Below are 113514 nucleotides of genomic sequence, written 5' to 3' on the forward strand. Positions count from 1 at the left end.
GGCGAAGGCACCACCCTCACTGTCACCGCCCAAATCCGTGACGCCGCCGGCAACCTCGGCAATATCGCCAGCGACTCCGCCACCATCGATACCCGCATCCCCAACGATGGCGTCGCGCCGATCGTCGTCATCACCGAAGACGCCGACAACGACGGGCGCATCAGTGCCGCCGAACTCAACGGCAAGGTCGATGTCCGCATCGAGTTCGACGGCACCAAGGTCGATATCGGCGACATCGTTCGCATCACCGACGGCACCACCTCACGCGATATCAGCATCACCGCCGCCGACAAAACCGCCAATCACGTCCTTACCGACTTCGTGCCGCCGGCCTCCGGGCAGACCATCACGGTCACCGCGCACATCTTCGACGCTGCCGGCAATACCACGCAGCCGGGTAGCGACTCGGCCATCATCGATACCGACATCCCCAACAACGGCCTGCCGCCCGAGGTCGAGATCACCGAAGACGCCAACAACGACGGTTTCATCAACCGTGTCGAGGCCAGCGGCTCGGCCGACGTCAGAGTCTCCTTCAACAAGGACAAGGTCGATGTCGGCGACACCGTCCGCATTTCCGACGGCACCACCAGCAAGGATTTCGTCGTCAGCGCCACCGACAAGGCCAATGGCTTCGTCACCACCGACTTCCCGCTGCCCAGCAATGGCAGCACGCTCACCGTCACCGCCCACATCTTCGACCCCGCCGGCAATCGTTCCGCCACCGGCACCGACTTCGCCAAGGTCGACCTCAGCACCCTGCTCGATCTGCAACTCGTCATCACCGAGGACGAGAACAACGACGGCTTCATCAACGCCAGTGAACTCAAGGGCTCGGTCGGCGTCGATATCACCCTCCCCACCGATGCCATCGCCGGTGACCTCATCACCATCACCGCCACCGGCAACCCCACCCGGACCATCACCCTGATCCAGCCGCAGATCGACGCCGGCAAGCTGTCCATCGAAATCACCCCACCGGCCAACGGCACCCGTCTCGAAGTCTCCGCCCAGGTCACCGACGCCGCCGGCAACAAGTCCAACATCGCCACCGACGCCGCCGTGATCAACACCACGCCGCCCACGTTGACCGTACAACTGGCTCCGTCCTCCGACAGCGGAACCAAGGGCGACAACATCACCAATGACGCTACGCCGACGCTCATCGGCGTCACCACCCCGGGCGCCCGGGTCACGGTCAACATCCCGAGCACCGGCGAGCAACTGCAAACCACCGCCGACAGCAACGGCAACTGGCAGATCACCCCCACCCACGCCATGCCGGACGGCACGACCCCGGTTGTGGCAACGGCAACCGATGCCATCGGCAACACCAGCACGACCAGCCTGCCGCTGACCATCGACACCACGCAATTCACCGGGCTCACCGTCAGCATCCGCGAGGATGAGAACAACGACGGTTTCATCAATCTCAGCGAACTCAAGGATGGCGACATCGACGTCCGCGTCACCCTGCCCGACGGTGCCGCCGTCGGCGATACCCTCACCGTCGGGGCTTCCGGCAACATCGCCCAGGTATTTACGCTGAGCGCCGCCCAACTCGCCACCGGCTTCATCGACACCAAGTTCAACCCGACTTCCAACAACACCGACTTCAAGGTCACCGCCGCCATCACCGACCCCGCCGGCAACACTGCCGGCCCGGTCGAGGACAGCGCACGACTCCAGCTGTCGGCACCCGCCGAGCCCATCGTCACCATCCTCGAGGATGCCAACAACGATGGCTGGATCAACGCTGCCGAACTCCAGGGCGACATCGACGTCCGCATCGAACTCCCCGGCAATGTTCAGGCCGGCGACCGCTTGCTGACCACCGTCAATGGCATCGCCCGGGCGGAAATCCTGATCACCCAGGCCGATATCGACCAGGGTTCCATCGCCCTGCCCGGCATCGCCAATCCCGGTGAAGGCAGCACCTTCACCGTCACTGCGCAGGTCCGTGACAGCGCCGGCAACTTCGGCAGCATCGGCGACAGTCAGGCACGTATCGACACCACGCCGCCGGCCCTGGCAGCCTGGCTCGACCCGACTTCCGACAGCGGCATCCAAGGCGACGGCATCACCAACGACAATACGCCGACCCTCAGCGGCACCGGCGAACCCGGCGCCGCCATCACCGTCACCCTGCCCGGCACCGGCGAAGTCCTGAAGACGACCGTCAGCGCCGGCGGCACCTGGACCGTCACACCGACGCAGCCGCTGGCCGATGGTGCCCATCTGGCCCAGGTCGGTGCCACCGACGCCGCCGGCAATTCGAGCACCGCCACCGTCGCCCTGCACATCGACACCCATATCCCGAACAACCGCCTGGCGCCGACGGTGATCATTACCGAAGACGCCAACGGCGACGGCTACATCAACCGTGCCGAGGCAATCGGCAATGCCGACGTCCGTGTTGCCTTCACTGCCGATCTGGTCGAGGTTGGCGATGTGGTCGTGGTCTCCGCTGGCGGCATCAGCCGCGAGATCGCCATCAGCAGCAGCGACCGGAACAATGGCTACGTCAGCACCGATTTCCCGATGCCGGCCAATGGCGCCACCCTGACAGTCTCCGCCTTCATCGTGGACAGGGCCGGCAATACCAGCGACACCGGCCAGGCCAGTGCGATCGTAGACATCACCGATTACCAGGGTTTGTCCATCGAAATCACCGAAGACGCCAACAACGACGGCTTCATCAACCGCAGCGAACTCCAGGACAACGATATCGATGTCCGTGTGACCTTGCCCAACGGCGCCGCCATCGGCGACACGCTGACCATCACTGCCGTCGGCAATGTCGACAAGGTGTTCACACTGACCGCCGCCCAACTCGCCGCCGGCTTCATCGACGTCAAGTTCAACCCCACCGCCAACAACACCGACTTCCGGGTCACCGCATCAATTGTCGACGTTGCCGGAAATGCCGCCGGCCCGGTCGAAGACACGGCCCGCATCGTGATTTCGCCGCCGAGCGAACCGATCGTCACCATTCTCGAAGACATCAACAACGACGGCTGGATCAACGCCGCCGAACTTCAGGGCAACATCGACGTCAGCGTCACCCTGCCGGCCACTGCCGTCGCCGGTGATACGCTGCTGACCAGCATCAACGGTGTGGCACAAGCCGGCATCACGATCACCCACGCCGATATCCTCAAGGGCTCGATCGCCTTGCCCGGCATCCCCAATCCTGGCGACGGGATCACCCTGACCGTCGAAGCCCGCGTCAAGGACGCTGCCGGGAATATCGGCAACCCCGGCAGCGACAGCGCCACCATCGACCTGGCCATTCCCAACAATGGCGAAGCGCCCGCCGTCACCATCCTCGAAGACATCAACAACGACGGCTTCATCAACCGCGCCGAAGCCAGCGGCAACGCCGATGTCCGCATCGCCTTCAACCCCGCCCTCGTCAAGGCCGGCGACACCGTCCGCGTCACCGACGGCACCACCAGCCGGGATATCGTCATCACCCCCGCCGACCAGAGCAAGGGCTACGTCGACACCGACTTCCCCCTGCCGCCCGATGGCACCACCCTGAGCGTTTCCGCCTACCTCTTCGACCCCGCCGGCAACCGCTCCGCCACCGGCACCGACTTCGCCAAGGTCGACCTCAGCGCCCTGCTCAACCTCCAGCTCGTCATCACCGAGGACGAAAACAACGACGGCTTCATCAACGCCAGCGAACTCAAGGGCTCGGTCGGCGTCGACATTACCCTCCCGGTCGATGCCATCGCCGGCGACCTCATCACCATCACCGCCACCGGCAACCCCACCCGGACCATCACCCTGATCCAGCCGCAGATCGACGCCGGCAAGCTGTCCATCGAAATCACCCCACCGGCCAACGGCACCCGTCTCGAAGTCTCCGCCCAGGTCACCGACGCCGCCGGCAACAAATCCAACGTCGCCACCGACGCCGCCGTGATCGCCATCGACCCGCCCGGCGCCCCGAGTGTCACCATCGTCGAGGATGCCAATAACGACGGTTACATCAGTGCCGCCGAACTGTCCGGCGACATCGACGTGCGCATCGGTCTGCCCGCCACGGCCCAGGCGGGCGACCTTCTCCACGTCTCGGCCAATGGCACACCGATCGCTCCCATCACCCTGAGCCAGGACGACATCGACCGTGGCAATGTCGATATCGCCCTGCCCAATCCGGGCGATGGACAGCAGATCGTCGTCAATGCCCGGGTTGAAGACTTCGCCGGCAATTTCGGCCCGAGCGGCTCCGGCTCCGCGCTGATCGACATCACCCGATTCACCGGCCTGGCCGTGACCATCAGCGAAGACGCCAACAACGACGGCTTCATCAACCGCAGCGAACTCCAGGACGACGATATCGACGTCCGCGTCACCCTGCCCAACGGCGCCGCCGTCGGCGATACCCTCACCGTGACCGCCTCCGGCAACATCAACCAGGTGTTCACCCTGACCGCCGCTCAGCTCGCCGCCGGCTTCATCGACGTCAAGTTCAACCCCACCGCCAACAACACCGACTTCGTCGCCACCGCCAGCATCGCTGACGCCGCCGGCAACAGCGCCGGCCCCGTCAGCGACCAGGCGCGCATCCAGCTCTCCGCCCCCGGCCTGCCCATCGTCACCATCACCGAAGATGCCAACAACGACGGCTGGATCAACGCCGCCGAACTCCAGGGCGACATCGACGTCAGCGTCACCCTGCCGGCCACCGCCGTCGCCGGTGCCGTACTCGTCACCACGGTCAACGGCGTCGTCCAGCCCGAAATCCTGATCAGCCAGGCCGACATCAACAAGGGCTCGATCGCCCTGCCCGGCATCGCCAATCCCGGCGAAGGCACCACCCTCACCGTCACCGCCCAGGTCCGCGACAGTGCCGGCAATCTCGGCGCCATCGGCAGCGATTCGGCACAGATCGACACCCGCATTCCCAACGACGGGCACGCGCCAGTCGTCGTCATTGCCGAAGATTCCAACAGCGACGGCCTGATCAGCGCCAGCGAGCTTCAAGGCAATGTCGATGTGCGCATCGAATTCGACGGCAGCAAGGTCGACGTCGGCGACATCGTCCGTGTCACCGACGGCACATCGACGCGCAACATCGAGATCAATGACATCGACAAGGCCAACGGTTTCGTCACCACCGACTTTCCGCCGCTCGCCGCCGGACAGACGATCACCCTACGCGCGCTGATCGAGGATCCGGCCGGCAACCGCAGCGACGAAGGCTGGCAATCGGCGCTGTTCTCGCTGGTCAAGCTCGACAACATCCAGGTGACCGTCTCCGAAGAAGGCTTGGCCGGGGGCATTCCCGATCCCACCGGCAACCCCTCGGACAATACCGACGACGCCTTCGCCACCGGCAACATCGGCGTCTCGGGTAGCGGTGGTGTCCCGCTCGAGGTCAGCATTTCGGCACCGCCGGAAGCCATCACCTCGGGCGGCCAGGCACTGAGTTGGTCCGGCGCCGGCACCACGGCGTCGCCGCTGATCGGGTACGCCGGCGGCAGCGAAGTCATCCGCCTGAGCATCGATAGCGATGGCAACTACCGGGTGACGCTGGCCAAGCCAATCGACCATGCCAACGGCCAGGACGAAAACGTCGCCACGCTGAACTTCAACCTCAGCGTCAGCGATGGCCGGACAACGGCCAACGCCGTACTCACGCTCGCCATCGAAGACGATTCCCCCAAGGCCGTTCCCGAAGCCGAAGGCGGCGCGATGCGTCATCAGGACACCAATATCCTGCTGATCATCGACAACTCGGGCAGCATGGCGGGTAGCCGGATCCAGATCCTGCGCGACTCGGTCAAACAACTGATCGAAAGCTACGACATGCTCGGCGACGTCGCCGTCCGCATCGTCGTCTACAACAGTTCGGCGAGTGCCTATACCGCCGGCTGGGTCAGCGCATCGACTGCCATCGCCTATGTCAGCACCCTGGGCACTGGCGGCGCCACCAATTACGACGCAGCCTTGCTCACCGCCATGCAGGCTTTCCAGTCCGCCGGCAAGATTCCCGGCGCGACCAATGTTTCCTATTTCCTGTCAGACGGCGACCCCAATGCCCGCAGCGACTGGGACGGCAGCGGCCCGATTGCCAACCAGGTCGGCATCCAGCCGGCCGAAGCCGCCATCTGGCAGGCTTTCCTTGAAAGCAACCAGATCAATTCCTTTGCTTTCGGCATGGGCACCGAGGTCCAGCAGAACAGCATGGCACCGGTAGCCTACAACGGCATCGACAAAACGCCGACCTCGGCCATCGTCGTCAGCAACGAGCACGACCTCGCACCCATCCTGCGCGACACCGTCAACGCCAACTTCCAGGGCAATTTCCTCGACGGCAGCCTGCACCAGGGCACAGGCGCCGGGGCCGATGGCGGCCAGCTGAACGCCTTCTCGATCGACGGCACCAGCTACTTCATCGACGGTAGCGTCAATGGCAGCAGCGCCGGCAGTTTCGAGGCGGCGACCCGGAAATGGACCGTCTTCACGCAAGCCGGCGGCAAACTGGTCATTGACATGGACAGCGGCGATTACAGCTACACCCCGCCAATCAAGGATCAGGCCACGACCGAGACTATTGATTTCAGCATCATCGACAACGATGGCGACAGCGCCTCGTCGACCCTGGCCCTGACGGTTCAGCCGCCACCGGAGAAGATCATGGGGGGCACCGGCAACGACACACTCGTGGGCACGGCAGGCGACGATTACATCGACGGTGGCGCCGGCAACGACCTGATCATCGGCGGGGCAGGCGCCGACGTCCTGAAGGGTGGCGCGGGTTCGGATACCTTCCAGTGGTCCTTCGGTGATCAGGGCAACGTCGGCTCGCCGGCGCAGGACCGGATCACCGATTTCACACTGGGCAGCGGCGGCGATGTGCTCGACCTACGCGACCTGCTGCAAGGCGAAAATGCCGACAATCTGACCGAATACCTGCACTTCTCGGCAGTCGGCAACAACACCCTGCTTCAGATCAGCAGCCAGGGGCAGTTTTCCGGCAGCAACCATGCGGCGATGACCGACCAGGAAATCCTGCTGCATGGTGTCACCCTGAACAGCCTGGCCGGTGCCGGCGCCACCGACGCCCAGATCATCAGCGAACTGCTCAAGGCGAATCTGAAGGTCGATCTCTGAAAACATCGCCGAATACCGCCCGGGCATTGTCGTCAGCCCGGGCGACCAGTGCCGCGACCGGGATACCGCGCAGCGCGGCGATTTCTGCGGCAATGCGTGGCAATTCACCCGGCGCGTTGCGCCCCCGGCCGAGCCAGGCCGGCGGGATATCCGGCGCATCGGTTTCCAGCACGATACTGTCGTCCGGCAGGGTGGCCGCCAGTTCGCGGATGCGGCGCGAGCCTGAAAAAGTCGCGGCGCCGCCAAACCCGAGTTTGAAGCCCAGCTTGATGAAGGCATCGGCTTGCTGCCGGCTGCCGTTGAAGGCATGGGCGATGCCACCACGGACACCGATGCGGCGCAATTCATGCAGAACGGCATCGACGGCACGGCGGGCATGCAGGATGACCGGCAGGTCGAACTCTTGCGCCAGCTTCAACTGGGCCACGAAAAGCTCGGTCTGCCGCGCCACATCGCAGCCCGGCACGAAGAAATCCAGACCGATTTCACCGACGGCCACCGGCTGCTCGGCTGCCAGCCACTCGCGCAGCACAGCCAGATCCTGTGGTCCGGCCTGGTCCACATAAAGCGGGTGAATGCCGTAGGCCGCCACGCAACCGGGCAATCCGGCCAGAGCCTGTTTCTGTGCGGGAAAAGCCGACACCGCCACACCCGGCACGACGATGCCGCTGACACCGGCGGCCCGGGCGGCGGCGTACACCGCGCCCCGGTCGGCGGCGAATTCGGCTGCGTCCAGGTGACAGTGGGTGTCGATCATCCGCGCAGGAAGGGAAACTCCGGTGCCGGACGGCGCCCACCGACCAGATCGGCCAGGGCCGCGCCGGAACCGCAGGCCATGGTCCAGCCCAGGGTACCGTGGCCGGTGTTGAGCCACAGGTTGCTCAGGCGGCTGCGGCCGATCAGCGGCACATTCGATGGCGTCGCCGGACGCAGGCCGCACCAGAACACCGGCTCGCCCTCCACCGCCAGCTTGGGGAAAATCTGCCGGGTACGATCGATCAGGGCCTGGCAACGCACCGGGTCTGCGCTCAGATCATAGCCGTTGAACTCGGCTGTTCCGGCCACCCGAAGACGATTGCCGAGGCGGGAGAAGACCAGTTTGCGTTCGTCATCGGTGATGCTGACACTCGGCGCATGGCTGTCGTCGGCCAGGGTCAGGGTTGCCGAATAGCCCTTGGCCGGATAGACCGGCAAGCCGATACCGAGCGGGCGCAGCAGCAGCGGCGAATAGCTGCCCAGCGCCAGCACGTAGGCATCGGCAGTCAGTAATCGCGGGCCGCCCTCACCATTGACGACCACGGCGGCCACCTGGCCACCGGCGCTGGCGATACGCTCGACCTCGACACCGTACTGGAAAGTCACCCCGGCCTGGCGCGCGCGCTCGGCCAGGGCCTGGGTAAACCGGTGAGCATCGCCCGATTCGTCGCTGGCCGTGTAGTCGCCCCCGACCAGGATATCGGCTGCACCGGCCAGCGCCGGTTCGATCGCCACGCAAGCGGCGGCGTCGAGCATCTCGCGCTCGAGACCGTGGCGGGCCATCAGCCGTGCGGCCGACATGGCCGCCGCCAGTTCGCTACGGTCGGTATAGACGTGCAGGATGCCGCGTTGCAACTGGTCATAGTCGAGCGCCAGTTCCTCGCGCAAGGTCTGCAGCCGGCGCCGGCTATCGAGCGCCAACGCCAGGATCGCGGCGACATTGGCCTGGACGCGGCCGGGCAGGCATTCACGCAGGAAGCGCAGCCCCCACAGCCATTGCTGCGGGTCCGCCCGCCAGTGCCACAACAGTGGCGCATCGCGCCGTCCCAGCCATTTCAGCAGGCGCGGCAGGACATGAGGATTGGCCCAGGGCTCGGCGTGAGAGACGGAAATCTGCCCGCCATTGGCAAAGCTGGTCTCCATGCCGGCAGCCGGCTGGCGGTCGACCACCGTGACTTCGTGACCGGCGGCCTGCAGGTACCAGGCACTGCAGGTTCCGACAACGCCAGCCCCCAGCACCAGGATTTTCAAGCCTCGCCTCCCCTTTCACGGGCGATGCGGGTGACTTCCGGCAAATGGCGGATGCCACGCATGACGGCGGCCAGATGACTGCGGTTGGCGACCTGGATGGTGAAGTTCAGCGTCGTGAACAAGCGCTCGGGATCGGCTTCCATGGCGACGTGCTCGATATTCGAACCGGCCTCGGAAATGGCCGCCGCAACCTGTGCCAGCACACCACGCTTGTTCTTGACCTCGACCTTGATGCGCAACTCGAACAGCTTGCCCTCTTCCGGCTCCCACTCGACGTCGATCCACTTCTGCGGCTCGCTCGAACGCGATTTGCGGATTACCGGGCAATCGTGGGTATGGATGACCATGCCGCTGCCCTTGCGGATCGAACCGATGATCGGATCGCCGGGAATCGGCTGGCAACAGGGCGCCAACTGGATGGCCATGCCTTCGTTGCCGTGGATGGCCAGCGTCAGGCCGCCGGGCACGACCGCCGCCATGTCCTCGCGCGCCAGCAGGCGACGGGCAACCACCGACGGCAGACGCTTGCCCAGGCCGATATCGGCATAGACCTCGTCCAGCGAATGCTGGCCGCTGGCCTTGACCAGCGAATCCCAGGCCGTCGCCGGAATCGAGATCGGCACCACGCCCAGCGACAGCAACTCCTGGCGCAGCAGACGCTCGCCCAGCCGCGCCGATTCTTCGTTCTGCGTCGTGCGCAGGAAATGGCGGATCTTGCTGCGCGCCCGGCCGGTCTTGACGTAACTCAGCCACACCGGATTCGGGCTGGCCTCCTGCGCGGTGATGATCTCGACCAGGTCACCGTTCTTCAGTTCGGTGCGCAGCGGCGCCAGTTCATGATTGATGCGCGCCGCCGAGCAATGATTGCCGACGTCGGTATGCACGGCGTAGGCAAAATCGACGACGGTGGCGCCTTGCGGCAGCGCCATGATCTTGCCCTTGGGCGTGAAGATATAGACCTCGTCGGGGAACAGGTCGATCTTGACGTCCTCGAAGAACTCGGCGGAATTGCCCGACTGCGACTCAAGCAGCGACTGCAGCCACTTGTGGGTCTTGATCTGCAACTCGGCGCTGCTCTCGTTGCCATCCTTGTACAGCCAGTGCGAGGCAACGCCGTCCTGGGCAACATGGTGCATGTCGCGGGTGCGAATCTGCACTTCCACCGGCGTCCCGTAGGGGCCGATCAGCGTCGTGTGCAGCGACTGGTACCCGTTGGCCTTGGGGATCGCGATGTAATCCTTGAACTTGCCGGGCACCGGCTTGAACAGGCTGTGCAGGGCACCCAATGCCAGATAGCAGCTGGGCACGTTATCGACCACGACGCGGAAACCGTAGATGTCGAGCACCTGCGAGAAGGACAGTTGCTTGTCCTTCATCTTGCAGAAAATCGAATACAGGCTCTTCTCGCGACCGAACACTTCGGCAGTCAGCCCGGCATGCGCCAGCTTGTCGCAGATGCCTTCCTGGATACGCGCCAGCAGTTCCTTGCGATTGCCCTTGGCAATGCGCAGCGCCTTGGCCAGCACCTCGGCCCGATGCGGGTAGATCAGGCGGAAGGAGGTGTCCTGCAACTCGCGGTAAAGCTTGTTCAGGCCCAGGCGTAACGCAATCGGCGCGTAGATTTCCAGCGTTTCGCGGGCGATGCGGATGCGCTTGTCGGCGCGCATCGCCGACATGGTCTGGATATTGTGATGCCGGTCGGCCAGCTTGATCAGCACGACGCGCAGATCGCGCGCCATGGCCATCAGCATCTTGCGGAAATTCTCGGCCTGCGCTTCCTGATAGGAAGCGAACTCCATCTTGTCGAGCTTGGACAGGCCATCAACCAGATCGGCGACTTCCTTGCCGAACTTCTCCGCCAGTTCCTGCTTGGTCGCCCCGGTATCCTCCATCGTGTCGTGCAGCAAGGCGGCACAGATCGCATCGGCGTCCATGCACCATTCGACGACGGCGCCGGCTACGGCAAGCGGATGGGTGATGTAGGGCTCGCCCGACATGCGCTTCTGATGCGCATGCGCCTTGGCGGCGAAGGCGTACGCCGACTTGATGCGTTCAACATCAGCCGGCGGCAGGTAATCGAGGCTATCGAGGAAGACGCGGTAAGCGTCCTCCTGGTAATCGGGCGGAAGCGTGGGCGCGGGCTCCATCAGGCTTCACCGCCCCGGACGATCAGGCTTGGCCGCGATTGAGGACTTCCACGCCGACCTTGCCCAGCGCCATTTCGCGCAAGGCGATGACGGTCGGCTTGTCCTTGTCGACCTCGACCAGCGGCGTCGCGCCATTGGCGATCTGGCGAGCGCGATGGGCGGCGGCCAGGGTCATCTGGAAACGGTTCGGAATCCTCTTCAGGCAATCATCGACGGTAACGCGAGCCATGGTCTAACCTCTATTCAATTTTTCAAAGCAAACGGGAAAACAACGCGGGATGCTGCAGGCGCTGCTTGCCCGGACTCAGGCGCGAACTGCGCACGATGGCACGCAAATCCTGCAAAGCCTGATCCAGTTGGTCGTTAATGATAGCATAGTCGAACTCCCCGACATGGCGCATCTCCGCTTCTGCCGCGGCAAGACGACGATCGATGACGTCCTGCGCATCGGTGCCGCGCCCAGTCAGCCGCCGGCTCAGTTCGTCCATCGACGGCGGCAGGATGAAGACGCCGATCGCCGCCGGGAACAGCTTCCTGACCTGCTGCGCACCCTGCCAGTCGATCTCGAGCAGCACGTCGTGGCCGGCCGCCAGCTGGTCGCCGATCCACTTCTTCGAGGTGCCGTAGAAATTGCCGTGCACCTCCGCCCACTCCAGGAACTCGTCGCCGGCGATCATGCTGCGGAAGCGGTCGACGCTGACGAAGTGATATTCCCGCCCATCCTGCTCACCCGGCCGCGGTGCGCGCGTGGTGAACGAGATGGACAGATGGACACTGGTTTCCTCGGCCAGCAGCATGCGCACCAGCGTGGTCTTGCCGGTACCCGACGGTGCCGCGACGACATAGAGATTCCCGGACATGGTCAGTGCTCCCCTGGCGTCATTCGAGGTTCTGGATCTGTTCGCGCATCTGCTCGATCAGCAGCTTGAGCTCCATCGCCGCCTGCGAGACTTCGGTGATGGCGGATTTGGAGGCCAGCGTATTGGCTTCGCGATTGAGTTCCTGCATCAGGAAATCGAGACGCTTGCCGCAGGCGCCGCCGGCCTTGAGCACCCGCTCGACCTCGTCGAGGTGAGTGGTCAGCCGGGACAGTTCCTCGGCCACGTCGATGCGCGTGGCGAACACGGCGACTTCCTGCAGGATGCGGTCGTCGCTCGCGTTGCCGAGCGCTTCCTGCAGACGCTGGCGCAGTTTTTCGGTAAACAAGGCCTGTGCTTCGGGAATGCACGGGGCAACATCGCTGACGATCCGGCGCATGGCGCCCACTCGATCAACGATCGTCTGCGCCAGCTTGGCCCCCTCGCGCCCCCGGCTCGCCGTGAATTCCTCGAGCACCTCGTTGGCCAGCGCGAGCACGACCGGCCCCAGGGCGGCAAAATCGACGCCCTGCTCGCCGAACATGCCCGGCCAGCGCAAGGCTTCGTTGACCGACAGCGGCGCCGCATCCGGCAAGCGGCTGCGCACTTGGGCACCCAGCGCGCTCAGCGCGTCGAGCAAATCGACATTGATCTGCAACTGTTCGCCACGGGCGGCGGTGGCGTTGAAATTCAGGCGGCACTCGACCTTGCCCCGGTTCAGCCGCTTGGCGAGCAGCTCGCGCAGCGGCATTTCCATCGCGCGCAGGTCTTCGGCAACGCGAAAGTGAAAATCCAGATAGCGGGAATTGACGCTTTTTAGTTCCAATTGCAGCGTTCCACGCTCAAGATCGCGGGTTTTCACTGCATATCCGGTCATGCTACAAATCATCGGGGCTTGCTCTCCAGCTTTACAGGTCGGACAACACGCCCGACAATGCCTGTTGATTGCATCATAACCGCGAGATCGATGGCGCAACAAGCCAACCACCCGCTACCTAGCGGCCACCAGCTGGAGGAGTACACGATCGACCGCCAGTTGTCGCTGGGCGGTTTTTCCATCGTGTACCTGGCCCGTGATCCCGAAGGAACGCAAGTCGCGATCAAGGAATACCTGCCCAACAGCCTGGCGCTGCGGGCCAAGGGCGACATCAAGCCGATCATCAGCGAAGACCATCTCGGTCCTTTCCGCTACGGCATGAAATGTTTCTTCGAGGAAGGCCGGGCACTGGCCCGACTCTCGCACCCGAACGTGATCCGCGTGCTGAACTTCTTCCGCGCCAACGAAACGGTCTACATGGTCATGGAGTACGAGCACGGCCGCACGCTGCAGGAATTCATCCACAAGCATCAGGGCCATGTTTCCGAACGTTTCATCCGCGGCGTGTTCACGCGCATGCTCAACGGCTTGCGCGAAGTGCACTCGCACAAGCTGCTGCACCTCGATCTCAAGCCCTCGAACATCTACCTGCGCGGCGACAATTCCCCGGTCCTGATCGACTTCGGCGCCGCCCGACAGACCCTGGCCAGCGACCAGCCCATGCTCAAGCCGATGTACACCCCGGGCTTTGCCTCGCCCGAACACTACGGCGAACGCAAGAATCTCGGCCCGTGGAGCGACATCTACAGCGTCGGCGCCTCGATGTACGCCTGCCTGGCCGGTTCGGCACCGCAAGCGGCCGACGAACGCCTGAAGAAAGACACCCTGACGCCGGCCATGGTGCGCTGGGAAGGCCAGTTCTCCGACCGCCTGCTGGAAATCATCGACTGGTGCCTCAACCTCAACCACCTGTATCGCCCGCAAAGCGTCTTTGCGCTGCAAAAGGCCCTGGTGGCCGACGTCCATCCGCCGCACATCCGTCAGCCGGGTAACTGGCTCGGACGTTTCGTCGGCAAATTCCGGAGTTCCCCGAGATGAGATTCACCATCTACCAGGACAGCCGCCAGGGTGGCCGCAACAACAATGAAGACCGCACCACTTACTGCTATTCCCGCGACGCCCTGCTGATGGTCGTCGCCGACGGCATGGGCGGGCATCATCATGGTGAGATTGCCGCCCAGATCGCCGTCCAGACGCTGGCCAGCGCCTTCCAGCACGAAGCCCGGCCGCACCTCGACGACCCTTTCCGCTTCCTGCAGCGGGGCATGACCAATGCCCACCATGCCATTCTCGACTACACCGCCCGCCATCGCCTGCCGGACTCGCCGCGCACCACCTGCGTCGCCTGCATCATCCAGGACAACGTCGCCTACTGGGCGCATGCCGGCGACTCGCGGCTGTTCCTGATCCGTGCCGGCCGGGTCATCGCCCAGACCAAGGATCACTCGCGCATCCGCCTGCTGCTCGAAGAGGGCCTGATCACCGAAGCCCAGGCCGAACGCCACCCGGATCGCAACAAGATCTACAGTTGCCTGGGCAGCCCGTCGGCGCCGGAAATCGACTTCTCGCGCAAGACGCCGCTCGAACATGGCGACATCATCCTGCTCTGCAGCGACGGACTGTGGGGCGTGATGCCCGGCGAGAAGATCGCGCTGGTACTGCCCGGCAACAACCTGCTGCAAGCGGCGCCACTACTGATGAATCAGGCCGAGGCACGCGGCGGGCTGCATGGCGACAACCTGTCGGTGGTCGCCGTGCATTGGGAAGACAATTACGTCGAAGCCCTGAGCAGCGCCATTTCGACGCAGACCATGCCGGTCGACGAGGTCACCACCAAACTCGAAGAGTTCGGCCGCAACCCGAGCTACAAGAGCGATCTCTCCGACGACGAGATCGAGGCAGCGATCGAGGAAATCCGCGCTGCCATCGACAAGTTCAACCCGAAGAAGTAAAGGAATCCCCATGCGTCCCAGCCAGCGCCAGCCGGATCAGCTCCGTGCCGTCCGCATCACCCGCAATTTCACCCGCCATGCCGAAGGCTCGGTGCTGATCGAAATGGGCGACACCCGCGTGCTGTGCACCGCCTCGGTCGAGGAAAGCCTGCCGCCCTTCCTGCGCGGCAAGGGCCAGGGCTGGGTCACCGCCGAATACGGCATGCTGCCGCGCTCAACGCACACGCGCAGCGCGCGCGAAGCGGCCAAGGGCAAGCAGACCGGCCGCACCCAGGAAATCCAGCGCCTGATCGGCCGCAGCCTGCGCGCCGTGACCGACCTCAAGGCCCTCGGCGAACGCCAGATCACCCTCGACTGCGACGTCCTGCAAGCCGACGGCGGCACCCGCTGCGCCTCGATCACCGGCGCCTGGATCGCCCTCTACGAAGCCTGCGAGAAGCTGGTGCAGGCCGGCAAGCTGCCGGCCAACCCGGTCAAGGACCACGTCGCCGCGATCTCGGTCGGCATCTATGAAGGCAGCGCGGTGCTCGACCTCGACTACCCGGAAGACTCGAACTGCGACACCGACATGAACGTGATCATGACCGGCAAAGGCGGCATCGTCGAAGTCCAGGGTACGGCCGAAGGCGAACCCTTCACCCGCGAACAGATGAACGTACTGATGGACCTCGCCCAGATGGGCATCCGCCAACTCGTCGCCGAACAGCAAAGCGCGCTGGCCGCATGAAAAAGCTCGTCCTCGCCTCGAACAACGCCAAGAAGATGAAGGAGCTGAACGCGCTGCTGGCGCCGCTCGGCTTCGAAGTCATCCCGCAAGGCCAGCTCGGCATTCCGGAAGCCGAAGAACCGCACTGCACCTTCGTCGAGAACGCGCTGGCCAAGGCCCGCCACGCCGCCCAGCACAGCGGCCTGTCGGCGCTCGCCGACGACTCCGGCCTGTGCGTCAAGGCGCTCGGCGGCGCCCCCGGCGTGATTTCCGCGCGCTATGCCGGCGAACCGAAATCCGACGCCCGCAACAACGAAAAACTGCTCGCCGACCTCGCCGGAAACGCCGACCGCCGCGCCCACTTCGTCAGCTGCCTGGTCCTCTGCCGCAGCGCCGACGACCCGCAGCCGATCATCGCCGAAGGCGAATGGCACGGCGAAATCGTCGACCAATACCGCGGCGACGGCGGCTTCGGCTACGACCCGCTGTTCTTTGTCCCGGAATTCGGGAGAACTGCCGCCGAACTCGACGCCGACACCAAAAACCGCGTCTCGCATCGCGGCCGGGCCATGCAGAAACTGATCGAGCGGCTGCCGGAACTCTGACGCACCACTTTCCACGTGTTTCCGGTATGCTGGTCGCCCAGTACATTTAATTCAAATGTCATCCGGAATTCAGCCATGAGCGATCAGCCCATACGCTTCACGGAACAGCCTGTTGGCTATACCGACTGGCTGGCCGACCTGAAAACCCGCATCCACACCGCCCAGCAACGCGCAACGCTGGCGGTCAACCGCGAACTGGTGCTGCTCTACTGGCAGATCGGCCGCGACATCCTGGCCCGGCAAGGCGAACAGGGCTGGGGCACCAAGGTCATTGACCGACTGGCCGAGGATTTGCGCCAGGCCTTCCCCACCATGAAAGGCTTCTCGCCGCGCAACCTCAAGTACATGCGCACCTTCGCCGAGGCCTGGCCGGACGAGGCAATTGTGCAAGGGGTGCTTGCACAATTGCCTTGGTACCACCAGATCGCGCTGCTGGACAAACTTCCCGGCCCCGAAACCCGCCGCTGGTACGCCGCCAAGGCCATCGAGCACAACTGGTCGCGCAATGTCCTGGTGATGCAGATCGAAGCCCGGCTACTGGAGCGCAGCGGCAATCTGGTTTCGAATTTTCCCGACACCCTGCCCGCACCACAATCCGACCTCGCCCGCGAGGCGCTGAAAGATCCTTACCGTTTCGATTTCCTCGGCCTGACCGAAGCGGCGCACGAACGCGAAATCGAAAACGCCCTGATGCAGCACGTCACCGACTTCCTGCTCGAACTGGGCGCCGGCTTTGCCTTCGTCGGCCGGCAGGTGTTGCTGAACGTCGGCGGTGAGGAATTCTTCATTGACCTGCTCTTTTATCACCTCAAGTTGCGCAGCTACGTCGTGATCGAACTGAAAGGCGGCAAGTTCAAGCCGGAACACCTGGGACAACTCGGTTTCTACATGACCGCCATTGATCGCCAGATCAAGCACGCCCAGGACAACCCGACCATCGGCCTGCTGCTGTGCAAGAGCAAGAACAAGGTGGTAGCGGAATACGCACTGGGCGACAAAGGCCAGCCGATGGGCATCGCCGAATACAAGCTGCTGGAATCCCTGCCCGAGGAATTGAAGACCAGCCTGCCTAGCATTGAGCAGATCGAGGCAGAACTGGCCAGACTTGCGCCATAATTCGCCTGATGCGCCCCACCATCCCTATTATTCCAGCGTCCCCCCGGTCGCCCGCAGCATCCCCCGACAGCCCCCTCGAATTCCGCAAATCCCCGGTTCTCTCGCTCTACGTCCATATCCCGTGGTGCGTGCGCAAGTGTCCGTACTGCGACTTCAACTCGCACGAGAACGGCGGCGAGATTCCCGAGCGGGAGTACGTCGATGCGCTGATCGCCGACCTGCAATCGGCGCTGCCGCTGATCTGGGGCCGGCCGGTGCAGACCGTGTTCTTCGGCGGTGGCACGCCCAGCCTGCTGTCGGCGGGCGCCATCGACGAACTGATCGGCGCCTTCCGGGCGCTGGCGATGTTGTCGCCGGAGGCCGAAATCACGCTCGAAGCCAATCCCGGCACGGTCGAGGCCGGCAAGTTCGCCGGCTTTCGCGCTGCCGGGGTCAATCGGCTGTCGCTCGGCATCCAGAGCTTCAACGACGAACACCTCAAGGCACTCGGCCGCATCCACGGCAGCGCCGAAGCGAAGCGCGCGGCGCAACTGGCTGGCGAGCACTTCGAACGCTTCAACCTCGACCTGATGTACGGCCTGCCTTATCAAACGCAGGCGCAAGCGCTCGCCGACATCGACACCGCGCTGTCCTTCGCGCCGCCGCACCTCTCCTGCTACCAGCTGACGCTGGAGCCGAACACGCACTTCGCCGCCTTCCCGCCCGACCTGCCCGAAGGCGACCTGTGCGCCGACATGCAGGAAGCCATCGAAGCCCGGCTGGCCGCCGCCGGCTACGCCAACTACGAGACCTCGGCCTTCGCCCAGCCCGGCCGGCAGTGCCTGCACAACCTCAACTACTGGCATTTCGGCGACTACCTCGGCATCGGCGCCGGCGCCCATTCCAAGCTGACGCTGCACGACCGCGTGCTGCGCCAGATGCGCCACAAGCACCCCAAGGCCTACCTGGAAAACGTCCGCGCCGGCCGGACTAACCAGGAAGAACACGCGGTCGCCGCCGCCGAACTGCCCTTCGAATTCATGATGAACGCGCTGCGCCTGGCCGACGGCTTCGCCCCCAGCCTGTTCGAATTGCGCACTTCACGGCCGCTCGCCGCGATCCTGCCGCAACTCAAGGCGGCGCAGGCCGACGGCCTGCTCGATATCGGCCCGGAAAAGATCGCGCCGACCATGAAGGGCCGGCGTTTCCTCAACGTGCTGCTGGAACGCTTCCTCGACGATGGCCAATGACGCGGCCGGCCGCCTGCCCGACACCGTCCTCGCCGCCTGGCAGCACGAAGTCGCGGCGGCGGAACTGTCGCCGGTGCTACCCGACGGCTGCCAGGACCTGATCTGCCGAATCGACGCCGGCCAGCCGCCGCACTGGTTCGTCAGCCCATTGGCCACCGCCACCGAACAGGTCGCCAGCCCAGGCGGCTGCCGTTACCTGGGCTTTCGCCTGCACCCCGGCACCCGCGTCGACACCACCAGCCTGCTCGCTGCAGTCGCCAGCCGTGCGCCCGACGCACGCAGCGAAATCGGCAATCTGCTCGCCGACTTCACCCACCGCGACCCGGCAACGCAGGAAATCCTCGCCACCCTGGCCGAAGTCGCCACACCGGCCGCCGCGCGGCAGCGCCTGGGCATCCGCGAACGCACGCTGGAAAGACTGTGTCGGCGCGACACCGGGCAAACCGCCGGCTTCTGGATTGCGCTGGCGCGCGTGCGCCGCGCCGCTGTCGCCATCGACAGCGAACTGCCGCTGGCCGACATCGCCGGCCTCTGCGGCTACGCCGACCAGGCCCACCTGAACCGCGCCTTCCGCCGCTGGTTCGCCGCCTCGCCCGCGCAATTCCGCCGCTCGCCGCAACTCCTTGCGCTAGCCCACGCCAGCGGCTTCGCCACCGACCCGATCTAGCCGCCGACCGCCGTACACAGCTCGACGAGGTAGCCCTCGTGGTCGGCCACGTAAGCCACCGTCTGCCCCCAGGGCATCGCCTCCGGCGCCTGCACCAGGCGTGCCCCGGCCGCCAGCGCGCGGTCGACCGCCGCCGCGACATCGTCGCAGACGAAAGCAATCTCGAAACAGGGCGCGCCGCTATCGGGCGCAGACGGCTGCTTGCCCAGCTGGCGCATCAACGCCCGCGACGAAAAGGCGAGCGCCGTGCCGCCGGTCTCCAGCTCGCCGAAATCTCCGCTCTCATGCAGGAAGCGCACGCTCAGCCCGAAGGCGGCGACGTAGAAGTCGAGCGTCCGGCGGACATCGTCGACGTAAAGGATGGTGTAGCCGAATTTCATCTTGCCGTACTCCGCGAAAGGATGGAGATGGCATTGTCGCAGCGCCCGCCGCCCGCGTCTTGAACGAAACCGACAGGCGCTACCGCCGAAAAGGCCTCAGCCGAACAGCCCGCCCTTCTTCAGCATGCCCAGCCCCTGCGCCAGCAGGTCGCCGCCTTCCGGCAGCTTGCCGCCCGGCGTCAATTGATCGACCAGCCCGGGCAGGAAATCAGCCAGCCCGTTCGACACCTCCTGCGGCGCCACCCCAGCCTGCCCGGCCAGCTTGCCGATGAAGTCGCTGCCGAGCACCGAACTCAGCTGATCGCCCGAGATCGGCAGATTCTTGCCGGTCGACACCCAGGAATTGACGATTTCGCCCAACCCACCCTGCTGGAAAGCCTGCACAAGCCCGCCGAGGCCGCCCGGATACTGATTGACCAACTGCATGGCCATCTCGGCCAGCCCATTACCCTTGCCACCGAGTGCATTGGCGGCCAGCCCGCCGACTACCTGATCGAGAAGACCCATGATTCGCTCCTGAGGGGAAAAGGTCATCGTACCGGGGTGGAAGGGATGGCGGGTTAAGAATTGTGATGATCGTACTACCGCGTATGGCGGGAGCCGACCAGCGATTGAAATAACTGAAGGATATCTATCTTTGTTCTTCCGCTACTGATGACCGCAAGAAACGCGTCAAAGTGCATTGAGACCTTATCGCCACTGCGCGGATTCAGCAAAACAAAGTCCTGCCACTCTTCGCCTCGGCCCTCAACGGCTGCAGCAAAACTTAAAAGCCAGTAGATCGCTACCTGGCGGTAGTCAGACGATGAAAAGCGTTTGGCTGTGCACTTAACCTCGATAAGGGTACGCTCAATAGAAAAATCGCCGAATCCGCTAGATATCCACTCCAAACCCGGAATATTTGGGCGCAGAACAATGGGCAGGCCACGCTGGCAGCCCATCCCTGCGAGTCCAGTTGATAGATTCCGTCCAATAATTTCGGCGAGCACCTGATCGCCTGCATCGAGTTTTTCTGGGAGCACTGCATCGAAGTAGACCCTCTGCCGCTTCAGCGTCGCCTCAAAACATTCGGCCCAGTCGATTTTGGCACCGACTAGAAGGCGTTCCCCAACCGTGTAGCCGAGCTCAAACAGCATCGCCCGCTGCAGAGTGGACTGAGAAAGTAAGGCAGGAGGAAGCGCCTCTATAGGGAAGGTCTCGGCGCACGAATTGAAGTGTGCAACGATTCCAGGTGTTAGTTGCGGAAATATTTCATCGAAAATTCCCGGTATGTCACGGGCGACGGTGCGTGGGTCAATCTGCACTCTCGACCTCTTCCGCCCAAGTTTCAAAAACCGCCGCGAACCGAGGTTCAGCACCGCGCGGGTGCCTTCTTAGCTTCTCTTTGTCCTTCTTCTCGTCGAGCGGCACCTCTACCCCTAGCGCCCATGCTTGAGGCGTAGCATGGCGGAATTGCCGCCGTGCAGCCTCCCCTTCATCACCAAACTTATAGGTTGCAAGCCAGAAAAGGCGCTGTCCCTCTGCTGTCATCTGGTGCCAACGATTACGTAGATAGTTGAACCCAGCCCTGTCACCCCAATTCCGCCAGCAGTCCAAGCACGCACGCCGTAAGGTGTCGAGCTGGGTGGTTTCGTAGAGATTCCGAACATACAAAGCACGCTCTGGCGTGCTGCGGAATCTTAGGCAACGCATGTAATGCAAGAGACTTGTGTCGACCTTAAGAAGGTGAGCAGAATGAACGGGAACGGCATCAAGTAGCAAGTCGATAGAACTGTGAATCAAGGCAAATCGTTCGTCGGCACGCAGGTTCGCGATGCCGCGCATGATGGTGGAGAATGACGAGCGGAACGCGTGCAGATTCTTACCATCCAACAGAGTGGACGCAATTTCTAGTGCGATGATTGGATCGTGGAGTCGCATCGTACGACCGATCTGCGCCACCAAGAAGGTGTCAGGCAGAGCCTTCTCGAGCTCTCGATTGAGCAGGCGCCGAACCTCGAGCGTCTCAACGGTCTCCTTCAGCGACTCATAGTCTTCATCCGGATTGTCTGAGTAAGGGTCAAACTTCAGGTCTATGGTTCGAAGCTTGACCGCCTCGCCATCATCACCGCCTAACTGAGAGTTGACATAGTCTCGATAGTGCTTCGATGACAGGAGAACGGTCTTGGACTTGTTCAGGCTCAAACCATAGTCCATCAAGCATTGAGCCGACACGCCCAGGGCTCGGTAGGCTTCGGCTGTGTTCGCTGCGATCAATATGTAGTCATCGACGTAGCGGCTCCAATTGACGCCAGCCGCTGTGAGTGCGGAATCAACTTGATTGAGGAAAAGTTCTGACAGAACGCGGGCCCCCTGCCCCCCTACGGGAAGTCCGAAGGACCTCCCGGCGGAAAGCTTACCCAACAGCGCGTTAACCTGCTTCGAAACTTGCTTGCTGTCTCCGCCAAGGTCGTTGATGAAATTCTCGATGTAGTGGTGCGAGACGTGCTCGTAGTAGCTAGAAATGTCGGTTTGAACGACAACCGCGCCTGGCCCTATGGAGTCTGCATTAATTACGGTCGCCTCCTTGAATGCTCGCCAAGAGCGGTTCGGATCAAAAAGTTGTTCGCCTCCATTAGGTAAAAACCGGTACGAGTGCGCTTCGGGTGCGCGCAGTGGCTCCAGTGTCTCAGCAATCGCAATGGCCAAGCCATTGAGGTAGATGTTCCAGAAGGGATGAATCTTCGTGACCACGCGGAAGCCGGCCGGACCAGAAGGCGCGATAAGCCGTTCGCTGCACACGTGCATGGCCGCGATTCGCTCATGATTTTCCTTAGCAGGCCCGTCGCGCAGCTCTTCGAAGAAGCCAAATGCAATGGCCGCCAGCGCATTGGCCTGATCGCCGCAGAACCGCACGTCCAAGTCAAACGGAAGGGTGTCGTTGTCGCCGTGTGCGGCAATTTCGCGCGCAGCACGTTCGAAATGGTGCAAAGCCGGCTTCAGCAATCTCAAGCCTCCCTAAGTCAAATAGTTTAGCGCCGCGCCCAGAGTCATATGCGCGCCGTCTATGATAAGCGATTGACCCTCATTACTTGTGCGGCAACTTGAAGGGGCAATCCATTCGTTCGGGAGCTATGAAGCGAATGACAGTTCGGGCGAAATGAAGCCATCAAAAACACTAGACGACCGGTCTAATCAAGCGCACAATCCCACTCCATGAAAACCCGTCACGACAACACCCGCCAGCATGTCCTTGAAACCGGTCAGCGCATCATTGCCGGCAAGGGCTTTGCCAGTGTCGGGTTGAACGAGATTCTGACCGCGGCCGGGGTGCCCAAGGGGTCGTTCTACCATTACTTCGAGTCCAAGGAGCAGTACGGGCAGGCGCTGCTGGAGGATTACTTCGCGCGCTACCTGGCCGATCTCGATGCGCTGTTCGCGGCCGAGGCGCTGAGTGCGCAGGAGCGGCTGGCGTGTTACTGGCAGCGCTGGCTGGACAAGCAGGCGGCGTGCGCCGAGCAGCAGTGCCTGGTGGTCAAGCTGGGCGGCGAGGTGGCGGATTTGTCCGATCCGATGCGCGAGACGCTGCGCGACGGCACCGGGCAGATCGTCAGCCGTATTGCCCGGCTGCTCGAAACCGGCATGGCCGATGGTTCGATCCCGCCGCTCGATGCCGCCGCGACGGCACAGACGCTGTACCAGTTGTGGCTGGGCGCCAGCCTGCTGGCCAAGCTGCAGCGCCAGGCGCAGCCGCTGGAGAATGCCTTGCAGTTCACCCGGCAGTTGCTGAGCCGCTGATTGATTTCCGGGCCGTCCGTCGACGGCCATTTTTTGACGTAAGAAACTAGACGACCGGTCTAATCAACCCTCAGGAGAATCGACATGACCACTTTGTTCGACCCGATCCAGATCGGCGACATCGCCCTCGCCAACCGCATCGTGATGGCGCCGCTGACGCGCAATCGCGCCGTCGCCGGCAACTGCCCCGGCCCGCTGACCGTCGAGTATTACCGCCAGCGCGCCACCGCCGGCCTGATCATCGCCGAGGCCAGCCCGATTTCGCCGATGGCGCAGGGCTACCTCGACACGCCGGGCATCTGGTCGGCCGAACAGGTCGCCGCCTGGCGCACCGTGACCGACGCGGTACATGCCGAGGGCGGCAAGATCGTGCTGCAGTTGTGGCACGTCGGCCGCATTTCGCATGTGTCGCTGCTGCCGGACGGCGCCGCGCCGGTATCCTCCACCGCCCGCACCGCCGAAGCCAGCACCTTCACCCGCGACGGTTTCGTGCCGGTGTCGGCACCGCGCGCCCTGCGCGACGACGAACTGCCCGGCCTGGTTAATGATTACCGGCTGGCGGCGCGCAACGCCATTGCCGCCGGCTTCGACGGCGTCGAGATTCACGCCGCCAACACCTACCTGCTCGAACAGTTCCTGCGCGACAGCGTCAATGATCGCAGCGGCCCCTACGGCGGCAGCATCGAGAACCGCGCCCGCCTGTTGTTCGAGGTGGTCGACGCCATCGTCGGCGAGATCGGCGCCGGCCGCACCGGCATCCGCCTGAGCCCGCTGACCACCTTCACCGCGCCGCTCGACAGCAACCCGCAGGCGCTCTACGGCTATGTGATCGACAAGCTGGCGACCTATGGCCTGGCCTTCCTGCACATCATCGAGGGTGAAACCGGCGGCACGCGCACGCCGGCGGCCAGCTTCGACTACGCCGCCGCCCGCCGCGCCTTCAAGGGGCCGTGGCTGGTGAACAACGGCTACAGCAAGGAACTGGCCGAACAGGTGATCGCCGACGGCGGCGCCGATCTGATCGCCTTCGGCCGCGGTTTCATCGCCAACCCGGACCTCGTCCGCCGCCTGCGCGAAGGTGCGCCGTGGAACGAGCTGCGCGCGGACAAGCTGTACGGTGGCGGCGCCGAGGGTTACACCGACTATCCGGCGCTGGCGTAAGCGGCATTCGCCGGCCGGGCGCAGCGGTGCATCGTCGCCGTCAGCGCCTGGATTCGCGCCGCACGTGGCGTTGCAACAGCGCCAGCAGGCCGACCGGGTCGATGGGTTTGGTGACCCGGTCGAGCATGCCGGCCTCGATACACCGGGTGCGGTCGCTCTCTTCCGCGTAGGCCGTCTGGGCGATCACCGGCAAGGCGGGTGAGAGTTGGTGCAGCATGCGGGTCGTCTCGAAACCGTCCATCCCCGGCATCATGATGTCCATCAGTACTACGTCGAATGCGCCATCCCCGGCTGCGCGCACCATGTCGACCGCACTTGCCCCGTCGCTCGCCAGGCTGACGACGGCGCCTTCCTGGGTGAGGATTTCTTCGAGCACCAGGCGGTTGATTTCATTGTCGTCGACCACCAGTACCGCCACGCCTGCCAGGGCTGCGCCGGGATGAGCGACTAGCGGCGCGGGCGGTTCGGCTGCCGGCGAAGTCGCCGGAACATAAGGCAGGCGGATGGTGAACAGCGAGCCCTTGCCGGCCGTGCTGCTCAATTCCAGACGGCCATTCATCAGTTGCACCAGATGGTGGCTGATCACCAGGCCCAGGCCGGTACCGCCGAAGCGCCGGGTGATCGACGAATCTGCCTGGGCAAACGGCTGGAACAGCTTGGCCTGCTCGGCCTCGCTGATCCCGATCCCGGTATCGGCGACCGAGAAAACCAGCATGCCGTCGCCCGTGCCGGCCCGTAACCTGACCGAACCGGTATCGGTGAATTTCACCGCATTCGACAACAGGTTGAGCAGAACCTGGGCGATCCGCAGCGCGTCACCAACGCAGCGCCTGGGCAGATCGGGCTGGCGCTCCAGTTCGAGACGCAGCCCCTTGTCTTCGGCGCGTTCGCGGACCAGCAACAAGACATGGGCCAGCATCTCGTCCAAAGAGAATTCGCGGGCCTCGATGTGCAGTTTCCCGGCTTCGATCTTGGACAAGTCGAGAATGTCGTCGATCACCCGCTGCAGCAGCTTTCCCGATTCGATGATGCGGGCAAACGCCTGCTGCACCTCGGCCTGCTCGAAACGGCGCAAGGCGACCTGGGCCAGGCCGAGCACCCCGTTGAGCGGCGTCCGGATTTCATGACTCATGTTGGCCAGGAACTCGCTCTTCACCTTGGCCAGACGCTCGGCCTCGTGCCGGGCCTTGTCGAGCTCCGCCGTGCGCTGCGTGACCATTTCTTCGAGCCGGTCGCGATGGCGCGCCAGTTCGGCTTCGCTGGCCTGGAGCGAGGCGACCTTGCGGGCCACCTCGCGCCGCAACCAGAAATTGCCGCCGATGAATAACAAGAGCAGTGCCAGCAGGCCGCCGCCGACCCACCAGACTACCGGCGACAGCCGGGTCGCCGCATCGCCGCGCCCCCATTTGAGCAGGATCTTCTTGTACGGCGAATCCTCGCCGAGGCGATTGGCGCGCAGCCAGCGATCGATGCCCTGCAGCACCGTGGGATCGCTGCCCTTGGGGGCAGCAAAATACAGACGGGCCGGATTGAACAGGATGGTCGTGTCGTGCAGTCCGAGGCGATCCATGTGCCGGTCGCCGAAATGCTGGTTGGCGGCGACGACGTCGGCTTCGCCACGCGCCGTCATGGCAAAGGCGTCATCGAGCGACGCCGCTGGCAGCAGGGTTGCCGCCAGCCCGGAGGCCTGCAGCAGTTCGCTGAGGAAACGCTGCTGCACCGAGCCGTCGAGCACGGCGATGCGTTTTCCGTCCAGGTCCGCGTAGCTGAGGATGTGCACACCCGGCCGCCGGTAAAGCTGCGACCAGCTCAACAGCGCCGGCGTCGTATGGAAGTCGTAGATTTTCGCGCGGGCTTCGGTATAGGCCACATCCGGCATCAGGTCCAGCTTGCCGGTGGCCAGCATTTCCAGGCAGTCCTGCCAGGCACACGGCTGGTAGCGCAGTTCCCAGCCCTCGGCGAGCGCCACGGCGTCCAGCAACTCGATGAAGATCCCCTGCGGCTTCCCGTTCTCGCCGATGAATATCTTGGGACTGTTCTGATAAACACCGACGCGCAACTCCCGCGGCTCGGCAACAGCGGGGCTGCACGCAAACAGGCAGGCGAGGATCAGGGCGGCAAGGCGCACGGCATCGATCAGGGGTTGATCATGCCGTCAATATACATCCAGATGCCATTTTCCTTGATGAATCGGCTCAGTTCGTGCAAGCGATAGCCGCGGCCGGCGATGCGGTAGCGGGCGACGAATTCGACCGTCGCGTGCGTTTCATCCTGCTGTCGGTGAGCACGCACTTCCAGCCCCAGCCATTTGCTGTCGTCGGCAGCAAGATCGAGTTCGCTCGGCCGCGTCGACGCATGCCAGGTAGCGCGCAGGTAATCTTCGAGCTTGAGCACGTAGGCGGCGTAGCGCGAGCGCATCAGTGCTTCGGCCGTCGGCGCCGGTTTTTCGCCGGCGTGCAGCGGCCCGCAGCAGGCGGCGTAGGGCTTGCCGCTGCCGCAGGGACAGGCTGCGTTGGGTTTCAGGCTTCCCACGGCGGGGTGCCGGCGGCGGCCGGGGCCGCAGCGGGCGCCTCGGCTTCGACCTGTTCACCGCCCAGGGCTTCGATCAGTTGCGGCAGGAAGCGCACCAGCTCGCCGGTCATCAGCGCGAAATCGGCGTCGAACTGCTCGTCGGCGTGCTCGGCACTCTTCTCGGCCTCTTCCTTGAGCAGGTCGAGGAAAGCCAGGCGCTTGATCTCCAGCTTTTCGGTGAGGACGAAGCTGATTCGGTCGTCCCAGGTCAATGCCAGGCGCGTCGGCAGCTTGCCGGCAGCGAGGTGGGCCTTGATCTCGGCGCCGACTTCGTCGCCCAGCGGATGGCGGACGTAGCGCACGGCAGCCTTTTCCTCGGCGACCGATTTCAGCTCGCAATCGCGGTCGACCGTGAAACCGGCCGGTGCATCGCCGCCGGCCAGCCAGTCGGCCATCGCCGACTGCGGCGAGAGCTGCGTGTGCAGCGCCTTCAGCGGGAATTCGTCGAGGCAGTGGCGCAGGTGTTCGATGACTTCTTCGGCCTTGGCCGGGCTGCCGGCGTCGACGACAAACCAGCCGTTCTGCGGGTCGATCCAGACGAAGGTCGAGCGCTTGCGGGTGAAGGCGCGCGGCATCAGCTCCTCGGTGACGCGCTCCTTGATTTCCTTCATCTGTTTGCGGCCGGGCGGGTAGCCCTGCTGGTCGGTGATCTGCTCGGCGCGCTCCTGCGCCGTTTCATTGACCACCGACGACGGCAGCAGCCGCTGCTCGACGGCCAGCGCGATCAGCCACTGGCGGTTGTTGGCGTAAATCAGCGCGCCGTCCTTGCGCGGCGACACCCAGCCACGCGACATCGGCTGGTTGGATGGGCAGCGGGTGAATTCACCGCGCGCCAGTTGCTCGTCGAGCTTGGCCAGGTCGACCGCCCACGGCGTCGGCAGGCGGTAGATCTGCAGGTTCTTGAACCACATGTCAGCGTTTCCTGAATACGAGATCCCAGACACCGTGGCCCAAACGCAGGCCGCGGTTCTCGAATTTGGTCAGCGGCCGGTATTCCGGACGCGGGGCGAAGCCGGCCAGGCCGGCGGCGGAATCGGCTTCCAGCGCGGCCGCCAGCGCCTCGGGCGCGGGATTGGCGACGCTGTTGTCCAGGCTGGGCTCGCGACCGAGCACGTCGAGCATCTGCAGCGCGTAGTTTTCCCAGTCGGTGGCGCAGTGGATGTAACCGCCCGGCTTCAGGCGCGAGGCGAGCAGCGCGACGAAAGGCGGCTGGATCAGCCGGCGCTTCTTGTGCCGCGTCTTGTGCCAGGGATCGGGGAAGAAGATGTGGATGCCGTCGAGCGAACCTTCGGCGAGCATGTCGCGCACCACTTCGACCGCGTCGTGGTTGCCGATGCGCAGGTTGCTCAGGTTCTTCTCGGCAATCAGCTTGCACAGCGCGCCGACGCCGGGAACATGGACTTCCAGACCGAAGTAATCGTTTTCCGGGTGGGCCTCGGCGATGCGCGCCGTGGTTTCGCCCATGCCGCAGCCGATTTCCAGGATCTTCGACGCGTTGCGGCCGAACACCGCCGTCAGGTCGATGTTTTCCGGCTGGTAGGCAATGCCGATCTTGGGCAGCATCGTCTCGTAGTAGCGCTGCTGCGCTTCCGACATGCGGCCGGCGCGGCGGACGAAGCTCTTGATGTGGCCGTGGCGGCCGGCGGTGTATTCGCCTTCCTCGCCTTCGGCGGCGGGGTGGATCAGCAGGTCGTCGCTCATGAACCGATCAGTCCGGTGGTCGGCGACGAGGGGTCGGCCGAGTAGTATTTGCGGGCCATGCGGCCGGCCAGGAAAGCCTCGCGGCCGGCTTCGATGCCCTTCTTCATGGCGCTGGCCATCAGCACCGGGTTCTTGGCGTGGGCGATGGCGGTGTTCATCAGCACGCCGTCGCAGCCGAGTTCCATGGCAATGGTCGCGTCCGAGGCGGTGCCGACACCGGCATCGACGATGATCGGCACCTTGGCGTTGTCGATGATCAGGCGCAGGTTCCACGGGTTCACGATACCCATGCCGGAACCGATCAGCGAGGCCAGCGGCATCACCGCAACGCAGCCGATCTCTTCGAGCATCTTGCACTGGATCGGATCGTCGGCGCAGTAGACCATGACTTCGAAACCTTCCTTGACCAGCGTCTCGGCGGCCTTCAGCGTTTCCGGCATGTTCGGGAAGAGGTTGGTCGGGTCGCCGAGGACTTCCAGCTTGCACAGCGGATGCCCGTCGAGCAGTTCGCGCGCCAGGCGCAGCGTGCGCACGGCATCGTCGGCCGTGTAGCAGCCGGCGGTATTGGGCAGGATGGTGAATTGCGATGGCGGCACGGCGTCGAGCAGGCTGGGCTGGCTGGCGTCCTGGCCGATATTCACGCGGCGCACGGCGACGGTGACGATCTCGGCGCCGGAAGCGTCAATGGCCGCGCGGGTCTCGGCGAAATCCTTGTACTTGCCGGTGCCGACCAGTAAACGGGAACGGTACGCCTTGCCGGCGATGGTCAGTTGATGCATGGAATACTCCCTTTCAGCCGCCACCGACGGCGACGACGATTTCGAGTTGATCGCCCGACACCAGCGGCGTTGCCGCATGCTGGCTCTTGGGAACGATTTCGCCGTTTCTCTCGACGGCGATGCGCTTGCCCGCGTAGCCCAGTTGCTCGATCAGGCCGGCAACGGTCAGCGGGTCGGGAAATTGGCGGTTTTCGCCATTGATTTTGAGTTCGAGCATGGCGGGCATTTTAACAGGACTGTCTGACTGGGATTCGGCGGCAAATTGTCTATACTGATTTCATAACACCAACCCGGAGACTGCCATGTCCATCTTTGACGCCCCCATCGCCCGTTGCGAAGCCGTTCGTGAAATGGTGCTGACCGACGAAACCCAAATTGAATGCGCACGCGAACACGAATGCCCGCCCGGTCGCGACTGTCCGCTCGACGGCTGCTTCGCCACACAGAGCGGGGTCAGCGAGGCAGCGAGCGACACCCTGCTGCAGCGGACTGCGCACTGAATCAGTCACGCAGCAAGCCGCGCGGCTTGCGCGGGGCAGCGACGAAAAGACGGTCATACAGCCAATTCGGCAGCAGGCGCAGCAGCTTGGCGACGACACCCATCGGCCACGGAATCACCGTGTACGAGACGCCGCGTGCGATGGCCGCGGCGAAGCGCCGGGCCGCTTCCGGCGCCGGCAGCAGGAAGGGCATCTGATAGGGATTGACCGCCGTCATCGGCGTCTCGATGTAGCCGGGCGCAATGGTCACGACCTTGATGCCCTGCGGGCGCATTTCCAGGCGCAGGCTCTCGAGGTAGGCAATTGCCGCCGCCTTCGACGCCGAGTAGGCTTCCGCCCCCGGCAGACCACGAATGCCGGCGACCGAGGCAATGCCGCACAGCCGCCGCTCGCCACCGGCGGCCTTCATGGCCGGGATGAACGGCGCAAAGGTGGCAGCCATGCCGAAGACGTTGATGTCCATGACCCGGCGGAAAACCGCCAGGTCTTCCTCGCACTCGGTCAGCGTACCGGCCGACACGCCGGCGTTGGCGATGACGATGTCGGGCGCGCCGAAACGGGCGATGAAATCGCTGGCCGCTGCGTGCAGCGCCGCCGCATCGGTGACGTCAAGCGGATAGCAGGCGTGTCCGCCGCCGAGGCGTTCATTCAGCGCCGACAGACAATCCGGGCGGCGCGCGGCGAGGCCGAGCTGGGCGCCGTTTTCCGCATAGTAAACGGCAAGCGCCTCGCCGATACCCGACGAGGCGCCCGTAATGAAGACTTTCAGCGTCAATTACTTCTTGCCGGCTTTCTCGCTGCGCACCCGGGCGATCAGCTTGTCGGCCACGGCCAGTTGCTGCTCGAACTGCAGGGTCGCGATCAGGAACTTGCCATCGACAGCCATCGCCGGCACGCCTTCGATCTTGAAGCCAGCTGCCATCTGGTCGCCACGGCGCACCTTGCTCTGGACACCGAAGGAACCGAAGGCATCGGTGAATTTCTTGCGATCGACACCGCGCGCAGCCACCCATCCGGCTGCGGTCTTTTCGTCAAACAGGTTGGTGCGTTCCTGGTGAATGGCCTTGAACACGTCGGCTTCCAGGCGCTTCAGATCACCGGTGATCTCGAGTGCGTAGTAGAGCTTGGCGGCGTTACCCCAGGCGGCACGGCCAAAGCTGACCGGCACTTTCTTGAGCACTACATCAGCCGGCAGACCGGCGGCCCAGAGATTGAGCAGCGGGTTGAAATCGGCACAGTGCGGGCAGCCATAGCTGAAGAATTCGACGACTTCGATCTTGGCGGCATCGTCGGTGGGCTGCACCGGATTGATCATGACGAAGTCGCGACCCGCAGTCTGCGCGGCCAGCGGGCCGGCAACACTGAGGGTGGCGCCCATGGCGATGGCGGAAGTGACGAAACGTCGACGGCTGAATTCCATACCTGACTCCTTTATTTGGACAATTGGGCTTCGATGCCGGATTTGGCAAGATCGGAGCGTACTTTGTTCAATTCATCGAGCTTGTAATAGGGACCGATGCGGACACGGTAGAGCGTCTTGTCCTCGATCATGACCTGCTGCACCGACGACTGGATGCCCATGAAGGCCAGCTTGGCCTTCTGGTTGTCGGCATCCTGCGCCGTGCTGAACGAACCGGCCTGCAGAAACAGGGGAACCCGGCTTTCCTTGCTGCCTTCCTTGGCCGCTTCGGGCTTGGCGGTTTCGGGAACCACTGGCGCCGGCTCGACCTTGTCGGGCACGGCATCGGCCTTGCCCTGGAGGATGTCGTAAAACTGGAAACGCTTTTCCGGCACCGGATCGCCGGGCTTCCCAGGCAAGGCCAGCGGCTGGCCGGGCTGCGCCAGCGCCGGACGCTCGCCGCCCTGCACCTGGTTGTTGAACGGCAACGGCGCCTTGTTGATGTACCAGACGACCCCGGCGGCCAGGCAAACGCCGAGGACCAGGCCGATGAACATGCCGATCAGGGTGCCGCCGCCGGATTTTTTCTTCGCCGGCGGGCGTTTCGTGGATTTCATGTCGCGGGTCATGGTTTTCCTTACATCGATTCAGGCGCGCTGACGCCGAGAATCGCCAGGCCGTTGCGGATCACCTGGCGGACGGCGGCAGCCAGGGCGACGCGGGCATCGCGCAGGGCGGCATCGTCGACCAGCATGCGCTCGGCGTTGTACCAGCCATGGAATTCGCCGGCCAGATCCTTGAGGTAGAAGGCAATCATGTGTGGCGCCAGATCGCGGGCCGCAGTCTCGATCACTTCGCGGAACTGGCCGAGCTGGTTGGCAATCGCCAGTTCGCGCGGGTTGTTCAGCAAGGCCAGGTCGGCATCGGCCAGGCTGGCCAGATCGCCGGCCCACTGGTTGATCACCGAGCAGACGCGAGCGTGGGCGTACTGGATGTAGTACACCGGATTCTCGTTGGTCTGGCTCTTGGCCAGGTCGAGGTCGAAGTCGAGGTGCTGGTCGGACTTGCGCAGCGCGTAGAAGAAGCGGCAGGCGTCGTTGCCGACTTCGCCGCGCAATTCGCGCAGGGTGACGAATTCGCCGGAACGCGTCGACATCGAGGCTTTCTGGCCATTGCGATAGAGCACGGCGAACTGGACCAGCGCCACCTGCAGTTTGTCGCTGTCGAGGTCGAGCGCCTTGACGGCGCCGGTCACGCGCGGGATGTAGCCGTGGTGATCGGCACCCCAGATGTTGATGACCTTGTCGAAACCGCGTTCGAACTTGTTCAGGTGATAGGCGATGTCGGAGGCGAAGTAGGTGTACAGGCCGTTTTCGCGCTGGACGACGCGGTCCTTCTCGTCGCCGAAGGTGGTCGACTTGAACCAGCGGGCGCCGTTCTGCACGTAGAGGTGACCCTTCTTTTCCAGCAGGTCGACGCAGCGCGCGACCAGGCCGGTGTCGTAGAGCGCCTTCTCGGAGAACCAGACGTCGAAATGCACGCCGAACTGTTCGAGATCGTCGCGGCAGTCGGCCAGTTGTTCATTGAGCGCGTGCTGGTGCACGTATTCCCAGTCGGCACCGAGCAATTCCTTGGCCTTGGCGATCAGCGCGTCGAGATGCAGTTCGCGCTGCTGCTTGGCTTCGTCGTCGCTGCGCCCGGCTTCGGGCAGGCCCGGGGTGCCGGCCAGTACCGCGTCGGCGGTGCGCACGTACGTGTCGCCGTGGGCATTCTTCAACTGCGCCGCCATGTCGCGCACATAGCTGCCCTGGTAGGCGTTCGGCGGGAAGGGCACGACCATGTCGTGCTGTTCGAGATAGCGCAGCCAGGTCGACAGGCCGAGGATGTCCATCTGCCGGCCGGCGTCATTGACGTAGTATTCGCGGGTCACGTCCCAGCCGGCGAAGGTCAGCAGGCTGGACAGCGAGGCGCCGTAGGCGGCACCGCGACCGTGGCCGACGTGCAGCGGGCCGGTCGGGTTGGCCGAGACGAACTCGACCTGGACCTTCTGCCAGCCGCCGGCGGTCGAGCGGCCGAAGTTTTCCTTTTCGGCGAGCACGGCCTTGACCACATCGGTCTTGGTGCCGGCATCGAGACGGAAATTGATGAAGCCGGCGCCGGCCACTTCGGCGGCCGTGACCAGCCGCGACGGCGGCAGTTCGTTGACCAGTTGCTGGGCGATTTCACGCGGATTCTTCTTCAGGGCCTTGGCCAGCTGCATCGCTAGGTTGGTGGCGAAATCGCCGTGCGACGGGTCGCGCGGGCGTTCGAGCTGAATCGGCGTATCGGTTGCGGTCGGGGCTACGCTGGCCAGCGCCTGTTGCAACAGGGCGGTCAGTTGGGTCTTGACGTCTTGGGCCATTGATCTGCGGCTGAAAATAGCAAAAGCGCGATTATACGCCCTCGCCGCCCGTCAACGGCTTGAGGATCGCCGACCAGGCAGCGAGCTTGGCCGCCCGGTTGAGTGCGGCATGCGCCGGACTGGTCGACGGCAGGCGCTGCAGGCGCAGGCCGGTCGCCGCCAGCGCGGGCAGAACGTGACGGCGAAACGCCTGTTCGGCAGCGGCGCCGTTGAAGAACACATCGCGCACCCTGGGGTGTGCGGCGAAAAAACCCGGGAAATCGTTGGCACGCACACTGCCGGCAACGATGTCGGCGTCCAGGCTACCTTCACGCTCGCAGGCGGCGATCACGTCCCACAGGGCCACCCCGGCGGCCTGCAGGGCCTGCAAGCGGGCCGGATAGGGCAATTCCGGCGAGAAACCGAACAGTTCGCCGACGATGGGCCAGAAGGCGTTGTGCGGATGCGCGTAATAGCGGCCGGCATCGAGCGAGGCGCGACCGGGCATGCTGCCGAGGATCAGGATGCGGGCGCCGGGCGAGGCCACCGGCGGGAAACAGCAGACGTCGGCCATCGCGGCCGACTCAGGCGCCGATGACGCGGTTCTTGCCGGCGCGCTTGGCCTGGTACATCGCCAGGTCGGCACGGCGGATCGCATCGCTGCCGGATTCGCCTTCATCAAGCTGGGCGACGCCGGCACTGAAGGTGATCAGCACCTTGTCCTTACCAGACAGGAAGAAGGCCTTGGTCAGCTCGCGCTGCAGCCGGACCATGGCCTCGACGCCCTGCTCCAGCGAGGTATCGGGCATCAGGATGACGAATTCCTCGCCGCCGTAACGCGCCAGCGTGTCGGTCGGACGCATGCAGGCACGGGCGACCTTGGCCAGGTGAATCAGCGCGTTGTCGCCGGCTTCATGGCCGAGACGGTCGTTGAGCCGCTTGAAGTTGTCGATGTCGAGCAGGCTCAGCGATAGCGCCGAATTGCGCCGGCGCATCGCGGCAATCTCGCGCTCCAGCGCTTCGTCCAGGCCTTTGCGGTTGAGCGTGTCGGTCAGCGGGTCGTGACGGGCGAGCGAGCTCGCGCTGTCGAGTTCGCGGTGCAACTGGATCAGTTCGGCCTCGGTCGCCAGCACCTTGTCCTGCAGACCGCGCAACTGCTCCCGGGAAACTGCCGTTTCCTCGGCCATGGCCTGGGTCGCCGACACGACATCCTTGAGCAGGGGCGCCAGATCCTCGATCCGCGATATCTGCTCGATCTGTCGGGCGCTGTTCTCGATGCGCTCCTGAAATTGTGCACTGGAGGAATTCATCGTCCCCAGACGCTCGATGAAGGCCGCCAGCATCTGGCGCATTTCCTCCTGCGCCTCAACCGAACGCGCCCGCGCCCGGCTCTGCTTCTCCATGACATCGCGCAGGCGCCGCTCCATCTCGTCGAGGTGACGCAGGGTCAGCGGCGGCTCGACCGCCGCCAGCAGACCGTCGATCTGGCCCTTGAACCAGGTATCGTCAACACTGAGTTCGCCGATGTTCTGGATGATCAATTGCAGAAGCTTGAGCAGCGACTCGCGGATTTCGATCTGCTCTTCGACCGCACAGGGAACCAGCACGGCAAATTCGCGCAGGACCGTATCCAGCCGCGAGAATTCGCAGGGCGAGATGCGCAACACCGCGAGCAAGGCATCGACGGCCTCGGCAAAACGGACATCATCACGCCCGAAGGCCGGCAACATCGTCTCGAACAGGTGCAACAGGGCCTGCGTCGTCTCGTGCGGCAGATGCGTGGCTGACGCATTGGCGGCGCCGGCTGCGATGAAGCCCTGCAGGGCGTCCTGCACGCCTTGCCAGCTCCGCCCGGAAATCGCCGAATCGAGCCGGCTCAGTTGAGCGATCTGCGCATCACCACGCGGGGTAAGGGCCGCGGCCAGCTGGCGCAGGGGGGGCTCGGGAAACGGCGAGACATTGGGTAGATTGGCAATCTCGTTGTAGCACGCCTGGAAATTGGCAGGCGTCGGCGCCAGATGGCGCGATGCCAGCCGTTTCAGGGCTTCGCGAGCAATGACGGAAGGATTGCGTTGATCTGACATGGGCCGTTGTGTGCTTGGGGCGACGGACGCCGTTTGTATCCGCCATGAACTTGCAGCCAGTTTAGCTGAAACTGGCTGCCAATTTGCCAGTGAATCATCACTTGTACCGCCAGCGGCAGCGCAATATGTGCAGGCATGTTAACATCCTCGTTTGACCGAATTCCGGCCTGCATCCCGGCCTATCCCCATGCGCCTTTTCCGCCTGCTCAAGATCGCCACTGTCGCCAGCCGTTTCGGGCTGGATGAAATGGTGCTCGAGCACGAGCCCTCCGGCCGTCTGGTCCGCCTGGCCAACGCGCTGCAGTTCTGGCGCAACCTGTCGGCACCGCGCGCCGAACGCCTGCGCCTAGCGCTGGAAGCGCTCGGGCCGATTTTCGTCAAGTTCGGCCAGGTGTTGTCGACCCGGCGCGATCTGATGCCAACCGACATCGCCGACGAACTGGCCAGGCTGCAGGATCGCGTGCCGCCTTTCGACTCGGCGCTGGCCCTGAAGGAAATCGAAAAAGCCTACGGCCGCCCGGCCAGCGAGGTATTCGCCGAATTCGACCCGGTGCCGGTGGCCTCGGCGTCGATCGCCCAGGTCCATTTTGCGCGCCTGCACGACTGCGACGGCGGCCACGAAGTCGCCGTCAAGATCCTGCGCCCGAACATGCTCTCGGTCATCGAACACGACCTGGCGCTGATGGACAGCGGCGCCCTGCTGCTGGAAAAACTGTGGTCCGACGGCAAGCGCCTCAAGCCGCGCGAAGTGGTCGCCGAATTCGCCAAGTACCTGCGCGACGAACTCGACCTGATGCGCGAAGCCGCCAATGCCTCGCAGCTGCGCCGCAACTTCACCGACTCCGAATTGCTGATCGTTCCCGAAGTGCACTGGGATTTCTGCACGTCGACGGTGATGGTCATGGAACGCATGCGCGGCACGCCGATCTCGCAGATCGACAAGCTGCGCGCCGACGGCATCGACCTCTCGAAACTCTCCGCTGCCGGCGTCGAGATTTTCTTCACCCAGGTCTTCCGCGACGGCTTTTTCCACGCCGACATGCACCCCGGCAACATCTTCGTCCATGCCGACGGCCGTTACATCGCGCTTGATTTCGGCATCGTCGGCACCTTGACCGATTCCGACAAGAACTACCTGGCGCAGAACTTCCTCGCCTTCTTCCGCCGCGATTACAAGCGTGTCGCCGAAGCCCACATCGAATCCGGCTGGGCGCCCAAGGAAACACGGGTCGATGAATTCGAAGCCGCCATCCGCGCCGTCTGCGAACCGATCTTCGACCGGCCGCTCAAGGACATTTCCTTCGGCAAGGTGCTGCTGCGCCTGTTCCAGACCTCGCGCCGCTTCAACGTCGAGATCCAGCCGCAACTGGTGATGCTGCAGAAAACCCTGCTCAACATCGAAGGCCTCGGCCGCCAGCTCGATCCGGAACTCGACCTGTGGAAAACCGCCAAGCCCTTCCTTGAACGCTGGATGAGCGAGCAGGTCGGCTGGCGCGGCCTGATCAAGACCTTCAAACAGGAAGCGCCGTATCTGGCCCGCACCCTGCCGCAGTTGCCGCGCCTGGTGCACCAGGCACTCAGCACGCCGGCACAACCCAGCCTGCAGCCGCAGATGGAACAACTGGTCCGCGCCCGGCGCTGGCAAAACGTCTGGCTGGCGCTGATCGCCCTGCTGCTGGCCTTGCTGCTCGGCAGCCAGCACCTGTGATGCAGAACTACGACGAACTGACCGACAGCTTCAGCGAGGCGGACATCGCCGACTGGCTGGGCGACGCCGAGATCGCCAAGGGACGCCCCTATGTCGACCTGGTTCGCGACCTCAATGTCGAGCACGGCGAAATCCACGCCGAAGTGCCTGGATCGGCCCGCCGCCCCTACCGCGTTGAAGCACTGATCCGCGCCCAGGGGGACGACATGCAGCTGGTCGCCAGTTGCACCTGCCCGGTCGGCCACCACTGCAAGCACATCGCCGCGACCCTGCTCAAGGTGATCGAAACGCGCAACCCGAAAACCCGGGTCAGCGGCAGCGTGCTCTCCTGGGTCGAAGACCTGCGCCGGGCGTCGATCGCCGTGGCCAAGAAAAAGGCTCGTCCGGCCAGCGCCCGCCAGCAACTGTATTACATCCTCAAATGGACGCCTGACCGCCGACGCTTCGGCATCGAGTTGCGTAAAGGCAAATACCCGGAAAACGCCGAGGAATGGTGGAAGGTCGACCGCGCGCTGATCACCCCGCCGCAGTTCGTCACTGAAGAAGATCTCGGCATCCTCCGCCTGATCTGGGCCGAACGCGGCCACGACAGCGGCCTGCGCGCCTACGGGCTGGGGCCCAAGCACGGCGCTGAAATCCTCGAACGGATGGCCGCTACCAACCGCCTCTACCCGGAGGCTGATCTGGCACTGCCGCTGCACGCTGGCGACAGCCGCCCGGCCAGCGTCGGCTGGCAGATCGACAGCCAGGGTTTCCAGCGCCCCTACCTGAAGCCCGAGCCACCGACCGAACTGATCATCGCCGTCGATCCGCCGTGGTACGTGGACCTGACCGAGGGCGAAACCGGGCCGCTGACGGTGACCGGCAACCCCGGGGTGGTCAATCGCCTGTTCAGCCTGCCGCCGCTGTCGGCCAAGGAAGCTGCAGTTGTCGCCGACGCACTGTCGGAACTGGCGCCCGAATTGCCGCTGCCGGCCGAAGATGCCAGCGCCCGCCTGCGCCTGATCGAAACCCCGCTACAGCCGGTCCTGCAACTGGAAACCCTGCACACGCACGGCCACCGCCCCTGGCGCCACTACCCCTACAGCTTCAGCGGCGGCCCCTTCGACGTGGCCCACGTGATCTTCCGCTACGGCGACGCCGATCTGCGCCCCGACGAAAAGAACGAGTTCGTCACCCTGCCCGAAGGCGAAACCGTCCGCGTCAAACGCCGCCCGGAAGACGAAGCCCGGGTCATGGCCAGCCTCGCGCAAAGCGGCCTGCAGAAGATTCCGGCGAACACGCTCAACACTTTCGGCAGCCCACCCGAAGGCATTCACGGCCTGGCCGACGAAGCCGCCTGGCCGGACTTCATGCAGCACCAGCTGCCGCTGCTGCGCGAAGCCGGCTGGCAGATCGAATTCCCCGACGATTTCCGCCACCACGTGGTCGAAGTCGACGCCTGGGATGCCGAACTGATCGAAGCCGACGACGGCTGGTTCAACCTCGACATGGGTATCCTCGTCGAAGGCGAGCGCCTGCCGCTGGCGCCCCTGCTGTCCACGCTGTTCCGGCGCGACCCGCGCTGGCTGGAAAGCTACGAACTGTCGCGCATCCCGGACAGCGAAAGGATCGAACTGCTGACCCCGGCTGGCAAGCGCCTGCGCGTCCCGGCCGGCCGCATCAAACCGCTGGCATCGACGCTGATCGACCTGTTCGACGGTTTCAGCGGTGGCCCGACCTTGCGCCTGTCGCGTTTCGACGCGCCGCGCCTGGCCGAGTTGAGCGACACCAGCCGCTGGGAATTCCGCGGCCAGAATGACGTCATGGCCCTGGCCGAGCGTCTGCAGGCCGCCCAGGGCATCGTCGACATCCAGCCGCCGGCCGGCCTGTGCCTGGACTTGCGCCCCTACCAGAAGGAAGGCCTGGCCTGGCTGCAGTTCCTGCGCGAGCAGAAATTGTGCGGCATCCTGGCCGACGACATGGGTCTGGGCAAGACTGCACAGACCCTGGCCCACCTGCTGCTGGAAAAGGAACAGGGGCGTCTCGACAAACCGGCCCTGGTGATCCTGCCGACCTCGCTGATCTTCAACTGGAAGAGCGAAGCCGCGCGTTTCGCGCCCAGTCTGCGCGTGCTCTCGCTGCATGGTCCGGAACGCAAGCAGCGCTTCGCCGAGATCGACAGCCACGACGTCGTCCTGACCACCTACCCGCTGCTCTGGCGCGACGCCGACGAACTGATGCAGCACAGCTACCACCTGCTCATCCTCGACGAAGCGCAGACGGTCAAGAACGCCCAGAGCCGCAGCGCCGAAGCGGTACGCAAGATCGACGCGCGGCATCGCCTGTGCCTGACCGGCACGCCGCTGGAAAACCACCTCGGCGAATTGTGGAGCCAGTTCGATTTCCTGCTCCCGGGCTTCCTCGGCAGCAGCAAGCAGTTCACCCGCCACTGGCGCACGCCGATCGAGAAGCAGGCTGACACCGACCGCCGCGACCTGCTGGCCCGCCGCATCCGCCCCTTCATCCTGCGCCGCAAGAAGGAAGACGTCGCCCGCGAATTGCCGCCGAAGACGGTCATCGTGCGCAGCGTCGAACTGGAAGGCGGCCAGCGCGACCTTTACGAAACGGTGCGTGCGGCGATGGACGCCAAGGTTCGCGACGAGATCGCCCAGCGCGGCTTCGCGCGCAGCCAGATCGTCATCCTCGACGCCCTGCTCAAGCTCCGCCAGGTCTGCTGCGACCCGCGCCTGGTCAAGGCCAGCTCGGCACGCAAGGTCAGCGAACGGGCCAAGCTCGACCTGCTCATGGCCATGCTCCCCGAACTGGTGGACGAAGGCCGGCGCATCCTGGTCTTCTCGCAATTCACCAGCATGCTCACCCTGATCGAACAGGAACTCGACGCCGCCGGCCTGGGCTACGCCAAGCTGACCGGCGACACCGTCGACCGCGAAACGCCGATCCGGCGTTTCCAGGAAGGCGAAGTCCCGATCTTCCTGATCAGTCTGAAGGCGGGCGGCGTCGGTCTCAACCTGACCGCCGCCGACACCGTGATCCACTACGACCCGTGGTGGAACCCGGCCGTCGAGAACCAGGCCACCGACCGTGCCCACCGCCTCGGCCAGGACAAGCCGGTATTCGTCTACAAGCTGATCGTCAGCGGCAGTATCGAGGAAAAGATACTGGCCCTGCAGGAGCGCAAAGCCGAACTGGCGGCCGGCATCCTGTCCGAGGATCATCAGGTCGACGTCAAGTTCGGCGACGACGACCTGGCCGCCCTGTTCGAGCCGCTGCCGGGCTGAACGCCCTTACGCCAGTGCCGGCTGCCCTTCGATCAGGGAGATCAGCCCGGCCAGCGCATGACGCACCGATTGCTCGCGCACGGCAGCCCGATCGCCGCTAAATTGACAGGTCGTGGCAATACAGCCGGCTTGCCGTCCGGCCCAGGCAAAACAGACTATACCCACCGGCTTCTCCGGCGAGCCGCCGCTCGGGCCGGCAATGCCGGTGATCGACACCGACCAGTCGCCCAGACTGTGGGCCAGCACGCCCTGGGCCATTGCCCGGGCGACCGCTTCGGAAACTGCACCATGGCGGACCAGCGTCGTTTCAGGCACGCCCAGCATGTCGCGCTTGGCGGCGTTCGAATAAGTGACGAAACCGCGATCGAACCAGGCGGAACTACCAGCCACCGCCGTCAGCGTCTGCGCCACCCAGCCACCGGTACACGACTCAGCCACCGCCAGGCATTCGCCCCGGCTTTCCAGAAGACGGCCCAGGCGAGCGGCAATGGCTTCGAGTTCATTCATGGCTCAATCCTAACAATTGGTTACAGAAGCGCTACCAAAGGGCGACAGACCCGGTGGCTGCAAAATCATAAACTGCAAGGGCATTGAACCCCTCCTCTCGAATTCCCCCCATTCGAGAATTTGCACCCCGCCGATGGCGGGGTTTTTTTTGCGCGTAATCATACGTCAGCCGTTATAATTTCGGCTTTGTCCTTTTTGCAAACGGGGTCTTCAGCATGGCCGAGCAACATTCTTCCAAAAGCATCATGTGGGCGATCATCATCGTCGCCGCAGTCCTGATCGCGATCATCTATCCGCTGACCAACAAGTCCTTCGAATCTGCCGCGAACAACAACGCTGGCGCTGACGAAGCCGAACTGCGCATCCAGCCGGTTGCCCGTTTCCAACTGGCCAAGGCTGAAGTCGCCGAAGCTGGCGGCGCGCCGAAGGATGGCCCGACCGTGTACAACAGCGTCTGCGGCGCCTGCCACAACACCGGCGCTGCCGGCGCACCGAAGATCGACGCCAAGGGTGACTGGACTGCCCGCCTCGGCGCCGGCAATGCCGCCCTCTACGCTTCCGTGATCAACGGCAAGGGCGCGATGCCGCCGAAGGGTGGTGCGGCCAAGCTGTCCGAGGACGAAATCAAGGGTGCCGTCGATTACATCCTGAGCAAGGTCAAGTAAGCCGCAAGACCAGCAATTTCGAAAAAGGGAGGCCACAGCCTCCCTTTTTCATTTCTTGGCGGCCAGCAAGGCCTTCATCGCGTCGAGGCGGGCGCTGCCGGTCGCCCTGTCGGGTATCGCCGCCTGCTTGCCACCGGAAAACCTCACGTCTTCCTGGCCCATCTCGGCGATGAAGCGCGACGGCTCGCAGGGAATCATTTCACGCGCCTGTTTGCGCTTCTCGCAGTAACTGATGTGCAGCGAGCGCTGGGCGCGCGTGATGCCGACGTACATCAGCCGACGCTCTTCCTGCAGTTTGGCCGGGTCCAGCGACTCGCGGTGGGGCAGGATGCCTTCCTCGACGCCGACCAGGAAGACATGCTTGTACTCCAGCCCCTTGGCGGCATGCAGCGTCGATAGCTGAACGGCGTCGACCTCGTCGCTGTTCTGCTTTTCCAGCATGTTGATCAGGGCGATGCTCTGCACCAGGTCGATCAGCGTCTTGCCGTCTTCCTCGCCCTTCTTGTTGATCCACTCGGCGAATTCGCCGACATTGGCCCAGCGCGATTGCGCCGTGCGCTGCTCTTCGGTGTCGTAGAGATAGGTCTCGTAATCGATCGCCTTGAGCAGGTCGGGCAGTACCTGCTGCGCCGGCTCGCGGCTTGCCCGCGCCTGCATGCGGTTGATGAACTGGCAGAATTCGAGCAGGGGTTCGAGTTGCCGGGCCTGCACGCGGTGGGCAAAGCCTTCCTCGAAGGCCGCATGAAACAGCGAAACGTGGCGCTCGCCGGCGTATTGTCCGAGCACCTGCAGGGTCGCCGCGCCGATGCCGCGCCGGGGCGTGGTCGCCGCACGAATGAAGGCCGGATCGTCGTCCTCGTTGGACAGCAGGCGCAGATAGCTGGTCAGATCCTTGATTTCGGCCTTGTCGAAGAAGGATTGGCCGCCGGACAGCAGATAGGGAATCTTCTGGTTGCGCAGTTGCGTTTCGAGCAGGCGGGCCTGGTGATTCGAGCGGTAGAGGATGGCGTAGTCGCGGAATTTGCCGCGATGCTCGAAGCGATGGGCCTGCAGCTTCATGACCACGCTCTCGGCCTCGGCCTCATTATCCTTGCTGGCAGTGACGTAGATTGGGTCGCCGTGACCGAGTTCCGACCACAGGGTCTTGTCGAACAGTTTCTCGTTGTGCGAGATGACGTTGTTGGCGGCCTTCAGGATACGGACGGTCGAGCGGTAATTCTGCTCGAGCTTGATCACCTTGAGCGCCGGGAATTCGTTGGGCAGTTTCTTCAGGTTGTCGATGTCGGCGCCGCGCCAGCCGTAGATCGCCTGGTCGTCGTCGCCCACCGCGGTGAATTGGGCGCGGACGCCGGTCAGCAGCTTGAGCAACTGGTACTGGCAGGCATTGGTGTCCTGGTATTCATCGACCAGCAGGTAGCGCAGGCGGTTCTGCCACTTCTCGGCGATCTGCGGATGCTCGCTGAACAGTTTGACCGGCAGGCCGATCAGATCGTCGAAATCGACCGCCTGGTAGGCTTTCAGCGTCGCCTCGTAGCTCAGGTAGGCAGCGGCGGCGAGCGCTTCGTGCTCGTTGGCGACGAGGAGGCGGGCGGCCTCGGGCGTGATCAGCGCATTCTTCCAGTTGGAAATGATCGACTGCAGCCGGCGCAGCGTCGCCTTGTCCACCGTCTTGGCGCAATCGCCGATGATGCCGGCGCAATCGGCGGAATCAAAAATGGAAAAGCGCGGCTTGTAGCCGAGCGCCTTCGCTTCCTCGCGCAGGATGCGCACGCCCAGCGAGTGAAAGGTCGAAATCTGCAATTCGTTGGCGATCGACGACGACATCAGCTTGCCGACGCGCTCCTGCATTTCCTTCGCCGCCTTGTTGGTGAAGGTGATGGCGGCAATGTTGCGCGGCTGGAAGCCGCAGTCCTGGACCAGGTAGGCGATTTTCTGCGTGATCACGCGCGTCTTGCCCGAACCGGCGCCGGCGAGGACAAGCAGGGGACCGTCGAGGTAATGGATCGCTTCGCGTTGCTGGGGATTGAGGCCGGACATGGCGCCAGGACTCCTGGTACGGGATGACAAGGGGTCGAAGTCGTGCCGGACAGGCAAGCTTCGACGCGGCTGCGCATTTTACCGCATGCACCGGCAGGGCCGGCTCAGACCGTCTCGTCGATTTTTCCCGGACGCTTGCCGCGGGTGTTCATGTTCAGCAGCAACAGGCCCAGCGGACCCAGGCCAGCCAGTTGCCCGGCCAGTCTTTCCGCGTCCTGACGACGCCGTTCGACGCCCTGATAGGGACCGACACTGCGCGGATCAACCTCGGCCATGTCCTGCTGCAGGGAGCGTTCGCGGTCGTTGCTGGCACCTTCCATCGCCTCGACCCGGCGGACTGCATGCGCCTGGGCCAGCAATGCCCGTTCCGCCGCTTCCGGCGAATGGCGCTGCGTGGTCGAAATCAGGCGTGAGGTTTTCATGATCGGGCTCCTGACCCGATCTACGGCATCCTGGCCGGAAACTTGAATCTCGACAGCAACTTAGAGTGCGCCAAACACCTTCTTCAGGATCGCGCTGCCCGCCGCGACCGGGTTGGCGCGCAGTTTGCGTTCTTCTTCGGCGATCATCAGGAAGAGACCATCCATGGCCTTCTGCGTGACGTAGTTGTCGATATCGGCGTCCTTCTTGTCGACCAGGCCGAAACTCGCCGCCTTGCCGGCGAACTTGTTGTACTGGTCGGCCAGCTGCAGCTTGCTGGTCGCCGACTTGACGATCGGCAGGAACTTGACCGCCAGTTGCTCGCTCGACGAGCGGCGGAAATATTCGGTCACGCTGTCGTCACCGCCGGTCAGGATGGCCTTGGCGTCCTGCAGGGTCATCCGCTTGATGGAATCGGAGAGGATGGGCATGGCCTGGGCCACGGCATTTTCTGCGGCGTGGTTCATGGTCTCGACCAGTTGGTCGGCCTGCTTGCCCATGCCGAACATGCGCAGCCCGGATTCGGCCTTTTCCAGGTAGCCCGGCAGGGGAATCTTGACCTTGCTGTTGGCCAGAAAACCATTTTTCTGGCCCAGCGAGCCAACCGCATACTCGGCCCCCTTGGCCAGCGCCTGACGCACCCCGGTACCGGCATCGGCATTGGAAATGCTGTCGAGGCCGGCGGCCTGCACCAGCCCGGTCGACAGGAAAAAACCGAGTGCAAAGGCAAGACGGCGAACGATGGGGGACATGATGAATCTCCAGCAGGTCAGACGATATCGAGATGCCCGATGCCCTGGGTCAGGTCGCGATCCTTGGATTCCTTGCCGTGCAACTTGATCTGGAGGCGCAGGTCGTTGAGCGAGTCGGCGTTGCGCAGGGCATCCTCGTAGCTGATCTTGCCGGCGTCGTAGAGGTCGAACAAGGCCTGGTCGAAGGTCTGCATGCCGAGTTCGCGCGACTTCTTCATGATTTCCTTGATCTCCTGGACCTCGCCGCGGAAGATCAGGTCGGAAATCAGCGGCGAGTTGAGCATCACCTCGACCGCGGCAACCCGGCCTTTGCCGTCCTTCTTCGGCAGCAGGCGCTGCGAAACCATTGCCCGCACATTCAGCGACAGGTCCATCAGCAGTTGCTGACGGCGCTCTTCGGGGAAGAAGTTGATGATCCGGTCGATCGCCTGGTTGGTGCTGTTGGCGTGCAGTGTCGCCAGCGCCAGATGGCCGGTCTCGGCGAAGGCGATGGCGTAGTCCATGGTGTCGCGGTCGCGGATTTCGCCCATCAGGATGACGTCCGGCGCCTGGCGCAGGGTGTTCTTCAGCGCCGGGCCCCAGTCGTCGGTATCCACGCCGACTTCGCGCTGGGTGACGATGCAGTTCTTGTGCTCATGCACGTATTCGATCGGGTCCTCGATCGTGATGATGTGGCCGTAGCTGTTCTCGTTGCGGTAATCGACCAACGCCGCCAACGAGGTCGTCTTGCCGGTACCGGTACCGCCGACAAAGATGATCAGGCCGCGCTTGGTCATCGCCAGGTCCTTGACCACCGCTGGCAGGCCAAGATCGTCCAAGGTCGGGATGGTCATGTTGATGGTCCGGCAGACAACCGCGACGCGCCCCTGCTGAACCAGCGCATTGACGCGGAAACGGCCGATGCCGGTCGGCGAGATGGCGAAGTTGCATTCGCGCGTCGACTCGAATTCGGCGGCCTGCCGGTCGTTCATGATCGAACGGGCGAGTTCGGCCGTGTGCTGCGATGTCAGCACCTGGTTGGAGACCGGCGTGATCTTGCCGTCGATCTTGATGGCCGGCGGAAAGCCGGAGGTGATGAACAAGTCCGAACCACGCTTCTGCGCCATCAGGCGCAGAAGATCGTGCATGAATTTCATTGCCTGATCGCGTTCCATTTATTCCCCCGAATCAACTGGCCGGCATCAGGCCGGGAAGGCGTCCTTGTTGGCGGCGCGCAGGCGTGCTTCGCCGCTGGCCACGACGTTGCGGCGGACCAGATCGATCAGACACTGGTCGAGCGTCTGCATGCCCTGGGCCTGACCGGTCTGGATCGCCGAATACATCTGTGCGACCTTGTTCTCGCGGATCAGGTTGCGGATCGCCGGCGTGCCGATCATGATCTCGTGGGCTGCTACGCGGCCTTGACCGTCCTTGGTCTTGAGCAGGGTCTGCGAGATGACGGCACGCAGCGATTCGGACAGCATGGCGCGGACCATTTCCTTTTCGTCAGCGGGGAAGACGTCGACCACCCGGTCGATGGTCTTGGCGGCCGACGAGGTATGCAAGGTGCCGAACACCAGGTGGCCGGTCTCGGCCGCAGTCAGCGCCAAGCGGATGGTTTCCAGGTCGCGCAATTCGCCGACCAGGATCACATCCGGGTCTTCACGCAGCGCCGAACGCAAGGCGTTCGAGAAAGACAGGGTCTGCGGACCGACTTCGCGCTGGTTGATCAGGCACTTCTTCGACTCATGGACGAATTCGATCGGGTCCTCGATGGTCAGGATGTGCGCGTAGTCGTTTTCATTGACGTGGTTGACCATCGCCGCCAGCGTCGTCGACTTGCCGGAACCGGTCGGGCCGGTGACCAGCACGATGCCGCGCGGATACTCGGAAATATCCTTGAATATCTTCGGGCAGTTCAGCTCTTCCAGCGTCAGCACCTTGGTCGGAATCGTCCGGAAGACGGCGGCGGCACCGCGTTGCTGGTTGAAGGCGTTAACCCGGAAGCGGGCCAGGTTGGGAATCTCGAAGGAGAAATCGCATTCCAGCGTTTCCTCGAAAATCTTGCGCTGGCTGTCGTTCATGATGTCGTACACCATGCCGTGCACGTCCTTGTGCTCCATCGGCGGCAGGTTGATGCGGCGCACGTCACCATGGACGCGAATCATCGGCGGCAAGCCGGACGACAGGTGAAGGTCGGATGCCTTGTTCTTGACGCTGAAGGCCAGCAGTTCGGTGATGTCCATGCGATTGGTCCTTGGAGCCCGTGTATACTTGGTCGATCGAAATTGCCAATGGATTATGAGCGCAATCGCCGACAACCTGCAAGCCGTACGAAACCGCATCGCACAAGCGGCGCGGGCGGCCGGGCGGCCGACGGACAGCATCAGCCTGCTGGCCGTCAGCAAGACCAAGCCGCTGGCCGACGTGCTGGCCGCGGCCGCCGCCGGACAAACCGACTTTGGCGAAAACTACGTCCAGGAGGGCGTGGACAAGCTTTTGGCGAGCGCCGCCGGCAATTCACTCACCTGGCATTTCATCGGCCCCTTGCAGAGCAACAAGACGCGCCTGGTCGCCGAACATTTCGACTGGGTGCATTCGGTGGACCGGCTGAAGATTGCCGAACGCCTGTCGGCGCAGCGGCCATTGACGCTGCCGCCGCTCAATGTGTGTGTCCAGGTCAACGTCTCGGGCGAAGCCAGCAAGAGCGGTTGCGCGCCCGCCGAAGCGGCTGCCCTGTGCCAGGCGGTAGCCCGGCTGCCCGGCTTGCGCCTGCGCGGCCTGATGGCGATTCCCGAACCGACCGACGACATTGCCGCGCAACGCCTGCCGTTCCGGCAATTGCGCGGGATTTTCGAACAACTGCAGCGCACCGGCCTGGCGCTGGATACGCTGTCCATGGGCATGTCCCACGATCTTGAAGCAGCCATTGCCGAAGGCGCCACCCTGGTGCGCATCGGCACGGCCATTTTTGGTGAAAGAAACTACGCATGAAGATTCTCTTCCTGGGCGGCGGCAACATGGCCAACGCGCTGATCGGCGGCATGGTGAAGCAGGGCTTTGCCGCAGCCGACATCCACGTCATTGATCCGGGTGCCGATGCCCGAGCACGCCTGGCCGCCAGCTACGGCGTCCATTGCCACGCCACTGCCGGCGATGCCCCCGACGCGCCCGACGTCCTCGTCCTTGCCGTCAAGCCGCAGCAGATGCGCGAAGCGGTGGCGCCATTGGTCGGTCGTCTCGGCCAGGCCATCGTCGTCAGCATCGCCGCCGGCCTCGACATGAGCGCGCTGTCGCGCTGGCTCGGCGGCCACCGGCAGATCGTGCGCAGCATGCCGAATACGCCGGCCCTGATCGGTGCCGGCATCACCGGCCTGTGCGCACTGCCCGACGTCGACAGCGCCGGCAAGGCACTGGCCGAACGCGTCCTGCGCGCCGTCGGCAGCACCGTCTGGATCGACGATGAAGCGCAGATGGATGCCGTTACCGCCATTTCCGGCAGCGGCCCGGCCTATGTCTTCCTGTTCATCGAAGCCCTGCAGCAGGCCGCCGCCGAACTCGGCTTCACGCCGGCCCAGGGTCGCCAGCTGGCCATCGAAACCGTTCAGGGTGCCGCCGCACTGGCCGCTGCCTCCGACGAACCGGCTTCGCTGCTGCGCGAGCGCGTCACCTCGAAGGGCGGCACCACCGAGGCGGCACTCAAGGTGATGCTCGAACGCGGCGTCAAGGATGGCATCGTCGCCGGTTGTCTGGCCGCTGAAACGCGTGGCCGCGAACTCGGCAAGCTGCTCGGAGGAGATGCGTGATGCAGGCTTTCTTTTTCCTGATCAACGCGGTCGTCAGTTTTTTCTGCACCCTGTTGCTGCTGCGCTTCATCATGCAGATGGCGCGAGTGTCGTTCGCCGGACAACTCGGCGATTTCGTCGTCAAGCTCACCAACTGGGCGGTCAAGCCCCTGCGTCGCATCGTCCCCGGCGTCGGCGGCGTGGACTGGGCCAGCCTGGTGGCCGCGCTGTGGCTGCAACTGATGTACGCCGGCCTGCTGTTGTCGGTGACGCCGGTCGAACTCAGCGCCGACGCCTTCGGCACCGTCCTGATGATCCTGATGCTGGCCATCCGCGGCCTGATCCGCCTGGCCATCTACATCACCATCGGCGTCGTCATCCTGCAGGCGGTTCTGTCCTGGATCAACCCCTATTCGCCGATTGCCCCGACCGTCAATCAACTGGCGCGGCCGATCCTCGATCCAATCCGCCGTTTCGTCCCGCTGATCGCCGGCGTCGACCTGTCGCCGCTGGTCGTCATCCTGCTGCTGCAGGTCGTGCTGATGATCGTCTGATGTCCGTCTGGTACCGCTTCGGCAAGGATGGCAGCGCGACGCTGACGCTGCACATCCAGCCGGGTGCCAAAAAAACCGAAGTCGCCGGCCTGCACGGCGAGGCACTGAAAATCCGCCTGGCGGCGCCACCAGTCGACGGCAAGGCCAATGATGCGCTGCTCCGTTTCGTGGCCGAGCAGCTTGACCTGCCCCGATCTGCGGTCACGCTCAAGAGCGGTCAGACCTCACGCCACAAGGTCGTGGAAATCTGCGGCAGCACCGAGGCCCGCATCGCCGCTTTCGCCGGCTGAACGGACCCCGGTACCGCCTGAAGGCTATTTCTTGGCCGGGCTGCTTGCCGCGCCGGTCGTCAATTCCGACCGCAGCTTGTCGATACTCTTCTTGCCGAAGCCTTTGACGTTCGTCAGATCGTCAACCGACTTGAACGGGCCGTTCTTGTCCCGGTGTTCGACAATCGCCCGCGCCTTGCCCGGGCCGATGCCCTTGACCGCGTCCAGTTCCGCCTCGGTCGCCGTATTGATATTGACGGCGGCCATCGCCATGCCGATGCCTGCCAGCATGCCGAACAACAGGGTGGTAATGCGTTTCATCGATGCCTCCTCCTGAATATTCCTGATTGGTGAGATTGCACAGCGGCCTTCCGCTGCACCGGAATATTCTATATGAATATGACAATGTATTCGTCAACAAAATAAAGCGGCCTGATGGCCGCTTCTTCTTGGGCTAGGGGATCAATACACGACGCGCCCGCCAACCAGCGTCCGGCGGACCTTGCCGCTCATCTGGCAACCCAGCCAAGGCGAATTCTTGCCACGACTCTTGAGCGCCTCGGGCGTCAGTTGCCACTCGGCTGCCGGATCGAAGATGCAGATGTCGGCCGCTGCGCCGATGGCCAGCGAGCCGCCGCTCAGACCGAGAATGGCCGCCGGCGCACTGGTGATCCTGGCCAGCGCCGCGCTCAGTGCCACGCCTTCCTGTTCCGCCCATTTCAGGGTCAGCGGCAACAGCACTTCAAGACCGGTGGCGCCCGGTTTGGCCTCGGCAAAGGGCACCAGCTTGTCGTCGGCACCGACCGGCGTGTGGTCCGAGCAGATCGCGGCAAACCCTGCGGCCGCGGCGGCCGACAGCGCAGCCCGGTCAGCCTGGGTGCGTAGCGGCGGCTGGAAGCGGGCATGAGTATTGAAGAAGCCGATGTCGTTTTCGGTCAGCAACAGGTGATGGACACCGACATCGAAGCTGAGCGGCAACCCCTCGGCCATTGCCGCCTTGGCCAGCGTCACGCCAGCCGCCGACGACAGGCGGGTCAGGTGCACGCGGCAGCCGGTATCGCGCACCAGTTGCACGATGGTGGCGATGGCGATGGTCTCGGCGGCGACCGGGATGCCGGCCAGACCGAGACGGGCCGCGACCTCGCCGTCGTGCGCGATGCCGTTGCGCGACAGCCAGTGATCCTGCGGATGCAGGAAAACCGGGAAAGCGAAGCTGGCCGCGTATTCGAGCGCACGCAGCAGCGCCTCGGTATCGACCACCGGCACCTTGGCTTGCGAGAAGGCAACACAGCCGGCCTTCTTCAGCCCGGCCAGTTCGGACAGGCGCTCGCCCTGCAGGCCGAGCGTCAGGGCGCCGAGCGGCAGGACGCGGGCCTTGCCGATTTCCCGGCCGCGATGCACGAGGCGGTCGGCCAGTTCCGGCTCGTCGAGCGGCGGATCGGCATCGGGCGGAACGACGACGCTGGTCACGCCGCCGGCGACCGCCGCCGCCAGTTCGGCCTCGATCGAGTTCAGGCGGGCACCAAGGTCGATCAAGCCGGGACAGACCACGCAACCGGCAGCGTCGACAACCTCGTCGGCGACAAAGCCGGCCGGCGCTTCGCCGATCGCGGCAATCCTGCCGGCCACGACGAACAGCGAAGTGGCTTCGCGGTCGACTGCCTGGCCCGGATCGATGACACGGCCGTTTTCAATCAGGATGTTCATCTCAATTCCCCGCAACAATACTCATGACCGCCATGCGCACGGCGATGCCGAAGGTGACCTGCGGCAGGATCACCGCCTGCGGCCCGTCAGCGACCGCCGAGTGGATTTCGACGCCACGGTTCATCGGCCCTGGATGCATCACGATGGCATCCGGCTTGGCCAACGCCAGCTTCTGCGGGGTCAGGCCGTAGTGGCGGAAGTACTCGCCGGCCGACGGCAGCAGCGCGCCGTTCATGCGTTCGTTCTGCAGGCGCAGCATGATCACCACGTCGCAATCCTTCAGGCCCGCTTCCATGTCGTGGAAGACATGCACGCCGAGCTTGTCGAGGTGCTTGGGCAGCAGCGTTTCCGGGCCGATGGCGCGGACTTCCGGGACGCCCAGCGTGGTCAGCGCGTGGATGTCGGAACGGGCGACGCGCGAATGCAGGATGTCGCCGACGATGGCCACGCGCAGGTTGGAAAAATCCTTCTTGTAGTGGCGGATGGTGTACATGTCGAGCAGCCCCTGCGTCGGGTGTGCATGGCGACCGTCGCCGGCATTGACGACGTGGATGTCGTCACGGCCGATGCGGCGCAGATGCTCGGCAATCAGGTAGGGCGCGCCGGAAGAGGCATGGCGGACGACGAACAGGTTGGCGTGCATCGCGCAGAGGTTGTCGATGGTGTCGAGCAGGGTCTCGCCCTTGGCCGTCGACGAACGCCCGATGTCGAGGTTGATGACGTCGGCCGACAAGCGCTTGGCGGCGATCTCGAAAGTCGTGCGGGTGCGCGTCGAGTTCTCGAAGAACAGGTTGAACACGCTCTTGCCGCGCAGCAGCGGTACCTTTTTCACTTCACGCGCCGAGACTTCCATGAACGACTCGGCGGTGTCGAGGATCTGCGTCAGGATTGCGCGCGGCAGCCCCTCCGTTGACAACAGATGTGTCAGCTCTCCGTTGTCGTTCAACTGCGGATTATGCATTTTCCAGTCTCCAGGCGAGTTGACCGTCATCCTGCTTTTCCAGCACCAGGCTCTGCTTCGTTTCGAGGGCGACATCCCAGACCTTCCAGGTCGCCGCCACCGGCAGTTCCCGACCGCCCCGGTCGGCGAGCACTGCCAGCGACACCGAGGCCGGGCGTCCGTAATCGAACAGTTCGTTGATCGCCGCCCGCGTCGTCCGGCCGGTGTACAGCACGTCGTCGACCAGGATGATGTGGCGGCCCTCGACGTCGAACGGGATCAGCGTCGGCTTGACCTGCGGATGCAAGCCCTTCTCGGCGAAATCGTCGCGGTAGAAGGAAACGTCGATCAAACCGGTTTCCCGATCGAGGCCGAGCAATTCACTGAGGCGCTCGGCGATCCAGGCGCCGCCACTGTAGATGCCGACCAGTGCAGGATCTTGCGCCAGCAGCGGGCGTATCAGTTCGGCCAGTTGCCGGCACTGGGCTTCGGCGTCGGGCAGGGTGTCATTGGGGTGCATGCAGCGAACTTTCGAACCAGGTTTGAAGAATCAGTTGGGCGGCAACCGCATCGAGCAGCGGCTTGGCCGACTTGGCGTTGCGTCCGGTCTCGCGCAGCCGCGCCTCGGCGTCGAGCGAGCTGAGCCGCTCGTCGGCCATGGAAACCGGAAGATTGAACCGTTTTTGCAGACGTTCGGCGAATTTTGTCGCCAGACGGGTCATTTCATGCGGTGTTCCGTCAACATGCGTGGGCAGGCCGACGACCAGCTGCTCCGGCTGCCATTCGGCGATCAGCTTGCCGATTTCGGCAAAGCGCGCATCGTTCGACTCGGCGCGGATCACCGTCAGCGGATGCGCCGACGCCAGCAGCGTCTCGCCGGTCGCCACACCAATGCGCTTTTCGCCGAAGTCGAAGGCCAGCACCGTGCCCACTATGCGTGCCCGGCAACGTCCGAAAGTTGGGAAAAGCTGATGCCGAGTTTCTGCATCGCCGCCGGCAAACGTTCCTCGGGCGGCAGATCGAACAGGATGTCGGATCTGGCCGGCACCGTCAGCCAGGAATTCTGCGCCAGCTCTTCTTCGAGCTGGCCGGCATCCCAGCCCGAATAGCCCAGCGACACGATGATCTCTGACGGCAGTCCGTCCTTGGCAACGGCGGCGAGCACATCGCGCGAGCTGGTCAGGCCGACTTCGGCGTTGATCGCCATCGTCGATTGCCAGTGACCGAGCGGGCGATGCAGCACGAACCCCCGGTCGAGCTGGACCGGACCACCGAAATAGACCGGCAGGCCAGACAAAGCGGCTTGTTCCAGCTTGATGTCGATCTTCTCGAACAGGCCAGCCAGATCCATGTCGATCGGCCGGTTGACGATGATCCCCAGCGCGCCGTTCTCGTTGTGCTCGCAGATATAGACCAGCGCATTGGAAAAATAGGGGTCTTCCAGCGCCGGCATGGCGATCAGAAAGTTGTCGGTCAGGTTGACGTTGTCCATGCCCGGATTTTAATGGAAAACAGCGCCGCACCGCTGACCATCATCAGCCCCCGGGCGCCATCGTCACAGAAGCGTAACGCTCGCGCATTAACCTCTTCTGTCTGACGACCTTAAGACTCAAACAGTCCGCATGCTCCCCGCCTTCACCGCCCGCCTTGCCGGAATACCGGAGACACCAATTCGCCGTCTCGGCCAATTGGCGGTATTCGCCGTATTGCTCGGCGGCAGCTGGTTACTGGCCGTGATCGCCTGGGGCTTCCTGCCGCCACCCCTGGCACCGGCCGTCGAAATCGAACGCGATCCGCTGGCGCAGGTCGAGGGCTTTGCCGACCACCTGACATTTGCCAATCTCACGCCAACATCGGCGACAACCCCCGGCAGCCTGCTACTCATCGGCACCACGGCATCCGCCGACCCCCGTCTGGCCCGTGCATTGATACGACGCGAAGGCGAGAACCGCCTCCTGATCCTTTCCGTGGGCGACGAAGTCACCCACGGATTACGGGTCCAGCGCATCGAAAGACGGCAGATCGTGCTTTCCGGGAGCGGCGGCGAACAACGCCTGACGCTCCCGCAATCGCCCCCTCAATTCACCGAAAACCCCATCAATGACTGATCCTCTGCCGTTCGGGCAAAGCAAGCTTGCTCGCGCCTCATTCTGCTTCTGCCTGTTGCTCGGATTGCTCGTGCCGCTTGCCAATGCAGCGCCCCGCGAACCCATGGTCATCGATTTTGCCGGCGCCGACATCGAGTCGGCGATCAAGGCAATCGGCCAGATGACCGGCCGCAACTTCGTCATCGACCCACGCGTCAAAGGCACCATCAATATCGTATCGGGCAGTCCGGTGACGCCTGAAGTCGCTTACCAGACATTGGTCGCCGCACTGCGCCTGCAAGGCTTCGCCGTCGTCGAAGGGCGCAACGTCACCCGGGTTCTGCCGGAAGCCGATGCCCGCATGCAATCCGGTCCGGTCAGCGACCCGGGCAGCGCCGGCGAGCAGATCATCACCCGGGTATTCCAGGTCCGCCATGAATCCGCGCCGCAATTGGTCAACGCACTCAAGCCACTGATCGGCGCCAACCAGTCGATCACTGCCAACGCTGCCAGCAATACGCTGCTGATCTCCGAATCGGCCGACAATCTGCGCCGGATCGAACGCATACTTGCCGCAATCGACGTACCCCAGGGCAACGACCCCCAGGTGCTGACGTTGCGTCATGTCTCCGCCCTGGAGGTTGCCCGTAGCCTGCAAGGCCTGTTTTCTGGCGGCACCGCTGGCGGCCTCAACATCACCACCGACCTGCGCGGCAACCGCCTCTTCCTGCGTGCGGACAACCCCGGCCTGCTACTGCGTGCCGCCGGGATTGCTGCCACCATGGACAAGCCGGAAGCCGGCCTGGGCAATATCCGTGTCGTCCATCTGAGACATGCCGATGCGACACGGATGGCCGAAATGCTGCGCACCTTGCTCGGCGCCGAAGGCAATTCTCAAGGCAACACGAACAGCAACACCGGCATATCAGCCAGTCCGGGCGGAAATGGCACGACGACTGCCGTCAGCGAAAACAAGCCGGTCAGCAGCCCGCCTCAGGCTGGAAATGCGCTGGCAACAGGCAGCATGATCCAGGCCGACGCAGCAAGCAACTCACTGATCATCACGGCCCCCGAGGGCATATTTGCCAACTTGCAGAACGTCATCGGCATGCTCGACCGACGTCGCGCCCAGGTACATATCGAGGCCTTGATCGTTGAACTCTCGGCCGAGCGCGCCGCCGAGTTCGGCATTCAATGGCAGGATCTGAGCGGCCTGGCTAGCAACAAACTCAGCGTCATCGGCGGCACAAATTTCGGCGACAACAGCCAGAACATCATCTCGGCAGCCAGGAACATCGGCAATACCGGGCGCGGCCTCAACTTCGGCCTGGTCAACGGCACCATCAATGTCCCCGGCCTGGGCACCATCACCAATCTCGGATTGCTTGCCCGTTTCCTCGAAAGCGAGGTGAATGCCAACATTCTGTCCACGCCCAGCATCATGACCCTGGACAATGAGGAAGCCAAGATCGTGATCGGCCAGAACCTGCCTTTCGTGACCGGTTCGTACAGCACGACGTCGGGCAACAGTTCGGTCACGCCTTTCCAGACCTACGAACGGCGGGACGTCGGTCTGACGCTGAAGGTCAAGCCGAAGATCACCGAAGGCGGCGTCGTCCATATCCAGATCTACCAGGAAGCCTCATCGGTACAGTCCGGCACTGCTGGCAGTGCTGCCGGACCCGTGACCAACAAACGCTCACTGGAATCCAGTGTGCTGGTTGACGATGGCCGGCTGATCGTCCTCGGTGGATTGATCGAAGACAGCCTCGGCAACGACGAGGAAAAGGTGCCGTTACTCGGTGATGTCCCGGTGCTTCGCAATTTTTTCCGCTACGAGAATCGCAACCGCAAGAAAACCAATCTGATGATTTTCCTGCGCCCGACCATCGTTCGTGATGAGCGCGACTATGAAAGCCTGACCGAAGACCGCTACAGCCAATTGCTCGATGCCCAGAAGCGCCATCAGGCAAAGCGCGTACCGGGCTGGGGAGATGCCGACGCACCGCGCCTTCCCGATCTGCCCCCGGCAAGAAGCCAACCATGATCGCTCCTCCGGTATTTCGCCTGCCCTACGCATTTGCCCGCAGCAACGGCGTTCTGATCGGTCCGGCGGGGCCGGCCGGAATCGAGGTCTGGTACCGTTCAGAGGCAGGAAATCCAATGCCGCTGGCCGCACTATCGGAAATCGCCCGCCGCAGTGGCCAGCCGCTGCGCCTGCAGGCGCTCGCTGCCGAGGAATTCGACCAGCGCCTGGGCACCGCTTACGCTGGAGGGGAACAGAGTGCCGCCGAAGTCGCCAGCGACATCGGCCAGGATCTGGACATCGCCCGCCTGGTCGAAGAACTGCCGCCAGTCGAGGATCTGCTCGACAGTCAGCACGACGCCCCGATCATCCGCATGATCAATGCGCTGCTCACCCAGGCAGCCCGCGAAAACGCCTCCGACATCCACATCGAACCCTATGAACGCCAATCGGTGGTGCGCTTCCGACTGGACGGCGTACTCCACGACGTGGTCTCGCCAAAGCGCGCGCTGCACGCGGCCATGGTCTCGCGGATCAAGATCATGGCCGGCCTCGACATCGCCGAAAAACGCCTGCCGCAGGATGGCCGCATCGGCGTGCGCATTGCCGGGCGCGGGGTCGACGTTCGCGTCTCGACGCTACCGGCCAACCACGGCGAGCGCGTGGTCATGCGCCTGCTCGATAAGGACCCGGCTCGCCTTGACCTGGCCCGGCTGGGCATGGCCGACGACACGCTGGCCCGCGTCGACCGGCTGATCCGGCAGCCGCACGGCATCCTGCTGGTCACCGGGCCGACCGGTTCGGGCAAGACAACGACGCTGTACGCCGCGCTATCGCGCCTTGATGCCCGTCGGCTGAATATCATGACGGTCGAGGATCCGGTCGAGTACGACCTCGGCGGCATCGGCCAGGTCCAGGTCAACGCCCGCATCGACATGGGTTTTGCCAAGGCCCTGCGGGCGATCCTGCGCCAGGACCCGGACGTCGTCATGATCGGCGAGATCCGCGACGCCGAAACTGCACAGATCGCTGTCCAGGCCAGTCTGACCGGTCACCTGGTGCTGGCCACGCTGCATACCAACGATGCGGCCAGTGCCGCGACCCGGCTGACCGACATGGGCATCGAGCCCTTCCTGCTGTCGTCTTCGCTGCTCGGCGTGCTCGCCCAGCGCCTGGTTCGCCGCCTCTGCCCGCACTGCCGACAGGCCGGGCCGCTGACGGTCGATGTTGATCTACCGCCGGATATCGAACGCCTGTGGCACCCGGTCGGCTGCCCGGCCTGCGCTCACACCGGCTACCTCGGCCGCCTCGGCGTCTACGAATTGCTCGAAGTCGACGATGAACTACGTCCCTTGATCCACCAGGCCCACGGCGAAGCCGCGTTACGTACGGTGGCACAAGCGAGCGAACGTGGCGACCGTCGCCTGCGCCTGCTCGGCGAAGACGGATGGCGTTGGCTGCGGACCGGCGAGACCTCGCTCGAGGAATTGCTGCGCGTCACCCGCGCCAGCTGAGGGCGATTCCGATGAGCAGCTTCCGCTATCGTGCAATCACCCCCGACGGGCGCGAAGTCGCCGGCGTCATCGACGCCGACAGCGCCCGCCAGGCACGCGGCAACCTGCGCCAGCAGGGCCTGGCCGCCTACGAAGTCGTGGCCGCCGGCAGCGAAACCAGCACCGGCGTCAGATTGCCCAGCCCGCGCCTGGGCAATACCGCATTGATGCTGCTCACCCGCCAGTGGGCAACGCTGCTGGCGGCCGGCATCCCGGTTGAACAAGCGCTGGCGGCGCTGATCGAACAAAGCGAGGAAGTCGCCACGCGAACCCTGCTGACGTCGATTCGCGACGAACTGCGCGCCGGCCACCCGCTGCACCGGGCGCTGGCCAAGCATCCGCGCAGTTTCGGCAGCCTCTATTGCGCGCTGGTGGCGGCCGGCGAACAGAGCGGCCAGCTCGACCGCGTCATGCTGCGTCTGGCCGACAACCTGGAAAGCAGCGGCGCCCTGCGCCAGAAAGTGCTGCAGGCGACGATCTACCCGGCGCTGGTGGTACTGGTTGCCAGCGCCGTCGTCGCGGCCTTGATGCTGTATGTCGTGCCGCAGGTAGTCGCCGTCTTTCAGAGCGGCAAACAAACCCTGCCGCTCCTCACCCGGCTGTTGATCGCGACCAGCGATCTGCTCCGCCTGACCTGGCCCGGGCTCCTCGTCGGCGCCGTCATCGCTGCCTGGAGCGCGCGCGGCGCCTGGCGTCGCGACAGCTTCCGCCAGGCCCTGCAAGGACGGCTGATCCGCCTGCCGGTGGTCGGCAAACTGGCGGTCGCCTTCGACAGCGCGCGGCTGGCGCAGACCCTGGCGATCCTGGTTGGCAGCGGCGTTCCGCTACTGACGGCATTGCAGGCGGCGGGCGCCGTCATCTGGTTGCTGCCCTTGCGCCAGGCCCTGGCGACCGCCACCACCGAGGTCCGCGAAGGCGCGAGTCTGCAGCGCGCGCTTGGCCGCTCCCGACAATTTCCACCGCTGCTGGTGCACATGATCGGCAGCGGCGAATCTTCCGGACAACTCGGCGACATGCTCGACAAAGCCGCCCGCCAGCAAAACGACGAAGTCGCCGCCCGCCTGGGCACCGCCACCAGCCTGCTGGAGCCGCTGTTGATCCTGGGCATGGGCGGCATCGTGCTGATCATCGTCCTGGCGATCCTGCAACCGATCATCGAAGTCAATCAACTACTGCACTGAAGCCATGCCAAACCACCGCCCACGCCAAACCGGATTCACCTTGATCGAAGTCATGGTCGTTGTCGTCATTCTGGGCATCCTTGCCGCACTGGTCGTTCCCAAGGTCATGAGCCGGCCTGACGAAGCGCGCATCGTCGCCGCCCGTCAGGACATCGGCGGACTGATGCAGGCCCTCAAGCTGTACCGCCTGGACAACCGCCGCTACCCAACCACCGAACAGGGATTGCAGGCACTGGTCGAAAAACCGACGCTGGCGCCCTTGCCCGACGGCTGGAAGGCTGGCGGCTACGTTGAACGCCTGCCACTCGACCCGTGGGGCAAACCCTATCAGTACCTGAGCCCGGGCTTGCGCGGCGAAATCGACGTTTTCAGTTTCGGCGCAGACGGCATCGCCGGCGGCGAGGGTCAAGATGCGGATATCGGCAACTGGGCCCTGTAAGCGACACAGCGGCTTCACGCTGATAGAAATACTGGTCACGCTGGCCATCATTGCCATCGTCGCTGGCGGCATTGCGCTGACGCTGCCCGAGCCCCACGAAGCCGAGCGTCGTTCCCTGCTCCAGGCATGGCAGATGCAGGCGGCAACCGCTGCCCGCAGGGCAAGGGCCGAGGCCCGTCCGTGGGCCTGGGAAATCAGCAAGGACGGCGCGCGCCTGCTGATTGGCGATGACGAGCGTTGGCAAGCCGTCCGGGGCGACGCAGGCCAAGTCTTGCCTTTGCCGCCCGATCTGCAAGTCGACCGGGTCGACCTCGAAGGACAGATTCAGGACGGCGTGCGGCGCATCGTTTTCGCGGCAATCCCGCCGCTGTTCGTCGTTGAGCTGGCTGGTGCCGGCCAGCGTTGGCAGATCGCGGGTCGGGCCAACGGCCGGATTGTTCTGGAGCGACTGCAATGAGCGCCCGGGAACAGGGTTTTACGCTTCTTGAAATCCTCGTCGCGCTGAGCATACTGGCGCTCGGACTGGCTGCAGCCAGCCGGGTCGGCATGACTGCCGGCGAAACCGCCTACAGCCTGCGCGACCGATTACTGGCTGGCTGGGTGGCCGAGAATCACGCCGCCTGGTTGCACGCGACACGCGCCTGGCCAGACCCGGGCAGTAGCACGGGCAACACGCGCATGGGCGGTCACGATTTCGCCTGGCGGGTGCAGATATCGCCTGCCGCTCAGGGCTACTTCCGCCGCTTCGAAATCAGCGTCTACCCAGCCGGGCCGGCGGAAGGTGCAGTACTGAACCGTTTCGTCGGCTACCTGGAGCGGCCATGACGCCAGCGCAACGGGGCTTTACACTGATCGAAATCCTGGTCGCCGTCAGCCTGCTGGCGGTCCTTGGCGTACTCGGCTACCGCGGCCTGGAAGCGGCGACAAGCACCGCCGGCCACCTCACCGACACCGCCGGGCGCTGGCAGGATATCGATCTGGCACTCGCCCGCCTGGGCAGTGACGTCCGCCAAGCCACGCCCGCCCGTGAACGAGGGGTTTCTAGCTGGCAACAGCCACCGGACAAAGCCGAATTGACGCTGAACAGCGCCGCCCATGGCGGCAGCAGCGAACGCCGAATCACCTACCGCTGGTCCCGTGCAGGCCTTGAACTGCTGCTCTGGCCAGGCGTTGATGGTCCCCCCCCGACATCCGGCCATCTTTTGCTCGTCGGTATCACCGGCCTGGAGTTCGCGGCACTGGATCAGGCGGCACGCTGGCACGCCGACTGGCCACCGGCAGGGCAACAAGGACTTCCGCGCGCCTTGCGCGTACGCCTGAGCTTGAGCGAGGGCGGCATGATTGAACGGATATTCGATGTCGCCGCCGCCGAGTGACCGCCGACCGAAATCACCCGACCGCGCCGGATGTGATAGACAAAGCGGCGCCGCCGTGATCACGGCGATGCTGCTGGTCGCCATCGTCGCGGCCAGCGCCAGCAGTCTGCTGGTCAGCATGGACGCCTGGATCGAACACACCGAGTTGGCACGCGACAAGGCGCAGGCCACCGAACTGGGGCGCAACGCCATCACCTACGCCCGCTTGCTGCTGGCCACCGACGCCCGGAATAGCGCCAGCGATACGCTGCTTGAGGACTGGGCGCGCGAATTGCCGCCATTGCGCCACGAAGGTGCCGAGATCAAGGGACGCATCGCCGACCTGCAGGGCCGCTTCAATCTGAACAATCTGCGTCACGCCAGCGGTGTCATCGACGAACAGGCCTATGACGCATACCTGCGCCTGCTCACCGTACTCGGCCTCTCCCCAGAACTTGCCGACACCCTCGCCGACTGGCTTGATGCCGACGACAGCCGGCGCGCCCACGGCGCCGAAGCTGCCGACTATGCCGAAACCAGGCAGAACAGCAACGGTATCGGTCGCCCCTTGACCAACACTGGCGAACTCGCCCGAATTCGCGGGTACACGCCGGCCATCGTCGCGCGTCTGCAGGAACACGTCAGCGCCCTGAGCGGCATTCAAGCCGTCAATATCAACACCGCGACACCCGAAGTGCTGTCAGCCTTGCAACCAGGGCTCAGCCTGAGTGCCGCCAGGGCTCTGGCCGACACGCGCCGGACCTTGCCATTCCGGGATGCCGCAGATTTTCGCACGCGCCTCAACGACCCCTCCTTACCCAACAGTCTGATCCCGATCAGCGCTGCCAGCGCCCACTTCCTGATCCAGGTCACGGTAGACCGCGGCCGGGCCCGCAGTCGCGTACTCAGTCTGGTCAAGCGCCAAAACGACACCTCCCTTCCTCGCATCCTCTGGCAGAGCATCCTGTGAACCCGCCCCTGACCCTGATCATTCCTCCCGACTGGCCGCAACATCGCCGAGACTGCCCCTGGGCCCTGCTGGATGCCACAGGGCATGTAGCACAGCGTGGCTGTAGCGAACCCAAGGACTGGCCGAGCGGAGATGGCGAAGGCCCACAGCCTTGCCAACTACTGCTCACTGGCCATCAGCTTGCCGGGCAGCGTGCCCGCTTGCCAGCCGGTCAAGGCGGGCGGCGACGCGAGGTTGTCGGTAGTGTCCTCGAAGAAAGTCTGCTCGACGCCCCCGAGCAACTCAGCTTCGCCGTCGGCGAAACCGCGACGGACAGCGGCCTGACACCGATCGGCATCATCTCCCGTGCGCGCTTGACGGCGCTGGTCAAGCTGTTGCGCGAACTCGGCTGGTCGCCGCAAGCCGCCTGGCCGCTCGGCATGGCCGCCGACGCCCCAAGCGCATGGTTGTGCGGAGAGGAAATCAACCTGATCGGCCCCGAGGGCTACATTGCCACATCGATCAATGAAAGCCTGATCGCCTGGCTTGCCGTCACCCAGGCGCCAACACTGCCGCTGACAAGCCTCGACGACAACCCCGAGCGCGACCGTCATCTGCAATCGCTGATCGGCGACCAGGTCGTGACCGCCCTGCGCTTGCCACAACTTCGGCTGCCACCGGGAACCGGCTTTCTGGACGGCGACCTGGCACCGCCCCGGCAAGCCACGCCGATTGGCCGCCATTTCCGGCCGGCGCTGCGCCTGGCCGCCGGCTTCGCCATTGCCCTGGGTTTGATGATCGGCGCCCAGTGGTCATGGAATGCCTTGCAACTGCGCAGTCTGCACCAGCAGATTGCCCTTCACTTCCGGACAGTCCTGCCGCAAACCCCCTTGGTCGACCCATTGCGACAGATGGAACAGGCACTTGCCTCAGCCCGGCGTAACAACGGACAACTTTCTGACAGCGACTTCCTGATGCTGGCCGCTACCCTGGGAGAGATGCCGGAAACCGCCCAGCTACGGGAGCTGGTCTACGAGAATGAGCGCCTGCGGGGCGTTGCCGTTCTGCCCGAGAGTGTCGTCGAGACCCTGGCTGCCGCCGCGGCCAAACGCAACCAGGTCCTGCACGCGACGCGCCAGGGCGAGAACGTCGAATTCACCCTGGCACCGGGAGGAAGACAATGAAAGCAGACGCCTTGCTGCGGCTCCGGCAGCGCCTGAACAAGCTCCTGGATCGCCTGTCGCCGCGAGATCGGGCCGCCTTGCACCTGCTTTTCTGGAGCCTGGTACTGGCAATCGCTGCTCAGGCGATATGGTCGCTGGAACAGGCTCGACGCACCCAATTGCAGCAGCTACCCCGCGTTGCCGGTGAGGCGCTGCGGAGTGCTGTTCTGGGCGAAGCTTGGCAACAACTGACTGCCGCGCCTCCGCTGCCTGGCACCTCCGCCGTCATCGAGCGAGCCATCGCCCCGCGTCTTGGCGAACTCGGTCCGGAGGTCGAGGCTAAGTGGAACGGCGACCGACTGCACCTGAGCGGCAAGGTCGAACTCGCCCCGTGGCTGCGCTGGAGCGCCGCAATGCAGAAGGAGTATCGAATGCGCCTGGATAGTTGCCGCCTCTCTGGCGATGGTCGTCTGGTTCGCCTCAATGCGGTCTATCAAAACGCGAGCAGCCGCCAATGAAAGCCCCGGCGCTTCCGGGGCTTTCATTGATTCTGCTGCTCGTCATGCTCGCCTTGCTGGTCAACATGCCCGCCCGCTTTGTCGCTCTGCTGGTCGAGCAGGCCTGCAGCGGACAGTGCCGGATCAGCGACAGCAGTGGCAGTGCCTGGAACGGTCAAGGCCGACTGTTCCTGAACAGCAACCAACGCTGGTTCGATCTTGGCCCCGTGCATTGGCGCTTTCCCGCTAGCGATGCCTATTTCGTGCTCGGCCTCGGTCACGGAAAGATCATCTGGCGGACGCTGCATCAGCTCGAAGTCGACGGCATAAGCCTGCCTGCGGCAGCCATCCTCGGCCACCCTGCACTCCAACTGCCGGCCGGTGACTGGCGCGGCAGTTTGACCGTGGGCACGACTCAACTGCGTCTGGCCCCCGGCAACACACCGGGAATCAGCGGTCATGGACAGATCGAATGGCGTCAGGCAGCCACTCCTCTAGTCACCGATTACCCGCTGGGCAACTATCAAATCAACTGGCGATGGGAGGAAAGATCCGCCCCCCACGGCAGTTTTTCCGGCGGGCGCCCATCGCTGATCCTGGTCGAAGGACAGTTCGATGCAGGACAGGCGAATGCCAGAATCGATCTGCAGGGAGAGGCCCGGCTCAGACTGGAACGCTACCTCAGCCTGATTGCCCGTCCGCTGCCGGACCGGGATGGCTCCTGGACACTCCTGTTTCGTCTCGACTGAAATACTCCGGTCATTGGCGGGTCATCTTCCTTTCTCATAATCGCGGCTCTTCAACCAATTACTCCTTCGAGAACAAGCCATGTCCGAACATCTGACCAAGCATCACCCCGATTCGCCGAACGGCTGCGATGACGTTTCCAAGAACGAATCCGGCAATACGCCTTTCGCCAGCATCCTCGACGCCCGCCTGTCGCGCCGCAATCTGCTCAAGGGCAGCTTCGGCCTGGCTGCCGGCAGTTTCATGAGCATCAACCTGAGCGGTTGCCTGACCAACAGCGATGGCACTTCGCCCGACAACAGCTTCAAACTCGGCTTCACCGCCGTCGCCAAGGGCACCGAAGATCTGCTTCGCGTCCCGGCCGGCTATACCACGACTGTGTTGTACCGCCTCGGCGACCCGCTCAACACGACCACCCCGGCCTTTGTGAACGACGGCACCGACAGCGCCGCCAGTTACCAGTTCCGCGCCGGTGACCATCACGATGGCATGGCTTACTTCGGGCTGAGCAGCAGTGGTCTGAGCAAGGACCTGAGCAACACCTCGCGTGGCCTGCTGTGCATGAACCACGAAAACATCACGCGCATCTTCCTGCACACCGCAGCCGAAGTCGGTGCCGGTTTCCCGTCGGGGGCGCGCGTCGTTTCCCAGATCGACAAGGAAGTCAATGCACACGGCGTATCGGTCATTGAAGTGGTCAAGGGTGCGAGCTTCTCGGTCAACAAGCTCTCCGGCTTCAACCGTCGCTATACCGCCGCCAGCGAAATGACGATCAGCGGCCCGGCGGCCGGCGACGACCTGATGGTCACCCCTTACTCGAACGCTGGCACGGCCACCCGTGGTACGCTGAACAATTGTGCCAACGGTGTCACGCCCTGGGGTACCTACCTGACTTGCGAAGAAAACTGGGCCGGCTATTTCAAGCGCCAGACCAGCGCCTCCTTGGCCACGGCCAAGGAAACCGCCGCCCAGAACCGCTACATCGGCTCTGGCGCGAGCAACGGCAGCTACGGCTGGGCCAATCCGGTGGGTGGCGACACCAGCGGCGTCGGTCTCTATGATCGCTGGGACATCTCGCAGAGCGGTGCTGACTCCACCGCCGACTACCGCAACGCCGCCAACACCATGGGCTGGGTGGTCGAGATTGATCCTTTCGCACCGGGCGATCTGCCGCGCAAGCGCACCGCCATGGGCCGCTTCGGTCATGAAGGCGCAATGCCGGCCAAGGCGGTTGCTGGCCGTCCCATCGTTTATTACATGGGCGACGACGCGCAGAACGAATATATCTTCAAGTACGTTTCAAACGCCAACTGGGATCCGGCCGACGCCAATGGCGGTCTGACTGCCGGCAACAAGTATCTCGACGACGGCAAGCTCTACGTCGCCACCCTGAACGCCGACGGCAGCGGCACCTGGACCGAGCTGACCATCACCAATCCGCTGATCGCCGCGGCCGCCTACGGCTTCGCCGACCAGGCCGACGTCCTGATCAATTGCCGCATCGCTGCCGACGCCGTCGGCGCAACACCGATGGACCGCCCGGAATGGGCCGACGTGAATCCGGTCAACGGCGACATCTATGTCACCTTGACCAACAACTCCTCGCGCGGCACCACCGGTCTATCGACTGGCGGAAAATCCAAGGGCTTGGACGCTGCCAACCCGCGCTACTACGACGACGGCGAAGGTCGCCTCGGCAACCCGAACGGCCACATCGTCCGTTTCCGCGAAACCGGCAGCAACCCGGCAGCAACCACCTTCAACTGGGACGTCTACCTGTTTGGTGCCGAGAACGACCAGTTCGGCAATCCTTCGATCAACATCTCGTCGCTGACCAACGACAACGATTTCTCCAGCCCGGACGGCCTCTGGTTCAGCCAGGCGGTACCCGGCCTGATGTGGATTCAGACCGACGATGGTGCCTATACCGATGTGACCAACTGCATGATGCTCGCTGCCCTGCCGGGCAATTATGGCGACGGTGGCGCAGTCAACGTCACCAACCTTGCCGTTCCGAGCAACGCAGGAGCAGACCAGACGGTGACGACCTACGCCGGCAAGGCAGCAACACCGGCAACGCTGCGTCGCTTCCTGGTCGGCCCCAAGGGATGCGAAATTACCGGCATCACCGAAACGCCGGATGGCAAGGCGATCTTCGTCAACATCCAGCACCCGGGTGAAAACACCAGCGCCGCCAACATCGGTATTCCAGCCAACTTCGAGAGCCACTGGCCGGACGGCGGGACTGCCCGCCCACGTTCGACCACCGTCGTCATCACCAAAAATGATGGTGGCCTGATCGGTTCCTGAACCACTGCAAACGGATCCACCAGAGGGGCGCCACCGAAAGGGGCGCCCCTTTTTCCTTGGCGCACAGGGAGGCCTTATAATCAGTTCATGCGAACTCCCGGAAATGCCGTACTGGTCTGGTTCCGACGCGACCTGCGCGACCACGATCACGCGGCTCTGGCCGCTGCACTGACCAGCGGTCTGCCGGTTCATTGCGTCTTTGTTTTCGATACCGACATTCTCGACGCCTTGCCGTCGCGGACCGACCGCCGCGTCGAATTCATCCTCGGCAGCCTGTACCAACTCGACAGCGCCTTGCGGGCCCGCGGCGGCGGACTGATCGTTCTTCACGGCCGCGCAGTCGAGGAAATTCCCCACTTGGCCCGTGAGATCGGCGCGCGGGCAGTATTCGTCAATCGCGATTACGAACCGGCGGCCAAACGCCGCGACGCCGAAGTCGGACGCTTGCTCGGCGAACAAGGGATTGCCCTGCATGAGTTCAAGGACCAGGCCATCTTCGAACGCGACGAACTGCTGACCGGCGCCGGCCGCCCGTACACGGTGTTCACCCCGTACAAGAACGCCTGGCTGAAGCGCCTGAGCAGCGCCGATCACGCCGCCTGCACCGGCAGCGGACAGTTTGCCCCGGCACCGGCAGAAGCGCTGCCGACGCTGGACGATCTCGGTTTTCGCCCAGGCAATCTTGGCGAACTCGGTATCGAACCCGGGATGGCCGGCGCCCGCAAGTTGTGGGACGAATTCCGCGCCGGCCGCATCCAGCGCTACGGCGCCTTGCGCGACTTCCCCGCGATCAAGGGGGTCAGCTACCTGTCGGTGCACCTGCGTTTCGGCACCCTCTCGATCCGCGAACTGGTCAGCGCCGCGCTGGCCGAACAAGCCGGCAGCTGGCTCAACGAGCTGATCTGGCGCGATTTCTATTTCATGATCCTCGACCGCTTCCCGCATGCGGCCGAGCGCGCCTTCAAGTCCGAATACGACGCCATCCGCTGGGACGACTGGCCGGCGGGGCTGGCTGCCTGGCAGCAGGGACGCACCGGCTACCCGCTGGTCGATGCGGCGATGCGCCAACTCAATCACAGCGGCTGGATGCACAACCGCCTGCGCATGGTCGTCGCGTCGTTCCTGTGCAAGGATCTGGGCATAGACTGGCGGCTCGGCGAACGCTACTTTGCCGAACAGCTCAACGACTTCGATCTCTCGGCCAACAACGGCGGCTGGCAGTGGGCGGCGTCGAGCGGCTGCGATGCGCAGCCCTATTTCCGCATCTTCAACCCGATCACGCAATCGGAAAAATTCGACCCGGAAGGCAAGTTCATCCGGCGCTACCTGCCCGAACTGGCCAAGCTGCCGAACAAATACATCCACGCACCGTGGACCATGGGCCGCCTGGAGCAGGAGGCGCTCGGCGTCGTCATCGGCCGCGACTATCCGGGACCGATTGTCGACCACGCGACGGCGCGGGAAAAGACGCTGGCGCGCTATGCGGTGGTAAAGAAAACCTGAACGGCCGGACTCAGGCTACCAGTTCGCGCAGCCTGGCGTCTTCGTGCACGATATGGCGGACCAGCCAGGTGCGCAGGTAGACCAGCACATCGAACTGGGCGGTCAGTGGATTGTCGTGCAATTCGGCGTAGAACTCGCTCAGCCGTTTCTCGAATTCACCGTGCTGGTGTTTCTGACGGTCAAAGGCGGCGTAGCGGTGATGATCCATCATGCGCTCTTCGGCCCGGAAATGGACCTGCGCATAGAGGTCGAGCGCCTTGATCACCCGCGCCACTTCACGCGAGCCACGCCGGGTCGACACCACCTCGTAGAGGTCGTTGGTCAGGTCGAACAGGTAGCGGTGATGTTCGTCGATGACGTCGATGCCGATACGCAGACTGTCGTCCCAGCGCACCCACTCGCATTCATGCGGCGGCAGTTCTGGCAGATCCAGTACCTGATTCGGATCGATGATGTCGTCCCGGTACAACTCGCGGATCCGCCGGACTTCCGGTATCGCCTTCATGAATCCAGCGACGACCTGGGGATCGAATTGCTTGCCGGCATTGTCCGCCACCCAGGCAATCGCTTCATCCACCGGCCAGGGATCCTTGTACGGGCGACGTGAGGTCAGTGCATCAAAGACATCGGACACGGCGCAGATACGCGCCAGCAACGGGATGTCCTCACCGGCCAGACCTTCCGGATAACCATTGCCATCCCAATGTTCGTGGTGCGAAGCGGCAATATCGCGAGCGGCCTGGATCAGCATGTCGTCGCCTTCGAGCAGGCGTTTACCGATACTGGTGTGCCCCTTCATCACCTCATATTCATCCGGCAGCAGGCGCCCCGGCTTGAGCAGGATCGCATCCGGAATACCGATCTTGCCGACATCGTGCATCGGTGCGCAGATGGCGAGCAGTTCGCGCTGTTCGGGCGGCAGGTCCATCGCTTTGGCAATCGCCGTTGCGATGTGGGTCATGCGCATGATGTGCATGCCGGTTTCGTTGTCGCGATACTCGGAGGCCGTGCCCAGCCGACGAATGGCGTCGGTACGGGCATCTTCAAGCTCGACCTCGCGGACGCGCAGGGTTTCATTGATGATCAGGCGCGACACCAGGACCGACAGGGCCTGCGCCAGATCTTCCATGAATTCGTACTCAACCGGATCAGGCTGCCAGCCGGGATCGACGAACATCAGCGCCTTGCCGATCAGCGCGGCATTGTCGCGCAAGGGCAACATGAAACAGGCGGCATCTGCAGGAAGTTCCCGTTGCATCAGGGGGGGCAGGCTGGCGCTGGCATCGGCAACCAGCGTCACCCGCTCGTCATCGTCGCCGGTCAAATGGTAGGGCGAACTGTCACCGTCGATACACACCCACGGTGGCGGTAAACCGAACTGCGCCACCTGGAGCAGCAAGCCTCGGGAATTGCGGAGCAAGACCAGGCTGTGCGGCAGCACCCTGATACCGGGCAGGCTGGTCAGCAGATCGTTCAATCTGGCCAGCATACCGTCAAGATCACCACCATCGAGACGGGTCAGGTCGAAGACCAGACGGCTGATAGCGAGTATTTCCTGTTCCTTGTCCATCGCTAGTTGCAATCAACTCCAAATGAGATGGACTCTCATTATAGGGAGCTTCCTTGATGACGCGGTACTTTCCGCGTCATCAAGGAGATCAGCGACTCCGGCCGCAGTAGGTCGCCAGCAGGCCGAGCAGTTCGTCTTCGTCGTAGGGTTTGCCGAGGTAGTGATTGGCCCCGATTTCCAGCGCGTAGTTGCGGTGCTTGTCGGCCGTGCGCGAGGTGATCATGATCACCGGAATGTTGCGCAGGCGCTCGTCGGCGCGCAGGTTGCGGACGAAGTCGAAGCCGTCCATGCGCGGCATTTCAATGTCCGAGAGGATCACGTCGGGCGGCGCGTCAAGCAGGTGCTCAAGCGCGTCGACACCATCCTTGGCAAGGATGACCTGATAGCCTTCGCGCAACAGCAGGCGACTGGTGATCTTGCGCACGGTCAACGAGTCATCGACCACCATGATGGTCGGCAGATGCTGCTGCACCGGCGCGGCGTGCGGCTCGACCGGGGCGAACTCGCCGACCACTGCCTGCCCCCCCCGGCTGGCCAGTGCCACCGGATTCAGGATCAGCACCACCTGGCCGTCGCCAAGCACGGTTGCGCCGGCAATCCCGACCACGCGGGCAAGCTGGGCGCCGATGTTCTTGACCACCACTTCCTGGTTGCCACGCAGTTCGTCGACCAGTACCGCGACGCGTTGCGAACCGGAACGCAGCAGCAGCACCCAGTACTGGCGATGCGCTTCGGGCAGGGCGACGGCGTCACCGAGCAGATGCGGCAGGAAATGGAAGGGATAGCGATTGCCTTGCCACTCGGCCTCGCCGGCATCGCGGATCGCGCCCAGGCCCTTTTCCTTCAACTCCAGCACCTGTTCGATCATCGTCGACGGCACGGCGTAGATCTGGCTGCCAGCACGAACCAGCAGGGTCTGAGTGACGGCCAGCGTCAGCGGCAGGTAGAGATTGAAAACCGTTCCCCGGCCCGACTCGGAGATGATCTCGATCCGTCCACCCAGCGCAGCGACCGCCGTCTTCACCACGTCCATACCCACACCGCGGCCAGCAACCTGGGTCAGTTCGGTGGCGGTCGAGAAACCCGGCTGGAAGATGAAATCGAGCAAGGCGGCATCGCTGATTTCCTGCCCCGAATGGAGCAGGCCAAGCGCTTCGGCGCGTTCGCGGATACGGCTGCGGTCCAGCCCCCGGCCATCGTCGGCCAGCGACAGGATGATTTCGTTGGCTTCCTGGGCCAGCTTGAGGGTGATTTCACCGGTTTCCGGCTTGTCTGCCGCCTGCCGCTGCTCGCGCGCTTCGATGCCGTGGGTCACGGCATTGCGCAGCATGTGCTCGATCGGCCCCATCATCTTTTCGAGGACCGAGCGGTCGACTTCGACATGGCCGCCGACGATATCGAAGTTGGCGCGCTTGCCGACCTCCTTCGCCGTCTGCCGGACGATGCGGTACAGACGCTCCGCCTGGCTGACGAAGGGCAGCATGCGCACGCCCATCAGTTCCTGCTGCAAACCGCGGTTCAGGCGGGCCTGCGCCAGGATCGCCGCGTTGGCGTCGTCGAGGTTCTTCAACAGGTTCTGCTGGACGGTCGCCACGTCGTTGACCGACTCGGCCATGAAGCGCGTCAGTTCCTGGAAGCGGGTGAAGCGGTCGAGTTCGAGCGGGTCGAAATCAGCCTGGCCTTCATGCGCCTGGGCAACGCGCGCCTGGATCTGGGTTTCTGCCTGGATTTCGATTTCGCGCAACTGGCGGCGCAAACGGATGACGTTTTCCGTGAGATCGAGCAGCGAGCCCTTGAGGCTGCGCATTTCGCCTTCGATCCGCGCCCGGGCGATCGACAATTCGCCGGCCTCGTTGACCAGACGGTCGACCAGATCGGCGCGCACCCGCAGCATCGCGCGCTGGCCGCTGCCTTCGCTGTCGGTCTCGGGATCGCTTGCCAGTACCGGTGCGACCTCGGCCGGCGCCATTTCGCCGCCCGCCGGTGCTTCGCCGTGGCTTTCCTCGACCGGGCCGCTGCGCAGCCGCTCGGTGGCCAAGGCCAGAGCATCGCAACCCGCTTCGATTTCGTCGATCAGGGCGGTGTTGGCCGTACCGGCCTTGATTGCATCCTGGACCCGGGCTTCGAGCAAATGTGTCGCTTCGCCCAGATTCATCGCCCCGGCCATCCGGGCATTGCCCTTGAAGGTGTGGAGCAGGCGGGCAATCGCCCGTGGTGGCGCTTCTTCGCCCGGGCCGATGCGCCAGGCGCGCAGTTGTTCGGTCAGCTCACGCAGTTGATCCGCGGCTTCCTCGAGGAAGATCGGCAGTAGCTGCTCGTCCAGTTCGTCGGTCAGCTGACGGACCGGCTCGACCGGCGGCAGCAATTCGTCCACCGTCGGCACCTGCTGCTCCACGGCGTCCTGACGCAACCCCGGTAGCGGAATGATCTGTGCGCCATTGCCTGACTCGTCGACCGCCGCGGCTGCTTCGGCTAACGCCCCGGGGTGAAAGATGTCTTCCAGGGCCGCCAGCAGTTGCGGCTGTTCTTCCGGCGCCTGCTGCGCGGCCAGTCCGGCGAACATTTCTTCCAGCGTCAGGATGGCCTGACGCACGGTTTCCAGACCTTCGATACTGTCCGGCTGGGCCGAGGTATCGCGGCGCAACAGGGCATGTTCCAGCGCATAGGCCAGGTGATGCAGCGGCATCAGGCCAACGGTGGCGGCGATGCCGCCGAGCGTATGGGCGGCCCGCGTCATTTCGAAGGTCGTCGGCGCGGCCGGCTCGGCTTCCAGTGCGGCGAAGCTGTCGACCAGGGTTTGCAGATGACCGCGTGCTTCCTCACGGAAGATGTCGTACAAGGTCTGTGCCGTGCCCTGAGCCGGCGCTTCTGCGTCGGTTTCCGCTTCGGTTTCGGCAAACAGCGCCTCGGGCTCTTCCAGTTCCAGCTCGAACCCGCCTTCGAGTTCAGGGAATGTCACATCGGCAGCGGGCTCGTCGATGTCGATTGCGGGTGTCACCTCCACTGCCGGTGGCACGTCCTTCGGCAAGGGCTCAGCAACCGGCGCCGCTTCGACGACCGGCGGCACTGCGGCCGGCGTTGGCTCGGCCGGCTGCTCGGTGGTGCCACGCATGGCGGCGGCAAGCGCGACCAAATGGGCGGCATCCGGCATCTGGCCGGTGCCGCTTTCAAGCAGGGCAACCCATTCGCTGAACACCCGGTGTTCTTCGTCGATCAAAGCCAGCAACTCGGGGGTCACGGCAATATCCTGACGCAACCACAGGTTCAGGGTCTGCTCGACAGCCCAGGCCGTTTCGCCGAGTTCGACCAGGCCGACCATGCGCCCGGACCCCTTCAGGGTATGGGTGCACCGGCGGATCGTCGTCAATGCCTCGCGGTCGTGTACGTCGGCCGCCAGCAGCGACTTCTGGGTAGCCATGTCGGCCAGCACTTCGTGGCCTTCCTCGATGAAGATGGCCAGCAACTCGGCGTCGATTTCCTCGTGGCTGGAACTGGCCAGCTGCAGGGTTTCCGCCGACGGTTGCGGCGCATCGACCTGGGAGACACGCAGGCCGGACAGGGCGACATCGACCTGCTCGCCCGACTCCAGCGCAGCCAGCACCGCCTTGGCGGATTCGCCCAGTTCGCGGTCGGCGACCAGGTCAGCGTCTTTCTGGATGGCTTCGAGATTCTGCTTGAGTTCCTGCAGACGCTGGTCGTCTGGAGTTTCGCGCAATGCGCTGGCAAGCGCCTTGGCTTCGCGCGCCTGTTGCGCCAGTTCGGCTTCGACGGTCAGAGCCGCCTCGGCCGCGGCATCGGTATCGACCACCAGCTCATCACCATGCAGACGACGGACGAAGGTGTCATAACTGGTCTCACCGTGCTGCAGCGCGTCGATGAAGAAACCGAGCGCCGACAGTTCGTCGGCGACCTGCTGGAAGTCGACATCCTGCGGCTGGTAACCAGGCGCCGCAAAGGCCTCGATGTGCGCCGTCGTGCGCTTCAGGCTGGCGACGGCGGAGAAATGCCCGAGCATGGCCAGCGCCCCGCCAACCTGCTTGAGCGGCGCGTCCAGCGCAGCCATCTCGAAGCCCTTGGCCGGGGAACGGAAGAAGGCGTCGAGCGTCTGCTCGATCTGCGCCAGGTTGCTCTGGATTTCCCGGCCGACATGGGCGATCAGCAATTTTTCCTGTGCCCGCCGAGTCATCTCGTCGAGCAGTGGAATATCGCTGGCCGTGGCCGCACGCCCGGCGATGCAGGCGTGGATGCGGTCGACCATCAGGTCGACTTGCTGGGCGAAATCGGCACCAAGGCGCAGGAAGTTTTCGTGGGCATTCTGCAGCAGCAGGATGGCCGTTGCCACTTCCATGGCCACACCATCGTTGAAACGTTTGACATCGTCCTGCAACCAGCCGGCAATCGCCGCCAGCGCCTGACCGAGCCGCTTCAGGTCGGTATGGCCGAGTTCTCCGGTGACATGAGCCGCCGCCTGGGCCAACTCGCCGAAGTTGACCAGGCTGCCCGGACTGCCCGAACAGTATTTATTCCAGACTTCCTCGATGCTGACGAGAATTTCGCGCAGGCGTCGCAGTGCCTGCTCCTGGGCATCGGGCAGAGTCTGCAGCGAAGCCACTGCCGGCAAATGCGCGGGCAGGTCGAAAATATGCTGCGCCTGGGCAACCAGCGAGTCCGCTCCAGCCGGGGTTCGGGCAACGTAGTACAGCGCCTCGCGCATCACGCGTTCGGCCAGTTTGCCGGAACCATCGAGCAGACGACGGATCTGCAGGTCGATGCGCGCGCACAGTTGCCTGGCCAGCGGTTCGACCGAGATATCGGGATTGTCCAGGGCTTCGAGGAAAGCTTGCGAGACCCACCAGAACGAACGCGCACCGGAGGTCGGCTGGATGGCTTCGATCGCCGCCAGCGCTTCGCTCATCGCCTGCCGGCCGCTGGCCTTCTGCTCCGGCTGGGTCAGCCACTTGAGCAGGCCCTTCTGGAAGCGGGTCCGTTGCTTGCGCAGGACCTTGTGCATTTCCTCCGGCGTCAGCGCCGGCGGGGTCAGGGTCGAGCGCGGCGGGCGCAGGCTCAGGTCGGGATAGAACAGGTCGCCCGGATGCACCGGCGGCAAGCCGCGGACTTCGGCCAGACGGGAACAGAGCGGCATCATGCGCAGCGGCTGGTGCGGTTCACCTGCCACGAGGTCGTCGAGATACTGGCGCAACCCGGCCAGCGCCTCGTGGGCGACCGACTGCGCCGCTTCACTGGCCGGCAGGCGTTCCTCCTCCAGCGCCAGCAGCAGGGCTTCGAGCGACTCGGTCAACTCCGTGATGCCGTTCAGACCGACGATGTCGAGCGCACCATGAACCTGGTGCACATGGGTGCGGCAGAATTTCAACTGCGTCGCATCGGCATTCGCCACGAACTGGTCGAGCGCTTCCTCGGCGCGTAGCAGCGCCTGGTCGATCTCGCCCTTGACCCACGTCAGCGGGCCCAAATCGAATTCAGTTGCCGCGTTCATGCTCTCTCGCGTGGGTGGCTCAATCGACCTTGAAACCGGCGACCGAGCCCTTGAGTTCGGAAGCCAGCGCGGACAGTTCATCAACGGCCTCGGCGGTACGCTGCGTACCCGCCGTGGTCTGTTCGGTGACGCGCAGGATATCCTGCATCAGACGCGCCACCTGGGTGGCCGAGTCGGCCTGGCTCTGGGTGGAGCTGGAAATTCGCTGAATCAGGCTAGCCAGATCACGGGACACCTGACCGATTTCGGACAGTGCCTGGCCGGCCGCATCGGACAGTTTGGCGCCCTCGACCACACCCTGGGTCGATTGTTCCATGGCGGATACGGCGTCCTGCGTGTCGGTCTGAATGGTCTTGACGATGGCCGCGATCTGCTTGGTCGCCTCGCCGGAACGTTCAGCCAGCCGCTGCACTTCCTCGGCAACGACGGTGAAGCCGCGCCCGGCATCGCCGGCCGATGCAGCCTGGATGGCGGCGTTCAGCGCGAGCACGTTGGTCTGTTCGGTAATGTCGGAAATCAGTTCAACGATTTCGCCGATCTCCTGCGAGCTTTCGCCGAGACGCTTGATCCGCTTCGAGGTTTCCTGGATCTGATTGCGAATTTCGTTCATGCCCTTGATCGAGTCCTGTACCGCCTGCGTCCCCTTTTCGGCGGCCTGCAGCGACTGGTTTGCCACCTGTGCCGACTGGGCGGCGTTGCTCGACACCTCGGTCATCGAACGGGCCATGTCCAGCGCCGACTGACCGGCTTCCTGAATTTCGACCGACTGACGTTCGGCAGCGGTGAGCAGCTCGGCCGACGTCTGGCGGGCGATTTCGGTCGCCGCCGTCACCCGGTTCGCCGCATCGTTGATGCGGCCGACCAGCACGCGCAGTTCTTCAATCGTGTAGTTGATCGAGTCGGCGATGGCGCCGGTGATGTTCTCGCTGACGGTTGCCGTCACGGTCAGGTCGCCGTCGGCGAGGTCGCCGAGTTCGTTCATCAGGCGCAGAATGGCGTCCTGATTCTCGCGGTTGACCTGTTCGGAACCGAGACGCTGCTTTTCAACTTCCTGGGTACGCCGTTCAGCGTCGTCGCGATAGACCTGCACCAGCTTGGCCAGGGCGGCCAGGGCCACCAGAACGAGAACCAGCACCGAGACGATGAAACCGCCACGTCCGCTGAGCGCCTCTTGATAACCGCGCGCCAGTTCGTCGGTTGCCTTGAGCAGTTCCTCGCTGTCGCGGAAGATGCGCGAACCGGCCTGCTTGGACAGGACCAGCGGCTGCATGTTGCCGAGAATGCCGGAAATGGCCGTTTCGTAATCCTTGAAGGCGGTTTCCAGCGCCTCGACCTTGGCCCGGGTATCGGCATCGGTCACACCGCGACCCAGTCCCTGCATCAATTCACGGAAGTTGTTGGTGTCCTTACCCAGCAGGAAGGCCACTTCGGGATTGATTTCAGCACCGACCAGCAGTGCCGAAGCGTTCTTGGCAATCCGTTGCGTCAACATCACCAGCTGGTTGGCCGCAGCGATGTCGCGGGCGCCGGCGCCCGACTGCAGCTTGAGGGCGGCGACCTGCTCGGTCAGTTCAAGCATGATGGCGTTGTTGTCGTCGATGGTTGCCACGTTGCGACCCAACTCGATCAGGTTCTTCTCCTGGCCGATCACGGTCGCGGCATCTTTTTCGGACTGGGTCCAGCGCTCGCTCAGCGCATCAAGCTGCGCCTGCACGGCCAGCGGCGAAGCACCGACGCTGACGTTGCCGAGTTCGCCGCCGCGCGTGAGCTTTTCCATCAGGTCGGCGAAGGTGGCGCGCGACTCCTTGAGTTGGGCAAAAGCCACCGGGTCGCCCTGCAGGGCCAGCGAGGAGGCCTTGGCCAGACGCTGCGAGAGCATCCGCATTTCACCGGCAGCCGCCACATAGGCGGTCGCCTGGGCGGAGTCACGGTTGTCGCGGGCAACCAGCACACCAATGACCAGCAGGACGGCGAAGAACACGCCGCCCAGGATCTTCATCTGCTGGGTGGCCGACTTGCCGGCCAGGAAACCCGGACCGGCAGCCTTCTTGGCCGGCGCAGCCGGCAATTCGTCCCCGGTGACGGTCAGCGGCGACACGTCCTTCTTCGATGCCCCGAATTTCGGGAGTTTGAAGCTCAAAGCCATTTCTACCCTCCACTTGGGCTCCGTCAATGGAGCCCGCGCTTAAATTCCAATATTCATGAACCCGCGATCGGCGAGCAGTTCGCGCACCGCCAGCTTGCGCCAGACCTTGCCGTCAGTATCGGTGAAGCGCTGCCGGCCCCAGACCGGAAATGCTTCGTCGGCCGCCATCGGCTGAAAATTTTCGGGCTTCTTCAGACCGAGCATCCGCGACACCAGCAGGGCGGCATTCGAACCATGACGGACGCCGATCAGCAGCAAGCGGGTATTGACGTTGCGCGGCGTCGGCGGCGCGCCGAGGAAAGCCGCGAAATCGGTCACCGCATAAAGATTGCCGCGCACGTTGGCGATGCCCGAGAACCAGGGGTGCACCAGTGGCACACCAGCCAACTGCGGCGCCTGCACGATCTCGCCGCCGTCCGAGAGGTCGATCAGCCAGCCTTCGCCAGCGACATCGAGCCCCAGCCAGGAAGCGCCCCCATGCCCCTGCGCCGCCTCACTGAGGCGGCCGGCCAGGTAAGCCTGAAAATCCCGGAGACTGCTCTTGCGGGCCATGACGGTCAGGGCAAGGCAGCAATACGTTGCAGCAATTCCTGGGGATTGAGCGGCTTGACCAGATAATCGACCGCCCCCTGACGCAGCCCCCAGATCTTGTCGGTTTCCTGCCCCTTGGAGGTACAGACAATGACCGGGATATGCTTGGTTTCCTCGTCGCGGGTCAGCGTCCGGGTCGCCTGATAACCGTTCAGACCGGGCATGACCACGTCCATCAGGATCAGGTCGGGTTTGGTGGCCTTGGCCTTGGCAATGCCTTCCTCGCCATTCTCGGCAGTGGACACGAGATAACCGGCCTTGCTGAGCAGATCGACGGCAAAAAAGCGTTCGGTGGGCGAATCGTCGATGACGAGAATATTCTTGACGGGCATGCGTGCTCCCTGAACTACGACTGTGTGGTTTGTGTTTCCGCCGGCAGTGCAAAGGTCGCGACCGTTTGCAGCAGGCTGTCCTTGGTGAAGGGTTTGGTCAGGTACTGATCGGACCCGACCATGCGCCCGCGCGCCCGGTCGAACAGGCCGTCCTTGGACGACAGCATGATCACCGGCGTGGTCTTGAAGCGGGGGTTTTTCTTGATCAATGCGCAGGTCTGATAACCGTCAAGCCGGGGCATCATGATGTCGCAAAACACCACGGCCGGCTGGTGGTCGGCAATCTTGGCCAGGGCGTCGAAGCCATCCTCGGCGAGCACGACCTGACAGCCGGCCTGGACGAGAAATATCTCGGCGCTCCGGCGTATCGTGTTGCTGTCGTCGATGACCATGACGCGAACGCCGCGCAGTCTCGATAAATCAGTCAATTCCCTGCCCCCTGAGTGTTTCTTGGCGCACTTGGCATATAGCTGTCATCTTACTACGGAACTCGGGGGGGGCCGCAATGCCTGTACATTGTTTCGGGCTTTCGGACAGAACTCGGAGAGAACGGGATTCGGATAGAATCCGGGCATTCAACCAGAAAGTACCGCACCGCACTACGGTGCCTTTCCCGATGCAGAAAACGCGCACCACCCCGGCCACGCCACCGCAGGTTCTTGTCTTTGCCGCCAGCGATCCGACCTGCGGCGCCGGCATCCAGGCCGACATCCTGACCCTGGCCAGCCTGGGTTGCCACCCGCTGACCGCCCTGACGGCCGTCACCGTGCAGGACACCACCGGCGTCAGCAGCCTGCAGCCGCTCAGCGCCGAACTGCTCGAACAGCAGGCACGCGCGGTGCTGGAAGACATGCCGGTTGCCGCCTTCAAGATCGGCCTGCTCGGCAGCGTCGAAAACGTCCTGGCCGTTGCCGAGATCGTTTCCGATTACCCCGACATCCCGCTGATTTTCGATCCCGTGCTGGCGTCCGGTCGCGGCGACGAACTGTCCGGCGAGGAAATCATCGCCGCGATGCGCGAGATGCTGCTGCCGCAGACCACCATCATCACGCCCAATGCGCCGGAAGCCCGCCGCCTGGCCGAAAGCGACGAGGATGAAAACGAGCCGTCGCTCGACGTCTGCGCCGCCCGCCTGATCGAGATGGGCGCCCAGTACGTGCTGATCACCGGCACCCACGAAAACACGCCGCTGGTGGTCAATACCCTCTACAACGACCAGGGCGTGCTCCGCCACGACCGCTGGGAACGCCTGCCCGGCAGCTATCACGGTTCGGGCTGCACGCTGGCCTCGGCGATTGCCGGTTGCATTGCCGGCGGCGCCAGTATCGAGGAAGCCGTGCGCGATGCCCAGGATTACACCTGGCAGGCCCTGGACAAAGGCTTCCGCGCCGGCATGGGGCAGTTCATTCCCGACCGCATGTTCTGGGCCCGCGAGGACAGCGAAGAGCAAGAGAAGGACAAAGGCGATGCGCCGGCCTGAACTGCGCGGTCTCTACGCGGTGACGCCGGAAAGCACTGACGGCGCCGCGCTGCTGCGCCAGGTCGAAGCGGCACTGGCCGGCGGCTGCCGCATCGTCCAGTTGCGCGACAAAGAAAGCCGGATGAGCGAACGTCTCGCCCGCGCCCACGCGCTGCGTGCCGCCACCCGGCGCCACGGTGCGCTGCTGCTGATCAACGACGATCTGGCGCTGTGCCAACTGGTCGATGCCGACGGCGTGCACCTCGGTCGCGACGACGGCGACCTGCACATCGCCCGCGCCATCCTCGGCCCCGGGCGCATCCTCGGCGCCTCCTGCTACGCCGACCTCGACGCAGCCCGTAGCGCGATTGCGGCAGGTGCCGACTACGTCGCCTTCGGCGCCGCCTTTGCCTCGCCGACCAAACCCGACGCCGCGTCCGCCCCACTGGCGCTGTACACCCGGGCCAGCGCCGAACTCGACGCGCCGGTCTGCGCCATCGGCGGCATCACCGTCGCCAACGCGGCGCCGCTGATCGATGCCGGCGTTGACCTGCTGGCCGTCATCACCGACCTTTTCTCGGCGCCGGACATCGAAGCCCGCGCCAACCAGTATCAACGTCTTTTTGCGAAAGCCCGACCATGACCTCACGTAACGAAGAACTCTTTGCCCGTGCCCAGAAACACATCCCCGGCGGCGTCAATTCGCCGGTGCGCGCCTTCCGCTCGGTCGGCGGCACGCCACTGTTCTTCAAGAAGGGCGTCGGCAGCCAGGTCCAGGACGCCGACGGCAAGTGGTACACCGACTACGTTGGCTCCTGGGGCCCGATGATTCTCGGCCACGCCCACCCGCAGGTCATTGCCGCGGTCCAGGAAGCCGTCGTCGACGGCCTGTCGTTCGGCGCGCCGACCGAGCGCGAGGTTGAGATCGCCGACCTGCTGTGCGAGATGGTGCCGTCGCTCGACATGGTCCGCCTGGTGTCTTCGGGCACCGAAGCGACCATGAGCGCGATCCGCCTGGCGCGCGGCTTTACCGGCCGCGACATCCTGGTCAAGTTCGAAGGCTGCTATCACGGCCACGCCGATCACCTGCTGGTCAAGGCCGGCTCCGGCCTGCTCACCTTCGGCAACCCGTCTTCCGGCGGCGTTCCCGCCGGCACCGCCGAAACGACCATGGTCCTGACCTACAACGATCCGCAGGGCCTAGCCGAAGCGTTCAAGGCGCACGGCGACAAGATCGCCGCCGTGATCGTCGAGCCGGTGGTCGGCAACATGAACCTGATCGCACCGACGCCGGAATTCCTCAAGGCCATGCGCGACCTGACCGCGCAATACGGCGCCGTGCTCATTTTCGACGAAGTGATGACTGGCTTCCGCGTCGGCCTGAAAAGCGCGCAGGGCCTGTTCGGCATCACCCCCGACCTGTCCACCTTCGGCAAGGTGGTCGGCGGCGGCATGCCGATGGGCGCCTTCGGCGGCCGCCGCGAGATCATGGAAAAGATTGCCCCGCTCGGCCCGGTTTACCAAGCAGGCACCTTGTCCGGCAACCCGATCGCCACGGCGGCCGGCCTGGCCACGCTGAAGCTGATCCAGGCGCCGGGCTTCTACGAAACGCTGACGGCAAAAACCCAGGCCCTGTGCGACGGCCTCGTTAGCGCCGCCAAGAAACACGGTGTCGCCTTCGCCGCGCAGAACGTCGGCGGCATGTTCGGCCTCTATTTTGCCGAGCGCTGCCCGGGCACCTACGACGAAGTCCTGGCCTGCGACAAGGAAGCCTTCAACCGCTTCTTCCACGCCATGATCGCTGCCGGCCACTACTTCGCCCCGTCGGCGTTTGAAGCCGGTTTCGTCTCGGCCGCCCACAGCGATGCCGACATCGCCGGCACCATCGCCGCTGCGGATGCCTGGTTCGGACAAGCGCAATGAGTACCGCGACTGCCTGGATCGTCCTCTTCTTCGCCGGCCTGTGCGAAATCGGCTGGGCGGTTGGCCTGAAGTACACCGAAGGGTTTTCGCGCCTGTGGCCGAGCGTGGCGACAGTCATCGCCATGATCGTCAGCGTCGTCCTCCTCGGCTGGTCGCTGAAGACCCTGCCGCTGGGCACTGCCTACGCGGTGTGGACCGGCATCGGCGCGGTCGGCACGGCCATCTGCGGCATGGTCCTGTTCGGTGAATCGCGCGAAGCGCTGCGCCTGGCCAGCATCGCCCTGATCGTTGCCGGCATCGTCGGGCTCAAGCTGCTGACGCCCGACAGCCACTGATCACATCAGGAACAGCGTCGCCAGGCCGAGGAAGATGAAGAAGCCGCCGGAATCGGTGAGCGCGGTGATCATCACCGAGCCACCGATGGCCGGGTCGGCGCCGAATTTCTGGCGCATCAGCGGAATGCCGACGCCGGCCGACGCAGCAAGCAGCAGGTTGAGCGTCATCGCCGCGGTCATCACCAGTCCGAGCTGGTAGCTGTCGTACAGCCACCAGGCGGCGACGCCAAGCAGGCTGCCCCAGAGCAGACCGTTGATGCTGGCCACCCCGAGTTCCTTGCGCAGCAGGCGGCGCATCGCGTCCGGCTGGACCTGACCCATGGCGATCGCGCGCACGATCATGGTGATTGTCTGGTTGCCGGAATTGCCGCCGATGCCAGCGACAATCGGCATCAGCGCGGCCAGCGCCACCAACTTCTCGATCGAGTCCTCGAAAGCGCCGATCACGCGCGACGCCAGGAAGGCCGTAACCAGGTTGATCGCCAGCCAGGCCCAACGGTTCTTCACCGAGTCCCAGACCGAGGCGAAGATGTCTTCTTCCTCGCGCAGACCGGCGTGCGCCAGTTGCTCCTGTTCGGCTTCCTCGCGGATGAAGTCAACCACGTCGTTGACGGTGACGCGGCCGAGCAACCTGCCTTCCGGATCAACCACCGGCGCCGACACCAGGTCATAGCGCTCGAAGGCCTTGGCGGCATCCTCGGCATCGTCGTCCGGCTCGAACTCGACGAATTCGGATTTCATCAGCGCGCCGACTTCGACATCAACCTCGTTGACCAGCAGGATGTTCAGCGGCAATACACCTTTCAGGTGTTCCTCGCGATCGATCACGAACAACTGATCGGTGTGATCGGGCAACTCCTCGAAACGGCGCAGGTAGCGCAGCACGACTTCCAGCGTCACATCCTCGCGCACGGTGACCATGTCGAAGTCCATGATCGAACCGACCGAGTCTTCCGCGTAGGACATCGCCGCCCGCAGGTGCTCGCGCTCCTCGGCCGGCAGGCTGCGGAAAACGTCGTCGATGACGCCCTGCGGCAGATCGGGGGCAAGGTCGGCGAGTTCGTCAGCGTCGAGGGTCTCGGCGGCGGCAACGAGTTCGTTGCGGGCCATCGTCTCGATCAGGCTCTCACGTACCGCATCCGAGACTTCGAGCAGGATTTCGCCATCGTGCTCGGCCTTGACCAGATCCCAGACGATCAGACGCTCGTCGGGCGGCAAGGCTTCGAGGATGTAGGCAATGTCAGCCGGGTGCATGGGCTCCAGCTTGTGCTGGAGTTCGTGCAGATGCTGCTTGTGCACCAGGTCTTCGACCAGTTCGTGACGCGGCCCTTCCTGACGGTGAACGAGATCCTCGACCAGCTTGTGCCGGGCGAGCAGGGTCTGCACCTCGGCCAGGCGCTCCTGCAGGTCGTCACTATCGGTCAGTTGGTTGTCTTCGCTCATGGTGCAGTGCCGCAAAAGATGGACCATTTTAGCACCGCCAGGCAGGCTGCCACTTGGCGAATTACTGCGGATTTCCCCTAGGGAAGCACCGCCGACGGCATGCGCGCCAGGATGATCGCCGTTTTACGCCCGAGGCCCGGCGCATTGCGGTTGCGGTCGTAAAAGCGCGGATTGGGCACCATCCCGGCCAGCCGGGCGGCCTGGGCCGGCCCCAGCTGAGCGGCGCTGACGCCGTAATAGTGACGGGCCGCCGCCTCGGCACCGAAAACCCCGTTACCCCATTCGATCACGTTGAGATAAACCTCGAAAATCCGCTGCTTGCTCCACAGGTTTTCCAGCATCAGGGTGATCACGGCCTCGTTGGCCTTACGGAAATACGATTTGCTCGGCGACAGGAAGAGGTTTTTCGCCAGTTGCTGGCTAATGGTCGAGCCGCCGGCGACGAAACGCCCCTTCTTCTGGTTCTTTTCAATGGCTTTCTGGATACCTTCCCAATCGAAGCCTTCATGATCGACGAACTTGGCGTCTTCGGCAGCGATGATCGCCCGCTTCAGATGCACGGAAATCTTCTCGTACGGCACCCACTGCTGACGCAACTGGGCCTGCGGGTTCTTCTGCCGCAACTCGGCCAGGCGAATTTCCATGAAGCGGGTCATGCCGGGATTGAAACTCCCCCAGAACATCACCCACAGGAACAGCCAGAGCAGCCAGGCGAAAGCCAGCGCCAGCAGGGCCAGCAGCCCCCACTTCAGCCAGCGGCCGACGGCTTTCATCCGCCCAGCGCCGCCCGCAGTTCGGCCAGCACGAGTGCCGTCGCCGGGCGCACGCCGCGCCAGACAAAAAAGGCTTCGGCCGCCTGCCCCACCAGCATGCCCAGGCCATCGGCACAGCGCCCAGCCCCTTGCATCCTGGCCTGGGCGAGAAAAGGCGTTTCCCCCTTGCCGTACATCATGTCGTAAGCCAGCGAGGCTGGAGCGAACAAGCCGGCCGGCAGGGGCAGGGTGGCGCCGCTCAGGCTGGCCGAGGTGGCGTTAATGACCAGATCAAAGGAATTTCCCGCAAGATCAGCGAAATTCGACGCCCGGACCGGACCCAGATCGGCAAAAACATCGGCCAGCAATTGCGCCTTGTCGCTACTGCGATTGGCGATCACCAGCGTCGCCGGGCGGGTCGCCAGCAGCGGTTCGACGACGCCGCGTGCGGCACCGCCGGCGCCAAGCAACAGGATGCGCCGACCGGCCGGCGAGAAGCCGAGGTTGTCGACGATATCGGCAACTAGGCCGGCACCGTCGGTATTGTCGCCGCAGCATTGCCCATCGACGAAACTCAGCGTATTGACCGCGCCGGCCCCCTTGGCCCGCGGCGTCAACGCCGCGCACATGCGGAAGGCCTCTTCCTTGAACGGCACCGTCACATTGGCACCTCGACCACCGGCCGCGACGAAGGCTCGCACCGCCTCGGCAAAACCATCGACCGGCGCCAACCGTGCCTCGTAAATCACCGACTCACCGGTCTCCCGGGCGAAGGCAGCGTGAATGAACGGAGACTTGGAATGGGCAATCGGGTTGCCGAAAACGCAGTAAAGGTCGGTCATGGTTCAGCGGCTGCTTGAGTCGAGCGTATCGCCCGGGACGAAATTCCATTCCCGGGCAAAGGACAGGATGGTCGCCCCGCCCATCGCCTCGCGCGGGATCGGGCCGAACGGCGCGGCCATCCGGAGAATGCGCATGGCCGCCTGGTCGAGAACCTTGTGCCCCGACGAGCGGGAAATTTCGGCGTTGAACAGGCTGCCGTCCTCGACCCGCAATTCAACGAAGATGACGACGCGCCCGTAAAGCTTGCCGCGCGCCTCATCCGGATAATTCAGGGTGCCGATGCGCTCGACCTTCTGTTTCCAGGCGTCGAAATACGGCGCCAGCGTGTATTCCTGGGCACGCGCGCCGACAAACTTCTTCTGTGGCCGCTTGTTGTACTCGTCGGCCATCTTGGCAATCTCGCCCTCAAGCCGGGCCATCGCCCGCGCTGCATCGGCAAGGTCGCGCCCGCTCAGCGGCGAAGGCACGGGCTGGTCGCTGCGCGTCTCGGCAGTCGCCACCTTGGCCAGACTGGCGGCCTGGGTCAGCATCTTCTGTTGCGCGGCCTCAAGCTCCTGCACCCGCTTGCGCATCTGCTGCAGATCGCTGCCGTCGACTTGCTGGCGGGTCGGCGGTAGCGGCGTCCTGGCCCGGCGATCGGCGTCGGTGTTGCCGCCGCCGTCGAGGTTGGCTTGCGCCAGCGCCTGGGCGTCGCTCGGCGGCCGTTGCGACCAGGCATTGACCAGGATGATGTCGAGCGCCTTCTCGCGCGCCACTTGCGAGGCTTCAGGAAAAGCGAAATGCAGACTGAGCAGCAGCGCGTGAACCAGCAGCGAGACCCCGATGGCCAACCACAGGCGCCGGTCGTTGCCCGGCACACGATAAGGTCTCAGGTGCACTTTCCCGCTCACTGCGACACGTCCTCCTCAGCCTCCACCGGATCGGCCGCATCAAGCAGGTTCAGGAAACGCATGTCGACTTCCGGACCGAGCAGGTCGATGTGCTCGACCGACAGGCGCAGACGCTGCCCCGGCAGCAGATCGGGCGGCGCCGACGGCACCCGCACCAGCAGCGGCAGATGATCAAGCTTGCACAGTTGCTCGCGGCGCACGGTCGCTTCGATCTCGGCGACCTGATGCTGCTGCAGCCAGCGCAGGCACCAGTAACGCTCCATCAGACGCTGGAATTCGGCGTAGGCGGCGTAGGTCAGTTCGAAATCGCGCATCGCCCCAAACAGCTCGGCCGACTTCTGCGGAAAAGGCGGCGGATTGCCGCGCAGGCAGGCGATCAACTGCCACTGGTTGACCAGGTCGCAGTAGCGGCGCAACGGCGAGGTCATCCAGGCGTATTGCGGTACGCCCAGGCCTTCGTGCGGCAGCGGCGAGGTGGTCATGCGCACCTTGCCCTGGGTCTGGGCGCGGTACAGGCAGGCAATGTTCTTCTCGGCGAGCAGGCCGCCCCAGGTCGAATTGGCGACGATCATCAGCTCGGCGACCAGCTTGTCGAGCGGACTGCCGCGCTTGCGCTCGGAAACCTCGACCGAACAGCTTTCCGGGTCGGCAAGATCGCCGACGATGGCGAAGTTGTAGTCATTGATGCCCTGCGTTGCCGACGGCTTGCCGCGGCGGCCTTCGCAGGCGTTGGCGAAGTGCCACAGGTGCAGCAGTTCGCGGGCAAAGGGCTTGTCCGGCAGGGCGCCGCCGACCGTCTCGGCGTTGAACCAGGGTTCGACGTCATGGTGACGCAGGTTGTCGGCGATATGCACCAGTTCGACGCAGGATTCGTGGGAAAGCACCTCGAACACGTCGTTGACCGTCAGATACAGCGACACCGCCGGACAATCGACGCCACCGGCCAGCGTGTAGTTCTGGACCACGGCATCGGGCAGCATGGTGATCTTGTTGCCGGGCATGTACACCGTCGACAGCCGCGCGCGGGCAACGCCGTCGAGCGGCGAACCGTGTTCGATGGCCAGCCCCGGCGCGGCGATGTGGATGCCGATGCGGGTGCCGATGCCGGGCAGCCAGGTCACCGACAGCGCGTCGTCGATCTCGGTGGTGTTGGCGTCGTCGATCGAGAAGGCGCGCACGCCGGCTTTCGGCAGATCGGACGGCAGGCCGGGCGCCTCAAGCGCCGGGAAGCCGGTGCCCCTGGGAAACTGCTCGTGCAGGAAACGCTTGTAGTGCAGATGGTAGGCCGACTTGATCGCGCCGCACTTGAACAGCAGTTGCGCGGCGGACAAGCCGGTTTCGGCGCAGGCGCTCTCGAAGGCCTTGGTTTCCGGCTTGTTGCGGTCCGGCGCGTAGAGCAGGGCATCGGTCAAGGCGCCGATTTCCGGCGGCAGGCGGAATTCCTTCAGCTCGGCAAGCCAGCCTTCCATCGCCAGCGCTTGCTGACGCTTTTTTTCAAGATTGGCCAGAGCAGCTGCGAGAATGTCGGCAGGCGCCTTGCGGAAGCGGCCCTTGCCTTTGCGGTGGAAATAGACGGGCGCGGCGTGCAGGGCAAGCAGGACCGCCGTCGCTTCAACCGACGCGGGGTCGTGTCCGTAGTAATCACGGGCAAAATCCAGAAACGAAAATTCACCATCGCTGACGCACTCCCACAGGAAATCGGCTTCGATCTCCCCGGCCAGCGGCGTCGCCTGTTCGAGCAGGTGGGCGGCGGAGGGAGTCGCGAAACGCAACAACACGGTAGCGGCCTTGATCTTGCTGCGCTTGCCGGTCGGCAATTCGACCTGCAACGAGCTGTCGTTGTCGGCCATGATGGTGCCGGCCTTGAAGCCGCCGTCTTCTTCAAACAATACATTCATCGACGGATTATAGCCCGGCAAATTCAATGAGTTGCGGCAACATCTCGGGAAAGCGCGTGAAGCTGTGGTCGCCGCCCTCGAAGACGCTCTGCCGGCAGCCGAACCAGAAGGTCTGGGCGTCGTGGTAGTCGAGCACTTCGTCGCCGGTTTCCAGCCACAGCCAGTAGCGCGACGGCGTCGGTAGCACGGCCTGGGCCGACAACTGGGCGGCATGTTCGTTGGTGAAGCTGAAGCGCTCGCCGCTGTGGTAATTGACGTGATCGCCGACGAACTTGCCGACATCAATGCGGGCAACGGCAGCCGGGTTGATCAGCAGCGCCGGCAATCCGTACCGCTCAGCCAGGAAACTGGCGTAATGACCGCCGAGCGAGGAGCCAACCAGGGTCACCGGCTCAGCGGCCGCTTCGATCCAGCGCCCCATGTCGGCCATTGCCTGTGCCGGCACCGGCGACAGTTGCGGGCAATGGAACTTCTCGGCCAGGCCGCGCTCGGCCATCGCCTCAGCCAAGAGGCGCGCCTTCCACGAAGCCGGCGAGGAACAGAAGCCGTGCAGGTAGAGGATCAAGCCGTCCACTCCACCCAGCCCATCTGCGCGGTGAGCAGCACGATCACGCCGAAGACGATGCGGTACCAGGCGAACACGGTGAAGTCATGGTTGGAAATGTAGCGGACCAGCGCCCTGACGCTGAGCATGGCGGCGACAAAGGAGGCAACGAAACCGACGGCGAACACTGGCAGGTCTTCCAGGCGCAGGATGTCCCAGTTTTTGTACACGTCGTAGATGGTCGCCGCGAACATGGTCGGAATGGCCAGGAAGAAAGAGAACTCGGTTGCCGTCTTGCGCGACAGGCCGAAAATCAGTCCGCCCATGATCGTCGCCCCCGACCGCGATGTCCCGGGGAACATCGCCACCGCCTGGGCGAAACCGACCTTGAGCGCATCCGGCCAGCGCATTTCGTCGACGCTGTTGATGCGCGGCTGGTAGACCTTGCGTTCGATGTACAGGATCAGGAAGCCGCCGACAATCAGCGCCCCGGCCACGGTCAGCGGATTGAACAGGTAGGTCTTGATGGTGCTGTGGAACATCAGCCCGAGCACCGCCGCCGGCAGAAAACCGACCACCAGCAGACCGACGAAACGCTGCTGCACCGGATCGGAACGCAAGCCGCCGGCAACCTTGACGATCCGCTCGCGATACAGCCAGCACACCGCCAGGATGGCGGCCAACTGGATGACGATCTTGAATACCTTGCTCTGCTCGTCGGTGTAGTCGAGCAGGCTGCCGACGATGATCAGGTGGCCGGTCGACGAGATCGGCAGGAATTCGGTCAGCCCCTCGACGATACCGAGGATCAGGGCTTTGAGAAGGAGAATCGGGTCCATGCGGGGCGTTCCATGACAAGAGCGCGCATTTTACCCTCATGGACGTGTCATGGCTTCGAGATCGGCCAGCCAGCGCAAGGCCTCGTCCCGACTTTCTCCACACATTTCCGCCGAGGGCTGCAGACCGGAACAGCAGCCCGGGCGCTCGGGCTGACCAAACAAACGGCAACACAGCTCGGCGTCGAGATGCCGGCAAGGCACACCGGCCGGCTTGGCCAGGGAACTGATCGACGGCGCGATGCAGCAGGCACCACAACCCGGCCGGCACGCCAGACTCACTTGCTGTCGGCCGGTGATTGCTGGCGGATCATGTGTTCGGCCAGCGTCGCATAGAGCGGTTTGGAAACCATGCGCGATACCGCCGACGCGATCAGCGCCGTCGCCATCAGGCCGATGACCAGCGAATAGCCGTCGACCATTTCCATGACGATGATGAAGGCGGTGATCGGCGCCTGCGTAGCCGCCGCCAGGAAACCGACCATGCACAGGACGACGATGGTGGTCGGAAAAGCCTGGCCGGCCAGCAAAGGCACAAGATCCTGGCCGATGCCGGCGCCGATCGACAGCGATGGCGCAAAGATGCCGCCGGGCAGGCCGGTCAGGTAGGAAACCACGGTCGCCACAAACTTGGCCGGGCCGTAGTACCAGGGCAGATCGGCCTGGCCACTCAGCAGCGATTTGGTCTCGGCAAAGCCGCTGCCCCAGATCACGCCGCCGGTGACCCAGCCCAGAGACGCCAGCAAGAGGCCACAGAAGACCACGAACCAATAGGGATGCGCGCCGCGAAAACGCGCCAGCCGGCCGTGCCAGCCAATCACCGAGATGAGCAGCATGCGCGCAAACAGACCACCGGCAAAACCGGTGACGACGGCGCAGACGAGGATGGTGTACATCAGTTCCGAACTCTCGCCGAAGACCACGACCCGGCCAAAATAATTGTCGTTGCCGAGGAAATACTGGGCAATCACCCCGGCCAGCACGATGGCCGTGATGACCACGCCGCTCATCCGCGATTCGACGCTGCGCGACAATTCCTCGATGGCAAAAACGATCCCGGCCAGCGGCGCATTGAACGCGGCCGCGATCCCCGCCGCGCCACCGGCGACCAGCAAGTGCTGGCGATGAATGCGCAGCGTCGCCGGCATGAAACGGCCGGCCGCCGCCATCAGACTGGCACCGACCTGCACGGTCGGTCCCTCGCGACCGAAGGAAAAGCCGGCGCCAACCGCCGCCACGCCCAGCATGATCTTGCCGAAAGCGATGCGCAGCGAAACCAGCGGTCGCCACGGACCGGAGGGCGGTCGCTTCATCTCGGCGATCACCTGCGGAATACCACTGCCCTGCGCGCCCGGGAACCACGTCCGGGTCGCCCACAGCAAGGCCGCCCCGGCCAGCGGCGTGACAATGAAGGGCATCCACGGGTAGAGCGCGGCCGCATGGGCAAAACGTTCGGCCGCCCCATCGCTCAACAGGGCGAAGAGGACCGCCGCCAGACCGACGACGATCCCGCAGCCCCAGAACACCAGGCGCCCGCCCCAGATGCGCAGACGCGCGAGCAGGTGATACTGGTTGGCGCGGACATAGACCTGTGCCTGGCGCAGGCGGCTTTCCAGTCGCTGGCGCAGGATCGCAAGCCAGCCTGAATCAGGCGTCACGACGACACTTCCATTGACACTGGACGCCGCCAAACGGCGACAGGCTGGCAAAGATATTCATGCCCCGCATTTTGACAGGATTTGCGCCCATCGTTCAGGCAAAAAGGCGACCGAAGCCGCCTTTTTGCCTGATTTCCGGAAGAACTCCGGCTTACAGCTTGTGATAGATCTCGGCGCCGGTCTTGACGAACTCGACAGCCTTGGTTTCCATCCCCTTCTGCAAGGCATCTTCCTCGTTCAGGCCCTGTTTTGCAGCGAAATCGCGCACATCTTGCGTGATCTTCATCGAACAGAAGTGCGGCCCGCACATCGAGCAGAAGTGAGCAACCTTGGCCGATTCCTTGGGCAGGGTCTCGTCGTGGAAGGACTTGGCCTTGTCCGGATCGAGGCCGAGGTTGAACTGATCGTCCCAGCGGAACTCGTAGCGCGCTTTGCTCAAGGCGTTGTCGCGGATCTGTGCGCCGGGATGGCCCTTGGCCAGGTCGGCGGCGTGGGCGGCCAGCTTGTAGGTGATGATGCCTTCCTTGACGTCATTCTTGTCCGGGAGACCGAGGTGTTCCTTCGGCGTCACGTAGCAGAGCATGGCCGTACCGTACCAGCCGATCATCGCGGCGCCGATGCCGCTGGTGATGTGGTCGTAGCCCGGCGCGATGTCGGTGGTCAAGGGACCAAGCGTGTAGAACGGGGCTTCCTTGCAGTATTCGAGCTGCAGGTCCATGTTCTCCTTGATCAGGTGCATGGGCACGTGGCCCGGGCCTTCGATGATGGTCTGCACGTCGTGCTTCCAGGCGATCTCGGTGAGTTCGCCCAAGGTCTTCAGTTCGCCCAGCTGCGCTTCGTCGTTGGCGTCGTAGATCGAGCCGGGACGCAGGCCGTCGCCGAGGCTGAAGGCAACGTCATAGGCCTTCATGATTTCGCAGATTTCCTCGAAGTGCGTGTAGAGGAAACTTTCCTTATGATGCGCCAGGCACCACTTGGCCATGATCGAGCCGCCGCGGCTGACGATGCCGGTCATGCGGTTGGCGGTCATCGGGATGTAGCGCAGCAACACACCGGCGTGAATGGTGAAGTAGTCGACGCCCTGCTCGGCCTGCTCGATCAGCGTGTCGCGGAAGATTTCCCAGGTCAGGTCTTCGGCCTTGCCGTTCACCTTTTCCAGGGCCTGGTAGATGGGCACGGTACCGATCGGCACCGGCGAATTGCGGATGATCCACTCGCGCGTTTCGTGGATGTTCTTGCCGGTGGACAAATCCATCACCGTGTCGCCGCCCCAGCGGATCGACCAGGTCATCTTCTCGACTTCTTCCTGAATGGACGAGCCGAGCGCCGAGTTGCCGATATTGGCGTTGATCTTGGTCAGGAAGTTGCGGCCGATGATCATCGGCTCGGATTCCGGGTGATTGATGTTGTTCGGGATGATGGCGCGGCCGCGGGCCACTTCGCTGCGCACGAATTCCGGCGTGATTTCGGCCGGGATGCTGGCGCCGAAATTCTGCCCCGGATGCTGGCGGGTCAGCAGCTTGGCCATTTTCTCGCCGGTCGGGCCGGTGGCTTTCAGCGATTCAATGTACGCAGCACGATTGAGGTTTTCGCGGATCGCCACGTATTCCATTTCCGGCGTGATGATGCCTTTACGGGCGTAATGCATCTGCGACACGTTGGCACCGGCCTTGGCGCGGCGCGGCTTGCGGTGCAGGCCGGGGAAGCGCAGTTCGTCGAGCGCCTTGTCGGCAGCGCGCTGGCGGCCGAATTCGGAAGACAGGTCGGGCAGTTCCTCGGTGTCGCCGCGCTCGGCGATCCACTGCGCACGCATGGCCGGCAGGCCGGAGCGAATGTCGATCTGCGCCGCCGGGTCGGAGTAGGGGCCGGAACAGTCATAGACATAGATCGGCGGATTCTTCTCGCCACCGAAGCCGGTCGGCGTATCGGCTTGCGAGATTTCGCGCATCGGCACCCGGATGTCCGGCCGCGAGCCTTCGACATAGATCTTGCGGGAATTGGGCAGCGGCTGGATGGCGGCCTCGTCGACGTGGGCGTTGGCGGCGAGGAAGGTGTCTTTGGCGTTCATGAGTGCTCCATGCGGGGATTCAGCAGGGTAAGACGAGCAAGGAGCGATCTGGTTCCAACAGCAGAGTTCGTTTCCCTACGACGGCATGACCCGGTCAGGTTCGAAGGGTATGTCTCAGCCGGACCGGCATGATGCAGCGCGATCGGCACCCCTAACGACTGGGCTGCAAGTTACTGGAAACACAGGCAAAATGCAAGAAATGCGCAGCACGCCTCAAGATTTCCAGAATTCGGTCGAAATAAGTTCGACAAGTGCCCGTATTTCAAGAAAAACAGAAGGAAAAAGCATGCGCCTGATGACCATTGCCATCGCCCTGGCCACCCTGCCCTGGGTCGCTACGGCTGCGCCGAGCTGGCAGAACATTTCTGCCGAATCCGGTCGCCGCATCGAACTCGACCGCAGCACGCTGAAGCGTACCGGCAATGTCGTCGAGGCACAGAGCCGGGTCACGCTCGACCGCGAGCTGATCGACAACCGCACCGGCACGCCCTACAAGATCATCGAGGCGATCACCCGCTACGACTGCTCGACCCGCAGCGCCCGAACCATCAAGCGCATCTATCGCCAGACCGACAAGGACACCATCCGCGAGGAAGACATTGCCGGCGCCGAACTGCCGGTACGCAGCGGCACCCTGGACGACCGGGTGCTGCGCGAGGTCTGCCGCCCGCCCAAGGAAGGCGCCGCCGAACTCGCCGAGAAGGCCAATGAAGCCGCCACCCAGTTGCAGCAAGCCAACGAGGCCCTGCTCAAGAAGGAACTGGCCAAGACTGAAAAGCCGCCAGCGGTGAAAACAGCAGAAACATCGAGTAGCGCCCCCCTGCCGTCGATCCGCCCCAATCTCAAGGCGGCCATGGAAGGCAAGCCTGCCGCCGAGCAGCAAGCGCCGGCGCCAGTGGAAGCCCCGCCGCCCGCCGCCAGCAAGGCGCCGCCCACGATCAATGTGCCCAGCGGCACCACTCAGGTGGTGCGCAACAACGCACCTGCACCACGCCCCACCCCCAGGCCCGCCGCCAAGGCCCCGGCCCCGGCTCAGGGTGGTTACATGCTTGAGCTGGTTCGCGCCGAGCCAGCGACCAAGCCACCGGTTAAATGGAGCTACGAAGGTGCTGGCGCCCCCGAGAACTGGGCCCGTATCGACCCCCGCAACGCGCTGTGCGCGAGTGGGCAACGTCAATCGCCGATCGACATCCGCGATGGCATCAAGGTCGATCTCGAGCCGATCCGCTTCGATTACCGCGCGTCGACCTTCCGCATCGTGGACGACGGCCATTCGGTCAACGTCACCGTCGGCGACAGCAGTTTCTCGCTGACCGGCAAGACCTACGACCTTGAACAGATCGTCTTCCGCCGCCCCGGGGAAACTCGGGTCAACGGTCAGCGCTACGAGATGTCGGCGCAGTTGATGCACCGGGCTACGGACGGCAGCCAAGCCGTCGTCGAAATCCTCTTTGAGCGCGGTACCGAGCACCCGCAGATCCAGACGCTGTGGAACCATCTGCCGCTGGAAAAGCAGGCGCCTGTCCAGCCGCCCAAGGCTGTGCTGGAACCCGCCCGCCTGCTGCCGGAATCGGGGCATTACTACACCTTCATGGGCTCCCTGAGCACGCCGCCCTGCACCGAGGGCGTCCTGTGGATCGTGATGAAGCAGCCGATCCAGGTTTCCGACGATCAGGTCCGCATCTTCAGCCGCCTGTACCGTAACAACGCGCGCCCGGTTCAGGCCACCGGCGACCGCCTGATCAAGGAAAGTCGCTGACACGGCAGGTACGGCGCGCATCCGCGGCTCGGGTATAATCGGCTTTTGTCCGAACCAAAATATTAGCTCATGCTAATATGACGCCTGCGGAGATTTTCATGAACATCGAACAAGCGCGCTTCAACATGATCGAACAACAGATCCGGCCCTGGGAGGTTCTCGACCCCCAGGTGCTCGATCTGCTTTTCGTCGTCAAGCGCGAGGATTTCGTACCCGCCGCCTACCGCAACCTGGCATTTGCCGACCTGGAAATTCCGCTGGCTGACGGTCAGGTGATGCTGGCCCCGCGCGTGGAAGCCCGCCTGCTGCAGGAACTGGGCGTACGCAAGGGCGACAAGGTGCTGGAAATCGGCACCGGCAGCGGTTACATGGCCGCACTTCTGGCAGCCCGTGCCGAACACGTGGTCAGCCTGGAAATCCGCCCGGAAATCGCTGCCACCGCCCGCGAAAACCTCCAGCGCGCCGGCATCGACAACCTCAACGTCGAATGCGCCGACGGCATTGCCGGCTGGCCGCAACGCGCGCCGTTCGACGTGATCGTGTTTTCCGGCTCGGTGGCACAGATTCCGCCCGCCGTGCTAAAGCAACTGCGCGTCGGTGGCCGTCTGGCCGCAGTCGTCGGCGAGGCCCCGGTCATGGAAGCCCAATTGATCACCTGCATCGCCGATGGCGTATTCAATACCATCAACCTGTTCGAAACCGTGGTTCCGGCACTCGATGGCGGTCAGCCCAAGCAGGAATTCAGCCTCTGATGCAGCAGATACGGGCAAAGCAACTGGCGGAGTGGCTGGCCGACGAGCAGCGGCCGCCGCCCCTGTTGCTCGATGTCCGTGAGCCGTGGGAAGTCGCGCTCTGCCGGATCGATGGCAGCGAGCACATGCCGATGCACCTGGTCCCGGTCCGCTGCGAGGAACTTGACCCCGATCGCGACATCGTCGTCATCTGCCACCATGGCGGGCGCAGCATGCAAGTCGCCATGTTTCTCGAACGCAAAGGCTGCGCATCGGTCTTCAATCTACTTGGCGGCGTCGAAGCCTGGGCCTGCGAAGTCGATACCCGCATGAGCCGCTATTGAGGAATCGCATGAAAAAGATTGCCTGGCTGCTAGCCTTCCCGTTGTTTGCCTCGCCGCTGTCCGCCGCCGACCTGATGCAGGCCTATCAGGAAGCCCGCGACAACGATCCCGTTTTCGCTGCTGCCCGCGCCACCGTGGAAGCCGGCCGCGAAAAGGCTCCGCAAGGACGTGCCGGACTGTTACCCAGCCTGTCACTGTCGGGCAACACGGTATGGAACGACAGCGAAGTCGAACCGCAGGGCGGGACCCGGGTCAAGAACCAGTACAACACCAACGGCTATCAGCTGACCCTGTCGCAACCCTTGTTCCGCTGGCAGAACTGGGTCGCCTACGACCAGGCCAAACTGCAGGTAGCCCAGGCTGAAGCCAATTTTGTCCAGGCCCGCCAGGATCTGATCCTGCGCGTCGCCCAGGCCTATTTCGACGTGCTCTACGCCAGCGAAAACCTGAGCGCCGTCCGCGCCAACAAGGAAGCCACGGCACAACAATTGGAACTGGCCAAAAAAACCTTCGAGGTCGGCACGGCAACGATCACCGATACGCATGAAGCGCAGGCGCGTTTCGACTTGGTCACGGCGCAGGAGATCGCCGCCGAAAGCGAACTCGAAATCCGCCGCCAGAGCCTGCAGATCCTGCTCGGCCGCATGCCGGAAAACCTCGCCGCGCCGCGCAAGGACGCCGTGCTGAATCCGCCGGAGCCGAACCGGCTGCAGGACTGGATCAGTGCTGCGGAAAAGGATGCGCTGCCAGTGCAGATCCAGCTCGCCCAGGCCGAAATCGCCGCCCGCGAGGTGGACAAGCAACGCGCCGGCCACTATCCGACCGTCGATATCGTCGCCAACCGTGGCAAGGCCAAGACCTTCAACAATACGGCCATCGACTCCGAATACAGCAATATCGGCCTGCAACTGAACATCCCCCTGTTCCAGGGCGGGCTGACCACCTCCCGCCAGCGCGAAGCCGGGGCCAACCGCGAAGCCGCCCGTGCCGGACTGGAATCCGCGCGCCGCAACGCAACACTGGCCGCCCGTCAGTATTACCTCGGCGTGACCAACGGCCTGGCCCAGGTCAATGCCCTCAAGGCCGCGCTGATCTCGTCGCAGTCGGCCCTGGAATCGAACAAGCTGGGCTACGAAGTCGGCGTGCGCATCAACATCGACGTGCTCAATGCCGAGAACCAGCTCTACGTCACCCGTCGCGACCTGGCCAAGGCCACCTTCGACACGCTGATGGCGCAACTGCGGCTGAAGGCCGCTGTCGGCGCGCTGGGCGAGGACGACCTGGCCCGGATCAACAGCCTGCTTGAGCCGCGCAGCGTTCAATAAGACGCAAGGTACGCGCCGTCGCGCCCCGGTGGGCGGCAGCGAACTCAGCGCAGGCCTGGCGCATGGCAGCGAGTTGCCGGGCATCCTGTAACAGATACTGAACCTGGTCGACGAGGGCTGGCGCATCGGCGACCCGCCGGGCCGCACCGGCGGCGATGGCATCCTCGGTCGCACTCAGGAAATTGAAGGTGTGCGGACCCACCAGCACCGGACAGCCACACGCCGCCGACTCGATCAGGTTCTGCCCGCCCAGTGGCAACAGGCTGCCGCCAATGAACGCGACATCGGCCAGCGTGTAATAAGCTGCCATCTCGCCCATGCTGTCGCCGAGCCAGACCCGGGTATCCGCCGTCGGCAACCCCTCGCTGCGCCGCCGGCTGGCGATGCCACGCGCAGCCAGCAGACCGGCCACTTCATCGAAGCGCTGCGGGTGGCGCGGCACCAGGACGAGCAAGGCATCGCCCGGCGCACTGCGCCAAGCATCGAGCAGCAGGGCTTCTTCGCCCTCACGGGTGCTGGCGGCCAGCCAGACTGCCCGTCCAGCCAGCGCCTGACGCCAGCTTTCGCCCAACTGGCGACGCTCGGCGGCCGGCTCGACATCGAATTTCAGGTTGCCGCACACCTCGACCGACGGTGCCCCCAGGGCCGCCAGCCGCCCGGCATCGGCAGCCGTCTGGGCGGCAACTGCGGACAAGCGGGCGAAAGCCGGCCGGGTCAGTGCCGCAAAGCGCCCATAACCCCTGGCCGAACGCGCCGACAGGCGGGCATTGACCAGCGCCACCGGCAGCTTGCGCCGGGCACAGGCTGCCAGCAGATTGGGCCAGATCTCGGTTTCCATGAGCACGCCGAAATTCGGTGAGAAATGATCGAGAAAACGCCCGACAGCGTCCGGCAGATCGTAGGGCAGATAGGCCTGGATCACCCGCTCGCCATACACCTCGGCACCGGCGGCGCGACCGGTCGGGGTCATGCCGGTCAGCAGGATGCGGGCGTCCGGCCAACGCGCCTGCAGCGCCTCGATCAAGGGCTGGGCGGCACGCGTTTCGCCGACCGAGACCGCATGCACCCAGATCAGCGGGCCGTGCCGGGCAACTGGCGGCCGACCATGGATGCCGAAGCGTTCGCCGACATGCGCCCGGTAAGCCGGCTGTTTCCGCCCGCGCAGGAACAATCGCAGCAGGATCGCCGGCAGCAGCAGGTAGAGCAGCAGCGCGTAGACGAAACGGGCCATCAGCCGGGAACCGCCATCAATTCTGCCAGCACCGCTGCGACCGCCGGACATTGCCCCTTACCGCCGAGATTGCGATGGAAACCGGCACCGTAAACGCCGGTCAGTCCCGGCTCGGTCGCCGTATAGAGGGCAATGGTCGGGGTTTTCAGGGCAACGGCGAGATGCGTCAGGCCGGTATCGACGCCGACCACCGCCCGCGCGCCGGCGAGCAGGGTAGCCAGGGCATCGATGCGCAGCGGCGGTGCCGCCAGCGCACCGGGGATGGCGGCGGCAAGACGCGCGGCACGGGCACGCTCCTGCGGATTGCCTGCCGGCAGCACGACCCCCAGACCCTGCGCGCGCAACGCCTGCCCCAGCGCAATCCAGTGCGCCTCCGGCCACAGCTTGTCGTCGCGGCTGGTGGCGCTGAGCAGGACGGCATACGGCCCTGCCGGCAGCCAGTCGAGGGCGATGGCCGGCGCCTGGATGCCGTAATCGACCGCATCGGCAACGGGATAATCGAGCGCCGCCGCTGCCAGCATGCGGTTGCGCACGACGGCGTGCAAGTCGCGCGCAACCCCGAAATGCCGGTCGTAGAAACGGGCGGCCAGCGGCTCCCTGGCCGACTCGCTGTCGTAACCGGCCAACGGTCCGTTGGCCCGGGATGCGAGCAGGGCGCTCTTGAACAACCCTTGAGTATCGAGCACCAGGTCGTAGTCGACCTCGCGCATGCGCTGCCGGAATTCGCCGATTTCCCGCCAGGTCTCGGCCTTGAGCAAGGCCTTGCGCCAGCGCCGGACCGCCACCGGAATGATCCGGCCGACCGCCGGATGCAGGCGCGGCACGGCGGCAAAACTCTCCTCGACGCACCAGTCAAGCTTCGCCTGCGGGAATTGACGGTGGATGTCGGTCGCCACCGGCAGGTTATGTATGACGTCGCCGAGCGAAGAGGTTTTGACCAGCAGGATGCGCATCGGCAGCATGAACTCGAAATCGAAGGCAGGATTATAGATCGCAACGCCAGCCTTGCCTTTCCGGACGGCAAGGAGAAGGCTTGCGTTAAAATATGCGCTTCAGGTCAAGAAACCATCAACCATGTGTGGCATCGTCGCGGCAGCCGCCGACAAGAACATCGTTCCCATCCTCGTCGAGGGGCTGAAAAAACTCGAATACCGCGGCTACGACTCGGCCGGCCTGGCCGTCATCGGCGCCGACCGGATCGAGCGGGTGCGTTCGGTCGGGCGCGTTGCCGAACTGGAAAGCGCCTCGGCCGATACCGCATCGCCGACCGGCATTGCCCATACCCGCTGGGCGACCCACGGCGTGCCCTCGGAACGCAACGCCCACCCGCATGTTTCCGGCAGCATCGCCGTCGTCCATAACGGCATCATCGAGAATTACGAAAGCCTGCGCAGCGAACTGACGGCGCAAGGCTACGTGTTCACTTCGGATACCGATACCGAGACCATCGCCCACCTGGTCGACCAACTGCTCAAGAGCGACCGCGACCTGTTCCGCGCGGTACAGGCCGCCTGCAGGAGACTGGTCGGCGCCTACGCCATCGCCGTCATTGACCATAGTCAGCCCGGCCGCGTCATCGTCTCCCGCGAAGGCTCGCCGCTCCTGCTCGGCCTCGGCGACGACGGCAACTACGCGGCATCCGACGCCTCGGCACTGCTCCAGGTCACCCGCAAGATGGTCTATCTGGAAAACGGCGACATCGCCGAACTGAGCCGCGACGGCGTCCGCATCGAGCGCCTTGACGGCACCCCGGTCGAGCGCCCGGTGCATGTTTCCGAACTTTCCGCCGCAGCCGTCGAACTCGGCAACTTCCGCCACTACATGCAGAAGGAAATCTTCGAGCAACCGGAAGCGCTGGCCAACACCCTGGAAATCGTCGGTGGCAGCAAAACCATACAACCCGGCATTTTCGGCGCCGAAGCCGCCACTTTATTGAACGATGTCGACCACATTCTGATTCTTGCCTGCGGCACCAGCGCCCATTCCGGGATGACCGCCCGCTACTGGCTGGAAGCGGTCGCCGGCGTTCCCTGTACCGTCGAAATCGCCAGCGAATACCGTTATCGCACCTCCGTGCCCAATCCGCGGCAACTGATCGTCGCCATCTCGCAATCCGGCGAGACCGCCGACACGCTGGCCGCACTGCGCCACGCCAAGTCGCTCGGCCAGACCAAAACCCTGGCCATCTGCAACGTACCGGAATCGGCCATCGTCCGCGAATCGGCGCTGCGTTTCATTACCCGCGCCGGCCCGGAAATCGGCGTCGCCTCGACCAAGGCCTTCACCACCCAGCTGGCGGCACTGTTCCTGCTCACCCTGGTGGTCGCCAAGGTGCGCGGCCAGCTCGGCGCCGATCAGGAAAGCGCCTATATCGACCAGTTGCGCCACCTGCCGGTCGCAGTCAATAAAGTGCTGACGCTGGAGGATGAGATCACCGTCTGGGCCCGCCGGTTTGCCGACAAGCAGCACGCACTCTTCCTCGGACGCGGCCGCCACTACCCGATCGCCCTCGAAGGTGCACTGAAACTCAAGGAAATTTCCTACATCCACGCCGAAGCCTACCCGGCTGGAGAACTCAAGCATGGCCCGCTGGCGCTGGTCGATGCCAACATGCCGGTGATTTCGGTAGCGCCGGCCGACGACCTGCTGGAAAAGCTCAAGTCCAACCTGCAGGAAGTCCGCGCCCGTGGCGGCGAACTCTATGTGTTTGCCGACGCCGACTCGGAAATCCCCGAGTCGGAAGGCGTGCACATGCTGCGCCTGCCGGAACATTACGGCCTGCTGTCGCCCATCCTGCACGTCATTCCGCTGCAACTGCTGTCCTACCACGCGGCTCTGGTCAAGGGAACGGATGTGGACAAACCGCGCAACCTGGCCAAATCGGTGACGGTGGAGTAAATGGCCACTTACGCCATCGGCGATATCCAGGGCTGTTTCGATTCGCTACAGAATCTGCTCGCAGCCTGCGCCTTCGACCCGACCAAGGACCGCCTGTGGCTGGTCGGCGACCTGGTCAATCGCGGCCCGAAGTCGCTGGAAACCCTGCGTCTGATCAAGTCCTTCGGCGACTCGGCGATCACCGTCCTCGGCAATCACGATCTCTACCTGCTGATGGTCGCCGAGGGTGGCGCCAAGTTCCGGGGCAAGGACGACACCCTCGACGATGTGCTCAACGCGCCGGACCGCGACGAATTGCTGGACTGGCTGCGCCGTCAGCCCCTGTGCCATGTCGAAGGCGATTACTGCCTGGTCCATGCCGGCCTGCTGCCGCAATGGTCGGCAAAATACGCCCGCGAACTGGCCCGCGAAGTCGAAGCCAAACTGCAGGGCAAGGATTATCCGGAGTTTGTCCGCAATCTCTGGGGCAGCGAACCGGCCGCCTGGGACGACGACCTGAAGGGCTGGGCGCGGCTGCGCGTGATCGTCAACGCGATGACCCGGATGCGCTTCTGCACCAAGAAAGGGCTGATGGAATTCAAGGTCAAGGGCAAGCTGGCCAATGCGCCGGCCGGCTATTTACCGTGGTTCGATGTGCCCGATCGCAAGAGCGCCGGCAGCATTCTCGTCACCGGCCATTGGTCGGCGCTGGGCCTGCGCATCACGCAGAATCAGCTGGCGCTTGATTCAGGCTGTCTGTGGGGCGGACACCTGACGGCAGTTCGCCTCGAAGACCGGCGGGTATTTCAGGTGGATTGTTCGCCAGCGGAAGTCCAGCCGCTAAAGCGATAGCCTCGCGCGCCTCGGCTGCGACCTGCTTGCGCTCCTCGCCCTGCAGGCCACGCAGCGGCGTCGTCACCAGGCGGGCGATGATGCGCCGACGCTTGAGCATGGCGGTCGTGCACTCACCCAGTGAGATATCGCCGTCGTAACGTGGCGCCAGGCTGCGTTCGCCGTTCAGCTCCCAGTAGGAAATCGCCGCCGGCAACACCGGCCGCCCGGCTGCCAGCGCCGGTTGCAGCAAGGCCGCGTGGAAATGCAGCAGACTACGGCCGTCGGTCGTCGTTCCTTCGGGGAATACCGCAACGACCTTGCCCTGACCGAGAATGCCGGCGATTTCCTCGTTGATGACGCGGGCGTGGCCACGGCTGCCACGACGCAGGAAAACGGTGTCGTTTTTCCAGGCCAGCCAGCCGATCACCGGCCAGCGCCGCACTTCTTCCTTGGACACGAAGGCCGCCGGCACGGCCGCATTGATGACGAAGATATCGACCCAGGAAACGTGATTGGCAACCAGCAATACCCCCGGCGCCAGATGCGTCAGGTCGGCTTCCAGTTCGATGCCCAGCGCGTCGAGCACGGCCGCCGACCAGCTTTGCTTGAGCAGCAGCCGGCGCCGGTCGCCGCAGATGCGGAAAACGGTCAGTGCAACCAGCGCCCCGGTGAGCACCAGCAGAAAAAGCCGGAACAGCCGGAAGGCGCGGACGATGGTCGTAGTTTCTTTCAGTCTGCCTGCCCCAGGTAATGCTTGGCGTAACGACCGGCGACCTTGGCCATCGGCATCAGGATGGGCAGATCGGCGGTATTGAAATCGGGATCCCAGGCCGGTTCACCGCAGATCCAGGCCCCGGCGCGCAGGTAGCCCTTGATCAGTGGCGGCACTTCGGCCGGGCGATCCTGCTGCAGGGCCGCCAGCGGCAGCGGGCAGCGCGGGAAGACGCGATACTCCTGCGGTCCGAGGTGGTCGGCAGCGAGACGATTATACAGACTGGCCGCGGCATGACCGCCGTCGGCCATGCTGATCGAGGCGCAACCGATCAGGTAGTCGTGGCCGTGTTCCAGCATGTACTGCGCCAGCCCGGACCACAGCAGGGTGATCGTGGCGCCGGTGCGGTAGTCGGGATGGACGCAGGAACGACCGATCTCGACCATGCGCGAACGCAGGTGCTGGAGACGGGTCAGGTCGAATTCGTTTTCCGAGTAGTAACCGACCAGGCGAGCGTTTTCCGGCGGCAGGATGCGGTAGGTGCCGACGATGTCGCCGTTCTGCGTATCGCGCACGACCAGGTGCTCGCAGTACGGGTCGTAGATGTCGTGATCGACGCCCGGCGTGCGGCTGGGCAGATTGGCGCCCATTTCACCGGCGAAAACACGGTAACGCAGGCGCTGGGCTTCGAGAATGTCGCTGGCGCTGCGGGCAAAACCCACCGCCAGGTTGCGTTTTTCCGGGCGGACGCGGGCCGCCGACTTGTGCATGAGTTCCATCTTGTTCTCCTTGTGTTTCTGGAGAACAGGATGGAACAGGCGTGTTACACGCCTATTGCTCTTGCATTACAGCAGGGTTTCAGCCTTGTCCGGGCAGGGCGCAACCGAAGGCCTGGCGATAGCGTTCACCAATTTCCTCACGGCTTGGCTGGTGATTCTGGCCGCCACGATGGGCGATCTTGATCGAGCCCATGACCGATGCCAGACGACCGGTCGTCGGCCAGTCCCAACCATTGGCGATGCCGTACAGCAGACCGGCGCGGTAGGCGTCGCCACAGCCCGTCGGATCGACGATGGCGTCTGGTGCCACACAGGGAATCTCGTAGCGCTGACCGTCGGCATGGATTTCCGAACCTTCACCGCCACGGGTGACGATCAGTGCCTTGACCTCCTGTGCCAGCTGTTCGAGGCTGCGGCCAGTGCGGTCGCACGCCAGCCTAGCCTCGTAATCGTTGAAGCAGGCGTAATCGGCCAGGCGCAGGAAATCCATCAGGTCGTCGCCGTCGAACATCGGCAGACCCTGGCCCGGATCGAAGATGAAGGGCACCCCGGCGGCGGCGAAATCACGGGCGTGCTGGAGCATGCCTTCACGGCCATCGGGAGCAACGATACCAAGCTTGGCGCCAGCCTGCTCGACCTTGTTCAGGTGCGAGAAAGCCATCGCGCCAGGGTGGAAGGCGGTGATCTGGTTGTCGTCGAGATCGGTGGTGATGAAGGCCTGGGCGGTGAAACTCCCCGGCACCTGACGCACATGGCGGCGCGTCAGACCGAGTTGGTCGAGGCGGGCAAGATAGGGCGCGGCGTCGTCACCGACGGTGGCCATGATGCTCGCGTCGCCGCCGAGCAGCATCAGGTTGTAGGCGATGTTGCCGGCACAACCGCCGTACTCGCGACGCATTTCCGGGACCAGGAAGGCGACGTTGAGGATGTGGATCTGCTCGGGCAGGATGTGATTCTTGAAGCGGTCCGGGAAGACCATGATGTTGTCGAAGGCCAGCGAGCCGCAGATCAGTGTCGTCATGTTGTCGGTCAGGGATAGAAAATGTAGAGGCGATAGCCGGTGGCGCCGATGTCCGAAGCCTCGATCCACAGGCGAACGGCGGTTTCGGCATTGGCCGGGAAGGCGTCGGCGGATACCCCGGCGGGGAGGTAGTCCGGGGCGTCGATGACCCGTCGGGCAACGACCCGGTCGTTGATGTCGGTCAGCGTCAGTTCAAGACTGGGCCAGGCCTGGGCATGCAGCGCCCGGTTCTTCAGGGTGGCGTTCAGCACGAACAGGCCGCGGGCCGCATCGGCCTGCAGATCGGAGGTCTCGATCGAGACCAGCGCAACATCGCGCGGTAGCGGCACATCGATCCCCAAGGCGGCATAGCCATCGGCCACGGCCGGCACGCGCTGGACGATTTCGGTCCGGTAATGCAGGGCCAGCTGGACGCACAGCGCCAGCAGGGCAAGCAGGAAAACCACAACATAGGGCCAGGCAGGCGATTTCTGGGCGGCATCGTCGAAGCCACCCAGGCCATCGCTGGCCAGGGGGCCGGCCGACCAGCGGTTATAGGCATTGCTGTCAGCCAGCTCACGAACCGCTACCAGACCGGCCTCACGCGCAGCCTGGGTGGTTTCTTCAGGAGTCTCCGGCACAGGTTCGGGCAGGGCCTCGACCGGCTCCGGCTCGGCAGCGGCAACTTCTTCGGGCGGCAGCGGGGATTCCTCGGCGGTTTCGGAAATCTCTGGCATCTCCGGAATGACGGACGACGTTTCCGGCTCGCGGGCGGGCAGCGGCAGATCCTCGGGGATAGCCTCGACCGGCGCCGTTACCGTCTCCGGCAAGCTGGCTGCGCTGAATTCCGGCTCGGGAACCGCCGCCACCGCTTCCGCTGGCTGCGGTTCCTCCATCTGCAAATGATCGAAGGCGTTGAAAACGGTCTGACAATGACCGCAACGAACCTTGCCGGCCTTCAGGCGTAATTGCTCGGAGGTGACACGGAAAACCGTGCCACACGCCGGGCAACGGGTGCGGGTCAGGGCTTGACCCCGGCCAGACATACCCAGTCCTCGCGCATATCGGCCACCTGCAGCGGAATCCACGGCGCGTAGACGGCGATGATTTCCTCGGCCTGTTCGCGCAGGATGCCGGACAGGGCCAGCCGGCCACCGGCACGGACATGTGCACAGATGGCGGGCGCCAGGACACGCAGCGGATTCGAGAGGATATTGGCCACGACGACATCATACTCGCCTGCCAGCGCCTCTGCCGAGTCGGCGAAACGGGCAACGACATCATTGCTGGCCGCGTTGGCATTGGCTGCCTCGACCGCCTGTGGGTCGATATCGACGCCGGCGACCGCCGCCGCACCAAGCTTGGCAGCGGCAATGGCGAGGATGCCGGAACCGCAGCCGTAGTCGAGCAGCGATTCGCCGCCGGTGATGGTGCGCTCCAGCCACTCCAGACACAGCCGGGTGGTCGGGTGCGAACCGGTGCCGAAGGCCATGCCCGGGTCGAGCACCAGGTTGATCGCCGACGGGTCCGGCGATTCATGCCAGGACGGGACGATCCACAGGCGACCGGAAACACGGATCGGATCGAACTGCGCCTGGGTCAACTGCACCCAGTTCTGTTCCTCGACCGGCTCAGCAGTGAATGCCGGGACAGCTTCCAGGCCGGCCTGATCAGCGGCCTCGGCAAGCATCGCAGCAACATCGGCGTCCGGCTCGAACAAGGCGACGACACGCGAATGCGCCCAGCCCGGCGTGGTCACCGAACCGGGTTCGCCGAACTGCGGCTGCTCGTCGGGCGTGCCGGCATCGGCATCCTCGATGCTCGCCGACAGCGCGCCGAGCTCGAGCAGGGCGTCGCAGACCGGCTCGGCACTGGCCGCATCGGTCAGGAAACTGACGTTTTGCCAGGCCATGCTTACTGCTTGACCTCGCTCTTGTCGGCCAGCTTGTGCTCCAGGTAATGGATGCTGGTGCCGCCCTCGTTGAAACGGGCGTCAAGCATCAGTTCCTGGTGCAGGGCGATGTTGGTCTTGATGCCCTGGATGCTCATCTCGGACAGCGCGATGCGCATGCGGCGGATGGCCTGCTCGCGGGTATCGCCATAAGCAATGACCTTGGCGACCATGGAATCGTAGTGCGACGGCACGCGATAGCCTTGGTAGATGTGCGAATCGACGCGGATGCCGGGACCGCCAGGCGGGTGATAAAACTCGATCTTGCCGGGAGATGGCACGAACGTGAAGGGATCTTCGGCGTTGATGCGGCATTCGATCGCATGCCCGCGGAACTCGATGTCCTTCTGGCGATAACGCAGCTTCTCACCCGCAGCGACGCGGATCTGTTCCTGAACAATATCGACGCCAGTGATCATTTCGGTGACCGGATGCTCGACCTGGACGCGGGTGTTCATCTCGATGAAGTAGAACTCGCCGTCCTCGTAGAGGAACTCGAAGGTACCCGCACCGCGGTAACCGATCTTGCGGCAGGCTTCGGCGCAACGCTCACCGATGCGGCTGATCAGGCGAGCCGGAATATGCGGCGCCGGCGCCTCTTCGATCACCTTCTGGTGGCGACGCTGCATCGAGCAGTCACGCTCGCCGAGATAGATGGCGTTCTTGTATTCGTCGGCCAACACCTGAATTTCGACGTGGCGCGGATTTTCCAGGAATTTTTCCATGTACACCGCGGGATTGCCGAAGAACTGGCCGGCTTCCTGACGGGTCATCGCCACCGCATTGACCAGCGCCGCCTCGGTATGCACCACGCGCATGCCGCGACCGCCGCCGCCACCAGCCGCCTTGATGATTACCGGGTAGCCGATCTCGCGGGCGATCTTGACGACTTCCTTGGGATCGTCCGGCAACGCGCCTTCGGAGCCAGGCACACAGGGCACGCCAGCAGCCTTCATGGCGTCCTTGGCCGACACCTTGTCGCCCATCAGACGGATGGTTTCGGCGCGCGGGCCGATGAAGACGAAACCCGAAGTCTCGACCCGCTCGGCGAAGTCGGCATTCTCGGAAAGGAAACCGTAGCCCGGGTGGATCGCCTGGGCATCGGTCACTTCAGCCGCCGAGATGATCGCCGGCACGTTCAGATAGCTTTGCGCCGACGCTGCCGGACCAATGCACACCGACTCGTCGGCCAGCTTGACGTACTTGGCCTCGCGGTCGGCCTCGGAGTGCACGACCACGGTCTTGATGCCCAGCTCGCGACAGGCGCGCTGAATCCGCAGGGCAATTTCCCCGCGGTTCGCGATCAGGATTTTTTCGAACATTGCCATGATCAGCCGATCACAAACAGGGGCTCGCCAAATTCGACCGGCTCGCCGTTGTCGAGCAGGATGGCCTTGACCGTGCCATCGGCGTCGGACTCGATTTCGTTGAGCAGCTTCATCGCTTCGATGATGCACAGCGTATCGCCCTTCTTGACGACGCTGCCGACCTGGACAAAAGCGTCGGCGCCGGGCGACGGCGAGCGGTAGAAGGTACCAACCATGGGCGACTTGACGACGTGGCCTTCCGGCACGTCATCTTCGTCATCGAGGTTGACCGAGGAAACAGCCGGCGCCGCGGCTGCCGCGGGCATGGCGGCCGGCATGGCGTATTGCATCGGCGCAGCAACGGCGCCGAAATGCTTGGCGATACGGACCTTCTCCTCACCTTCGGTGACTTCCAGTTCGGAGATGCCGGACTCCTGGACGAGGTCGATAAGTTTCTTCAGCTTGCGCAGATCCATGATGACTCCCTAATTTTTCGCGCATTTTGGGCGCATGATCACGACAATTGTCGCTATTGATCCAGATTGATCTTGTTGAGAAGGTATTCGAGGGCCAGGCGATAGCCCTCGTGGCCGAGGCCGCAGATGACGCCGACGGCCAGGTCGGAGAAATACGAGTGATGCCGGAAAGGTTCGCGGGCATGCACGTTCGACAGATGCACCTCGACAAAGGGGATGGCGACTGCCGCCAGCGCGTCGCGCAGGGCGACGCTGGTGTGCGTATAGGCAGCCGGGTTGATGATGATGGCGCGGACGCCCTGCTCGCGGGCCGCGTGGATGCGCTCGATCAGCGCGCCTTCGTGATTGCTCTGGAAGGCTTCCAGCTCGACCCCGACACTATCCGCCAGACACGCCAGTGTCAGGTTGATGTCGGCCAGGGTGATGCGACCGTAGTGCTCGGGTTCGCGCGTCCCAAGCAGGTTGAGATTGGGCCCATGCACCACCAGGATGCGAGCCTTTTCCGCCGGCTTGGAAGCAGTTTTTCGCTTCGTCATGGCGGCAAGTTTGCCGCAAATCGCCGCAATTTGTCCAGTCTACTCGCTCAGCAGATCAGCCAGCTCGGCCGCCCGGATGCGCTCGCGCGGCCGCCCGTCGCGGTGCTTGAGACTGACCCGCTCGAGATGCGGCGGCAGGATCACCAGATTGGCATCCACCGTATCGGTCTCGATGCGCAGCACGGCCTCGACCTTATCGCTGCGCGGCTCCACATGGCTGACATCGACCCCGCGGTTGAGCAGGAAGATCTCGACCTCCTTGGCGCTATCGGCAAACAGCAGGATGTCGATGTGCGAATGTTCGCCAGCCGTGCCGTCGAGCACCGAGCCGGTCAGGAAGGGATTGAAGGCGTGCAGCAGCTCGAGCAATTCCAGCGCCGTCTGGCGCATGGCCTGCAGCATCTCGGCGTGTTGCTCGCCCTGGTAGAGACTGCGATAGGCGCGCAATTCGGCCTCGACCTCGGCATTGTCGGGAAACGCGACATGCTCGGGAAGCCCCAACTGGCGCGCCGCCTTTTTCTTGGCGTGATGAAAATCGCTGATTCCGTCCTCGGCCATCAGGCGGGCAGCGGCTGCGGCAATGCTGGCCCGGGTACTGGACCCGGTTTTCAGCCTTTCATGGCGGGGCATGATGTCTCGCTCAGGGTAAAATCGCTTTCATTCTAACCACAGTACGTGACATGCACATTCACATTCTCGGCATCTGCGGCACCTTCATGGGCGGGATCGCCCAGCTGGCAGCAGCCTCGGGGCACCGCGTCACCGGCTGCGACGCCAACGTGTACCCGCCCATGAGCGACCAGTTGCAGCAGGCCGGCATCGCCCTCACCGAAGGTTTCTCGGCCGACCAACTGGCACTGAACCCGGATATTTTCGTGATCGGCAACGCCATCTCGCGCGGCAATCCGCTGCTCGAAGCCATCCTCGATCGCGGCCTGCCTTACGTTTCCGGCCCGCAGTGGCTGGCCGAGAACGTCCTGCAGGGACGCTGGGTGCTGGGCGTCGCCGGCACCCACGGCAAAACGACGACCAGCGCGATGCTGGCCTGGATACTCGAGGACGCCGGCATGAGCCCGGGCTTCCTGATCGGCGGCGTGCCGCTGAACTTCGGCGTCTCGGCCCGCCTCGGCGACACCCCGTTCTTCGTCATCGAGGCCGACGAATACGACACCGCTTTCTGCGACAAGCGGTCGAAATTCATCCACTACCGCCCCCGGACCGCCATCCTGAACAACCTGGAATACGATCACGCAGACATCTTCGCCGATCTTGCCGCCATCGAAACACAATTCCATCATCTGGTGCGCACCCTGCCGCAATCCGGGCTAATCGTTGCCAATGCCGCCGAAGCCAGCCTCGAACGCGTGCTGGCACGCGGCTGCTGGACGCCGGTCGAAGGTTTCAACGACAGCCAGGGCTACCGCACGGCCGGCAATGACGCCGACGGCGAATTGATCCTGCTCGGCCGCGATGGCGAGATTGGCCGTACCGCCTGGCAACTGACCGGCGAACACAATCGCGCCAACGCCTGCGCCGCGTTGCTTGCCGCGCGTCATGTCGGCGTGCCGTTCGCCAAGGGCCTGGAAGCGCTCAGCCGCTTCGGCAACGTCAAACGTCGCATGGAGGTTCGCGGCGTGGTCCGGGGCATCACCGTTTACGACGATTTCGCCCACCACCCGACAGCCATCGCCACCACCGTTGCCGGGCTGCGCCGCAAGGTTGGCGCCGCGCGCATCCTGGCTGTACTCGAACCACGCTCCAACACCATGAAGCTGGGCACCATGAAATCGCAGTTGCCCGACAGCCTGCGCGAAGTCGACGCCGCCTTCTGTTACGCTGGCAACCTGGGCTGGGATGCCCGTGCCGCGCTCGCCCCGATGGGTAAACGCGCCTGCGTTCACGATCAACTCGACACCCTGGTCAGCGCCATCGCTGCCGCCGCCCGCCCCGGCGACCATGTGCTCATCATGAGCAACGGTGGTTTCGGTGGCATTCACGACAAACTGCTGGAAAGCCTATCCTCATGATTAGACGCACCTTCATCGGCCTGCTCGCCGCAACCGCCCTCGCTGCCTGTGGCGGCGGCGACACCCGTTTCAATCACACCGATCTGTCGGCAGGCAACATCTTCCCGGCCGGCACGCTGTTCGACGGCACCGGCCAGGCGCGCAGCCTGCAGGACTTTCATGGCAAGGCCGTGCTGGTTTTCTTCGGCTACACCAGTTGCCCGGACATCTGCCCGAGCACCCTGCGCAAGTACGCCAGCCTGATCCGCAACCTGCGCAGCAAGGACGCCGAACGCCTGCAACTGGTGTTCATCTCGGTCGATCCGGAACGCGACACCCCCGAGCGCACCGACACCTACGTCAAATGGTTCAACCCAGCCTTCCTTGGCCTTTCCGGCACGGAACAGCAGATCGCCGAAGTTGCCACCCAGTTCAAGGTGATTTACAGCAAGAAGGAAGTCGAAGGCGGCATGGGCTATGTCATCGACCACAGCGCCGGCGCCTACCTGATCGACCCCAAGGGTCAGTTGCGCCTGGCGATTCCGGAAAATGCCGCGATCGAACCGGTAGTCACCGACTTGCTCAAACTGCTCGACGGAAAATGAAAAAAGCCCCGCCTGAGCGGGGCTTTTGCTTGGCTGGGCCAGAAAAGGCTCAGCGCTCCATCGATTCGACGACGGCCAGCGCCGTCATGTTGACCAGGCGGCGAACGGTCGCCGTCGAGGTCAGCACATGCACCGGACGGGCTGCGCCGAGCAGGATGGGGCCGATGGTCACGCCTTCGCCGGCGGTCATCTTCAACAGATTGTAGGAGATGTTGGCGGCGTCGATGTTGGGCATGACCAGCAGGTTGGCTTCGCCCTTGAGCGGCGAATCCGGGTTGGCCTCGCGGCGGACGTCTTCGCTCAGCGCCGAATCGCCGTGCATTTCGCCGTCGACTTCCAGTTCGCCGGCCGACATCGCCGACACCAACCCGGCGGCAACGCTCATCTTGCGCGCCGATTCCGAACTGCCAGAACCGAAGTTGGAGTGCGACAACAGAGCCGCCTTCGGGTGACTACCGAAGCGCTTGACCTGCTCGGCGGCCATCAGCGTCATCTCGGCGATTTCCTCGGCCGTCGGATTTTCGTTAACGTGGGTATCGCAGATGAACAGCGAGCGCCCCGGCAACATCAGGTAGTTCATCGCTGCCAGCGTATTGACGCCGCTGCGCTTGCCGATGATCTGGCTGATCACGCCGAGGTGATGGCTGTACTGGCCGGTCATGCCGCAGATCAGGCCGTCGGCGTAGCCGAGCTTGAGCAGCATGGCGCCGATCACCGTCGGCTTGCGGCGCAGGGTTTCCTTGGCGATCGCCGGAGTGACGCCACGACGCACCATCAGCTTGTGATAGGCGGTCCAGCACTCACGGTAACGCTCGTCGGATTCCGGATTGACGACGTCGAAATCGACACCCGGCTTGATCCGCAGATTGGCCTTCTCGAGGCGCAGCGCAATGATGTCGGGGCGACCGATCAGGATCGGACGGGCGAATTTTTCCTCGATCACCACTTGAACGGCACGCAACACGCGCTCATCTTCGCCCTCGGCGTAGATGATGCGCTTGCCCTGGGCCTGCCGTGCGGCCTGGAAGATGGCGCGCATGCCGACGCCGGTGTGATAAACGAATTCCGACAGCTTGGCACGATAAGCGGCCCAGTCGGTGATCGGCCGGGTGGCGACGCCGGAGTCGATGGCGGCCTGGGCGACGGCCGGCGCGATCTTGACGATCAGGCGCGGGTCGAAAGGCTTGGGAATCAGGTATTCCGGGCCGAAGGTCAGGTCGTGGCCGGGGTAGGCCATGGCCACTTCATCGGTGACTTCGGCTTCGGCCAGTTCGGCGATGGCACGCACCGAGGCCATCTTCATTTCTTCGGTGATGCGGGTGGCGCCGACGTCGAGCGCACCGCGGAAGATGAAGGGGAAGCAGAGGACGTTGTTGACCTGGTTCACATAGTCGGAACGGCCGGTGGCGATGATCGCCTCCGGGCGGACTTCCTTGACCAGCTCCGGCATGATTTCCGGGGTCGGATTGGCCAGCGCGAAGACCATGGGCTTCTCGGCCATGCTCTTGACCATGTCCTGGTTGACCACACCGGCCGCCGACAGACCGAGGAAGACGTCGGCGCCGACCATGGCATCGGCCAGCGTGCGCTTGTCGGTCTCCTGGGCGTAGCGGGCCTTGGTTTCGTCCATGCCGCCCGGACGGCCGACGTAGATGACGCCCTTGGAGTCGCAGATGGTGATGTTCTCGCGCTTGACGCCAAGATCGCACCACAGGTTCACGCAGGAGATGGCGGCGGCGCCGGCGCCGGAAACGACCACCTTGATCTCTTCGATCTTCTTGCCGACCACCTTGAGACCGTTGAGCATGGCGGCGGCGGA

105 protein-coding genes, 1 pseudogene and 1 riboswitch (1 of these 107 only partly in view) are annotated in these 113514 nt (G+C 64.1%); of the genes and pseudogenes, 44 read left to right on the forward strand and 62 right to left on the reverse strand.

Translation table 11 applies throughout. The features are described 5' to 3' along the window. On the forward strand, positions 1 to 7128 hold a 7128-nt coding region (locus G471_RS0100545), incomplete at its 5' end, for an Ig-like domain-containing protein (RefSeq protein WP_028993583.1). Here G471_RS0100545 and G471_RS0100550 read toward each other — a convergent pair. Genes G471_RS0100550 through G471_RS0100575 form a run of 6 tightly spaced genes read right to left on the reverse strand, consistent with a single transcriptional unit; the run spans position 7100 to position 13028 of the window. Beyond that, complete coding sequence (locus tag G471_RS0100550) at positions 7100 to 7885, reverse strand: TatD family hydrolase (protein ID WP_028993584.1); 786 nt, start codon at positions 7883 to 7885, stop codon at positions 7100 to 7102. The genes G471_RS0100545 and G471_RS0100550 overlap by 29 nt on opposite strands. After that, the gene (locus tag G471_RS0100555; RefSeq protein WP_028993585.1) at positions 7882 to 9135 is read right to left on the reverse strand and encodes a D-amino acid dehydrogenase; all 1254 of its coding nucleotides are present in this window, start codon (positions 9133 to 9135) and stop codon (positions 7882 to 7884) included. The genes G471_RS0100550 and G471_RS0100555 overlap by 4 nt, the downstream gene beginning before the upstream one ends. Continuing rightward, positions 9132 to 11282, reverse strand: a complete 2151-nt coding sequence (locus G471_RS16285) for a RelA/SpoT family protein (RefSeq protein ID WP_043420562.1) — start codon at positions 11280 to 11282, stop codon at positions 9132 to 9134. Before G471_RS16285 ends, G471_RS0100555 begins: the two co-directional genes overlap by 4 nt. Positions 11283 to 11304: 22 nt before the next feature. Continuing rightward, positions 11305 to 11511 (reverse strand): DNA-directed RNA polymerase subunit omega, encoded by a 207-nt coding sequence (rpoZ, locus tag G471_RS0100565; protein ID WP_028993586.1) that lies wholly within the window; start codon positions 11509 to 11511, stop codon positions 11305 to 11307. 22 nt (positions 11512 to 11533) lie between these two features. Then, positions 11534 to 12142 (reverse strand): guanylate kinase, encoded by a 609-nt coding sequence (gmk, locus tag G471_RS0100570; protein ID WP_028993587.1) that lies wholly within the window; start codon positions 12140 to 12142, stop codon positions 11534 to 11536. Between the two features lie 19 nt (positions 12143 to 12161). Beyond that, a complete protein-coding gene (locus tag G471_RS0100575; protein WP_028993588.1) occupies positions 12162 to 13028 on the reverse strand; it encodes a YicC/YloC family endoribonuclease in 867 nt (288 codons plus the stop codon). A gap of 78 nt (positions 13029 to 13106) precedes the next feature. Between G471_RS0100575 and G471_RS0100580 the strand changes: the two genes are divergently transcribed. The 7 genes from G471_RS0100580 (at position 13107) to G471_RS0100610 (ending at position 19291) form a co-directional block, all read left to right on the forward strand. After that, complete coding sequence (locus G471_RS0100580) at positions 13107 to 14054, forward strand: serine/threonine protein kinase (RefSeq protein WP_028993589.1); 948 nt, start codon at positions 13107 to 13109, stop codon at positions 14052 to 14054. Continuing rightward, positions 14051 to 14968: a PP2C family protein-serine/threonine phosphatase gene (locus G471_RS0100585; RefSeq protein ID WP_028993590.1), complete on the forward strand. Its 918-nt coding sequence runs from the start codon at positions 14051 to 14053 to the stop codon at positions 14966 to 14968. The genes G471_RS0100580 and G471_RS0100585 overlap by 4 nt, the downstream gene beginning before the upstream one ends. A 10-nt stretch (positions 14969 to 14978) precedes the next feature. Next, positions 14979 to 15695, forward strand: coding sequence for a ribonuclease PH (gene rph / locus G471_RS0100590; protein ID WP_028993591.1), 717 nt, complete (start codon positions 14979 to 14981; stop codon positions 15693 to 15695). Continuing rightward, positions 15692 to 16279 carry an RdgB/HAM1 family non-canonical purine NTP pyrophosphatase gene (gene rdgB / locus G471_RS0100595; protein WP_028993592.1) on the forward strand — a complete coding sequence of 196 codons (588 nt, stop codon included), beginning with the start codon at positions 15692 to 15694 and terminating at the stop codon, positions 16277 to 16279. The genes rph and rdgB overlap by 4 nt, the downstream gene beginning before the upstream one ends. Positions 16280 to 16354: 75 nt before the next feature. Next, positions 16355 to 17395, forward strand: a complete 1041-nt coding sequence (locus tag G471_RS0100600) for a PDDEXK nuclease domain-containing protein (protein ID WP_028993593.1) — start codon at positions 16355 to 16357, stop codon at positions 17393 to 17395. 8 nt (positions 17396 to 17403) lie between these two features. Continuing rightward, entirely contained in the window at positions 17404 to 18624 is a 1221-nt protein-coding gene (gene hemW / locus G471_RS0100605; protein WP_028993594.1) for a radical SAM family heme chaperone HemW, read from the forward strand. Then, a complete protein-coding gene (locus G471_RS0100610; RefSeq protein ID WP_028993595.1) occupies positions 18614 to 19291 on the forward strand; it encodes a helix-turn-helix transcriptional regulator in 678 nt (225 codons plus the stop codon). The genes hemW and G471_RS0100610 overlap by 11 nt, the downstream gene beginning before the upstream one ends. Here G471_RS0100610 and G471_RS0100615 read toward each other — a convergent pair. The 4 genes from G471_RS0100615 to G471_RS0100630 form a co-directional block, all read right to left on the reverse strand. Further along, complete coding sequence (locus tag G471_RS0100615) at positions 19288 to 19671, reverse strand: VOC family protein (protein WP_028993596.1); 384 nt, start codon at positions 19669 to 19671, stop codon at positions 19288 to 19290. The genes G471_RS0100610 and G471_RS0100615 overlap by 4 nt on opposite strands. A 96-nt stretch (positions 19672 to 19767) precedes the next feature. After that, positions 19768 to 20178 (reverse strand): YidB family protein, encoded by a 411-nt coding sequence (locus G471_RS0100620; protein WP_028993597.1) that lies wholly within the window; start codon positions 20176 to 20178, stop codon positions 19768 to 19770. Between the two features lie 74 nt (positions 20179 to 20252). Then, positions 20253 to 20975, reverse strand: a complete 723-nt coding sequence (locus G471_RS0100625) for a hypothetical protein (RefSeq protein ID WP_211226359.1) — start codon at positions 20973 to 20975, stop codon at positions 20253 to 20255. Then, positions 20965 to 22656 (reverse strand): RNA-directed DNA polymerase, encoded by a 1692-nt coding sequence (locus G471_RS0100630; RefSeq protein ID WP_028993599.1) that lies wholly within the window; start codon positions 22654 to 22656, stop codon positions 20965 to 20967. The genes G471_RS0100625 and G471_RS0100630 overlap by 11 nt, the downstream gene beginning before the upstream one ends. A gap of 210 nt (positions 22657 to 22866) precedes the next feature. Between G471_RS0100630 and G471_RS0100635 the strand changes: the two genes are divergently transcribed. Both G471_RS0100635 and G471_RS0100640 read left to right on the forward strand, forming a co-directional pair. Next, a complete protein-coding gene (locus G471_RS0100635; RefSeq protein WP_028993600.1) occupies positions 22867 to 23448 on the forward strand; it encodes a TetR/AcrR family transcriptional regulator in 582 nt (193 codons plus the stop codon). Positions 23449 to 23532: 84 nt separating this feature from the next. Continuing rightward, on the forward strand, positions 23533 to 24609 hold the full coding sequence (locus G471_RS0100640; RefSeq protein WP_028993601.1) for an alkene reductase: 1077 nt from the start codon (positions 23533 to 23535) through the stop codon (positions 24607 to 24609). 40 nt (positions 24610 to 24649) lie between these two features. Here the strand turns inward: G471_RS0100640 and G471_RS18135 are convergent, their stop codons facing one another. The 6 genes from G471_RS18135 to thiS are packed head-to-tail and all read right to left on the reverse strand — an operon-like array spanning position 24650 to position 29877. Next, positions 24650 to 26737, reverse strand: a complete 2088-nt coding sequence (locus G471_RS18135; RefSeq protein WP_051295190.1) for a response regulator — start codon at positions 26735 to 26737, stop codon at positions 24650 to 24652. An 8-nt stretch (positions 26738 to 26745) separates the two neighbouring features. Then, positions 26746 to 27141: a YchJ family metal-binding protein gene (locus tag G471_RS0100650; protein ID WP_028993602.1), complete on the reverse strand. Its 396-nt coding sequence runs from the start codon at positions 27139 to 27141 to the stop codon at positions 26746 to 26748. Continuing rightward, positions 27129 to 28091, reverse strand: coding sequence for a recombination-associated protein RdgC (locus tag G471_RS0100655; protein WP_028993603.1), 963 nt, complete (start codon positions 28089 to 28091; stop codon positions 27129 to 27131). The genes G471_RS0100650 and G471_RS0100655 overlap by 13 nt, the downstream gene beginning before the upstream one ends. Position 28092: 1 nt before the next feature. Beyond that, a complete protein-coding gene (gene trmB, locus G471_RS0100660) occupies positions 28093 to 28881 on the reverse strand; it encodes a tRNA (guanosine(46)-N7)-methyltransferase TrmB (RefSeq protein WP_028993604.1) in 789 nt (262 codons plus the stop codon). Then, on the reverse strand, positions 28878 to 29660 hold the full coding sequence (locus G471_RS0100665) for a thiazole synthase (protein WP_028993605.1): 783 nt from the start codon (positions 29658 to 29660) through the stop codon (positions 28878 to 28880). Before G471_RS0100665 ends, trmB begins: the two co-directional genes overlap by 4 nt. A 13-nt stretch (positions 29661 to 29673) precedes the next feature. Beyond that, positions 29674 to 29877, reverse strand: coding sequence for a sulfur carrier protein ThiS (thiS, locus tag G471_RS0100670; protein WP_028993606.1), 204 nt, complete (start codon positions 29875 to 29877; stop codon positions 29674 to 29676). 85 nt (positions 29878 to 29962) lie between these two features. On the opposite strand from thiS, the gene G471_RS16295 reads away from it, so the two are divergent. Then, the gene (locus tag G471_RS16295) at positions 29963 to 30160 is read left to right on the forward strand and encodes a hypothetical protein (protein ID WP_043420564.1); all 198 of its coding nucleotides are present in this window, start codon (positions 29963 to 29965) and stop codon (positions 30158 to 30160) included. 1 nt (position 30161) lies between these two features. Here the strand turns inward: G471_RS16295 and G471_RS0100680 are convergent, their stop codons facing one another. The 6 genes from G471_RS0100680 to G471_RS0100705 are packed head-to-tail and all read right to left on the reverse strand — an operon-like array spanning position 30162 to position 36023. Beyond that, entirely contained in the window at positions 30162 to 30935 is a 774-nt protein-coding gene (locus G471_RS0100680; RefSeq protein ID WP_028993607.1) for an SDR family oxidoreductase, read from the reverse strand. Continuing rightward, complete coding sequence (locus G471_RS0100685; protein ID WP_028993608.1) at positions 30936 to 31580, reverse strand: thiol:disulfide interchange protein DsbA/DsbL; 645 nt, start codon at positions 31578 to 31580, stop codon at positions 30936 to 30938. Positions 31581 to 31591: 11 nt separating this feature from the next. Further along, positions 31592 to 32188 carry an SPOR domain-containing protein gene (locus tag G471_RS0100690; protein ID WP_028993609.1) on the reverse strand — a complete coding sequence of 199 codons (597 nt, stop codon included), beginning with the start codon at positions 32186 to 32188 and terminating at the stop codon, positions 31592 to 31594. Positions 32189 to 32196: 8 nt separating this feature from the next. Further along, positions 32197 to 33960: an arginine--tRNA ligase gene (gene argS, locus G471_RS0100695; RefSeq protein WP_028993610.1), complete on the reverse strand. Its 1764-nt coding sequence runs from the start codon at positions 33958 to 33960 to the stop codon at positions 32197 to 32199. 31 nt (positions 33961 to 33991) lie between these two features. Further along, a complete protein-coding gene (locus G471_RS0100700; protein WP_028993611.1) occupies positions 33992 to 34513 on the reverse strand; it encodes a DNA-deoxyinosine glycosylase in 522 nt (173 codons plus the stop codon). Positions 34514 to 34523: 10 nt separating this feature from the next. Next, positions 34524 to 36023 (reverse strand): GGDEF domain-containing protein, encoded by a 1500-nt coding sequence (locus tag G471_RS0100705; RefSeq protein WP_028993612.1) that lies wholly within the window; start codon positions 36021 to 36023, stop codon positions 34524 to 34526. Positions 36024 to 36210: 187 nt separating this feature from the next. Here G471_RS0100705 and ubiB point away from each other — a divergent pair, with 187 nt between their 5' ends. After that, positions 36211 to 37731 carry a ubiquinone biosynthesis regulatory protein kinase UbiB gene (gene ubiB / locus G471_RS0100710; protein ID WP_028993613.1) on the forward strand — a complete coding sequence of 507 codons (1521 nt, stop codon included), beginning with the start codon at positions 36211 to 36213 and terminating at the stop codon, positions 37729 to 37731. Then, complete coding sequence (locus G471_RS0100715; RefSeq protein WP_051295191.1) at positions 37731 to 41012, forward strand: DEAD/DEAH box helicase; 3282 nt, start codon at positions 37731 to 37733, stop codon at positions 41010 to 41012. The genes ubiB and G471_RS0100715 overlap by 1 nt, the downstream gene beginning before the upstream one ends. 6 nt (positions 41013 to 41018) lie before the next feature. On the opposite strand, the gene G471_RS0100720 is transcribed toward G471_RS0100715, so the two are convergent. Further along, on the reverse strand, positions 41019 to 41519 hold the full coding sequence (locus G471_RS0100720; RefSeq protein ID WP_028993615.1) for a CinA family protein: 501 nt from the start codon (positions 41517 to 41519) through the stop codon (positions 41019 to 41021). Between the two features lie 215 nt (positions 41520 to 41734). Between G471_RS0100720 and G471_RS0100725 the strand changes: the two genes are divergently transcribed. After that, the gene (locus tag G471_RS0100725) at positions 41735 to 42184 is read left to right on the forward strand and encodes a c-type cytochrome (RefSeq protein ID WP_028993616.1); all 450 of its coding nucleotides are present in this window, start codon (positions 41735 to 41737) and stop codon (positions 42182 to 42184) included. A gap of 48 nt (positions 42185 to 42232) precedes the next feature. On the opposite strand, the gene G471_RS0100730 is transcribed toward G471_RS0100725, so the two are convergent. The 5 genes from G471_RS0100730 to G471_RS0100750 all read right to left on the reverse strand — a co-directional run bounded on the left by G471_RS0100730 (position 42233) and on the right by G471_RS0100750 (position 47618). Beyond that, positions 42233 to 44221, reverse strand: coding sequence for a UvrD-helicase domain-containing protein (locus G471_RS0100730; protein WP_028993617.1), 1989 nt, complete (start codon positions 44219 to 44221; stop codon positions 42233 to 42235). A 104-nt stretch (positions 44222 to 44325) separates the two neighbouring features. Then, the gene (locus tag G471_RS0100735) at positions 44326 to 44643 is read right to left on the reverse strand and encodes a hypothetical protein (RefSeq protein ID WP_028993618.1); all 318 of its coding nucleotides are present in this window, start codon (positions 44641 to 44643) and stop codon (positions 44326 to 44328) included. Positions 44644 to 44703: 60 nt separating this feature from the next. Continuing rightward, positions 44704 to 45393: a DUF4197 domain-containing protein gene (locus G471_RS0100740; protein ID WP_043420567.1), complete on the reverse strand. Its 690-nt coding sequence runs from the start codon at positions 45391 to 45393 to the stop codon at positions 44704 to 44706. 17 nt (positions 45394 to 45410) lie between these two features. Then, positions 45411 to 46547, reverse strand: coding sequence for a PilT/PilU family type 4a pilus ATPase (locus G471_RS0100745; protein ID WP_028993620.1), 1137 nt, complete (start codon positions 46545 to 46547; stop codon positions 45411 to 45413). Positions 46548 to 46574: 27 nt separating this feature from the next. Beyond that, positions 46575 to 47618, reverse strand: coding sequence for a type IV pilus twitching motility protein PilT (locus G471_RS0100750; protein WP_028993621.1), 1044 nt, complete (start codon positions 47616 to 47618; stop codon positions 46575 to 46577). A gap of 55 nt (positions 47619 to 47673) precedes the next feature. On the opposite strand from G471_RS0100750, the gene G471_RS0100755 reads away from it, so the two are divergent. From G471_RS0100755 to G471_RS0100770, 4 genes are read left to right on the forward strand one after another with little or no spacing between them, the layout of a single operon-like run. Continuing rightward, entirely contained in the window at positions 47674 to 48366 is a 693-nt protein-coding gene (locus G471_RS0100755; protein WP_028993622.1) for a YggS family pyridoxal phosphate-dependent enzyme, read from the forward strand. Further along, complete coding sequence (gene proC / locus G471_RS0100760) at positions 48363 to 49178, forward strand: pyrroline-5-carboxylate reductase (RefSeq protein WP_028993623.1); 816 nt, start codon at positions 48363 to 48365, stop codon at positions 49176 to 49178. The genes G471_RS0100755 and proC overlap by 4 nt, the downstream gene beginning before the upstream one ends. Next, entirely contained in the window at positions 49178 to 49711 is a 534-nt protein-coding gene (locus G471_RS0100765) for a YggT family protein (protein ID WP_028993624.1), read from the forward strand. The genes proC and G471_RS0100765 overlap by 1 nt, the downstream gene beginning before the upstream one ends. After that, positions 49711 to 50001 (forward strand): DUF167 domain-containing protein, encoded by a 291-nt coding sequence (locus G471_RS0100770; protein WP_028993625.1) that lies wholly within the window; start codon positions 49711 to 49713, stop codon positions 49999 to 50001. The genes G471_RS0100765 and G471_RS0100770 overlap by 1 nt, the downstream gene beginning before the upstream one ends. Positions 50002 to 50025: 24 nt before the next feature. Here the strand turns inward: G471_RS0100770 and G471_RS0100775 are convergent, their stop codons facing one another. From G471_RS0100775 to G471_RS0100800, 6 genes are all read right to left on the reverse strand, one after another. Further along, positions 50026 to 50301 (reverse strand): ComEA family DNA-binding protein, encoded by a 276-nt coding sequence (locus tag G471_RS0100775; protein WP_028993626.1) that lies wholly within the window; start codon positions 50299 to 50301, stop codon positions 50026 to 50028. A gap of 141 nt (positions 50302 to 50442) precedes the next feature. Further along, positions 50443 to 51687, reverse strand: coding sequence for a dihydroorotase (locus tag G471_RS0100780; RefSeq protein ID WP_028993627.1), 1245 nt, complete (start codon positions 51685 to 51687; stop codon positions 50443 to 50445). Position 51688: 1 nt separating this feature from the next. Then, a complete protein-coding gene (locus G471_RS0100785) occupies positions 51689 to 52648 on the reverse strand; it encodes an aspartate carbamoyltransferase catalytic subunit (RefSeq protein WP_028993628.1) in 960 nt (319 codons plus the stop codon). Continuing rightward, positions 52641 to 53147 carry a bifunctional pyr operon transcriptional regulator/uracil phosphoribosyltransferase PyrR gene (pyrR, locus tag G471_RS0100790; protein ID WP_028993629.1) on the reverse strand — a complete coding sequence of 169 codons (507 nt, stop codon included), beginning with the start codon at positions 53145 to 53147 and terminating at the stop codon, positions 52641 to 52643. The genes G471_RS0100785 and pyrR overlap by 8 nt, the downstream gene beginning before the upstream one ends. Then, the gene (gene ruvX / locus G471_RS0100795) at positions 53134 to 53559 is read right to left on the reverse strand and encodes a Holliday junction resolvase RuvX (RefSeq protein ID WP_028993630.1); all 426 of its coding nucleotides are present in this window, start codon (positions 53557 to 53559) and stop codon (positions 53134 to 53136) included. The genes pyrR and ruvX overlap by 14 nt, the downstream gene beginning before the upstream one ends. Further along, the gene (locus tag G471_RS0100800; RefSeq protein ID WP_028993631.1) at positions 53559 to 54119 is read right to left on the reverse strand and encodes a YqgE/AlgH family protein; all 561 of its coding nucleotides are present in this window, start codon (positions 54117 to 54119) and stop codon (positions 53559 to 53561) included. The genes ruvX and G471_RS0100800 overlap by 1 nt, the downstream gene beginning before the upstream one ends. A gap of 130 nt (positions 54120 to 54249) precedes the next feature. Between G471_RS0100800 and G471_RS0100805 the strand changes: the two genes are divergently transcribed. The 14 genes from G471_RS0100805 to G471_RS0100870 all read left to right on the forward strand — a co-directional run bounded on the left by G471_RS0100805 (position 54250) and on the right by G471_RS0100870 (position 68437). Then, on the forward strand, positions 54250 to 54735 hold the full coding sequence (locus G471_RS0100805) for a type II secretion system protein N (RefSeq protein WP_157272416.1): 486 nt from the start codon (positions 54250 to 54252) through the stop codon (positions 54733 to 54735). Beyond that, on the forward strand, positions 54728 to 56761 hold the full coding sequence (gspD, locus tag G471_RS16300; protein ID WP_081700050.1) for a type II secretion system secretin GspD: 2034 nt from the start codon (positions 54728 to 54730) through the stop codon (positions 56759 to 56761). The genes G471_RS0100805 and gspD overlap by 8 nt, the downstream gene beginning before the upstream one ends. Beyond that, positions 56758 to 58254, forward strand: a complete 1497-nt coding sequence (gene gspE / locus G471_RS0100815) for a type II secretion system ATPase GspE (protein WP_028993633.1) — start codon at positions 56758 to 56760, stop codon at positions 58252 to 58254. The genes gspD and gspE overlap by 4 nt, the downstream gene beginning before the upstream one ends. 11 nt (positions 58255 to 58265) lie before the next feature. After that, the gene (gene gspF / locus G471_RS0100820; protein WP_028993634.1) at positions 58266 to 59474 is read left to right on the forward strand and encodes a type II secretion system inner membrane protein GspF; all 1209 of its coding nucleotides are present in this window, start codon (positions 58266 to 58268) and stop codon (positions 59472 to 59474) included. Positions 59475 to 59478: 4 nt separating this feature from the next. Next, positions 59479 to 59913, forward strand: coding sequence for a type II secretion system major pseudopilin GspG (gspG, locus tag G471_RS0100825; RefSeq protein ID WP_051295192.1), 435 nt, complete (start codon positions 59479 to 59481; stop codon positions 59911 to 59913). Next, positions 59885 to 60370 (forward strand): type II secretion system protein, encoded by a 486-nt coding sequence (locus G471_RS0100830; protein WP_028993636.1) that lies wholly within the window; start codon positions 59885 to 59887, stop codon positions 60368 to 60370. Before gspG ends, G471_RS0100830 begins: the two co-directional genes overlap by 29 nt. Then, on the forward strand, positions 60367 to 60738 hold the full coding sequence (gene gspI / locus G471_RS16305; RefSeq protein ID WP_043420569.1) for a type II secretion system minor pseudopilin GspI: 372 nt from the start codon (positions 60367 to 60369) through the stop codon (positions 60736 to 60738). Before G471_RS0100830 ends, gspI begins: the two co-directional genes overlap by 4 nt. Then, positions 60735 to 61289 carry a GspJ family type II secretion system protein gene (locus tag G471_RS0100840; RefSeq protein WP_028993637.1) on the forward strand — a complete coding sequence of 185 codons (555 nt, stop codon included), beginning with the start codon at positions 60735 to 60737 and terminating at the stop codon, positions 61287 to 61289. The genes gspI and G471_RS0100840 overlap by 4 nt, the downstream gene beginning before the upstream one ends. Then, a complete protein-coding gene (gene gspK, locus G471_RS0100845; RefSeq protein ID WP_081700051.1) occupies positions 61270 to 62238 on the forward strand; it encodes a type II secretion system minor pseudopilin GspK in 969 nt (322 codons plus the stop codon). The genes G471_RS0100840 and gspK overlap by 20 nt, the downstream gene beginning before the upstream one ends. After that, entirely contained in the window at positions 62235 to 63401 is a 1167-nt protein-coding gene (gene gspL, locus G471_RS0100850) for a type II secretion system protein GspL (protein WP_157272417.1), read from the forward strand. The genes gspK and gspL overlap by 4 nt, the downstream gene beginning before the upstream one ends. After that, the gene (locus G471_RS0100855) at positions 63398 to 63898 is read left to right on the forward strand and encodes a hypothetical protein (protein WP_028993640.1); all 501 of its coding nucleotides are present in this window, start codon (positions 63398 to 63400) and stop codon (positions 63896 to 63898) included. Before gspL ends, G471_RS0100855 begins: the two co-directional genes overlap by 4 nt. Positions 63899 to 63924: 26 nt before the next feature. After that, on the forward strand, positions 63925 to 64626 hold the full coding sequence (gene gspN, locus G471_RS0100860; RefSeq protein WP_028993641.1) for a type II secretion system protein N: 702 nt from the start codon (positions 63925 to 63927) through the stop codon (positions 64624 to 64626). A 79-nt stretch (positions 64627 to 64705) separates the two neighbouring features. Next, the gene (locus tag G471_RS0100865) at positions 64706 to 66934 is read left to right on the forward strand and encodes a PhoX family protein (protein ID WP_051295194.1); all 2229 of its coding nucleotides are present in this window, start codon (positions 64706 to 64708) and stop codon (positions 66932 to 66934) included. Between the two features lie 87 nt (positions 66935 to 67021). Further along, on the forward strand, positions 67022 to 68437 hold the full coding sequence (locus G471_RS0100870; RefSeq protein ID WP_028993643.1) for a cryptochrome/photolyase family protein: 1416 nt from the start codon (positions 67022 to 67024) through the stop codon (positions 68435 to 68437). A 10-nt stretch (positions 68438 to 68447) separates the two neighbouring features. Here the strand turns inward: G471_RS0100870 and G471_RS18140 are convergent, their stop codons facing one another. The 6 genes from G471_RS18140 to G471_RS16315 all read right to left on the reverse strand — a co-directional run bounded on the left by G471_RS18140 (position 68448) and on the right by G471_RS16315 (position 78965). Beyond that, entirely contained in the window at positions 68448 to 70007 is a 1560-nt protein-coding gene (locus tag G471_RS18140; RefSeq protein ID WP_051295195.1) for a bacteriohemerythrin, read from the reverse strand. An 88-nt stretch (positions 70008 to 70095) separates the two neighbouring features. Next, positions 70096 to 75504 (reverse strand): hybrid sensor histidine kinase/response regulator, encoded by a 5409-nt coding sequence (locus G471_RS0100880; RefSeq protein WP_028993644.1) that lies wholly within the window; start codon positions 75502 to 75504, stop codon positions 70096 to 70098. Between the two features lie 19 nt (positions 75505 to 75523). After that, complete coding sequence (locus G471_RS0100885; RefSeq protein WP_028993645.1) at positions 75524 to 77650, reverse strand: methyl-accepting chemotaxis protein; 2127 nt, start codon at positions 77648 to 77650, stop codon at positions 75524 to 75526. Between the two features lie 39 nt (positions 77651 to 77689). Beyond that, the gene (locus G471_RS0100890; protein ID WP_028993646.1) at positions 77690 to 78202 is read right to left on the reverse strand and encodes a chemotaxis protein CheW; all 513 of its coding nucleotides are present in this window, start codon (positions 78200 to 78202) and stop codon (positions 77690 to 77692) included. Between the two features lie 5 nt (positions 78203 to 78207). Beyond that, entirely contained in the window at positions 78208 to 78573 is a 366-nt protein-coding gene (locus G471_RS0100895) for a response regulator transcription factor (protein ID WP_028993647.1), read from the reverse strand. Between the two features lie 14 nt (positions 78574 to 78587). After that, a complete protein-coding gene (locus G471_RS16315) occupies positions 78588 to 78965 on the reverse strand; it encodes a response regulator (protein WP_051295196.1) in 378 nt (125 codons plus the stop codon). Between the two features lie 224 nt (positions 78966 to 79189). On the opposite strand from G471_RS16315, the gene thiD reads away from it, so the two are divergent. From thiD to sugE, 4 genes are read left to right on the forward strand one after another with little or no spacing between them, the layout of a single operon-like run. Then, on the forward strand, positions 79190 to 80053 hold the full coding sequence (gene thiD / locus G471_RS0100905) for a bifunctional hydroxymethylpyrimidine kinase/phosphomethylpyrimidine kinase (protein ID WP_028993648.1): 864 nt from the start codon (positions 79190 to 79192) through the stop codon (positions 80051 to 80053). After that, on the forward strand, positions 80040 to 80675 hold the full coding sequence (gene thiE / locus G471_RS0100910) for a thiamine phosphate synthase (RefSeq protein WP_028993649.1): 636 nt from the start codon (positions 80040 to 80042) through the stop codon (positions 80673 to 80675). Before thiD ends, thiE begins: the two co-directional genes overlap by 14 nt. Beyond that, complete coding sequence (gene hemL, locus G471_RS0100915; RefSeq protein WP_028993650.1) at positions 80672 to 81955, forward strand: glutamate-1-semialdehyde 2,1-aminomutase; 1284 nt, start codon at positions 80672 to 80674, stop codon at positions 81953 to 81955. The genes thiE and hemL overlap by 4 nt, the downstream gene beginning before the upstream one ends. After that, positions 81952 to 82290: a quaternary ammonium compound efflux SMR transporter SugE gene (gene sugE, locus G471_RS0100920; RefSeq protein ID WP_028993651.1), complete on the forward strand. Its 339-nt coding sequence runs from the start codon at positions 81952 to 81954 to the stop codon at positions 82288 to 82290. The genes hemL and sugE overlap by 4 nt, the downstream gene beginning before the upstream one ends. On the opposite strand, the gene mgtE is transcribed toward sugE, so the two are convergent. The 10 genes from mgtE to thiC all read right to left on the reverse strand — a co-directional run bounded on the left by mgtE (position 82291) and on the right by thiC (position 93222). Beyond that, complete coding sequence (gene mgtE / locus G471_RS0100925) at positions 82291 to 83733, reverse strand: magnesium transporter (RefSeq protein ID WP_028993652.1); 1443 nt, start codon at positions 83731 to 83733, stop codon at positions 82291 to 82293. Positions 83734 to 83810: 77 nt separating this feature from the next. After that, positions 83811 to 84506, reverse strand: a complete 696-nt coding sequence (gene mtgA / locus G471_RS0100930) for a monofunctional biosynthetic peptidoglycan transglycosylase (protein WP_028993653.1) — start codon at positions 84504 to 84506, stop codon at positions 83811 to 83813. Continuing rightward, entirely contained in the window at positions 84503 to 85327 is an 825-nt protein-coding gene (gene aroE, locus G471_RS0100935; RefSeq protein WP_028993654.1) for a shikimate dehydrogenase, read from the reverse strand. Before aroE ends, mtgA begins: the two co-directional genes overlap by 4 nt. Positions 85328 to 85330: 3 nt before the next feature. After that, positions 85331 to 86206, reverse strand: a complete 876-nt coding sequence (locus tag G471_RS0100940; RefSeq protein WP_211226360.1) for a TonB family protein — start codon at positions 86204 to 86206, stop codon at positions 85331 to 85333. A gap of 8 nt (positions 86207 to 86214) precedes the next feature. Next, positions 86215 to 88116: a ribonuclease catalytic domain-containing protein gene (locus G471_RS0100945; RefSeq protein ID WP_028993656.1), complete on the reverse strand. Its 1902-nt coding sequence runs from the start codon at positions 88114 to 88116 to the stop codon at positions 86215 to 86217. A 7-nt stretch (positions 88117 to 88123) separates the two neighbouring features. Further along, complete coding sequence (locus G471_RS0100950) at positions 88124 to 88690, reverse strand: YqiA/YcfP family alpha/beta fold hydrolase (protein ID WP_342663983.1); 567 nt, start codon at positions 88688 to 88690, stop codon at positions 88124 to 88126. Further along, positions 88678 to 89499: an undecaprenyl-diphosphate phosphatase gene (locus G471_RS0100955; protein WP_028993658.1), complete on the reverse strand. Its 822-nt coding sequence runs from the start codon at positions 89497 to 89499 to the stop codon at positions 88678 to 88680. The genes G471_RS0100950 and G471_RS0100955 overlap by 13 nt, the downstream gene beginning before the upstream one ends. Positions 89500 to 89535: 36 nt before the next feature. Beyond that, positions 89536 to 89772 (reverse strand): YkgJ family cysteine cluster protein, encoded by a 237-nt coding sequence (locus G471_RS18540; RefSeq protein WP_211226369.1) that lies wholly within the window; start codon positions 89770 to 89772, stop codon positions 89536 to 89538. 2 nt (positions 89773 to 89774) lie between these two features. Next, positions 89775 to 91154, reverse strand: a complete 1380-nt coding sequence (locus G471_RS0100960; RefSeq protein ID WP_028993659.1) for a chloride channel protein — start codon at positions 91152 to 91154, stop codon at positions 89775 to 89777. Between the two features lie 151 nt (positions 91155 to 91305). After that, positions 91306 to 93222 carry a phosphomethylpyrimidine synthase ThiC gene (gene thiC, locus G471_RS0100965; RefSeq protein ID WP_028993660.1) on the reverse strand — a complete coding sequence of 639 codons (1917 nt, stop codon included), beginning with the start codon at positions 93220 to 93222 and terminating at the stop codon, positions 91306 to 91308. A 55-nt stretch (positions 93223 to 93277) separates the two neighbouring features. Beyond that, a riboswitch (TPP riboswitch) is annotated at positions 93278 to 93385 on the reverse strand. Between the two features lie 123 nt (positions 93386 to 93508). On the opposite strand from thiC, the gene G471_RS0100970 reads away from it, so the two are divergent. From G471_RS0100970 to G471_RS0100985, 4 genes are all read left to right on the forward strand, one after another. Continuing rightward, entirely contained in the window at positions 93509 to 94981 is a 1473-nt protein-coding gene (locus G471_RS0100970; protein WP_028993661.1) for a carbonic anhydrase, read from the forward strand. A gap of 98 nt (positions 94982 to 95079) precedes the next feature. Beyond that, positions 95080 to 95733 carry a protein-L-isoaspartate O-methyltransferase family protein gene (locus G471_RS16320; RefSeq protein ID WP_043420695.1) on the forward strand — a complete coding sequence of 218 codons (654 nt, stop codon included), beginning with the start codon at positions 95080 to 95082 and terminating at the stop codon, positions 95731 to 95733. Next, positions 95733 to 96056, forward strand: a complete 324-nt coding sequence (locus G471_RS0100980; RefSeq protein ID WP_028993662.1) for a rhodanese-like domain-containing protein — start codon at positions 95733 to 95735, stop codon at positions 96054 to 96056. Before G471_RS16320 ends, G471_RS0100980 begins: the two co-directional genes overlap by 1 nt. Positions 96057 to 96064: 8 nt before the next feature. Beyond that, the gene (locus G471_RS0100985; RefSeq protein ID WP_028993663.1) at positions 96065 to 97381 is read left to right on the forward strand and encodes a TolC family outer membrane protein; all 1317 of its coding nucleotides are present in this window, start codon (positions 96065 to 96067) and stop codon (positions 97379 to 97381) included. Here G471_RS0100985 and waaA read toward each other — a convergent pair. Next, positions 97347 to 98615, reverse strand: coding sequence for a lipid IV(A) 3-deoxy-D-manno-octulosonic acid transferase (gene waaA / locus G471_RS0100990; protein ID WP_211226371.1), 1269 nt, complete (start codon positions 98613 to 98615; stop codon positions 97347 to 97349). The two genes, G471_RS0100985 and waaA, sit on opposite strands and share 35 nt — an antisense overlap. Further along, complete coding sequence (waaC, locus tag G471_RS0100995) at positions 98612 to 99574, reverse strand: lipopolysaccharide heptosyltransferase I (RefSeq protein ID WP_245580479.1); 963 nt, start codon at positions 99572 to 99574, stop codon at positions 98612 to 98614. Before waaC ends, waaA begins: the two co-directional genes overlap by 4 nt. A gap of 112 nt (positions 99575 to 99686) precedes the next feature. On the opposite strand from waaC, the gene glmS reads away from it, so the two are divergent. After that, complete coding sequence (gene glmS / locus G471_RS0101000; RefSeq protein ID WP_028993666.1) at positions 99687 to 101510, forward strand: glutamine--fructose-6-phosphate transaminase (isomerizing); 1824 nt, start codon at positions 99687 to 99689, stop codon at positions 101508 to 101510. Continuing rightward, a complete protein-coding gene (locus G471_RS16325) occupies positions 101511 to 102341 on the forward strand; it encodes a symmetrical bis(5'-nucleosyl)-tetraphosphatase (RefSeq protein WP_043420580.1) in 831 nt (276 codons plus the stop codon). It abuts the gene before it with no gap. 190 nt (positions 102342 to 102531) lie between these two features. Here the strand turns inward: G471_RS16325 and G471_RS19420 are convergent. From G471_RS19420 to G471_RS0101055, 9 genes and pseudogenes are all read right to left on the reverse strand, one after another. Beyond that, positions 102532 to 102999 (reverse strand): annotated as a pseudogene (locus G471_RS19420) (lysophospholipid acyltransferase family protein); the annotation flags it as partial. A 53-nt stretch (positions 103000 to 103052) separates the two neighbouring features. Next, positions 103053 to 103814, reverse strand: coding sequence for a GNAT family N-acetyltransferase (locus tag G471_RS0101020; protein WP_043420581.1), 762 nt, complete (start codon positions 103812 to 103814; stop codon positions 103053 to 103055). A gap of 79 nt (positions 103815 to 103893) precedes the next feature. Beyond that, a complete protein-coding gene (locus G471_RS0101025; protein ID WP_028993669.1) occupies positions 103894 to 104835 on the reverse strand; it encodes a carbohydrate kinase family protein in 942 nt (313 codons plus the stop codon). Between the two features lie 8 nt (positions 104836 to 104843). Then, the gene (locus tag G471_RS0101030) at positions 104844 to 105860 is read right to left on the reverse strand and encodes a DUF3426 domain-containing protein (RefSeq protein ID WP_028993670.1); all 1017 of its coding nucleotides are present in this window, start codon (positions 105858 to 105860) and stop codon (positions 104844 to 104846) included. Next, positions 105836 to 106726, reverse strand: a complete 891-nt coding sequence (gene prmA / locus G471_RS0101035; RefSeq protein WP_028993671.1) for a 50S ribosomal protein L11 methyltransferase — start codon at positions 106724 to 106726, stop codon at positions 105836 to 105838. The genes G471_RS0101030 and prmA overlap by 25 nt, the downstream gene beginning before the upstream one ends. Before the next feature lie 2 nt (positions 106727 to 106728). Further along, positions 106729 to 108087: an acetyl-CoA carboxylase biotin carboxylase subunit gene (gene accC, locus G471_RS0101040; protein ID WP_028993672.1), complete on the reverse strand. Its 1359-nt coding sequence runs from the start codon at positions 108085 to 108087 to the stop codon at positions 106729 to 106731. A gap of 8 nt (positions 108088 to 108095) precedes the next feature. After that, complete coding sequence (accB, locus tag G471_RS0101045; RefSeq protein ID WP_028993673.1) at positions 108096 to 108548, reverse strand: acetyl-CoA carboxylase biotin carboxyl carrier protein; 453 nt, start codon at positions 108546 to 108548, stop codon at positions 108096 to 108098. A 53-nt stretch (positions 108549 to 108601) separates the two neighbouring features. Then, entirely contained in the window at positions 108602 to 109084 is a 483-nt protein-coding gene (aroQ, locus tag G471_RS0101050; RefSeq protein WP_028993674.1) for a type II 3-dehydroquinate dehydratase, read from the reverse strand. A gap of 39 nt (positions 109085 to 109123) precedes the next feature. Beyond that, positions 109124 to 109714, reverse strand: a complete 591-nt coding sequence (locus tag G471_RS0101055; RefSeq protein WP_028993675.1) for a hypothetical protein — start codon at positions 109712 to 109714, stop codon at positions 109124 to 109126. Positions 109715 to 109764: 50 nt separating this feature from the next. Between G471_RS0101055 and mpl the strand changes: the two genes are divergently transcribed. Then, positions 109765 to 111111 (forward strand): UDP-N-acetylmuramate:L-alanyl-gamma-D-glutamyl-meso-diaminopimelate ligase, encoded by a 1347-nt coding sequence (mpl, locus tag G471_RS0101060; RefSeq protein WP_028993676.1) that lies wholly within the window; start codon positions 109765 to 109767, stop codon positions 111109 to 111111. Beyond that, positions 111108 to 111695 carry an SCO family protein gene (locus tag G471_RS0101065; RefSeq protein WP_028993677.1) on the forward strand — a complete coding sequence of 196 codons (588 nt, stop codon included), beginning with the start codon at positions 111108 to 111110 and terminating at the stop codon, positions 111693 to 111695. The genes mpl and G471_RS0101065 overlap by 4 nt, the downstream gene beginning before the upstream one ends. 49 nt (positions 111696 to 111744) lie before the next feature. On the opposite strand, the gene G471_RS0101070 is transcribed toward G471_RS0101065, so the two are convergent. Continuing rightward, positions 111745 to 113514 carry the 3' portion of an NADP-dependent malic enzyme gene (locus tag G471_RS0101070; protein WP_028993678.1) on the reverse strand. It continues 507 nt past the right edge of the window, so the window shows 1770 of its 2277 coding nt (coding positions 508-2277); its start codon lies beyond the right edge, outside the window; its stop codon occupies positions 111745 to 111747.

It is taken from the genome of Azonexus hydrophilus DSM 23864 (assembly GCF_000429605.1).
Taxonomy (GTDB): Bacteria; Pseudomonadota; Gammaproteobacteria; order Burkholderiales; family Rhodocyclaceae; genus Azonexus; species Azonexus hydrophilus.

What these genes read in the sequence shown, in the direction of transcription:
- G471_RS0100550 (WP_028993584.1), bottom strand. Translation starts at nt 7,885, where the DNA reads ATGATCGACACCCACTGTCACCTGGACGCAGCCGAATTCGCCGCCGAC.
- G471_RS16285 (WP_043420562.1), bottom strand. Translation starts at nt 11,282, where the DNA reads ATGGAGCCCGCGCCCACGCTTCCGCCCGATTACCAGGAGGACGCTTAC.
- rpoZ (WP_028993586.1), bottom strand. Translation starts at nt 11,511, where the DNA reads ATGGCTCGCGTTACCGTCGATGATTGCCTGAAGAGGATTCCGAACCGT.
- gmk (WP_028993587.1), bottom strand. Translation starts at nt 12,142, where the DNA reads ATGTCCGGGAATCTCTATGTCGTCGCGGCACCGTCGGGTACCGGCAAG.
- G471_RS0100575 (WP_028993588.1), bottom strand. Translation starts at nt 13,028, where the DNA reads ATGATTTGTAGCATGACCGGATATGCAGTGAAAACCCGCGATCTTGAG.
- G471_RS0100580 (WP_028993589.1), top strand. Translation starts at nt 13,107, where the DNA reads ATGGCGCAACAAGCCAACCACCCGCTACCTAGCGGCCACCAGCTGGAG.
- G471_RS0100585 (WP_028993590.1), top strand. Translation starts at nt 14,051, where the DNA reads ATGAGATTCACCATCTACCAGGACAGCCGCCAGGGTGGCCGCAACAAC.
- rph (WP_028993591.1), top strand. Translation starts at nt 14,979, where the DNA reads ATGCGTCCCAGCCAGCGCCAGCCGGATCAGCTCCGTGCCGTCCGCATC.
- rdgB (WP_028993592.1), top strand. Translation starts at nt 15,692, where the DNA reads ATGAAAAAGCTCGTCCTCGCCTCGAACAACGCCAAGAAGATGAAGGAG.
- G471_RS0100600 (WP_028993593.1), top strand. Translation starts at nt 16,355, where the DNA reads ATGAGCGATCAGCCCATACGCTTCACGGAACAGCCTGTTGGCTATACC.
- hemW (WP_028993594.1), top strand. Translation starts at nt 17,404, where the DNA reads ATGCGCCCCACCATCCCTATTATTCCAGCGTCCCCCCGGTCGCCCGCA.
- G471_RS0100610 (WP_028993595.1), top strand. Translation starts at nt 18,614, where the DNA reads ATGGCCAATGACGCGGCCGGCCGCCTGCCCGACACCGTCCTCGCCGCC.
- G471_RS0100615 (WP_028993596.1), bottom strand. Translation starts at nt 19,671, where the DNA reads ATGAAATTCGGCTACACCATCCTTTACGTCGACGATGTCCGCCGGACG.
- G471_RS0100620 (WP_028993597.1), bottom strand. Translation starts at nt 20,178, where the DNA reads ATGGGTCTTCTCGATCAGGTAGTCGGCGGGCTGGCCGCCAATGCACTC.
- G471_RS0100635 (WP_028993600.1), top strand. Translation starts at nt 22,867, where the DNA reads ATGAAAACCCGTCACGACAACACCCGCCAGCATGTCCTTGAAACCGGT.
- G471_RS0100640 (WP_028993601.1), top strand. Translation starts at nt 23,533, where the DNA reads ATGACCACTTTGTTCGACCCGATCCAGATCGGCGACATCGCCCTCGCC.
- G471_RS0100655 (WP_028993603.1), bottom strand. Translation starts at nt 28,091, where the DNA reads ATGTGGTTCAAGAACCTGCAGATCTACCGCCTGCCGACGCCGTGGGCG.
- trmB (WP_028993604.1), bottom strand. Translation starts at nt 28,881, where the DNA reads ATGAGCGACGACCTGCTGATCCACCCCGCCGCCGAAGGCGAGGAAGGC.
- G471_RS0100665 (WP_028993605.1), bottom strand. Translation starts at nt 29,660, where the DNA reads ATGCATCAACTGACCATCGCCGGCAAGGCGTACCGTTCCCGTTTACTG.
- thiS (WP_028993606.1), bottom strand. Translation starts at nt 29,877, where the DNA reads ATGCTCGAACTCAAAATCAATGGCGAAAACCGCCAATTTCCCGACCCG.
- G471_RS16295 (WP_043420564.1), top strand. Translation starts at nt 29,963, where the DNA reads ATGTCCATCTTTGACGCCCCCATCGCCCGTTGCGAAGCCGTTCGTGAA.
- G471_RS0100685 (WP_028993608.1), bottom strand. Translation starts at nt 31,580, where the DNA reads ATGGAATTCAGCCGTCGACGTTTCGTCACTTCCGCCATCGCCATGGGC.
- G471_RS0100690 (WP_028993609.1), bottom strand. Translation starts at nt 32,188, where the DNA reads ATGACCCGCGACATGAAATCCACGAAACGCCCGCCGGCGAAGAAAAAA.
- argS (WP_028993610.1), bottom strand. Translation starts at nt 33,960, where the DNA reads ATGGCCCAAGACGTCAAGACCCAACTGACCGCCCTGTTGCAACAGGCG.
- G471_RS0100700 (WP_028993611.1), bottom strand. Translation starts at nt 34,513, where the DNA reads ATGGCCGACGTCTGCTGTTTCCCGCCGGTGGCCTCGCCCGGCGCCCGC.
- G471_RS0100705 (WP_028993612.1), bottom strand. Translation starts at nt 36,023, where the DNA reads ATGTCAGATCAACGCAATCCTTCCGTCATTGCTCGCGAAGCCCTGAAA.
- ubiB (WP_028993613.1), top strand. Translation starts at nt 36,211, where the DNA reads ATGCGCCTTTTCCGCCTGCTCAAGATCGCCACTGTCGCCAGCCGTTTC.
- G471_RS0100715 (WP_051295191.1), top strand. Translation starts at nt 37,731, where the DNA reads ATGCAGAACTACGACGAACTGACCGACAGCTTCAGCGAGGCGGACATC.
- G471_RS0100720 (WP_028993615.1), bottom strand. Translation starts at nt 41,519, where the DNA reads ATGAATGAACTCGAAGCCATTGCCGCTCGCCTGGGCCGTCTTCTGGAA.
- G471_RS0100725 (WP_028993616.1), top strand. Translation starts at nt 41,735, where the DNA reads ATGGCCGAGCAACATTCTTCCAAAAGCATCATGTGGGCGATCATCATC.
- G471_RS0100730 (WP_028993617.1), bottom strand. Translation starts at nt 44,221, where the DNA reads ATGTCCGGCCTCAATCCCCAGCAACGCGAAGCGATCCATTACCTCGAC.
- G471_RS0100735 (WP_028993618.1), bottom strand. Translation starts at nt 44,643, where the DNA reads ATGAAAACCTCACGCCTGATTTCGACCACGCAGCGCCATTCGCCGGAA.
- G471_RS0100740 (WP_043420567.1), bottom strand. Translation starts at nt 45,393, where the DNA reads ATGTCCCCCATCGTTCGCCGTCTTGCCTTTGCACTCGGTTTTTTCCTG.
- G471_RS0100745 (WP_028993620.1), bottom strand. Translation starts at nt 46,547, where the DNA reads ATGGAACGCGATCAGGCAATGAAATTCATGCACGATCTTCTGCGCCTG.
- G471_RS0100750 (WP_028993621.1), bottom strand. Translation starts at nt 47,618, where the DNA reads ATGGACATCACCGAACTGCTGGCCTTCAGCGTCAAGAACAAGGCATCC.
- G471_RS0100755 (WP_028993622.1), top strand. Translation starts at nt 47,674, where the DNA reads ATGAGCGCAATCGCCGACAACCTGCAAGCCGTACGAAACCGCATCGCA.
- proC (WP_028993623.1), top strand. Translation starts at nt 48,363, where the DNA reads ATGAAGATTCTCTTCCTGGGCGGCGGCAACATGGCCAACGCGCTGATC.
- G471_RS0100765 (WP_028993624.1), top strand. Translation starts at nt 49,178, where the DNA reads ATGCAGGCTTTCTTTTTCCTGATCAACGCGGTCGTCAGTTTTTTCTGC.
- G471_RS0100770 (WP_028993625.1), top strand. Translation starts at nt 49,711, where the DNA reads ATGTCCGTCTGGTACCGCTTCGGCAAGGATGGCAGCGCGACGCTGACG.
- G471_RS0100775 (WP_028993626.1), bottom strand. Translation starts at nt 50,301, where the DNA reads ATGAAACGCATTACCACCCTGTTGTTCGGCATGCTGGCAGGCATCGGC.
- G471_RS0100780 (WP_028993627.1), bottom strand. Translation starts at nt 51,687, where the DNA reads ATGAACATCCTGATTGAAAACGGCCGTGTCATCGATCCGGGCCAGGCA.
- G471_RS0100785 (WP_028993628.1), bottom strand. Translation starts at nt 52,648, where the DNA reads ATGCATAATCCGCAGTTGAACGACAACGGAGAGCTGACACATCTGTTG.
- pyrR (WP_028993629.1), bottom strand. Translation starts at nt 53,147, where the DNA reads ATGCACCCCAATGACACCCTGCCCGACGCCGAAGCCCAGTGCCGGCAA.
- G471_RS0100800 (WP_028993631.1), bottom strand. Translation starts at nt 54,119, where the DNA reads ATGGACAACGTCAACCTGACCGACAACTTTCTGATCGCCATGCCGGCG.
- G471_RS0100805 (WP_157272416.1), top strand. Translation starts at nt 54,250, where the DNA reads ATGCTCCCCGCCTTCACCGCCCGCCTTGCCGGAATACCGGAGACACCA.
- gspD (WP_081700050.1), top strand. Translation starts at nt 54,728, where the DNA reads ATGACTGATCCTCTGCCGTTCGGGCAAAGCAAGCTTGCTCGCGCCTCA.
- gspE (WP_028993633.1), top strand. Translation starts at nt 56,758, where the DNA reads ATGATCGCTCCTCCGGTATTTCGCCTGCCCTACGCATTTGCCCGCAGC.
- gspF (WP_028993634.1), top strand. Translation starts at nt 58,266, where the DNA reads ATGAGCAGCTTCCGCTATCGTGCAATCACCCCCGACGGGCGCGAAGTC.
- gspG (WP_051295192.1), top strand. Translation starts at nt 59,479, where the DNA reads ATGCCAAACCACCGCCCACGCCAAACCGGATTCACCTTGATCGAAGTC.
- G471_RS0100830 (WP_028993636.1), top strand. Translation starts at nt 59,885, where the DNA reads ATGCGGATATCGGCAACTGGGCCCTGTAAGCGACACAGCGGCTTCACG.
- gspI (WP_043420569.1), top strand. Translation starts at nt 60,367, where the DNA reads ATGAGCGCCCGGGAACAGGGTTTTACGCTTCTTGAAATCCTCGTCGCG.
- G471_RS0100840 (WP_028993637.1), top strand. Translation starts at nt 60,735, where the DNA reads ATGACGCCAGCGCAACGGGGCTTTACACTGATCGAAATCCTGGTCGCC.
- gspK (WP_081700051.1), top strand. Translation starts at nt 61,270, where the DNA reads ATGTCGCCGCCGCCGAGTGACCGCCGACCGAAATCACCCGACCGCGCC.
- G471_RS0100855 (WP_028993640.1), top strand. Translation starts at nt 63,398, where the DNA reads ATGAAAGCAGACGCCTTGCTGCGGCTCCGGCAGCGCCTGAACAAGCTC.
- G471_RS0100865 (WP_051295194.1), top strand. Translation starts at nt 64,706, where the DNA reads ATGTCCGAACATCTGACCAAGCATCACCCCGATTCGCCGAACGGCTGC.
- G471_RS0100870 (WP_028993643.1), top strand. Translation starts at nt 67,022, where the DNA reads ATGCGAACTCCCGGAAATGCCGTACTGGTCTGGTTCCGACGCGACCTG.
- G471_RS18140 (WP_051295195.1), bottom strand. Translation starts at nt 70,007, where the DNA reads ATGGACAAGGAACAGGAAATACTCGCTATCAGCCGTCTGGTCTTCGAC.
- G471_RS0100880 (WP_028993644.1), bottom strand. Translation starts at nt 75,504, where the DNA reads ATGAACGCGGCAACTGAATTCGATTTGGGCCCGCTGACGTGGGTCAAG.
- G471_RS0100885 (WP_028993645.1), bottom strand. Translation starts at nt 77,650, where the DNA reads ATGGCTTTGAGCTTCAAACTCCCGAAATTCGGGGCATCGAAGAAGGAC.
- G471_RS0100890 (WP_028993646.1), bottom strand. Translation starts at nt 78,202, where the DNA reads ATGGCCCGCAAGAGCAGTCTCCGGGATTTTCAGGCTTACCTGGCCGGC.
- G471_RS0100895 (WP_028993647.1), bottom strand. Translation starts at nt 78,573, where the DNA reads ATGCCCGTCAAGAATATTCTCGTCATCGACGATTCGCCCACCGAACGC.
- G471_RS16315 (WP_051295196.1), bottom strand. Translation starts at nt 78,965, where the DNA reads ATGGTCATCGACGACAGCAACACGATACGCCGGAGCGCCGAGATATTT.
- thiD (WP_028993648.1), top strand. Translation starts at nt 79,190, where the DNA reads ATGCAGAAAACGCGCACCACCCCGGCCACGCCACCGCAGGTTCTTGTC.
- thiE (WP_028993649.1), top strand. Translation starts at nt 80,040, where the DNA reads ATGCGCCGGCCTGAACTGCGCGGTCTCTACGCGGTGACGCCGGAAAGC.
- hemL (WP_028993650.1), top strand. Translation starts at nt 80,672, where the DNA reads ATGACCTCACGTAACGAAGAACTCTTTGCCCGTGCCCAGAAACACATC.
- sugE (WP_028993651.1), top strand. Translation starts at nt 81,952, where the DNA reads ATGAGTACCGCGACTGCCTGGATCGTCCTCTTCTTCGCCGGCCTGTGC.
- mgtE (WP_028993652.1), bottom strand. Translation starts at nt 83,733, where the DNA reads ATGAGCGAAGACAACCAACTGACCGATAGTGACGACCTGCAGGAGCGC.
- mtgA (WP_028993653.1), bottom strand. Translation starts at nt 84,506, where the DNA reads ATGAAAGCCGTCGGCCGCTGGCTGAAGTGGGGGCTGCTGGCCCTGCTG.
- aroE (WP_028993654.1), bottom strand. Translation starts at nt 85,327, where the DNA reads ATGACCGACCTTTACTGCGTTTTCGGCAACCCGATTGCCCATTCCAAG.
- G471_RS0100945 (WP_028993656.1), bottom strand. Translation starts at nt 88,116, where the DNA reads ATGAATGTATTGTTTGAAGAAGACGGCGGCTTCAAGGCCGGCACCATC.
- G471_RS0100955 (WP_028993658.1), bottom strand. Translation starts at nt 89,499, where the DNA reads ATGGACCCGATTCTCCTTCTCAAAGCCCTGATCCTCGGTATCGTCGAG.
- thiC (WP_028993660.1), bottom strand. Translation starts at nt 93,222, where the DNA reads ATGAACGCCAAAGACACCTTCCTCGCCGCCAACGCCCACGTCGACGAG.
- G471_RS0100970 (WP_028993661.1), top strand. Translation starts at nt 93,509, where the DNA reads ATGCGCCTGATGACCATTGCCATCGCCCTGGCCACCCTGCCCTGGGTC.
- G471_RS16320 (WP_043420695.1), top strand. Translation starts at nt 95,080, where the DNA reads ATGAACATCGAACAAGCGCGCTTCAACATGATCGAACAACAGATCCGG.
- G471_RS0100980 (WP_028993662.1), top strand. Translation starts at nt 95,733, where the DNA reads ATGCAGCAGATACGGGCAAAGCAACTGGCGGAGTGGCTGGCCGACGAG.
- G471_RS0100985 (WP_028993663.1), top strand. Translation starts at nt 96,065, where the DNA reads ATGAAAAAGATTGCCTGGCTGCTAGCCTTCCCGTTGTTTGCCTCGCCG.
- waaC (WP_245580479.1), bottom strand. Translation starts at nt 99,574, where the DNA reads ATGCTGCCGATGCGCATCCTGCTGGTCAAAACCTCTTCGCTCGGCGAC.
- glmS (WP_028993666.1), top strand. Translation starts at nt 99,687, where the DNA reads ATGTGTGGCATCGTCGCGGCAGCCGCCGACAAGAACATCGTTCCCATC.
- G471_RS16325 (WP_043420580.1), top strand. Translation starts at nt 101,511, where the DNA reads ATGGCCACTTACGCCATCGGCGATATCCAGGGCTGTTTCGATTCGCTA.
- G471_RS0101020 (WP_043420581.1), bottom strand. Translation starts at nt 103,814, where the DNA reads ATGGAACTCATGCACAAGTCGGCGGCCCGCGTCCGCCCGGAAAAACGC.
- G471_RS0101025 (WP_028993669.1), bottom strand. Translation starts at nt 104,835, where the DNA reads ATGACGACACTGATCTGCGGCTCGCTGGCCTTCGACAACATCATGGTC.
- G471_RS0101030 (WP_028993670.1), bottom strand. Translation starts at nt 105,860, where the DNA reads ATGTCTGGCCGGGGTCAAGCCCTGACCCGCACCCGTTGCCCGGCGTGT.
- prmA (WP_028993671.1), bottom strand. Translation starts at nt 106,726, where the DNA reads ATGGCCTGGCAAAACGTCAGTTTCCTGACCGATGCGGCCAGTGCCGAG.
- accC (WP_028993672.1), bottom strand. Translation starts at nt 108,087, where the DNA reads ATGTTCGAAAAAATCCTGATCGCGAACCGCGGGGAAATTGCCCTGCGG.
- accB (WP_028993673.1), bottom strand. Translation starts at nt 108,548, where the DNA reads ATGGATCTGCGCAAGCTGAAGAAACTTATCGACCTCGTCCAGGAGTCC.
- aroQ (WP_028993674.1), bottom strand. Translation starts at nt 109,084, where the DNA reads ATGACGAAGCGAAAAACTGCTTCCAAGCCGGCGGAAAAGGCTCGCATC.
- G471_RS0101055 (WP_028993675.1), bottom strand. Translation starts at nt 109,714, where the DNA reads ATGCCCCGCCATGAAAGGCTGAAAACCGGGTCCAGTACCCGGGCCAGC.
- mpl (WP_028993676.1), top strand. Translation starts at nt 109,765, where the DNA reads ATGCACATTCACATTCTCGGCATCTGCGGCACCTTCATGGGCGGGATC.
- G471_RS0101065 (WP_028993677.1), top strand. Translation starts at nt 111,108, where the DNA reads ATGATTAGACGCACCTTCATCGGCCTGCTCGCCGCAACCGCCCTCGCT.